The organism is Pseudomonas anatoliensis (assembly GCF_017976235.1).
GTDB lineage: Bacteria > Pseudomonadota > Gammaproteobacteria > Pseudomonadales > Pseudomonadaceae > Aquipseudomonas > Aquipseudomonas anatoliensis.
Genome location: NZ_JACVHC010000003.1, coordinates 342,262 through 454,903 on the forward strand (window position 1 = coordinate 342,262; position 112,642 = coordinate 454,903).

Here is a 112,642-nt window from a genome sequence, read left to right on the forward strand (position 1 = left end):
GCAATTGGCCACTTCCCTCGCCGAACGGCTGAAAAATCCGTGAAAAAGCAGAATATTCCTATCGTCTATAGTGCTTTCTTACCCAACAGGCGACTTGGCCGACCGGGACGGCTGCGATACCATCCGACTCCCCAACGGACTCCCGCCAGGACGACGCGATGAACCGAGTGTTGTACCCAGGTACCTTCGACCCTATTACCAAGGGCCATGGCGATCTGGTCGAACGCGCCTCGCGCCTGTTCGATCACGTGATCATTGCGGTCGCCGCCAGCCCCAAGAAGAACCCGCTGTTCCCGCTGGAACAACGGGTAGAACTGGCTCGCGAGGTCACCAAACACCTGCCGAACGTGGAAGTGGTCGGTTTCGCGACGCTGCTGGCGCATTTCGCCAAAGAGCAGAACGCCAATGTCTTCCTGCGTGGTTTGCGGGCAGTGTCGGACTTCGAATACGAGTTCCAGCTGGCCAACATGAACCGCCAGTTGGCGCCGGATGTCGAGAGCCTGTTTCTCACACCATCCGAGCGTTACTCGTTCATTTCCTCGACGCTGGTGCGGGAAATCGCCGCGCTGGGCGGCGATATCAGCAAGTTCGTCCACCCGGCCGTGGCGGACGCCCTGACCCTACGCTTTAAAAAGTAGGAGCTGCCGAAGGCTGCGATCTTTTGATCTTGATTGCAGCCACATACAGCAGTTGATCGCACCCGCGTGCACTCCGGGCGCCAATGCGGCACAATTGCGCGCATTGGTTTATAGCGCCCGGGCCTGCCGCCCCGGCTGGAGTTAGCATGTCCCTGATCATCACCGACGATTGCATCAACTGCGACGTCTGCGAACCCGAGTGCCCGAACGCCGCCATTTCCCAAGGCGAAGAGATCTACGTGATCGACCCGAATCTGTGCACCCAGTGCGTCGGCCACTACGACGAACCGCAGTGCCAGCAGGTCTGCCCGGTGGATTGCATTCCGCTGGACGAAGCGCATCCGGAGACTGAAGAACAGTTGATGGAGAAGTACAACAAGATTACCGGCAAGGCCTGAGTTCTTCAGCGCCGCTAGCGACGCCATCGCGGGCAAGCCCGCTCCCACAGGGTTCTGTGGTGGAACACAAATTGTGTGAACACCAAAACCTTGTGGGAGCGGGCTTGCCCGCGATGAGGCCATCGGCAACACAGCAAAATCCGGATCAGCTCACTCGCGCTGCTCAAACCCTTCCCCGATACACCCCAGACACCGCACAAACGCCGCTCGCGCCGGATCAACCACCAACGCCTGCCCCGCATCGCCAATTCCGCCACCCAGCGCGGTAAACGGCAACGACACCACAAACGCTCCGGCACCGATCACCGTCGCCACCACCAGCAAAGGTCGGGCGATCAGCAAGTCGCCAAGCATGGCGTAGGCCGGTGGGTTCTGGATGGTGTAACGCGGATCACCGCTGCCGGTTTCCGTGGCCTGTACAGCCAGGCTGGAACACAGCAGCAGTGCGGCACAGAAGACTTGCAGGGATTTCATGGCACGATCCTTCGGGCTTGGCAGTGAGACAACTCACTATAGACCGTAGGATGTTTTCGAACGATTTGCCTCAGCTCTGACAGCGCGGGCAAAAGACGCTGGCGCGCTGGCCAAGCTTCACTTCGCGCAGACCGGTGCCGCAGACCTTGCAGTGTTCACCACCACGGCCATAGACAAACAGCTCCTGCTGGAAATATCCCGGTTGTCCGTCGCCGCCGATAAAATCACGCAACGTGGTGCCGCCACGCTCGATGGCGGCGGCAAGGATGCGTTTGATCTCGATCGCCAGTTTCAGATAACGCCCCCGGGAAATGCCCCCGGCCTCACGACGCGGATCAATGCCCGCGGCGAACAGCGCTTCGGTCGCATAAATATTGCCGACCCCGACCACCACTGCGTTGTCCATGATGAACGGCTTGACCGCCATCGAGCGTCCGCGAGACAGCTTAAACAGCCGTTCGCCGTCGAACAGATCGGTCAACGGCTCCGGCCCGAGACGAATCAACAACTCGTGATTGAGTGGATCGGTACTCCACAGCATCGCGCCGAAACGCCGTGGATCGGTGTAGCGCAGGGCCAGACCGGATTCCAGTTCGATATCGACATGCTCATGCTTGAGCGCCGGCAACCCGACTTCGACCAGGCGCAAATTACCCGACATGCCCAGATGGCTGATCAACGTGCCGACTTCGGCGTTGATCAACAGATACTTGGCCCGCCGTTCCACCAGCACGATGCGCTGGCCCGACAGGCGCACATCGAGGTCTTCAGGGATCGGCCAGCGCAGCCGGCGGTCGCGCACGATCACTCGGCTGACGCGCTGGCCTTCCAGATGCGGAGCAATGCCCCGGCGGGTGGTTTCGACTTCCGGCAGTTCAGGCATGGCGTCCTCGAATCAATGCGCGCCTAAGTCGCGGATCGTTTGTTTGAGGGTTTCGAAGTCGTATTCCGACAGGCCGACGTAATCAAGCACCAGCGGGCCGACCGCGTTCCATTCGAAATCTTCGGTCTGGTTGCCCAGTACCCGATAGGACGCGCAAATGTGCTCGGCCATCTTGAGGATCGCCATCAGGTTCTTCAGTTGACTGTTGCGCGAGGACTCGTCGCTGAATATCGCCAGCGCGTTGTGGTGATTGGCGATTGCCGCACTGACGTGTTCCGGCAGGCGCCAGGACTTGGCCGTGTAGTAGCCGACCACGGCGTGGTTGGTGTTGAACTCGTTGTTTTCGGTGTCCACCACCCGGCATTCGGCGCTGGCATGGGCGTAGGCCTTTTCCAGAACCGACATGTAATTGGGAAAGCGCTGCAGCATCAACGGCACGCCGCAATCGTGGAACAGACCCAATGCGTAGGCTTCGTCGCCGGCCTGAGTGCCAATGCGCTTGGCCAGGGTCAGACACGTCATCGCCACATCCTGGGCGGTGTCCCAGAAACGGTTGAGCGTGACGATGGTGTCATCGTTCATCTCGCCCTTGATCGACTGCGCGTTGATCAGGTTGATGATCGAACGACTGCCCAACAGGTTCACCGCACGCTGGATCGAAGTGATCTTGTTGCTCAAACCGTAATACGGCGAGTTGACGATTTTCAGCAGCGAGCCGGACAAGCCCGGATCCTGGGCGATCAGCTTGGCGATCACCTCCAGGTCCGGGTCAGGCATGTACTGCTCCATTTGCAGATCCACCATGATCTGCGGCTGCGCGGGCACGCTGATGCCTTGCAGGGATTGTTGAATCTGTTCGGCGGTCAGCTCTTGGGACATAAGTACACACTCTGGGACAGGCGGCGATTCTAACCTCTAAAAACCGCAGGACGACACACCAGTGGGCAATTGTCAGGAACTTTCATTCAAGCGCCGGCTTCGGACTCTGTAATGCCCAACGGATCATTTCGATCCCACGGGGCGGCAAATTCCCACAGACTCAGGAGCTTATCGATGGCTACTCAACTCAACGGCAAGCGCGTGGCTTTTTTGGTAACCGATGGTTTCGAACAGGTTGAATTGACAGGTCCCAAGCAAGCGCTCGAACAGGCCGGCGCTCAGGTCGATATCCTCTCGGCCGAAGAAGGCACGGTCAAAGGCTGGAACCATGACAAACCGGCGGATGACTTCAAGGTCGACCAGACCTTCCAGGCCGCCAGCAGCGAGCAATATGACGCCATCGTATTGCCCGGTGGCGTACAGAACTCCGACACCATCCGCATCGACCAGGATGCCCAGCATCTGGTCAAGACTGGCACCTCGGCCGGCAAACCGATTGCGGTGATCTGCCATGGCGGATGGCTGTTGATTTCGGCGGGGTTGGTCAATGGCAAGACCATGACCAGCTACAAGACGCTCAAAGACGATCTGGTGAATGCCGGTGCCAACTGGGTCGATCAGGAAGTGGTCAGAGACGGCCACTTGATCAGCAGTCGTCAGCCGGATGATATTCCGGCGTTTAGTCGTGAGTTGATCGACGCGCTGTCGGCCTGATACTGGAGGGCTACAGGGGTTTCTGTGGTGAGGGGATTTATCCCCGATGGGCGGCGGCGCCGCCCCAGATCGACTTACAAGTTGTATCAGGGAACCGAGTTATCTGGTTTTGCGACTGCTGCGCAGCCGATCGGGGATAAATCCCCTCGCCACAGAAGCTCTCACTACCACAGCAGCCCGGATTGACTCCCAAGCCATATGTCCATTCGCAGGCCAATCAGCGGGCCCAACACGCTATACTCCCGCTCTTTTTTCCGGAGCGACGTCATGTCCCTGCCTAGCCTGCGCCTCAAAGCCAATGCCGACCGTCGCCTGCGCAACGGCCACTTGTGGGTCTACAGCAACGAAATCGATGTGGCGGCCACGCCACTGCACGGCTTCAAAGCCGGCGATCAAGCGATCCTCGAAGCTGCCGGCGGCAAGCCGCTGGGCATCGTCGCGATGAGCCCGAACAACCTGATCTGCGCCCGTCTGGTGTCCCGCGACATCAAGGTGCAACTGGACAAATCCCTGCTGGTGCATCGCCTCAACGTAGCGCTGTCGCTGCGCGATCGCCTGTTCGACAAGCCGTTCTACCGTCTGGTGTACGGTGACTCCGACCTGCTGCCAGGTCTGGTCGTTGACCGTTTTGGCGACATCCTCGTGGTGCAGATCGCCTCGGCGACCATGGAAGCGCATAAAGATGACGTGATCGCCGCGCTGACCCAAGTGCTCAAGCCAAGCGGCATTCTGTTCAAGAACGATTCCGCTGCGCGTGACGCCGAAGGCCTCAACCGCTACGTCGAAACCGTGTTCGGTCTGGTACCGGAATGGGTCGCACTGGAAGAGAACGGCGTGAAGTTCGAAGCGCCGGTCATTCAGGGGCAGAAAACCGGCTGGTTCTATGACCACCGCATGAACCGCGCACGCCTGGCGCCATACGCCAAAGGCAAACGTGTACTCGACCTCTATAGCTACATCGGTGGGTGGGGCGTGCAGGCTGCCGCATTCGGCGCCAGCGAAGTGTTCTGCGTCGATGCTTCGGCCTTCGCCCTTGATGGTGTCGAGCGCAACGCTGCACTGAACGGCTTTGCCGACAAGATGACCTGCATCGAAGGCGATGTCTTTGAAGCCTTGAAAGAACTGAAGGCCAGCGAAGAGCGCTTCGACGTGATCGTGGCCGACCCGCCAGCGTTCATCAAACGCAAGAAAGACATGAAGAACGGCGAAGGTGCGTACCGTCGCCTGAACGAGCAAGCCATGCGCCTGCTCAACAAGGACGGCATCCTGGTCAGTGCTTCGTGCTCGATGCACCTGCCGGAAGACGATCTGCAGAACATCCTGCTGACCAGCGCCCGCCACCTGGATCGCAACATCCAGTTGCTGGAGCGCGGCGGTCAGGGCCCGGATCACCCGGTCCACCCGGCCATCGCCGAAACCCGCTACATCAAGAGCATCACCTGCCGCCTGCTGCCTAACAGCTGATCAATGCGGATGACGGGGAGCCTCATGGCTCCCCGTTTGCTTTACGCCTGAACCTGACGGCTTCTCAACGATTTTTTCCTTTGTTATCACGACTTCCTACACTGCCGTCCGATTGACGTGCAGGACGTTTCCTCACGTCTTTTAATTATTGAAACTTTCCCTACAAAGTTCATCACCTGCTAAAGATCGCTCCGACAAAAATACTGGAATATTCCTACTTAATATCCCCTTGCCAATAATCCATTACAAACTATTATGAAGTTGTCACCACGAGGTGACTTCAACTATCAATGAACAAGGAGTTCACATCATGAAAAACATTTCTCTGGAAACCAACAAAATCGCAAACCTGGCTTTTCTGGTTGCGCCTAAAGCCCGTTAAATAAGTCGGGACGCTGGGGAGTGCCGGTCCCTCGGCGTCCTTTCGACTTTATCCAGAGTGAATGAACCCTATGTATATCAATCCTTATTTATTTATATTGCCGCGCTCGCCCGGACAAATAGTCTGGAACTACAAAGATCACACCCAACATGTACTTGATCTGAATTATACGTCACGCCTTGCCCAACTAATAAACGATCCCGAGTTGTTTGACACACACAACATCATAGACACACAACTATTAAACGCGGGCATTCTAACCGTTTCAAAAATAGACAATCCGCATTGGGGCTGGGATGAACTGTCGAAGATTTATCATATCGGCACGCAAAACATTCCCTGCGAATACACCCCACAGAATATTCAAGAGTGGTCCAGGCAATACCTGGCGCACTGTGACGAAGTGCTGGCCACCCCGTCGCCTGCAAAAAGCCGTCCGCAACACGAGGTTGAGCAACATATCTGTTTGCCCGACCCGGACGAATTGAGCGACGACAGCCTGGCTAACGCGCTGCTCCAGCGAAAAACCTGTCGCTCCTTTACCGGTGCAGCGATGACGCTCAATAACGTCAGCACTTTGCTTTACCTGACTCTCGGTTACCTGCGCGAACGCGACACCGATCGGGATGACAGCATCGCCGAAGACCTTTGCGCACGGCGCAGCAGTCCCTCCGGCGGTGGCCTGAACGCATGCGAAGGTTTTCTGCTGGTGCAGAACGTCGACGACCTGTCGCCCGGGATTTATGCCTATCACCCGGACGAACACTCCATCAGTCGAGTCAATCCATTGCCGTCATCGGCACTGGGCCAGTTGCTCGGTGGCCAGCATTTCATCAACAACCTGCCGCTGGGATTGTTCATCACGGCGCGGTTTGATCGGCTTTGGTGGAAGTATGGGCACTCCCGCGCTTATCGCATGGCGTTCGTTGAGGCCGGTCACTTGTCACAAACCTTTCAACTGGTTGCCACGGCACTGGGCCTGAACACCTGGTTGACCGGCGCGTTTGCCGATGAGCAAGTCGAAACACACCTCAAACTTGAGGGAAGCGCTGAACAGCCAATATTCTTTGTCGGCTGCGGGGAAAGCGATGGACAGGCAATGTGCCAGGAAATGCGCGAACTGTTGCGCGAGGTCCAGGCATGACCGTCCTCAGCGCCGATCCGAGCGAAGCGCCGACGTCCTGGGCGCTCAAATTCACCTTGGGAGACTGGGACAGCCGAGCCTCGGTCCGCACCAGCACTCATGACTATCAGTTGCCGGACGATGTGCAGCAACAATTAGAAAGTCGTTACTGGTTTCCACCGGACTTCCTGCCCTACCTGTCGCATCCTGCCATTCAAGCAGCAGGGCGTGATGTTATGCATAGGCTGACGGCCAATCATCTGGTGCACTTTCTCGACTACACCACCCTGCTCGAACACCGCATCGTGAATCGCGCGGTGGAAGTCATCATCCACCGGGAACTGCCGGTTCATGTGCCTCAAGCAATGAAGCACGCCGCGCTGCAGCTCTATACCGACGAGGGCTATCACGCGCTGTTTTCCGATCGTCTCGCCGATCAGATCGCCGGGTTCTACGGGATCATCGAACGTCCGGCGATGCCAAAGCGGATTACGCGCATGAACGCCCTGGTCGCCCGCACTTCGGAGAAAAACCGCCCACTGGTCTGGTTTCTGCTCGGCTTCGTCTCGGAAACCATCATTGCCCGGGAGCTGCTGGATGTCTGTCGCAACAGTCTGGTGTCCAGCGTCAACGAGATGCTGCGCGATCATCTGGCCGACGAAGCCCGCCACAGCCGCTACTTCGCCGAAGTGTTCCACTACCTGTGGCTGACCTTGAACAATCGCCAGCGAACCTTCGCCTCCAGATCGCTGTTGGAGATCATCGGGATGTTCTTCGAAGCCGACGAGCGCTGGTTGCAACAGAGCCTGCGTGGAGCAGGCATCACCGACAGTGCCGTGACCGACATCATCGCCAGCGTAACGGCGCCGCAAGCCACTCGACTGCGCGCACGCTCAGGTGCCACCGCCACATTGGACGCACTGAAAAAAGCCGGTTTTTTTGCCTGGCCCACCAACCAGCAACGCTTCGCCAAGGCAGGTCTGATCGATGGATAACAGAGAATCAGTGGCAAACGCCAAACGACGCCGTGGCGCGGTCAGCCTTTTATTGGCAATGGTGCTGCTTGGCGTGTTTCCGCTGGATGTCGTGCTGCCTTCATTTCCGGCACTGGCGACGCACTTTCGCACCACACCGAGCGACATTGCGCTGTCGATCAGTCTGTTCGCCGTGGGAATCGCGTTTGCCCAGGTCTTGATCGGGCCACTGTCCGACGTGATCGGGCGCAAGGGCTTGCTGCTCGCGGGCATGATCGTGTCGATACTCGGCGCTCTTGGTTGCGTGATGACCAGCGATTACACGCTGTTTCTGATATTTCGGGTTGTGCAGGCAGTGGGGTGCGGCTGTTTCGTGCTGTCCCAAGCGCTGGTGCAGGATCTGTTCGCGGGAGAAGAGCGCGATCGCCTGCGCATCCTGATGGTCACTGCAGGCGGGATCTTCATTTCAGTTTCACCGCTGGCCGGCACCTTTCTGCAGGCCACCCTTGGCTGGCGCGGCAGTTTCTGGGTATTTATTGCGCTATCGACAGTGGTACTCGTCAAAGCCTGGTTGCTTCTGGACAACATTCGTCCGGCCAGCAACGGCGAACGACTGGGTTTCATACAGTCTTACCAACGGGTGCTGGGGAGTTTCGAGTTCGTCAGCTACTGGCTGATATCAGCGTTTGCCTTCGCCTGCCACTTCTCGTTCATCGTTATTTCGCCGCTGATCTTCATGGATCAATTGCAACTCGCGCCTTATGACTTTTCGCTGATTCTGCTGATTTACGGTGCTGCCTATGTTGCCGGCGGCATCATCGCCTCCTTGCTGAGTCGACGCATCACGCCCGGCCGGCAAATCATTATCGGGCTGAGTCTGATCCTGTCGTCGGGGCTGCTGACGCTGTATCTGGCGACCCACCATGCGCTGACCCCGATGGCTGTGCTGATCCCGATGCTGATGTGTACCGCTGGAACTACCATCTCCCGGCCGGCCGCTACTTCTCGGGCCATGGGCCTGTTTCCCGATAACGCCGGTACCTCCGCCTCGGCCGGCAGCACCATCGTTTTCATTTGCGGCGGATTGATCAGCGCGCTGATAAGCCTCAGTCCTGCCAATCTGCAATTCACGCTGGGCTACAGTTTCGTGCTGCTCAGTTGCGTGGCACTGGCATTGAACAGAGGCATCAGCCGTCGAGCAAAAAACCTTCAGACCAGCGCGATCGTGCAGCCGGACAGCGATTAATCCTGCCGGTCGTCACGCAACAGGCACCGTCGGCACTGCAACAACGCTTTGCGCCATTCCCTCCAGACGCCAGCGGTGTAGAATCGCCAGATTCATCGCCATTCATCCCCCGGCGGGTTTATGAGCTCAGGCTGAGGCAAGCGGCGATCCCGCAAAGTCATCGGCAACTTCAGGACACACGGCTATTTCTGAGTGTTCCAGACGTCAATAGAAGCTCTCTCCCCTTTTGCACCTGATTAGTAAGTGATTAGCCGCCCGGAGTGCTCCATGCCAGATTATCGTTCGAAAACATCCACCCACGGCCGCAACATGGCCGGCGCCCGCGCACTGTGGCGCGCCACCGGGATGAAAGATGACGACTTCAAAAAGCCGATCATCGCCATTGCCAACTCATTCACCCAGTTCGTACCGGGCCATGTGCACCTGAAGGATCTGGGCCAGTTGGTCGCCCGTGAAATCGAACGCGCCGGTGGCGTGGCCAAGGAATTCAACACCATCGCCGTGGATGACGGCATCGCCATGGGCCACGACGGCATGCTCTATTCGCTGCCGAGCCGCGAGATCATCGCCGACTCCGTCGAGTACATGGTCAACGCCCACTGCGCCGACGCCATTGTCTGCATCTCCAACTGCGACAAGATCACCCCGGGTATGTTGATGGCTGCCTTGCGCCTGAACATTCCGGTGATTTTCGTTTCCGGCGGCCCGATGGAAGCAGGCAAGACCAAACTCGCCTCCCACGGCCTCGACCTCGTCGATGCCATGGTCATCGCCGCCGACGCCAGCGCTTCTGACGAGAAAGTCGCTGAATACGAGCGCAGCGCCTGCCCTACCTGCGGCTCGTGCTCCGGCATGTTCACCGCCAACTCGATGAACTGCCTGACCGAAGCCCTCGGTCTTGCACTGCCGGGCAACGGTTCGACCCTCGCTACCCACAGCGACCGCGAACAACTGTTCCTGCAGGCCGGCCGCACCATCGTCGAGCTGTGCAAGCGCTACTACACAGAGGACGACGAGTCGGTATTGCCGCGTAACATCGCCAATTTCAAGGCGTTCGAGAACGCGATGATGCTCGACATCGCCATGGGCGGTTCGACCAACACCATCCTGCATTTGCTGGCTGCCGCGCAAGAAGCCGAAATCGCTTTCGACCTGCGTGACATTGATCGCCTGTCGCGCATCGTGCCGCAGCTGTGCAAAGTCGCGCCGAACATCCAGAAGTACCACATGGAAGATGTGCACCGTGCCGGCGGCATCTTCAGCATCCTCGGTTCGCTGGCCCGGGGCGGCCTGCTGCACACAGACCTGCCGACCGTGCACAGCCGCAGCATGGAAGAAGCCATCGCCAAGTGGGACATCACCCAGACCACCGATGAAGCCGTGCATCACTTCTTCAAGGCGGGCCCGGCGGGCATCCCGACCCAGACTGCATTCAGCCAGTCGACGCGTTGGGAAAGCCTCGATGACGACCGTGAAAACGGCTGCATCCGTAGCTTCGAGCACGCCTATTCGAAAGAAGGTGGCCTGGCCGTGCTCTACGGCAACATCGCGCTCGATGGCTGCGTGGTGAAAACCGCTGGCGTCGACGAGTCGATCCACGTCTTTGAAGGCAACGCGAAAATCTTCGAAAGCCAGGACAGCGCCGTACGCGGCATCCTCGCCGACGAAGTGAAAGAAGGCGACATCGTCATCATTCGCTACGAAGGCCCGAAAGGTGGCCCGGGCATGCAAGAAATGCTCTACCCGACTTCGTACCTGAAATCCAAAGGACTGGGCAAAGCGTGCGCCCTGCTTACCGACGGCCGTTTCTCCGGCGGTACCTCGGGTCTGTCCATCGGCCACGCTTCGCCAGAAGCCGCGGCAGGCGGTGCGATTGGCCTGGTGCAGGATGGCGACAAGGTGCTGATCGACATTCCAAATCGCTCGATCAACCTGTTGGTCAGCGACGAAGAACTGGCCGCACGCCGGATTGAGCAGGACAAGAAAGGCTGGAAACCGGTGGAAATCCGTCCACGCAAAGTCACCACCGCCCTTAAGGCCTACGCCCTGCTGGCAACCAGTGCCGACAAAGGCGCTGTGCGTGACAAGGCGATGCTCGACGGGCTGTAAGCCTCGACAGCAAAAACAAAAATGCCCCGCTAAAGTGCGGGGCATTTTTTTGCCTGAAGACTCGCCCCCCTGTAGGAGCTGCCGAAGGCTGCGATCTTTTGATCTTGCCTTTAAAAGATCGCAACCTTCGGCAGCTCCTACAGGGGGATGGTGGGGGTCTTACTGCATTTCCTCAGGCTTGACGATCACCCAGTTCTTGTCCGCCGTCACCGGCAATCCTTCCTTGGCCTGCGCCGCCGCATGCTTGGCCATCATGCCGTTGATTTGCGTCATGTACTTGTCCTTGCGGTTGATCCACAAGTGAATACCGCCCTTGGCCACGTCGACATCGTGGAACAGCATGTAGCCGTCGCTGGTGGGCGTATCGCCGCCGACCAATACCGGTTTTTTCCACTCATCGATGTAGGTCAGGATCGCTGCGTGCTTGCCGGCCATCCAGGTCGCCGGGGTCCACAGGTACGGGGTCAGCTCCAGACCAAGGTTGGCCTTCTCGTCGTATTTGCCCGCAGTGATTTGCTTGCGTGCGGTGGTCAGCTCATTGGTCTCGCGGTTCTTCAGCAGCAGACTCACGCCGATGACGTTTTGCGGTTTGACGTTGTAGCCGTACTTGGGATCAGCCGCGACCATGCGCACCAGTTCTTCAGAGGCGGCGGTCATCACGTAGACCTCAATGCCGTTCTCCATCAGCTTGTTGTACAGCTCTTGCTGGCCGGTAAAAATCTTCGGCGGATTGACGTCGAGTTTCTTGACCACATCGCCTTCGTAATACGTGGCCGGCACCGGTTTGCCCGAGGCCATCAGCTCATCGACGTAGCCTTTGAGTTCCTTGAGGGTGAAGCCGGAGAACACCTGCGCCACCCACGGGTAGCAGACCATGTCGTCAACTTCGCAGAGACGATAGTAGTAACTGAACAGGCTTTCCTTGTGGTCGGCGGTGTCCTTGAACGGCATCAGTTTCAGGGAGGGGTCGAGTTTGTCGCGGGTGATCAGGCCCTTGTTTTCCATGAACGGCAACAAGGACTCTTCGAGGTCGTAGCGGTAACTGGTGTTGTCCATGTCGAACACCGCGTAGTTACCCTTGTTGGCGTTGGCCGCAATCATCGCGTCCAGCGCCTTGGCCTGATCGGCCGGCCAGTGTTTCAAGTCGGTAGCGAAGGCCTGAGTGGCCAGGCCCATCCCCACAGTCAGTGCGACAGCCAGAAATTTCGGTGCGAACTTCATCGGCGCTTTCTCCCTGATCTAAAAGCATCGACGCTAACAAATACGTGTGACAGTCCTCGTCTGTCAGCGACCGCCCCCGCCCCTTTTTGCGCCAAATGCATTGCTGTGAGCGACACACGCTTATTCCAAAAACGACGGACACCATACGTTTTCGGTATTAAATCATTAGTTTTCAAGCTGTTAGGCTTGCCGGTTCGCAGCAGCCCCGGAAGGCTGTTGGCAAAGACTTTCCTGGAGTTCTCATGAATCTACCGTTGATTCTCAACCTGCTGGTGTTCCTCGCCCTGCTCTTCGGTCTGGCGCAAACTCGCCACACTTCGTGGAGCCTGGCGAAAAAAGTCCTGCTCGCGCTGGCCCTCGGCGTGGCATTCGGCGTTGCGCTGCACAGCATTTACGGTGCCGGCAACCCGGTGCTGAAAGCTTCGATCGGCTGGTTCGATCTGGTCGGCAACGGCTACGTGCAGTTGCTGCAAATGATCGTCATCCCGCTGGTGTTCGCCTCGATCCTCAGCGCGGTGGCCCGCCTGCACAACGCGTCGTCGTTGGGCAAGATCAGCTTCCTGACCATCGGTACGCTGCTGTTCACCACCGCGATTGCGGCGCTGATCGGTATCGGCCTGACCAACCTGTTCGGCCTCACCGCCGAAGGTCTGGTCGCCGGCACTCAGGAAATGGCCCGTCTGCAAACCATTCAGACTGACTACGCCGGCAAGGTTGCCGACCTGAATGTGCCGCAACTGTTGCTGTCGTTCATCCCGCAGAACCCGTTCGCCGACCTGGCCCGGGCCAAGCCGACCTCGATCATCAGTGTGGTGATTTTCGCGGCGTTCCTCGGAGTTGCCGCGCTGCAACTGCTCAAGGATGACGTTGAAAAAGGTCAGAAAGTGATCAACGCCATCGACACCCTGCAAGCCTGGGTGATGCGTCTGGTGCGTCTGGTGATGAAGCTGACCCCGTACGGCGTGCTGGCGCTGATGACCAAAGTCGTCGCCGGTTCCAACTTGCAAGACATCATCAAGCTCGGCAGTTTCGTCGTGGTCTCGTACCTCGGTCTGGGCCTGATGTTTGTGGTGCACGGCTTGCTGGTGTCGGCGGCCGGGATCAACCCGCTGCGCTTCTTCCGCAAGATCTGGCCGGTGCTGACGTTCGCGTTCACCAGTCGTTCCAGTGCAGCGAGCATTCCGCTGAGCATCGAAGCGCAGACCCGTCGTCTGGGTATTCCGCAGTCTGTGGCGAGTTTTGCTGCTTCGTTCGGTGCGACTATCGGTCAAAACGGCTGCGCAGGTCTGTACCCGGCAATGTTGGCGGTGATGGTTGCGCCGACCGTGGGCATCAACCCGCTGGATCCGCTGTGGATCGCCACGCTGGTAGCGATTGTGACTCTGAGTTCGGCCGGTGTGGCGGGCGTAGGTGGCGGTGCGACGTTCGCAGCGTTGATCGTGCTGCCGGCGATGGGTTTGCCGGTGTCTTTGGTGGCGCTGCTGATTTCGGTTGAGCCGCTGATCGACATGGGTCGTACGGCGTTGAACGTGAGTGGTTCGATCACGGCGGGTGCGATTACCAGCCAGGTGATGCAGCAGACGGATAAAGAACTGCTGGATGCGGATGAGCATGCGGAGTTGGCGCAGGCTTGATGTAAAGCAAGATCAAAAGATCGCAGGCTTCGCCAGCTCCTACAGGGGAAATGCGAACACCCTGTAGGAGCTGCCGCAGGCTGCGATCTTTTAGGCCTTCTCCCAAACCTCGAAGTTGTAAGCGGGCTTATCGCCCTCGGCCGGATTAGCCACGTTCGACACCAGTTTCCACTGGTTCAAATCGAACTCCGGAAACCACGCATCGCCTTCCGGGCTCAGCGCCACACGGGTCAGGTACAGACGATCCGCCTGCGCCAGCCCTTGCGCATACAACTGCGCCCCGCCAATCAGCATCAGCTCATCGACGCCCTGCTCTTTGGCCCACTCTTCAGCGCGAACCACCGCCGCTTCCAGCGACGGATAAACCTCGGCACCTTCGAGCACCAGATCGGCCTGACGGCTGACCACGATGTTCAAGCGCCCCGGCAGCGGGCGACCGAGCGAGTCCCAGGTCTTGCGACCCATGATGATCGGCTTGCCGAGGGTCGTGGCCTTGAAGTATTTGAAGTCGCCCGGCAGGTGCCAGGGCATGCTGTTGTCGACGCCGATCACACGGTTTTCACCGAGGGCTGCGATCAGGCTGAGGGGGAGTGATTTAGTCATGCCGGCGAGGATACCAGAGCCTCGCTTACCCCGATAAGCGCCACAGCGGTTATGCTCTCGACTCAATTGAGCGACGGAATGGCGCGTGACAGAACTGACTCCACTGCAAAGCCTCTGGCTGACCGAAACCGTGCGCCTGCGCGAAGAACACGCAGGCCCTCTGGATGATCTGGAAGCCAATCGCCTGGCCCGCGCGGCCGGTGGCGATCTGCCGAGCCGCATTCAACGCCGCGCCTTGTGGCTGGCCGAGCGTGACGGACTGACCGCAGCCCTCAAACACTGGCTGCAAGGCGCGCGTCTGGCGTTGGTGTTGCTGATGATACTGGCGATGTTGAGTGGCGCCGGTCTGGCGTTCGCCGCGCTGGGCCAGACGCCGGTCAATGTGTTCTGGGCCTTGGGCAGCCTGCTCGGGCTGAACCTGATTCTGCTGTTGAGCTGGGCGCTGGGGCTGATTTTTGCCGGCGAACACGGCGCCACCCTCGGACGACTGTGGTTGTGGCTGAGCGAAAAACTCGCCCGCGACGCCAAAGCCGCACAACTGGCGCCGGCCCTGCTGTTGATGCTGCAACGCAAAAAACTCAATCGCTGGGCGCTCGGTGCACTGGTCAACGGCCTGTGGTTGCTGGTAATGCTCAGCGCGTTGGTTCTGCTGCTGACGCTGATGGCGACGCGGCGTTACGGCTTCGTCTGGGAAACAACCATTCTCAGCGCCGATACCTTCATTCACGTCACACAGGCCCTCGGTCATCTGCCATCGTTGCTGGGGTTCAACGTGCCGACCGTAGACATGATCCGCGCCAGCGGCGACGGCGCTCTCGATATCGAAAGCGCTCGTCAGGCGTGGGCGACATGGCTGGTCGGCGTGCTGGTGGTTTATGGCGTGTTCCCGCGCCTGATGTTGGCGCTGTTGTGCTTCTGGCGCTGGAACAGCGGCAAAGCGGCACTGCATCTGGATCTGAACCTGCCCGGCTACGCCCAACTGCGCGAACGCCTGATGCCGAGCAGTGAGCGCCTCGGTGTCAACGACCCCGAGCCGGCGCAGATGCATCGCGTCGAAAGCGGCGTCAGCGAACACGCCAGCGAAGGCGCGTTGCTGGTCGCGATCGAACTCGACGAGCAGCGCCCATGGCCACCCGCGCTGCCGAAAAACGTCAGCAACGCCGGCATTCTCGACAGCCGCGAGTCGCGCCATAAACTACTCGAACAACTCAGCCGTTTTCCACCGGCGCGGCTGGCCATCGCCTGCGATCCACAGCGCTCGCCGGATCGCGGCAGCCTCGCGCTGATTGCCGAACTGGCGCGCAGCGCTGGCGCAACTCGCGTGTGGCTACTGCAACCGCCGCCCGGTGCAGCGCTGGATGCCGAACGTCTCGGCGACTGGCACATCGCGCTGCAACAGCTTGAGCTGGAGTTTGCCGACAGCGCGCCGCTGAACTGGCTGGAGACCGGACATGACTGACGCCCGCAAAGCCCCGCTGAAACTGGCAGTGGTCGGCCACACCAACGTCGGCAAGACGTCGCTGTTACGCACGCTGACCCGCGATGTCGGCTTCGGCGAAGTCTCCCATCGGCCGAGCACGACCCGACATGTCGAAGGCGCGCGATTGTCGGTGGACGGCGAGCCGTTGCTCGACCTCTACGACACACCGGGGCTGGAAGACGCCATCGCCCTGCTGGATTTTCTCGAACGCCTGGAACGCCCCGGCGAACGCCTTGATGGCCCGGCGCGGCTGGCGCGATTTCTCGACGGCAGCGAGGCACGCCAGCGCTTCGAGCAAGAAGCCAAGGTGCTGCGACAACTGCTCGCCTCGGATGCCGGTTTGTATGTGATCGACGCTCGTGAACCGGTGTTGGCCAAATATCGCGATGAGCTGGAAGTGCTGGCCAGTTGCGGCAAGCCGCTGCTGCCGGTACTGAATTTCGTCAGCAGTGCCAACCATCGCGAGCCGGATTGGCGCGAGGCGTTGGCGCGACTGGGCCTGCATGCGCTGGTGCGTTTCGACAGCGTCGCGCCGCCGGAGGATGGCGAGCGGCGGTTGTATGAAAGCCTCGCGCTGCTGCTGGAAAATGCGCGGCCACAACTGGAGCGCTTGATCGCCGATCAACAGGCTCAGCGTCTCGCACGCCAGCAAAGCGCTGCACGGCTGATCGCAGAATTGCTGATCGACTGCGCTGCGTGCCGACGCAGCGTGGTCAGTGAGGCCGAGCAGGAACAGCAAGCCATCAGCGAACTGCGCAAGGCTGTGCGTCAACGCGAACAGAAGTGTGTTGAGGCGTTGCTCAAGCTGTATGCGTTTCGCCCGCAGGATGCGGCGGCCAGTGATTTGCCGCTGCTGGACGGGCGCTGGGGCGATGACCTGTTCAATCCCGAGACGCTGAAGCAACTCGGTGTGCGGGTTGGCGGCGGTATCGCTGCCGGCGCGGCGGCGGGTGCCGGGGTGGATTTGCTGGTCGGCGGGATAACCCTCGGGGCCGCAGCGCTGGCCGGTGCGATTGCGGGTGGCGCGCTGCAAACGGCGCGCAGTTATGGCAGTCGTTTGCTCGGCAAGATCAAAGGGCAACGGGAATTGACCGTGGATGACGGGGTGTTGCGGTTGTTGGCGTTGCGTCAGCGGCAATTGCTACTGGCACTTGATCAGCGCGGGCACGCGGCGATGGACGCGGTTCAGGTGGCCACACCGCAGGACAAGACCTGGCGCGAGGGCAAGTTGCCCGAGGCGCTAAGCAAGGCGCGGGCGCATCCGCAGTGGTCATCGCTCAATCCGCACGCGAAGTTGAATCAGGGGGAAAGGCAGGAGCAGATTGAGTCTCTGGCTGTAGATTTGTAGCGCTTGATCTGGCGCCATCGCGAGCAGGCTCACTCCTACAATGGATCGCGCTCATCTTGTAGGAGTGAGCCTGCTCGCGATAGCCGCAACTCAGTCTAGAGACTCAAATTGTCAGCAGCCGCGCCGCTTTCTCCTTCAATACATCCAAATCAATCACCGCCACCGCCCTCTCCTTGGCCAACTCATCCCACTGGCGCATGCGCAAACTCACCGCGCACAACGGATCCCGTTCAAATACCTCAGCTTCGGCCTCGGTCATCACCCCGCCCTGATACTCCAGCGTGCGCCGACTCGCTTCACTCAACCGATCGAAATACCCGGGCTCGCGCAACGTCAGGTAACGCTTGGCCTGCACGTGATATTCCACCAGCCGCGCCATGCGTTCGCTGAATCCGGCCTCACGCAAATAATCCGCCCCGAGCCGTTCATGGCTGACCACGCCATAACCGCCCATGTTCTCCGCGCCCTCGGCACACAAATGGCCGATGTCATGAAAGAACGCCGCCAGCACCACTTCGTCGTCGAAGCCCTCGGCGATAGCCAGTTCGGCCGCCTGGGACATGTGCTCGATCTGCGACACCGGTTCGCCGATGTAATCACGAGTGCCGAAGCGCTCATACAACCCGAACACCCTCGCCACGACTTGCTCATGACCTGCCATCAAACTTCCTCCAGCAACTGCACCACATTGCGTTCGGCCATTGCCGGACCAACGCTCATACCGACGCCGGTGTGCATCAACGCCACACTCAAACCCGGTGCCGGGCGCAAGAACGAAAACGGCCCCGGCCCCCGAGAACCATAGACGCCCTGCCAGCGCTCGACCACTTGCACCTTGCAACCCAGGGTCTGTTCGGCCAGCTCAAGCATCCAGGTGTCGACTTGTTCGGCGTTGAACGGTGATGGGTCGCTGCCGTAATAGTGCGAGTCGCCGATGATCAACTCGCCATACGGCGTCGGGCTGATCAGCAGGTGGATGCCGTTTTCGTGCAGGTGCGGTTGCTCGCGCAGAATCTGCCCTTGTACCGCCGCCGCTTCCGGCAGATCGGCGAAGGCGCCGTAGTGCACGCAGCTCAGGCCGGTGAGCAAGGCGTGTTGCAGATTCAACTCGACTTGCGGTTTGGCGCGAAGCATTTGCAGGCGGCAGATTTGCGGGTCGAGCGCGGCAATCGGCTCGGCCAACAACGTTTGATAATCGTGGCCGGAGCAGACGATGATCTGCTTGGCAGTGAACGTCCCTGCGGTGCTTTGCAGGCGTCCGGGCTCGACATCGCGCACCAGCGTGGAGAATTGGAATTCGACACCGAGGTCGCGGCGCAGATAGTCGATCAGCGCCGGAATGGCTTCGCGCGAGTACAGCTGTTGATCGTCCATCCCGTGTAACGCGGCGCGGTGGTGGCTGAACTGGCCGTTGTACAGATCGCGCAATGCGGCGCCGCGCAGCAAGTCGACGTTGTAACCGTGTTCAACGGCGCGGCGGCTGCAAAAGGCTTCGAGCAGATGCTCTTCGGCTTCGCTGCGGGCGAACAGGTACGAGCCGTTGCGCTTGATTTGCAGCCCGGCGAGTTGTGCCCAATCGCCCCAGATGTCGCGGCTTGCCTTGGCCAGTTCGAGCATTTGGCCGGGCGGTTGGCCGGTGACCAATGCCTGGCCGAAATTGCGCACCGAAGCGCCGAGTGGCGTGGCGGTGCGTTCGAATACGACGACCTTGAGACCGCGTTTGGCGGCGGCGTAGGCGTGAGAGAGGCCGAGGATGCCGGCGCCGACGATCAGCAGGTCTTTGTGTTGTGTCATCTGGATATTTCCCTGAATTCAGAACCGCTATCGCGAGCAGGCTCACTCCTACAATTGGAATGCGTTCCCATGTAGGAGTGAGCCTGCTCGCGATGAGGCCCTGTCAGATTGCGAAGATTTACTTGGCGGCGACTTTCTCGGACTTGCCGTCATAGCGCTTGCGCCACTCGGTCAGGATTTCGTCGCGATTTTTCGAGGCCCAGGCGAAGTCGTTCTTGATCAGACGCTGCTCGTAGTCGGCCGGCAATTCGGTCTGCGGCTTGGCGATGCCCGGCTGCGCGAGGACGGCGAAGTTCTCTTTGTACAAGTCCATCGCCTCGGCGCTGGCGGAGAAGTCAGCGAGTTTCTTCGCGGCCTCTTCATGCGGCGTGCCTTTGATCACGGCGGTCGCCTCGATCTCCCAGCCCAGACCTTCCTTCGGCAGGATGATGTCCAGTGGCGCGCCCTGACGCTTCAACTGAACCGCCGGGTATTCAAAGGATATGCCGATCGGGAATTCGCCGGCCGCGGCCAGTTTGCATGGCTTGGAACCGGAGTGGACGTACTGGCCGATGTTCTGATGCAGGCCATCCATGTAGGCCCAGCCCTGTTTCTCGCCGAAGGTTTGCAGCCAGGCGCTGACGTCGAGGAAACCCGTGCCGGACGAGGCCGGGTTAGGCATGACGATCTTGCCTTTGTACTCAGGCTTGGTCAGATCCTGCCAGCTCACTGGCTTGGTCAGACCCTGCTTTTCGGCCTCAATCGTGTTGAAGCAGATGGTTGCGGCCCAGACATCCATGCCGACCCAGGCTGGCGGGTTGGCGGCGTCGCGGTAGTTCGCGCCGATCTTGCCCAGATCCTTTGGCGCGTAGCTTTGCAGCATGCCTTGCTGATCGAGAATAGCCAGGCTGGACGCCGCCAGCCCCCATACGGCGTCAGCCTGCGGGCGAGCCTTTTCGGCCAGCAGTTTGGCGGTGATGATCCCGGTGGAATCGCGCACCCACTTGATCTCGACGTCCGGGTTGGCTTTTTCGAAGGCTTCTTTGTAGGTCTTCAGCTGTTCGGCTTCGAGGGCGGTGTACACCGTCAACTCGGTTTTTGCCGCGAAGGCATTCAGGCTGAAAGTAGCGAGCACAGCAGCGGCCAGGGCCATAGGCTTGAACATGATCGATATCCTGTCTTTGAGTTGAGGGTGTGAGTCAGTGACCGGGCGCGGTTTGCCGCCAGGCCTGGGAGCGGCGCAACAAGCCGCGCGAAGCCCACGCCAGCAGCAAGGACACGCCCGCCGAGGTGAACAGAATCAGGGTCGACATCGCCGCCGCGCCGCCAACGTTGCCGGCGTCATCCATGTTCAGCACCGCCACCGCCGCGAGGATGGTGTCGGGGCTGTAGAGGAAGATCGCGGCGGACACGGTGGTCATCGCCGAGACGAACAGGTAGCGCACGATGTCCAGCAACGCCGGCAGGCAGATCGGCACGGTCACGCGCAGGTAGTGCCGATACAGCGGCGCCTTGAGCGACAGCGCGGCGGCTTCGAACTCGGCGTCGAGTTGGCGCAGCGCGGTGGTCGCGGTCATTTGTGCGGTGGTCAGATAGTGAGCAATGGTGCAGACGATCAGCAGCGTCATCGTCCCGTACAGCACGTGCAGTGGATTGCCGGTCAGGTTGAAAAAGAAGACGTAACCCAGACCGAGCACCAGCCCCGGCACCGCCATCGGAATAAAACTGAGCATGCGCAACGCCAGGTTGAGGCCGCGCTGAGTGCGGGTCTTCTCCATCAGGTAAGCGCCGGTGAAGATCAGCACGCTGCCGATCAGCGCCGTACCCAACGCCATCTTCAAGCTGTTGCTGTAGGCCAGCCAGCCACCGCCGGCCGTCTCGTTGAACTGGTAGTGATTGAGCGACAGCGACAGGTTGTACGGCCAGAACTTCACCAACGAGGAGAACACCGCCATGCCGAACACCAGCAGCAACGCCGCGCTGATCAACAGGACAATCGCCAGATAGCAGCTATCGCGCAGTTTCGACGGTGCCGGTTTGAACACCTGAGCGCGACCGCTCATGGAGTCGCCGTGACGTCGACGCAGCCAGGCATCAACCCCGAAGCTGAACAGCGCCGGCACCAACAGCACCATGCCGATCAATGCGCCGCGACCGAATTGTTGCTGGCCGACTACCGCTTTGTAAGCTTCCAGCGCCAGCACTTGATAGTCGCCACCGACCACTACCGGCACACCGAAGTCGGTGATGGTCAGGGTGAACACCAGACAGAACGCGGCGAACACAGCCTGACGCGTCGCCGGCCAGGTGATGCTGCGAAAGGCCTTGGCGGGACTGGCGCCCATGCTCGACGCGGCATCGAACAAGCGCGCATCGGCCAGCGACAATGCCGAGAGCAGAATCATCAGCGCATGGGGAAAGGTGTAGATCACCTCACCCAGCACAATTCCCCAGAACCCGTAAATGTTGTCCGAGAGCAGCCCGCGCAACATGCCTTGGTTGCCGAACAGATAGACCAGCGCAATGCCCGGCAGCATCGACGGCGCCATCAGCGGCAGCAGGGAAATCCCGCGCCAGATGCCCTTCGCCGGTATCAATGTGCGTTGCAGTGCGTAGGCAAACAGGTAGGCCAGCGGTACGACGATGGCCGCGACGCTGAGAGAAACTTTCAGGCTGTTGCCGAGCAGCCAGTGAAAATTCTCGCTGGTCACCAACTCCTTCGCCGCGACCCAACCACCGCCCTGCCCGGCCTCGCTGCTGAAACCACGCCAGAAGATCGCGAGCAACGGCAGCAACACTGCAACGCCGAGCAATACCAGCAACAGAACTTTGCCGCCGACGACAAAAATGCGGTCGCCGATCTCGGCTTTCGAGGACTGTCGCACCTGCTTGTGCGGTAGCGGCAGCGCGAGGTTGCTGTTCATCAGGCAAACACCTGCAGGCTGCGCGGCGGCAAGGCGACCATGATCTGCTGGGCGCCGAGGCGCGGCATGGCTTCCGGCGCCAGCTCGGCGAGCAGTGCGTGGCCCGGCAATTGATCGAGTTCGAAACTCATGCGGCAGCGGTTGCCGAGGAAGGTGATCTCGCGGACTTTCGCCGGGAACAGGTTCTCCTCATGCACCAGCGGATTGACGTTGATCGCTTCCGGGCGGCAGAACAAACGGCCCGATGCACGCTGGACGCTGCCGTCACTCAGGCGCAGGTTCATGCCGCCGACCTGGGCGTGGCTTTCGCTGCTGCGCTGGAACGGCAGCCAGTTGCCCTGACCGACAAACTCGGCCACGAACGGCGTGGCCGGGCGGTTGTAGATTTCCTGCGGGGTGGCGTATTGCTCGACACGGCCGTTGTTCATCACCGCGATGCGATCGGCCATCAACATGGCTTCGTCCTGATTGTGGGTGACCATCAGGGTGGTGATGCCGAGGTTGCGTTGCAGTTGGCGCAGTTCGGTGCACAGATGCTCGCGGACTCGGGCATCGAGGGCCGACATCGGTTCATCGAGCAGCAGCAACGACGGCGCCGGAGCCAAGGCTCGAGCGAGCGCAACGCGCTGTTGCTGACCGCCGGACAATTGGCCGGGGTACTTTTTCTCACTGCCGATAAGGCCGACCAGCTCCAGCATCTGACCGACGCGACGGCGTACTTCCTCGCGACCACTGCCGGCGAGGCCGTAGGCAATGTTCGCTTCGACGGTCAGATTGGGGAACAGCGCGTAGGACTGGAACAGAATCCCGTAGTCGCGAGCTTGCGGGGCGAGGTGCGAGACGTCGCGGTCACCGAGATAGAGTTCGCCGCTGTCCTGCTTCTCCAGACCGGCGATGCAGCGCAGCAACGTGGTCTTGCCGCAGCCCGAGGGGCCGAGCAGGCACACCAGCTCACCGGCGGCGACGTCCAGGGAGACGTTATCCAGCGCGGTGAAAGCGCCGAAGCGCTTCTGCACGCTGCGCACTTTCATCGGTGCACCGGGGTTGGTCAGGGCAGTTGCAATGGCAGGATTCATGGACAGACCTCATCAAGCAGATGAGGCCAATCCTAGGGTTGTAATGCGTCCGTCATGTGGCAGTGAGGCAAAAACGGCCGATAGTGGTATTCGGGGATTTTGGTTGAAAGTCAAAAGATCGCAGCCTTCGGCAGCTCCTACATTGGAATGCGTCCCCCTGTAGGAGCTGCCGAAGGCTGCGATCTTTTGATCTTCAGGCCGGGGACATCTCTTGCGCCAACCCGAGAAACGCCGCCGGCAACCGCGCGCCCTTGCGCTCCTTGAGGCAATAAAGGTACTCAGGAATCTGCGGCGCATTCTCGATGGTCAGCACGCGCAACTGCGGGTCATGCGGTACTTCCTGCCGGGCAATGATGCTGATGCCGATGTTGCGCAGCACCGCCTCGCGAATCGACTCACGGCTGCCTATCTCCAGCAATGGCCCGAAACTCACCCCGGCACCGGCCAGCAACTCTTCGGTCAGCCGCCGTGTGGTCGAGCCCGATTCACGCATCAACAGCGTATGCCCGGCCAGCGCACTCAAGGCCACATGCTCTTGCGCCGCCAACGGATGGTTGCGATGCACCGCCAAGACCAGCGGATCAGTGCCCAGCACCCGGCGAATCAGCCGCGCATCATCGAGCAACTGCGAGGACGCCGCGATATCCACGCGGTAATCCTCCAGCGCTTCGAGCACTTGCTGCGAGTTGCCGATTTCCACCGACACCTCCACCTGCGGCAGGCGCTCACGAAAGGTTTTCACCAGATCGAGGATGTAATACGGCGCGGTCGCCGCGATGCGCAGTGTGCCCTGCACCTGGCCGCTGTTGCGCAGGAAGAACTCGATGTCCGCCTCTTGCTGCAACAGCGTTTTGACCATCGGCAGCAACCGCGCGCCTTCGTCGCTGACGCTCAAACGCCGACCGCCACGGTAGAACAGCTCCACCGAATACTGGCTTTCCAGATTGCGGATCTGCGTGGTCACGGTCGGCTGGCTGAGGCCGAGCTTTTTCGCCGCCAGCGTGATGCTGCCCAAGCGGGCCACCATGTAAAACGCCTTCAGCTCGGCACTCAGCACAACCATCCCTCATCGTTTATTTGCGCAGCAGGCGCAAACCATTGAACACCACCAACAGACTCACGCCCATGTCGGCAAACACTGCCATCCACATGGTGGCGAGCCCGGCGAAGGTTACCCCAAGAAAGATAGCCTTGATCACCAGGGCCAACGCAATGTTCTGTTTCAGGATGCTGGCGGTATCGCGCGACAGGCTGATGAAGGCCGGAATCTTGCGCAGATCATCGTCCATCAGGGCGACATCGGCCGTCTCGATCGCCGTGTCGGTGCCCGCAGCGGCCATGGCAAAACCGATCTCGGCGCGAGCCAGCGCCGGGGCGTCGTTAATGCCGTCGCCAACCATGCCGACGCGATGACCCTGCTTGTACAGGTCTTCGATGGCTTGCAGTTTGTCGGTCGGCAGCAAATCGCCACGCGCTTCATCAATGCCAACCTGCGCCGCAATCGCCTGCGCGGTGTGGACGTTGTCGCCAGTCAGCATCAGGGTTTTCACGCCCAGCGCATGCAACTGACGGATCGCCTCGCGGCTGGTCTCTTTAACGGTATCGGCCACGGCAAACAGCGCCAGCGGGCCAGACGAGTCGAGCAGCAGCACCACGGACTTGCCCTGTTTCTCCAGCGCGAACAGCTTTTCTTCCAATTGCGGCGAGCACAGACCCAGCTCTTCAACCAGACGATGGTTGCCCAAGTGATAGGTCTGGCCGTTGATATCGCCCTTCACGCCCCGCCCGCCGAGCGCTTCGAAGTTATCCACATTCAACGGGGCGAAGTTTTTATCCACAGCGGCTTTGGCAATGGCCAGCGACACCGGGTGATCGGAACGCCCGGCCAATGCGGCGGCAATCGCCGGTGCCGTGGCATCGGCCGTCGGCTCAAGGGACAGGTAATCGGTCTGCACCGGTTTGCCGTGGGTGATCGTCCCGGTTTTATCCAGCGCCAGATAGTCGAGCTTGAAACCGCCCTCCAGGTACACGCCACCCTTGACCAGAATGCCTTTACGCGCCGCTGCCGCGAGTCCGCTGACGATGGTCACAGGGGTTGAAATCACCAGTGCACAAGGGCACGCAACTACCAGCAACACCAGTGCGCGATAGATCCAGTCGAACCACACCGCACCCATGAACAATGGCGGAATGATCGCTACCGCCAAGGCAAATACGAACACCACTGGCGTGTAGATTTTCGAGAATTGATCGACAAAGCGCTGAGTCGGTGCGCGTGCGCCTTGGGCTTGCTCGACGGCGTGAATGATCCGCGCCAGGGTCGAGTTGTTTGCCGCTGCGGTCACTGCGTATTCCAGCGAACCTGCCTGGTTGATGGTGCCGGCGAAGACTTTGTCGCCGACGGTTTTTTCTACCGGCAGACTTTCGCCAGTAATCGGCGCCTGATCGATGGTCGAATTGCCGCTGACGACTTCACCGTCCAGCGCAATACGCTCACCGGGTTTAACCCGCACGCGGGCGCCGAGTTCGACGCTCTTCACTTCCTGTTCGAACCAAGTGCCGTCAGCCTGCTGCACGGTCGCCTGTTCCGGGGTCATCTGCATCAGGCCGCTGATCGCGTTACGCGCGCGATCCAGCGAGCGGGCCTCAATCAACTCGGCCACGGTGAACAGAAACATCACCATCGCCGCTTCCGGCCACTGCCCGATAAGAATCGCACCGGTGACAGCAATGCTCATCAGCGCATTGATGTTGAGGTTGAAGTTCTTCAGGGCGATCCAGCCCTTTTTGTAGGTGGTCAGGCCACCGCTGAGGATCGAAATCAATGCGATGATCGCCACCACCCAGTTGGGTGCGGCGTTGGTGAAGTGGATAACTTCAGCCGCCAATGCGCCAACGCCCGAGAGAGCCAGCGGCCACCAGTGTTTTTTCACCGGAGCCGGCGCCGGCGCTTCGACGCCCGCCTCCAACGGCTCGGCATGCATGCCGATGGATTTGATTGCGTCGATGATCGGCGCGGTGTCCGGCAGATTGTGGGTCACGCCGAGCACGCGGTTGATCAGGTTGAATTCCAGTTGCTCAACGCCAGCGAGTTTGCCGAGTTTGTTCTGGATCAGCGTCTGCTCGGTCGGGCAGTCCATCGCCTCGATACGGAAACTGCTCAGCCGCGCGTCGGCACTGGTCTTTTCGCTGAGTTGCACCAATGCAGGCGCCGCCGCTTTCGACGAGCAGCAGGAGTCTTCGCTCGAATGAACCGGTGCAGGCGCAGCCGTTTTCGACCCGCAGCAGGAATCGCCGCCATGGGCATGTTTATGCACAGGCTGCAGCTTATGACTGTGATCGTGCCCGTCGCCGGGCTTGTGGGTGTGCTGGGAATCGCTCATCGGGTCGCGTCCATGAAGGTGCCTGTTGCCAAGTAAAGACCCTGTAGCCACTATAGGGTCAAGCACCCTTTTGGAGATTGCCGTCATGAAGATCGGAGAACTGGCCAAACTGACCGATTGCGCCGTGGAAACCATCCGCTACTACGAACGTGAAAGCCTGCTGCCGGAGCCGGCCCGCAGCGACGGCAACTACCGCGTCTACACCCAGGCCCACGCCGAACGCCTGACCTTCATCCGCAACTGCCGCACCCTCGACATGACCCTCGAAGAGATCCGCAGCCTGCTGACGTTACGCGACAGCCCGCAGGATCAATGCGAAAGCGTCAATGCACTGATCGACGAACACATCCAGCACGTGAAGGCGCGAATCGATGGATTGCTGGCATTACAGACGCAACTGCTCGACCTGCGCCAACGCTGTGGCGAAGGGCCGATGGCCGATCAATGCGGGATTTTGCAGCGACTGGAAGTGAGTGGCGGGGTTGTTGCGACGGAAGTCGAGCATTCCCATGTGGGCCGTAGTCACGGCCACTAAGGCAACACATAACCTCATGTAGGAGCTGCCGAAGGCTGCGATCTTTTGATCTTGCTGTTTATAAGATCAAAAGATCGCAGCCTTCGGCAGCTCCTACAGAGGGCCGACCATTCCCACCATCAAGGGGGAACGGTCATTGCGTGCTTGCTCAGACCGCCATTGGCGCGGTCATCGGCGCGTGATGCTCGTAACCTTCCAGCGAGAAATCGCTCGGCTCCACCAGCTCCAGCCATTCAGGCTGATACACACCGGTCTTGGCAAACTCCGGCACGCGATCCGAGATTTTCAGTTTCGGCATGGCGAACGGCTCGCGCTTGAGCTGTTCGTTGAGCATGTCGAGGTGGTTCTCGTAGACGTGCGCATCACCGATGAAATAGGTGAACCAGCGCGGCGTGTAACCGGTCAGGCGACCGATCAGGCTCAGCAGCGCGGCACCTTCGGTCAGGTTGAACGGCGTGCCCAGACCCAAGTCATTGGAGCGGATGTAGAGGGTCAGAGAAATCTCTTTGGTCTCGACATTCGGGTGGAACTGGTACAGCAGATGGCACGGCGGCAAGGCCATTTCATCAAGCTGAGCAACGTTCCAGCCGTGGAACAGAATGCGGCGACTGCCCGGATCGTTGATGATCGTGTCGACGCACTGGCGCACCTGATCGATGGCTTTGTACAGGACCACGTAGGCCTGACCGTCTTCTTCGCCCTGAGCGATTTGCTTGTAGCCGTTGCTCAAGGTTTGTTCGATGGCGGCGGTATTGCTCAGCGGAATCTGCTTGTACGCGGGCCATTTGCGCCACTGCACGCCGTAGATTTCGCCAAGGTCGTCGTCGCCCTGACGGAACGGGTTGGCCAGCCACTGCGCGTTTTCGTTGGCATTCTGATCCCAGACCTTGCAGCCCAGCGCACGGAATTCAGCGGCGTTGTTCACGCCACGCAGAAACCCGCACATCTCGCCGATGGCCGATTTGAAGGCCATCTTGCGGGTGGTGATCGCCGGGAAACCTTCCTGCAGATCGAAACGCAGCATCGCACCCGGAAAACTGATGGTGTTGATGCCGGTACGGTTGGCCTGCTTGGTGCCGTTCTGAATGACGTGCGAGACCAGTTCGAGATATTGCTTCATGAATTACCTGTGTCCTTTGAGCCCCGGCGTCGCGCGCCGGGGTTCGTAGTTTAAGCCGTCGGCGCGAGTGGTGCTGCCGGCGCACGACGATAGGCCAGCCAGATCAGGAACAACCCGCCGACGATCATCGGTACGCACAGCACCTGGCCCATGGTCAGCCAGTTCCAGGCCAGATAGCCTAACTGGGCGTCCGGTACGCGGACGAACTCGACGATGAACCGGAAGATGCCGTAGAACAGCGCGAACATGCCCGATACGGCCATGGTCGGACGCGGTTTACGCGAGAACAGCCACAGGATCAGGAACAGCGCTACACCTTCGAGCGCGAACTGATACAGCTGCGACGGGTGACGCGGCAGTTGCGCCGGATCGCTGAACGGCGGGAAGACCATGGCCCACGGCACGTCGGTCGCCTTGCCCCACAACTCGGCGTTGATGAAGTTGCCGATGCGCCCGGCGCCCAGACCGATCGGCACCATCGGCGCGATGAAGTCCATCAACTGGAAGAACGACTTGCCGTTGCGCTTGCCGAACCATACGGCGGCCAGCATCACGCCGATGAACCCGCCATGGAACGACATGCCGCCCTTCCACACTTCGAAAATCAGCGTCGGGTTGGCGATGTAGGCGCTCAGATCGTAGAACAGCACGTAGCCCAGACGTCCGCCGACAATTACGCCCATCGACAGCCAGAACACCAGGTCGGAAAGCTTTTCCTTGGACCAGGTCGGGTCGAAACGGTTAAGCCGGCGCGATGCCAGCAGCCACGCACCGCCGATGCCGACGAGGTACATCAGACCGTACCAGTGGATTTTCAGCGGACCGATGGCCAGGGCCACCGGGTCGATCTGCGGGTAAGGCAGCATTGCGACTCCTCGTTAGAGTTGAAAGCAGAATTCCCGGGCGACGCTGCCACCTCAGGATTAAGCCAGGATTGCCACGCGGTCAAAGCAGAAAGCTTAATCCCACGCAGAACAGCAAAGCGGCGAACAGTCTTTTCAGCAACTTCGCCGACAACCGATGGGCCAGCCGCGCGCCGAAACGCGCGAAGACCATGCTGGTCAGGGCAATGCCCAGCAGCGCCGGCAAATAGATAAAGCCGAGACTATGGGCCGGCAACCGCGCATCGTGCCACCCCAAAATCATGAAACTTAAAGCACTGACCAGCGCAATCGGCAGCCCGCAGGCCGACGACGTGGCGACCGCTTGCTGCATCGGTACGCTGCGCCAGGTCAAAAAAGGCACGGTAAGCGAGCCGCCACCGATCCCGAAAATCGCCGAAGCCCAGCCAATCACGCTACCGGCCGCTGCCAGCACGACTTTGCCTGGCACCGTGCGGCTGGCCTTGGGTTTGACGTCCAGCGCAAGTTGCACCGCGATCACCAAGGCAAACACGCCAATGATTTTCTGCAGGTTCGGACCGGAAATGGCTTCGGCAGTCACGGCGCCCAAACCAGCACCGATCAGGATCCCGACTGCCATCCAGACAAATATCGGCCACTGCACCGCGCCTCGTCGATGATGCTCACGCACGGCATTGACCGAGGTGAAGATGATCGTCGCAAGCGAAGTACCGACCGCCAGATGCGTGAGGATCGACTGATCAAAGCCCTGCAAGGTGAAACTGAACACCAGCACCGGGACAATGATGATCCCGCCGCCAACCCCGAACAGCCCGGCCAACACGCCCGCACAGGCGCCCAGCGCCAGATAAAGCAGAAATTCCATGACCGTCTCCCTGACGCATCCGCAAAACCGGAGCGGCATGGTAACGGATGCACACCCTTCCGCTCCACTTGCGATGGATGCACGGACGCCGGATGCGTAGAGTGAGCAAAAAACACACAAGGACCACCTTATGTGCCTGATCGTTTTTGCCTGGCGCCCGGACCACGCTCAACCGTTGATCGTCGCAGCCAACCGTGACGAGTTCTACGCCCGCCCGAGCCTGCCGCTGGCGCAATGGCCGCAGGCGCCGCACGTGCATGCCGGGCGTGATCTCGAGGCGGGGGGCACCTGGCTGGGGATCGGTGCCAATGGGCGCTTTGCCGCATTGACCAATATTCGTGACCCGCATCAGCCACCGGCGCGTAAATCGCGGGGCGAGCTGGTGGCCGGGTTTCTCACGGGGGATCAGTCGCTGGAGGATTATCTGGCTGACGTGGTCGACCGTTCGCCGGACTACGCAGGTTTCAACCTGCTGCTGGGCAACAACCATGAACTGTGGCACTTCAATGCGCGGATGTCCGAGCCGGTGATGCTGGAGTCCGGGGTCTACGGGTTATCCAATGCCGGGCTGGATACGCCGTGGCCGAAGTTGCTCAAGGCCAAGGCAGCGTTGAACGCGGTGCTGGATGATCCGACGCCTGCGCGGTTGCTGGCGTTGTTGAGCGATGCGCAGACGGCGCCCTTTGTTGAGTTGCCGGATACCGGCGTGGGACTTGCGACTGAATCACTGCTGTCGAGCGTGTTTATTGCCAGCCAGAGTTACGGGACGCGGGCGAGTACGGCGCTGATTGTGCAGGCGGATGGGACGCGGCGGATGGTGGAGCGCAGTTTTGGGCCGTATGGCGGGCATCTGGGCGAGGTGGAGATTTTGATTTAGGCGGCGTCTGGACTGACGCCATCGCTGGCAAGCCAGCTCCCACAGACTTCTTGGGTGTTCACAGATGTCGTGTTCACTGAAGATCCCTGTGGGAGATTTTGATTTAGGCGGCGTCTGGACTGACGCCATCGCTGGCAAGCCAGCTCCCACAGGTTCTTGGGTGCTCACAGATTTCGTGTTCACTGAAGATCCCTGTGGGAGATTTTGATTTAGGCGGCGTCTGGACTGACGCCATCGCTGGCAAGCCAGCTCCCACAGGTTTCTTGGGTGCTCACAGATGTCGTGTTCACTGAAGATCCCTGTGGGAGCTGGCTTGCCAGCGATGAGGCCATTAGCCTTTTAGAGTGCTTTGTTGACCGCCGGCGGATTCATCTTCGACAAACCGAGATTCTTCAGCGCCAGTTGCAGCGAGCTGTGGATAACTTGCGGGTTGTCGATGGTCATCAGCTCGGCCAGCAATTCCTTGGCCTTGCTCATGTTCACCTGACGCAGCATCCACTTCACCTTCGGCAAGTTGGTGGCGTTCATCGACAGGCTGTCGAAACCCATCGCCATCAACAGCACCGCCGCTGCCGGATCACCGGCCATCTCGCCGCAGATACTGACCGGCTTGCCTTCGGCATGGGCGTCACGCACCACGTTCTGCAAGGCTTGCAGCACGGCCGGGTGCAGGTAGTCGTAGAGGTCGGCGACGCGCGGGTTGTTGCGGTCGACTGCCAGCAGGTACTGGGTCAGGTCGTTGGAGCCGACCGACAGGAAGTCCACTTGCCGCGCCAGCTCCTTGGTCTGGTACACCGCTGCCGGAATCTCGATCATCACGCCAATCGGCGGCATCGGCACGTCGGTGCCTTCGTCGCGCACTTCGCCCCAGGCCCGGTGGATCAGGTGCAGGGCTTCTTCGAGTTCGTGGGTGCCGGAGATCATCGGCAGCAGAATGCGCAGGTTGTTCAGGCCTTCGCTGGCCTTGAGCATCGCGCGAGTCTGCACCAGGAAGATTTCCGGGTGGTCGAGGGTGACGCGAATGCCGCGCCAGCCGAGGAACGGGTTGTCTTCCTTGATCGGGAAGTACGACAGCGACTTGTCACCGCCGATGTCGAGGCTGCGCATGGTCACCGGTTGCGGGTGGAACGCGGCGAGCTGCTCACGGTAGATCGCCAGTTGTTCTTTTTCGCTCGGGAAGCGCTGGTTGATCATGAACGGCACTTCGGTGCGGTACAGACCGACACCTTCGGCGCCGCGCTTCTGCGCCCGCGCCACGTCCGCCAGCAGGCCGGTGTTGACCCACAGCGGCATGCGGTGACCATCGAGGGTCACGCAGGGCAGGTCGCGCAGGGTGTCGAGACCCAGCGCCAGTTGTTTCTCTTCTTCCACCACCTCGGCGAACTGCTTGCGCAGCACTTCGCTGGGGTTGGTGTAGACCTCGCCGCGGGTGCCGTCGACGATCAATTCGATACCGTCGACCTTGGCGTACGGCAGGTCGACCAGACCCATCACCGTCGGAATGCCCATGGCCCGGGCCAGGATCGCGACGTGGGAGTTACCCGAACCGAGTACCGAAACCAGACCGACCAGCGTGCCTTCCGGCACTTCGCCGAGCATCGCCGGGGTCAGCTCTTCGCTGACCAGAATGGTTTTTTCCGGGTAGACCAGATTCTGCTGGCGCTCTTCCTGCAAGTAGGCGAGCAGGCGGCGACCGAGGTCCTTGACGTCCGACGCCCGCTCGCGCAGGTAGGCGTCGTCCATCAGTTCAAAACGGTTGACGTGTTCGGTGACCACTTGGCGCAGTGCGCCCTGGGCCCACTGGCCGGTCTTGATCACCGTGGTGATTTCGCTGCCCAGCGAGGCATCGTCGAGCATCATCAGGTAGACGTCGAACAGCGCGCGCTCTTCCGGGCGCAATTGGGTCGCCAGTTTGGCGGACAGGGCGCGCATGTCGGCGCGCACGCCTTCGATGGCAGTCTTGAACAAGCCAAGTTCGGCGTTGATGTCGGTGATGGTCTTGTCCGGCACCACGTCCAGGTCGGCAGGCGGCAGCATGACCACCGCGGTACCGACCGCTGCACCCGGCGAGCCCGGCACGCCGACGAACTTGGCTTCCTGAATACCCTTGCCCTGACGACCCAGCCCCCGGATCGAACCGGTGGCCTCGGCGTGGGCGATAACGCCTGCGAGCTGCGCGCTCATGGTCACGAGGAAGGCTTCTTCACCTTCGTCGAACTGACGACGCTCTTTCTGCTGGATAACCAACACGCCGACGACGCGGCGGTGGTGAATGATCGGTGCACCGAGGAACGAGGCATAACGCTCCTCGCCGGTTTCGGCGAAGTAGCGATAGCGCGGGTGATCCGCGGCGTTTTCGAGGTTCAGGGGTTCTTCACGCGTGCCGACCAGACCGACCAGACCTTCGTTGGGTGCCATGCTGACCTTGCCGATCGAGCGCTTGTTCAAGCCCTCGGTGGCCATCAGGACGAAGCGGTTGGTCTCGGGATCAAGCAGGTAGACCGAGCAGACCTGGCTGCCCATGGCCTCTTTGACGCGCAACACAATAATCCCCAACGCCGCCTTGAGATCCTTGGCGGAGTTAACTTCCTGGACGATCTTGCGCAGCGTATTGAGCATGGCTCGGGGTCGAACTCCGTCGTCAGTCGCGCGCTAAAAGGCGCGGGGCAAGCTCTTTGAGGGCGCGGCGATACACCTCGCGCTTGAATGTCACCACCTGGCCCAACGGATACCAATAGCTGACCCAACGCCAGCCATCGAACTCCGGTTTACCGGTCAAATCCATCCGCACCCGCTGCTCGTTGGAGATCAGGCGCAGGAGAAACCATTTCTGTTTCTGGCCGATGCACAGCGGTTGGCTGTGGGTACGCACCAGACGTTGCGGCAAACGATAGCGCAACCAGCCTCGGGTACAGGCCAGTATTTCAACATCTTCACGTTCCAGGCCAACTTCTTCGTTCAGCTCGCGGTACAAGGCGTCTTCCGGCGTCTCCTCAGGGTTGATTCCCCCTTGCGGAAACTGCCAGGCATCTTGATTGATACGGCGAGCCCATAGCACCTGGCCGGCGTCATTCGTCAGAATGATCCCGACATTGGGGCGGAAACCATCGGGGTCGATCACGGGCACAACCTCGCAAACGCATGTCGCCGCATTGTTCCACAAAGGTTCATAAGGCGGCAACGAAGCTTCCTACCTTATGTGCACTCTTGTGAAAAGACCGTATTCTTGTCGCCTTTTTACAGACTTATCAGCGGGTAACTGCAATGCGCCTGGCTCTATTCGATTTGGACAACACCCTTCTGGGCGGCGACAGCGATCACGCCTGGGGCGACTATCTGTGCGAGCGCGGCTTCCTCGACCCGATTGCGTACAAGACGCGCAACGACGAGTTCTATCAGGATTACCTGGCCGGCACGCTGGATAACGCCGCGTATCTGAACTTCTGCCTGGAGATCCTCGGCCGCACCGACATGGCCGTGCTCGATCAATGGCACCGCGACTACATGCGCGACTGCATCGAGCCGATCGTGCTGCCCAAGGCGCTGGAACTGCTGAAAAAGCACCGCGACGCCGGCGACAAACTGGTGATCATCACGGCGACCAACCGCTTCGTCACCGCGCCGATCGCTGCGCGTTTGGGTGTTGAAATCCTGATCGCCACCGAATGCGAAATGGTGGATGGCCGCTACACCGGGCGCAGCACCGACGTTCCGTGCTTCCGTGAAGGCAAGGTAACGCGCCTGAATCGTTGGCTGGAAGAGACCGGGTATTCGTTGCAAGACAGCTACTTCTACAGCGATTCGATGAATGATCTGCCGCTGCTGGAGCAGGTGGCGAATCCGGTGGCGGTGGATCCGGATCCGAATTTGCGCGCTGAAGCCGAAAAACGCGGCTGGCCGGTAATGACGCTGCGAGACTGATGACGCCATCGCTGGCAAGCCAGCTCCCACAGGTTTCTCGGTCGTCCACATAATCTGTGTTCACCGAAAATCCCTGTGGGAGCTGGCTTGCCAGCGATTGGGGTAACGCGATCTCAAGCCTTAAACCGGCTTGGCCCCCATCAACGCCGCAATGGCGAGAAATCCGATGCCGCTCACAATCGCCAGCGCCAGGTTGAATTTGCGGTTGCCCACTCCGGTTGTCCACAGCCGATTAAGCCGAACGAGCAGCCAGACCGCACTGAACGTCGCCACGGCATAGATCACGCTGGACCCCAGAATCCAGAACTGCCCCAGCGGCCAGCCGATCAGATGCACCAGCCACCAGCCGGTGAAAGGCATGCTCAGCATACCGATCAGCATCAAACACCAGATAAACAGCCAGGGACGCTGCATCGTGCTGGCCGGCCCTTCGCTGCGATTACGCCAGGTCAGAGCGGCAAGCCCCAGCCCGCTCGCGAGTATGACCACGGTCGCCGCGACGTGAAGGACTTTCAGGGTTGTCAGGGTTTCCATGTATTTCTCTTCCTTGGGTCATGCCCATCAGCGTAGCCGTTCAGCCAAGAAACAGCTGATAGGCCGGGTTATCGCTCTCGTCCCAGTAGGGGTAGCCGATTTCCGCCAGCGCCGCCGGCACCAGATGACGTTCATCGTGGGGTACTTGCAGGCCCGCGACCACACGACCGTCCGCCGCGCCGTGGTTGCGGTAGTGGAACATCGAGATATTCCAGCGCCCGCCGAGCTTGTTGAGAAAGTTGAACAGCGCACCCGGGCGTTCCGGGAACTCGAAGCGCAGCACCACTTCATCAACCACGTGCGCCGCGCGCCCGCCGACCATATGGCGGATGTGCAACTTGGCCAGTTCGTTGTCGGTCAGGTCCAGCACCGGGAAACCCTGCTCGGTCAGGCTCGCCAGCAATGCACTGCGCGGGTCGTTCTCCGGGTGCGTCTGCACGCCAACGAAGATGTGCGCTTCGCTGCCGGTGTTGTAGCGGTAGTTGAATTCGGTGATCTGGCGCTTGCCGATGGCCTCGCAAAACGCCTTGAAGCTGCCGGCCTTCTCGGGGATGGTCACGGCGATGATCGCTTCGCGGCCCTCGCCCAGTTCGGCACGCTCGGCGACGTGGCGCAGGCGGTCGAAGTTGACGTTGGCACCCGAGTCGATGGCGACGAAGGTCTTGCCGCTGACGCCGCGCTGTTCGACATACTTCTTGATCCCGGCCACACCCAAGGCGCCGGCAGGTTCGGTGATCGAGCGGGTATCGTCGTAGATATCCTTGATCGCCGCACAGATTTCGTCGGTGCTCACGGTGATCACTTCATCGACATAATCTTTGCAGATATCGAAGGTGTGCTGACCAATCTGTGCCACCGCCACGCCGTCGGCGAAAATGCCCACGGTTGGCAGCACGACGCGCTCACCGGCGGCCATCGCCGCTTGCAGGCAGTTGGAATCGTCCGGCTCGACGCCGATGACCTTGATGTCCGGGCGCAGGTATTTCACGTAAGCAGCGATACCGGCGATCAACCCGCCGCCACCGACCGGGACGAAAATCGCGTCCAGCGGTTGCGGGTGCTGGCGCAGAATCTCCATCGCCACAGTGCCCTGCCCGGCAATGGTGTGCGGATCGTCGTACGGATGGATGTAGACGTAGCCTTTTTCGTCGACCAGTTTCAGCGAGTAGGCCAGGGCTTCCGGGAACGAATCACCGTGCAGCACCACTTTGCCGCCTCGCGAACGCACGCCTTCGACCTTGATTTCCGGGGTGGTCTTGGGCATGACGATGGTGGCTTTCACGCCCAGCACTTTAGCCGCCAGGGCCAGACCTTGCGCATGGTTGCCCGCCGACGCGGTGACCACGCCACGGGCGCGCTCTTCGTCGGTCAATTGGGTCAACTTGTTGTAGGCGCCGCGAATCTTGAAGGAGAACACCGGCTGCAAGTCTTCGCGCTTGAGCCAAATGTCATTGCCCAGCCGCTCGGAGAGCTGGCGAGCATTCTGCAGCGGGGTTTCTACGGCAACGTCATAAACGCGCGAGGTGAGGATCTTTTTGACGTACTGTTCGAGCATCGGAAAGCATCACTGAGCGGGTTGGGCGGGACCACGGAGTCTAACCCGGCTTTCGGGCGGGCGACCACACTAAACAGGTGGTTTTAAGGTCTGGAAATCCATTCTTGAGTGAGCACCATTGTGGCGAGGGGATTTATCCCCGTTGGAGTGCGAAGCGCTCCCCGGCATTCTTTCAGAGATACCGCGCTCTCAGGTTTTACGACGGCTGCGCCGCCGAACGGGGATAAATCCCCTCGCCACAGGAGGTTTTAGCCTGGCATGGGGCTATAATGCCGGCCTTTCCGTTCTCCCCTTGCCCGCTTCCGGAGCCCGCATGACCCAGGATCAACTCAAACAGGCAGTGGCGCAGGCCGCCGTCGACTTCATCCTTGCGAAACTCGACGACAAAAGCATCGTCGGTGTCGGCACCGGCTCCACCGCCAACTGCTTCATCGACGCGCTGGCAAAGCACAAGGGCGCGTTCGATGGCGCAGTCGCCAGCTCCGAAGCCACCGCCGCACGCCTGAAGGGCCACGGGATTCCGGTGTATGAGCTGAACACGGTCAGCGACCTGGAGTTCTACGTCGACGGCGCCGACGAAAGCGACGCACACCTGAACCTGATCAAGGGCGGTGGCGCGGCCCTGACCCGCGAGAAAATTGTAGCGGCCGTGGCCAAGACCTTCATCTGCATCGCCGACGCCAGCAAACTGGTGCCGGTGCTGGGCGAGTTTCCGCTGCCGGTCGAAGTGATCCCGATGGCCCGCAGCCACGTCGCTCGTCAACTGGTGAAACTGGGCGGCGACCCGGTGTACCGCGAAGGCGTGTTGACCGACAACGGCAACATCATCCTCGACGTGTTCAACCTGCAGATCACCAACCCAGTGGAGCTGGAAGCGCAGATCAACGCGATTGTCGGCGTGGTCACCAACGGTCTGTTCGCGGCGCGCCCGGCGGATTTGTTGTTGCTGGGGACGAGTGAAGGCGTGAAGACGCTGAAGGCTGAGTAAGCCCGGCTGCGCACAATTTGTGGGCTGATCAAATACCTTGTAGGAGTGAGCCTGCTCGCGATAGCGGTGGATCAGTTGATATTAATGTCGACTGACACACCGCTATCGCGAGCAGGCTCACTCCTACAATGGTTTTGTGGTGTTGGTCAGGGTTGTGCTGGTTTTTTAAAGACATAAAACAAGTTCGGCTCACTCACCAGATACAACGTCCCGTCATCATCCATCGCAATGCCTTCCGCCTGCGGCACGGTTTTCTGCAAGCCTTGCCGGCCCTTGCTCAGCGACATGGTACTGAGCGGGCGCCCGTTTACATCCAGCTCCAGAATCAGCCGCGACTCATCCGACAGCGCCAGTAGATGCCCGCTGCGCTCGTCGTATTGCAGGCTCGACAGATCGCGCACGAACATCCCGGCATCGCGTTTGGGGTTGTTGATCACGTGCACCGCGTAGGATTTTTCCGGATTGAAGTGCGGAAAGCCGTGTACTTCATAGATCAGCATCGGGTCGCGTTCCTTGGCGACGAACAGGCGCTTGCCCACCGAGTCGTACGCCAGACCTTCAAATCCCTTGTTGCCGGCCATGTGCACACCGAGGGTCATCTGCTCGGCGTCCGCGGCGTCGAGGAAAGTGGTGTCTTGCTCCAGATGAATCTTGATCAGCCGCTGCTCACGCTCATCGGTGATCACATAAGTATCGGCGCTGATGAACTCGACCGCCTCCGCGTCGCCGAAGCCGATCAGCGCGATGCGCCGCAGGATCTTGCCCTCCAGCGACAGCTCAATCAGTTCGGAATTTTTGTTGGTCACCGTGAACAGGCTGTCGCGCACCGGATCGAAGGTCAGCGCCGACACATCGTCGTCCAGCCCATCAATGACCCGCGCCTCAATCTCGACTCGATACTGGTCCAACGCAATGGATTCACTGCTCAGCGGCTGCCATAACGTGTGCAGATTGAACCAGGCGCGCTCGAACAGGCGCATGTATTGGCCGATCGCAATCAACGCGATCAGGGCAATCACCGAAAAGATGACCAACAGCGGTTTGGGGCGGGCAAGTCGACGCATTCGGGCGGGCTCGGATTCAAGGCAGGCGGATGAAATATCACGCCTGACTGAACTGAAGCTTAATGGCCACTTGCCTGCGACGACAAGTGAACCCTGTAGGAGCTGCCGAAGGCTGCGATCTTTTGATCTTATAAACAGCAAGATCAAAAGATCGCAGCCTTCGGCAGCTCCTACACAGAGGCACTACCTCTGCTTTTCGAAGCGATAGAACAGGTTCGGCTCGCTGACCATGTACAGCGTGCCCGCCTCATCCATGGTCACGCCTTCGGCGCGGGGAATGGTGTTTTTCAAGCCGTTGAAACCGCCGAGCAGGGTCATGAAGCTGACTTGCTCGCCCTTCTCGTCCAGTTCCAGCAACAGGTGAGAATCGGCGGACAGCACCAGCAGGTGGCCAGTGCGCGGATCGGTTGCCAACGCGGAGAGATTGCGGATATCCAGTTCATCGCTGGCCAGCTTCTGCTTGTCGCCTTTCAGGGTCTGACTGCCATCGCTTTTCCAGGTAAAAAGCTTCGGTGGTCGTTCTTCACCGAGCAGTAGCTGCTGGGTGCGCGGGTCCCAGGTGATTGCTTCGAAGGCCTTGTTCTGGTCCTTCGACGGGCCGAGGTCGTACTTGGGGAAATTGGCGATGTTCAGTTCACGGGTGTCGCTATCGACCTTGACGATCGACAGCATGTGCTGGCGCTCATCGATGATCGCCATCAGGCCGTTTTCCATGACAGTCAGGCCTTCCGGATTGCTCCAGCCCACCAGCGGCATCTTGCGCAGCACCTCGCCTTGCAGGCTCAGCTCAACGAGGAACGGATTCTTGCCCATCACCGAAAACAGCGTTTTGGTCTGCGGGTTGTAGGCGAGGTCCGATGCTTCGTCCTTCTCCATGCCCGGCAATGACTTGGCATCGATCACCACCCGATAGTCCGGCAGCCAGATGCTTTCCTTTTGCTCGGCCGGGCTTTCAAAGCGTTCCAGCACCCACAGCAAACCCCGGTCATCCCAATGCATGGCAAACGCCAAGCCGTACGCGGCGGCAATCGCCAGCAGCAACCAGGAATACCAGCGCATGGCGAAACGTGATCGGCGTGGGGGTTTGAGCTGAGTTTGAGATGACATCAAGGGACGCTTTCCGAAAATTCAGGCTATGGGTAATAGCATAAAGAGGCCGGCTAAGACGCCAGAATTGCGGAAATTATCCAGACAGGATGTGAAAAAAACGGCAAATGGCGGGATTGGCGTGTGCGTTTGCAAAAGCGATCACATCGATGAATGCTGGGACTTGCTCTTGTGGTGAGGGGATTTATCCCCGACGGGCTGCGAAGCGGCCCCAAAAAGCCTGGGCCTGCTGCGCAGTCCGTCGGGGATAAATCCCCTCGCCACAGATAAATCCCCTCGCCACAAAAGCTCACACCATCAGGAAATGGCGGGTTAGCGCACGCTGCTACTGAAACTGTTGGCGCCGACCAGTTCCAGCACGATGTCGTCGCCGACATTCAGCGGGCCAACGCCCGCCGGTGTACCGGTCAGGATCACATCACCGGCCTGTAGCGAGAAGCAGCCGGCCATGTACTGGATCATCGGCACGATCGGGTTGAGCATCGCGCTGCTGTTGCCGTCCTGACGCACTTCACCGTTGATGGTCAGGCGGATGCCGATGTCGGTCAGGTCCGCGAAGGTGCTGCCAACCACAAACGGCGCAAGCACTGCCGCGCCGTCGAACGACTTGGCGATTTCCCACGGCAGGCCCTTGGCTTTGAGCTCGGCCTGCTTGTCGCGCAGGGTCAGATCCAGCGCCGGGGCGAAACCGGAGATCGCATCCAGCACTTCTTCACGACTGGGTTTGGTCGACAGCGGCTTGCCGATCAACACGGCGATTTCCGCTTCGTAGTGCACCGAGCCACGTTCGGTCGGAATGCTGAAACCACCCTCCAGCGGCACCACGCAACTGCCGGGCTTGATGAACAGCAACGGCTCGGTAGGCACCGGGTTGTCCAGTTCCTTGGCGTGTTCGGCGTAATTACGGCCAATGCACACGACTTTCCCGATCGGAAAGTGAATGCGCGTGCCGTCGACGTACTGGTGCTGATAGCTCATTTACCGACTCCTGCCTTCATTGATTCATCAAGAATTACAGATCAAACCGCGAAGATCTTGCCCGGGTTCATGATGCCGTTCGGGTCGAACACCGCTTTGACCGCTTTCATGTACTCGATCTCAACCGGCGAGCGGCTGTAGGTCAAGTAATCGCGCTTGGTCATGCCCACACCGTGCTCGGCGGAAATCGAACCGTTGTACTTCTCGACGGTTTCGAACACCCACTTGTTGACGGTGGCGCACTTGGCGAAGAATTCGTCCTTGCTCAGGTTTTCCGGCTTGAGGATGTTCAGGTGCAGGTTGCCATCGCCGATGTGGCCGAACCAGACGATTTCGAAATCCGGATAATGTTCGCCGACAATGGCGTCGATTTCCTTGAGAAATGCCGGGACTTTCGAGACGGTGACCGAGATGTCGTTCTTGTACGGCGTCCAGTGCGAGATGGTCTCGGAAATGTACTCGCGCAGCTTCCACAGGTTCTGCAACTGGGTTTCGCTCTGGCTCATCACGCCATCCAGCACCCAACCCTGTTCAACGCAATGCTCGAAGGTTTCCAGCGCGCTGTTGGCCACTTCTTCAGTGGTCGCTTCAAATTCCAGCAGGGCGTAGAACGGGCAATCGGTTTCGAACGGCGCCGGTACGTCGCCACGGCCCATGACTTTGGCCAGAGCCTTGTCGGAGAAGAACTCGAAAGCGGTGAGGTCGAGCTTGCCCTGAAAGGCGTGCAGCACCGGCATGATCGAATCGAAATCAGCGGTACCCAGCACCATCGCGGTGAGGTTTTTCGGCGCGCGATCCAGGCGCATGGTCGCTTCAACCACAAAACCGAGAGTACCTTCAGCGCCGATAAACAGCTGACGCAGGTCGTAACCGGTGGCGTTCTTGATCAGGTCCTTGTTCAGCTCCAGCACGTCGCCCTTGCCGGTGACGACTTTCATGCCCGCGACCCAATTGCGCGTCATGCCGTAACGAATAACCTTGATCCCGCCGGCATTGGTGCCGATGTTGCCGCCAATCTGGCTGGAACCGGCCGAAGCGAAGTCCACCGGGTAGTACAGGCCTTTTTCTTCGGCAACGTTCTGCAAATGCTCGGTGACCACGCCCGGCTGACAAACAGCGGTACGGTCAGTGAGGTTCACGTCGAGAATCTGGTTCATGTAATCGAAAGACACGACCACTTCGCCATTGGCCGCCACCGCAGCGGCGGACAGCCCGGTGCGCCCGCCCGAAGGCACCAGCGCGACCTTGTGCGCGTTGGCCCAACGAACAACGGCCTGCACCTGCTCGATGGTCTTGGGAAACACGATGGCGCTGGGCGCCGGGGCGAAGTGCTTGGTCCAATCCTTGCCATACGTGTTCAGGGAGTCGGCATCGGTCAGGACCTTGCCAGGCTCGACCAGGGTCTTCAGTTCATCAATCAGGGCAGGATTGGTCATCGACAGAACTCTCGAACAATTCATGGTCATCCTGAGAACGCTTCACGTCGCAGGAATGAGTGTTTAGCGGGGTGGCTATGCTAGCATACCGACCCCGCAGGCCAGTGCCCAAACGCCTGTTCTGCGGCGACGGCTTTCTTGCCGTGCGGGTCAGCTCCAGGCTGCTCCCTCCCTGCCATTTTTCTCCGGGATACAGGTTTACGCAGATGAGCAAGACTTCTCTCGATAAGAGCAAGATCAAGTTCCTTCTTCTCGAAGGCGTCCACCAATCGGCTGTCGACGTCCTCAAGGCGGCGGGCTACACCAGCATCGAATACCTGACAGGTTCCTTGCCGGAAGCCCAGCTCAAGGAAAAGATCGCTGACGCTCACTTCATCGGCATTCGTTCTCGCACCCAACTGACCGAAGAGATCTTCGATCACGCGAAGAAGCTGGTGGCTGTCGGCTGTTTCTGCATCGGCACCAACCAGGTTGACCTGAGTGCTGCCCGCGAGCGCGGTATCGCCGTGTTCAACGCGCCGTACTCCAACACGCGTTCCGTTGCCGAGCTGGTGCTGGCCGAAGCGATCCTGCTGCTGCGCGGCATCCCTGAGAAAAACGCGTCCTGCCACCGTGGCGGCTGGATCAAGAGCGCGGCCAACTCCTTCGAGATCCGTGGCAAGAAGCTGGGCATCGTCGGCTACGGCTCGATCGGTACCCAACTGTCGGTTCTGGCTGAAGGCCTGGGCATGCAGGTGTACTTCTATGACACCGTGACCAAGCTGCCGCTGGGCAACGCGACGCAGGTCAACAACCTGCACGAGCTGCTGGGCATGTCCGACATCGTCACCCTGCACGTTCCGGAAACCGCTGCGACCCAGTGGATGATCGGCGAGAAGGAAATCCGCGCCATCAAGAAGGGCGGCATCCTGATCAACGCTGCACGCGGTACCGTGGTCGAGCTGGACGCCCTGGCGGACGCGATCAAGGACAAGCACCTGATCGGCGCGGCCATCGACGTATTCCCGGTGGAGCCACGCTCCAACGACGAAGAGTTCGAAAGCCCGCTGCGTGGCCTCGACAACGTGATCCTGACCCCGCACATCGGTGGCTCGACCGCCGAAGCGCAAGCCAACATCGGTCTGGAAGTGGCGGAAAAACTGGTCAAGTACAGCGACAACGGTACGTCCGTTTCGTCGGTGAACTTCCCGGAAGTGGCCCTGCCGGCTCACCCTGGCAAGCACCGCCTGCTGCACATCCACGAGAACATTCCGGGTGTGATGATGGAGATCAACAAGGTTTTTGCCGAAAACGGCATCAACATCTCCGGTCAGTTCCTGCAGACCAACGAAAAGGTCGGCTATGTAGTGATCGACGTCGACGCCGAGTACTCGGAGCTGGCGCAAGAGAAGCTGCAACACGTCAACGGCACCATCCGTAGCCGTGTGTTGTTCTGATTAAGCGTCAAGCCACAAAAAAGGGAGCCTTCGGGCTCCCTTTTTCATACGCGTCGAAACGTTACTTAACGTTGACGGTGATTTTTTCGGAAACGATTGTCGGGTCAAACGGCATATGGCCGCTGTCGCCAAGAATCAGTTGCAAGGTGTGCTTGCCAGGAGCCAGCTTGATGGTGGCTTCGGTCTGCGCCTTGCCGAAATGCATGTGGTGGGCATCGGTCGGGATAGGCGCGCCAGCTGCCGGCAGCTTGTCGACGTCGATCAGCAGGTGATGGTGACCGGTGTTCTTGGTGACATCCCCGGCTGGCGCCAGCGCGACATCCTTGGTGCCGAACTTGACCTTGAATTCCTGGGAAACAGTCGCCCCGTCTTCGGGAGAAACGATGAACACCTCGGCACCTTTCGGGGCCGGCGTCGCCGCACTGGCAAGCACCGAAACACCCATCAGCACACCCGCCAACGCAGCACGTGACATAAAGCTTTTCATTTTCTTCTCCAGTTTTTCCGTAAAATCCGCACGGTCATGACAACTTCATGACCATTCGTTGTCGAAGGCACTCGACAACCATAGCAAAGCGAGCCTGAATCAGAGCATCGCAATAATGATTTCAAAGGAGTGACCATGCGCCTTTTGCCTGGCCTGATCTGCCTGATACCCCTTCTGAGCCCGCTGGCTCATGCCGAATTGATTGATGACGTCAACGACCGTGGCGAGTTACGCATAGCCCTTGAGGCTAATACACCGCCGTTCAATTTCAAGGAAGGCGACACACTCGCGGGGTTTGAAGTCGAGCTTGGGCAATTGCTGGCCAGGGAGCTGGATGTGCGCGCCGACTTCATCGTCACCGACGCCGGCGATCTGCTCCAGGGCGTTGAAAGCGGCAAGTACGACGTCGCGCTCAATCACATAGCACTGACACCTGAACTCAAGGATCGTTTCGACTTCAGCGAGCCGTACAGCCAGATCGATTCACAGTTACTGGCGAAGAAGGATGAGCAGCCGCGGCCGATGGTGCTGGTGCAGGCGTTGACCGAAGCGAAGCCTGCAGTGAGTGCGCCAGTGGAATTGGCGATACCGTTCCAGAAGGGTAATCCGGCATTTCGCGCCAGCCTTGAGAGTGCATTGCAACGGATCAAGGCAGATGGGCGATTGGCGGCGTTGTCCGAGAAGTGGTTCACCGAAGCCAGGTGAACACAAAACCTGTAGGAGCTGCCGAAGGCTGCGATCTTTTGATCTTGATCCCTTGAAAGCAAGATCAAAAGATCGCAGCCTTCGGCAGCTCCTACATGGGATTTGCGCTGGACTTTTAATCGAGCAGGGTCAGAGCCAGCGCTGCTCGCGGCAATTCAAGCTCACTGAACACCTGAACGCCATGGCGTTTCAGTAGAGCAGCAGTAACACCCTCACCACTGACCTTCACCCCACTGAACGTCCCGTCATACGTCAGCAGATTCCCACATGAAGGGCTGTTGGCCTTCAGCACCGCCAGCCGTATTCCGTGCTTTTGCACCAGCTCCAACGCCTGCCGCGCGCCATCCAGAAACTGCGCACTCACGTCCTCACCTTCAGTGGTCATCACCGAAGCAACACCATCGAGCACCTCACCACCCTGCCCGCCCGGAATCTCCGCCGCCGCTCGCGGCGTCGGCAAACCACCGGCCACTTCAGGGCACAACGGCACCACCCGTCCTTCGGCGCTCCACTGCTCCAGCAGATCAAACGGCCCGCTGGCCCCGCCGTCGTAACGTACGCGGTGGCCCAACAGGCAGCGGCTGACCAGAATCTTTTGCATGTCAGAAAGGCTCGTTGCCACGACGACGGAACCAGCCGGTCAGCGACAGGCGCTCGCGATGGGCCGGCAGAACTTCATGCGGCACTTCGCCGGAGAGGAAGACCACCAGACAACCACCGGTAGGCTGCACATCGTGAACGCGATCATCGCCCAGATACATGCGTAGCTGACCGCCATCCTCCGGCAGCCAGGCATCATTGAGGTAAACCACCACCGAGACCATGCGCCGGTCATCGTCGCGAAAGCGGTCGACGTGCCTGCGATAAAACGCGCCCGGCGGATACAGGGCGAAATGGCACTCGAAGTCTTCTAGCCCCATGAACAAGCCACGGTTGAGCGCCTCGCGCAGGCTGTCCATCAGGTTCAGATAACGGTCACTGGCCTCAGCCTGCCCCGGATCGATCCATTGGATATGGTCGCCGCGAATACCCTCGCGAATCTCTGAAAACGGCCCACGACCGACCGCCGCCGGCGCCAGCTCGCCCTCGGCTTCACGTCTGCGGCACTCGGCCGCCAGCTCGCCGGTCAAGCCGGCGGGCAGGAAAATGTTCTGCTGCGACCAGCCGTGTTCGGCCAGGTCGTCGACAATGCGCAACAGCAGCGGGTGTTCAGAGGATATTTGCATGGCGCGCATAGTATGTCGGCGGCAAGAAATCCGACAGAGCCACGCGGCGGCTTGTTACGAATTCTCGACAAGTCACGGCACCGCACGGAGAATAGTCCGCTGCTGACAGGAGTCCCTATGCGCCGTTTGCTTTTTTCACTGTTGATGTTCTGTGTTTTGCCCGCTTGGGCGGACGGCCACGATCAGCTGTACAAGGTCGCCGGCTGGCCAGAACAACGTGCGCATTTCAATGACGCCCTGAGTGCCGCGCAGCAGCGCTATCAAAACAGCCTGCCGCCCGCCGTGTTTCAAGCGCTGGTGAACAACAGCAACCAGCGCTTCGCGCCGCAGGCCATGGATCAACGCGCTGAGGCGCAGCTACGGCAGAACCTCGCCGACCCGAAACCTGCGCTGTCTTTTTTCCAGTCGCCACTGGGCAAGAAAATCGTTGCCGCTGAATTGCTCGCGACCCGCCGCGATCAACTGGCCAAGAACGCCAAGGGCCTGCCGAAAATGCCGGCCAGCGACAGCCGCCTGCTGATCATCGGCCACCTCGCCCAGGCACTGCCTGCGCGGGAGGCTGGCGCCGAGGTCAGCCTGGCGATTGCCGGCGTCGCGGCGGACAGTTTGAGTTCGATGATTCCGGGACTGCTCGGTGGCGGTCAGGCGCAAGGCATGTTGAACGGTCAGCGTCAGCGCTTGATGGATCAGATCGGCGCGGACATGAACAACACGCTGCTCTACGTATATCGCGACCTGTCGGATAACGAGCTGGAAGAGTTTGCGACGTTTGCCGAATCGACCGAGGGCAAGGCGTATTACCAGGCCGCGCTGGCGGCGATTCGGGCTGGGTTGGCGGTGGGCCAACCTTAAAAGATCGCTGCCTTCGGCAGCTCCTACATTGAAACGCGTCCCCCTGTAGGAGCTGCCGAAGGCTGCGATCTTTTGATCTTGCCTTAACGCTTCAGAGATTCCGCCCTCTGATCCGCTTGCTCAAAAACTCGAAATACTCCTCACGCATATCAGCCGTCTCATTCGCCAGATGATGCCGTGCCTCGGGCAGCAGCAGGATCTGCGGTCGATCGAACTTCAACTTCAACACCTGCAGATTGTGCTGCCAGTCCACGGTCATGTCCGCCTGCCCCTGAATGATCAGCGGCCGTCGCGGACTTTTTTTGGCGAACTCCACCCGGTTGATCCAGCGTGACAAGGCCCCGACCCATGCCGTCGGCAAGCGCTTGGGTTGTAACGGATCGGCCAGCAGAAACGGCAGGAAATCCGGATCGTTGGAGTTCTCGCTGAAGCGCCGCGCGATGCCCCGCACGAAAGGCCGCAGCAGGTAATAACTCAGCTGCGACCAACCCCACGCCCGCGGTCGTACCAGCGGCGACAGCAAAATCACCTGACCCTGCGCCGGACTGCTCTCGCCATGGTTGAGCACATGGTCGACCACAATCGCGCCGCCGGTGCTTTGCCCACACAGGTGCCACGGCTGCGGCAGGGCAATCGAATTGGCTTCGACGAACAAGGCTTGCAGCGCGTCCTGATATTCGGAGAAGTCGCGGATGCTCGCCCGCGCGCCGCTCGACAGGCCATGCCCGGGCAAGTCGCAGGCGATCACTGCGAAATCCTGATCCAGCGCCCACTCGATCAAATGCCGATAGAGCCCGGTGTGGTCATAGAAACCGTGCAGCAGAAACAGCGTGCCCTTGACCTTCTCCGGCCACCAGCAATGGCTGACCAGTTCGTAGCCATCCACGTCAAAACGGCCCATGCCGCGCCAGACATCACGCTCGGGAAAATCAGTTTTATAGAAGCGCTGATAGGCCTTCGCCTCCTCCGACAACGGCTGCCACTCGGCCAAAGGCTTGAGGCTGGCGCGTAATTGATCGGGGTCGAAAGTAGCGGACATGAGGCAAATTCCAGAGCGGTGAACAGACTTTATCGGCTTGCGATATTCATCTGTCGCGGCAAGCATGGCAAGCTAGCCGCCCCTCAAGGATCGAAATACATGCGTTCGTCCTACCGCACCGCACTGTTTGCCAGCCTTCTCGCGCTTGTGTGTGCCGGGGTTTTGTGGACGGCGTACGACTGGTTTCAGGGCCGATATTTGCGCGCGTTCAGCGAGCACACCGCAGTGTTTTCCGGCGACCCGCTGCGCCTGCCGGACGATCTCGCCGGACCTGGCAAGATTCGCCTGGTGCATTTCTGGGACCCGGCCTGCCCATGCAACGTCGGCAATCAACAACACCTGACCGAGATGGTCGAGCATTTCAGTGCCAGAGGCGTCGAGTTTTTCGCGGTGCAGCGACCCGGCAGCCACGGCCAGTTACCCACCACCTTAAGCAACTTGAAAACCATCGCAGTATTGCCCGGCGCCGAGCAGATTCCCGCCAGCCCCGCCGTGGCGATCTGGGACCGCAGCGGCAAACTCGCCTACTTCGGCCCCTACAGCGAAGGCCTGACTTGCAACTCCAGCAACAGTTTTATCGAACCAATCCTGAACGCGTTGACGGATGATCGTCCGGTGAATGCCACGCACACTCTGGCGGTCGGCTGCTATTGCCCGTGGCCAGTGCAGGCGCAATAAGGCATTCCGGACTTTTCAAGGACAGCGATGCACGGCACAGAAGGTCTGTGCTAATTGTTTGCAGCCCGACGGGCGGCAATCCCGCATGCACAAGGAGTCACCATGAAGCGCGTGTTCACCGTTCTTGCCTTGCTCATCGTTGTCCTGCTCGCTGGCGCTGGCGGGTACATCTACAGCAAACAGCCGACACGCCAGGGCCAGATTGAACTGCGCAACCTGCAAGGTTCGGTGACCGTGCGCTATGACGAGCGCGGCGTGCCGCACATCCGCGCCGAGAACGAAACCGACCTCTACCGTGCCCTCGGTTATGTGCACGCCCAGGATCGCCTGTTCCAGATGGAAGCCATGCGCCGTCTCGCCCGGGGCGAACTGGCCGAAGTGCTCGGGCCGAAACTGCTCGACACCGACAAACTGTTTCGCAGCCTGCGCATCCGCGAGCGTGCCGCCAGTTACGTCGCCAGCCTCGACAAGCAGTCACCGGCGTGGAAGGGCCTGCAAGCCTATCTGGACGGCATCAATCAATATCAGGACACGCACGCCGCGCCGATCGAGTTCGACGTGCTGGGTATCCCCAAACGGCCATTCACCGCTGAAGACAGCATCAGCGTCGCCGGTTACATGGCCTACAGCTTTGCCGCCGCGTTTCGCACAGAACCGTTGCTGACGTATGTGCGCGATCAACTCGGCGCTGATTACCTCAACGTCTTCGACCTCGACTGGCAGCCGAAAGGTGTGCTGGCCAAAGATCACGCCAACCCGAAACCGGCCCTCGCCGCCAATGACTGGAAAGACCTCAACGCCCTCGCCCGCCTCAGTGAACAGGCGCTGATCGACAACGGTCTGCCGCAATTCGAAGGCAGCAACGCCTGGGTCATTTCGGGCAGTCGCAGCCAGAGCGGCAAACCGCTGCTGGCCGGTGATCCGCATATTCGCTTTTCGGTGCCGTCGGTGTGGTACGAAGCGCAGCTGTCAGCGCCGGGCTTTGAGCTCTACGGCCATCATCAGGCGTTGGTGCCTTTCGCGTTTCTGGGGCACAACCTGGATTTCGGCTGGAGCCTGACCATGTTCCAGAACGACGATCTGGACCTGATCGCCGAGAAGGTCAATCCGGACAACCCGAATCAGGTCTGGTATCGCGGTCAGTGGACCGACATGGTCAGCACTGAACAACAGATCGCCGTGAAGGGTCAGGCGCCGGTGACGATTACCTTGCGTCAGTCGCCCCACGGTCCGATCGTCAACGATGCGCTGGGCGCCGCCGCCGGCAAGACACCGATCGCGATGTGGTGGGCGTTCCTCGAAACACCGAACCCGATTCTCGAAGGTTTCTATCAGCTCAACCGCGCCGACACCCTGGCCAAGGCCCGCGCCGCTGCGGCCAAAGTACAGGCGCCGGGGCTCAACCTTGTGTACGCCAACGCCAAGGGCGATATCGCCTGGTGGGCTTCGGCGTTGTTGCCCAAGCGCCCCGCCGGGGTCAAGCCAGGCTTCATTCTCGATGGCAGCACTGATCAAGCGAACAAGGACGGTTTCTTCCCCTTCAGCGCCAACCCGCAGGAAGAAAACCCGGCACGCGGCTACATCGTCTCGGCCAACTTCCAGCCCGTGTCGCCGACCGGCATGGAGATTCCCGGTTACTACAACCTCGCCGACCGTGGCCAGCAGCTCAATCGGCAGCTCAGCGACAAGAATGTGAAGTGGACCAATGAGGCTAACCAAAAACTGCAACTGGGCACCGTCACCGGTTATGGCCCGCGTTTGCTGGCGCCTCTGCTGCCCGTGCTGCGCGAGGTGGTGAGCGATCCGGCGCAGTTGAAACTGGTCGAGCAACTGGCGCAGTGGCCAGGCGACTATCCGCTGGACTCGGTGAGTGCGACGGTGTTCAACCAGTTCCTCTACGACCTCGCCGATGCGGCAATGCGCGATGAGTTGGGCAATGACTTTTTCGAGACGCTGTTGTCGACGCGGGTGATTGATTCGGCATTGCCACGCTTGGCGGCGAATGCTGATTCAGTCTGGTGGGATAACCGCAACACGCCCACCAAAGAGACTCGCGCCGATAGCGTGCGCGCGGCATGGCAAGCGAGCATGAAGCACTTGAAGCTGACCCTCGGTGACGATGCGTCCGGGTGGAAATGGGGCTCGGCGCACACGCTGACCCACGGACATCCGCTGGGGCAGCAGAAGCCGCTGGATCGAATCTTCAACGTCGGGCCGTTCGCCGCACCGGGCAGCCATGAAGTGCCGAACAACCTCTCGGCGAAGATCGGCCCGGCGCCGTGGCCGGTGACCTACGGACCTTCAACGCGGCGACTGGTCGACTTCGCTGATCCTGCGCACAGCTTGACGATCAATCCGGTCGGGCAGAGCGGTGTGCCGTTTGATCGTCACTATGACGATCAGGCTGAAGCGTATGTCGACGGAATTTACGTGCAGGCGCATTTCAGCGAGGAAGAGGTGACGGCGAATACCCGGAGTACGTTGAAGCTGCTGCCGGCGCGAGCTGCGCAGTAGTTCTAGGTTAGATGGAATGACCCCATCGCTGGCAAGCCAGCTCCCACAGGTTTTTCGGGCGTTCACAAATCCGTGATCGACTCAAAATCCTGTGGGAGCTGGCTTGCCAGCGATGGGGCCTTGAAGAGCACTACTGACCTCAGATGATGACCGCAAAATTCAACCGAAACTGCTGCGGCGTCACGCCCAGCCTGCGATTGAACACACTGCGCATATGCTGTGCATCGCGAAATCCGCACTGATATGCCACGGTCTTCAACGGCGCCTTGGTGCTTTCGAGCATCACTCGCGCCGCATCCACCCGCGCCCGCTCGACGAACTCGGCCGGGGTGATCCTCGCTTCACGGGCAAACACCCGGGAAAAATTGCGTGCACTCATGTTCGCCGCATTGGCCAGATCGGCAATGGTCAGATCTCCGGTCAGGTTGGCCAGCACATAAAGCTGCACCATCGCCACGGCCGACGTCGGCTCCGCGTGTGGCGTCAGGAACGGGCTGAACTGTGACTGCCCACCGGAACGCTGAGTGAACACCACCAGCCGCTTGGCCACGCTCAGCGCCACCTCCGCGCCGTGATCACGCGCCAGCAGGTACAACGACAGATCAATCCCCGCCGTCACCCCCGCCGAGGTGTAGAGCGCGCCGTCCTCGACATACAAGCGATCCGCTTCAACCTGCGTCGACGGGCACAACTGCGCCAATGCCTGCGCGTCGTTCCAGTGCGTGGTGACCGTGCGTCCTTCCAGCAAACCTGCGCGGGCGAGCATGAAAGCGCCGTTGCAGATCGAACCGAAACGCCGTGATCGCGCGCAGGTATCACGTAGCCAGGCGTCGAAGGTCTTGCCGAAATCCATGAACGGCAGTTGCGGCCCGCCAGCGACCAGCAGCAGATCACAGGCGTCGAGTGCTTCGCTGAAGTGGCGATGAGCATTCAGGATCAGGCCGTTGGAACACGCCATTGGCCCGTGCTCGACACCGATCACTTCCAACCGATATTGATCCTCGGCCGCCAGGAACCGGTTGGCCTCGGCGAATACATCCAACGGGCCGGTGACATCCAGCGATTGCACGCCGGGGAACACGACGATGGCGACGGTTCTGTTCATCTCTCTTGAGGCCTCCTGAGAATCTGCCAACCATCCAATCAGCTCAGTTGGCACGATTTGCAGGTCGATTGGCAAGGATCGCAGCCATGCGTCGATTGTTCGCTTGCAGCCCCGGGAACAGACTTTCCCCATCAACGCCACGACGGCGTTTACGACGAGGAAAGCGCTCATGAGCACGACCATTGCCGGCATCAAAATCCCTGACAGCGCCCTCGCCCGCGCCACCACCGAGTACATCCGCGACATCGAATCCGACCTGCTCTATCACCACTCGCGCCGGGTGTTTCTGTTTGGTGCGCTCAGCGGTGAGCGCCAACAGTTGGTCTACGATCCGGAGCTGTTGTACGTCGGCGCGATGTTTCATGACCTTGGTCTGGTCGAAGGTCACCGCAGCGCTGGTGAACGCTTCGAAGTGGATGGCGCCAATGCGGCGGCAGCTTTTCTCAAGCCCTATGGATTGAGCGATGACGACATCGAGCAGGTGTGGTTATCAATTGCCCTGCACACCACGCCGGGCGTACCCAAGCATCTGCGACCAACCGTGGCGCTGGTGACGGCGGGTGTGGAAATGGATGTGCTTGGTATGGATTACGCGGCGTTCAGCACCGTGCAACGTGAGGCGGTGGTGCATGCGCACCCGCGTGGGGAAGGTTTCAAGGAGTGCATCATCTGCGCGTTTGCCGACGGCTTGCGGCATCGTCCGCAGACCACGTTCGGCAACGTGAAGACCGACGTGCTGAAGGATCAGGAGCCGGGGTTCAAACCGATGAACTTTGTCGAGGTCATCCGTAAGTCTCCTTGGAGCGACTGAAACCAAATGTAGGAGTGAGCCTGCTCGCGATGGCGTCCTGTCAGTTGGAAATTTCCTGGCTGACACACCGCTATCGCGAGCAGGCTCACTCCTACAGTTTGGATTTGGTTTGGCCTCGATGTTGAGGCCATCCCGATATTGCTTTAAGCCACGCCCGGCGCAGGCGCGCGGCGCACGTCTGGCTGTTTCCAAGAATCGGCAGCGCTTTCTTCGATGGCTTGCTGGATGGCTTTCTTGCGGGCTTCTTCGGCGCGACGGCTGAAGAACCAGACCATGAAAGTCACGATCGACACCGCCAGCAGAATCAGGCTGGCCACGGCGTTGATCTCAGGCTTCACGCCCAGGCGCACCGCCGAAAACACTTCCATCGGCAACGTCGTCGAACCCGGGCCCGACACGAAGCTTGCCAGCACCAGGTCGTCCAGCGACAGCGCGAACGACATCATGCCGCCCGCCGCCAACGATGGCGCGATCATCGGGATGGTGATCAGGAAGAACACCTTCCACGGCCGCGCACCCAGGTCCATCGCCGCTTCTTCAATCGACAGGTCCAGCTCACGCAGGCGCGCCGACACCACCACCGCCACATAAGCCGCACAGAACGTCGTGTGCGCGATCCAGATGGTGACGATGCCACGCTCCTGCGGCCAGCCGATCATCTGCGCCATGGCCACGAACAACAGCAACAGCGACAGACCGGTGATCACCTCGGGCATGACCAACGGCGCCGTCACCAGGCCGCCGAACAACGTACGGCCCTTGAAGTGGGTGATACGCGTCAGCACGAATGCGGCCAAAGTACCCAGCGCTACCGCAGCCACCGCCGTGTAGCAGGCGATTTCCAGCGAGCGCAGCACCGAGCCCATCAGTTGCGAGTTGTCGAGCAGACCGACGTACCACTTGATCGACCAGCCGCCCCACACCGTTACCAGTTTCGAGGCGTTGAACGAGTAGATCACCAGGATCAGCATCGGCAGGTAGATGAACAACAAGCCCACGACCAGCATCAGGCTGGAGAAACGGATGCGCTTCATTCTTTACCCTCCATTTCCTTGGCCTGACTGCGGTTGAACAGGATGATCGGCACAATCAGGATCGCCAGCATCACCACCGCCAGCGCGGACGCCACCGGCCAGTCACGGTTGTTGAAGAACTCTTGCCAGAGCACTTTACCGATCATCAGGGTTTCCGGGCCGCCAAGCAGTTCCGGGATGACGAACTCGCCCACGACCGGAATGAACACCAGCATGCAGCCGGCAATGATCCCGTTCTTGGACAGCGGAATAGTGATTTTCCAGAAGCTGTTGAAGGTGCTCGAACCCAGGTCCGAAGCCGCTTCCAGCAAGCTGTTGTCGTGCTTCACCAGGTTGGCGTACAGCGGCAGGATCATGAACGGCAGGTACGAGTAGACGATGCCGATATACACCGCGAGGTTGGTGTTGAGGATCTGCAGCGGCTCGTCGATAAAGCCCATGCTCATCAGGAATCCGTTGAGCAGGCCGTTGTTGCTGAGGATGCCCATCCACGCATAAACGCGGATCAGGATCGCCGTCCACGTCGGCATCATGATCAGCAGCACCAGCACCGTTTGCATTTCTTTACGGGCCGTGGCGATGGCGTAGGCCATCGGGTAACCGATCGCCAGGCACAGAACGGTGCTGATCAGCGCCATCTTCAGCGAGCCGAGATACGCGGCGATGTACAACTCGTCGCCCGCCAGCATCGCGTAGTTGCCCAGGTTCAGCAGCAGTTGCAGCTTCTGCTCGGCAAACGTGTAGATCTCGGTGTACGGCGGGATGGCCACGTCGGCTTCGGCGAAGCTGATCTTCAGAACAATGAAGAACGGCAACATGAAGAACAGGAACAGCCAGATGAACGGAACCCCGATGACCAGTTGGCGGCCATTGGGAATTATTCGGTTAATGCGCCGTTTGAATTTGCGCATGTTCATGAGCGAAGTACCACACCGCTGTCATCTTCCCAGTACACGAAAACCTGATCGCCCCAGGTCGGACGGGCGCCACGGCGTTCGGCGTTGGCAACGAAGGACTGCACCAGTTTGCCGCTCGGCAGTTCGACGTAGAACACCGAGTGCCCGCCGAGGTAGGCGATGTCATGCACCTTGCCGCTCGACCAGTTGTATTCGCAGGTCGGTTGTTCGGCGGTGACCAGCAGTTTCTCCGGACGAATCGCGTAGGTGACCGACTTGTCCTGCACCGAGGTGCTGATGCCGTGGCCGACATAGATCTGCCGGTCGAGGTCCTTGCAAGTGATGGTCGCGTGACCTTCGGCGTCGTCGATCACTTCGCCTTCGAAGATGTTGACGTTGCCGATGAATTCGCAGACCAGGCGGCTGGTCGGGGTTTCGTAAATGTCGATCGGGCTGCCGATCTGGGCGATCCAGCCCAGGTGCATGATTGCGATGCGCTCGGCCATGGTCATGGCCTCTTCCTGGTCGTGGGTCACCATCACGCAGGTCACGCCGACGCGCTCGATGATTTCCACCAGTTCGAGCTGCATCTGCGAACGCAGTTTTTTATCCAGTGCGCCCATCGGTTCGTCGAGCAGCAACAGCTTCGGCCGCTTGGCCAGCGAACGCGCCAAAGCCACACGCTGACGCTGACCGCCAGACAGTTGATGCGGCTTGCGCTTGGCGTATTGGCTCATTTGCACCAGTTTGAGCATCTCGGCCACGCGGGCTTCGACTTCGGCCTTGGGAATCTTGTCCTGCTGCAAACCGAACGCGATGTTCTGCGCCACGGTCATGTGCGGAAACAAGGCGTAGGACTGGAACATCATGTTGATCGGACGTTCGTACGGCGGCATGTCGGTGATGTCGACGCCGTCGAGAAAAATGCGCCCCTCCGTGGGCCGTTCAAACCCTGCCAGCATCCGCAGCAGAGTGGATTTGCCCGATCCCGAACCGCCGAGCAGGGCAAAGATCTCGCCCTTTTTGATTTCCAGGGACACGTCGTCCACGGCAATCGTCTCGTCGAACTTCTTCGTGACCCGGTCGATTTTGACCAACACCTGCTTCGGTGTCTGGTCGCCCTCGAGGGCTTTCTTATAGGCGCCGGAGGCAACTGCCATTTACGAAACTCCCAGAAAAAAACAGTGCAGTTCGCCCCGCAAGGCGAACCCAGGATAGTGTGTGCCTTACATCCCCGACTTGACCTTGGTCCAGCTGCGGGTCATCAGGCGCTGAATGTTCGGTGGCAACTCGGTCGACACGTAGGCCTTGTCGATCACGGCCTGCGGCGGATAAACCGACTCATCGGTACGGATGGATTGATCCATCAGCTTGTCCGAGCCCGGGTTGGGGTTGGCGTAACCGACGGAATCACTGACCTGGGCGATCACCTCAGGTTTCAACAGATAGTTGATGAACGCGTGGGCTTGCTTCACGTTCGACGAATCCTTGGGAATCGCCAACATGTCGAACCACAACGCGCCACCCTCTTTCGGCACCGTGTAGGCGATGTTCACGCCCTTCTTGGCTTCTGCTGCGCGGTTCTTCGCCTGGAAGATATCGCCGGAGAAACCGATGGCCACGCAGATGTCGCCGTTGGCCAGGTCGCCGATGTATTTCGAAGAATGGAAGTAGGTTACGTAGGGGCGCACGGCGAGCAATTTGTCGGTGGCTTTCTCGTAGTCCTTGGGATTGGTGCTGTTGGCATTCAGGCCCATATAGTTGAGCACGGTCGGCATCATTTCATCGGCCGAATCAAGGAAGGCAACGCCGCAGCTTTGCAGCTTCTTGATGTTTTCCGGCTCGAACAGCACGCCCCAGGAATCGATCTTGTCGACGCCCAGCACAGCCTTCACCTTATCGACGTTGTAGCCGATGCCGTTGGTGCCCCACAGGTACGGCACGGCGTACAGGTTGCCCGGATCGTTCTGCTCCAGACGCTTGAGCAGCGCCGGGTCGAGATTCGAGTAATTCGACAGCTGCGCCCGGTCAAGTTTCTGGAACGCGCCCGCTTTGATCTGCTTGCCGAGGAAGTGGTTCGACGGCACGACCACGTCGTAGCCGGTACGCCCGGCGAGCAACTTGCCTTCCAGGGTTTCGTTGGAGTCGAACACGTCGTAGACCGGTTTGATCCCGGTCTCTTTCTGGAAGTCGGCCAGGGTCGATTCGCCGATGTAATCCGACCAGTTATAAATATGCACCGTGCCGGCGGCTTGGGCACCGACGGCGATCGTCAGGCCGGCAGCGGCCAGCAGGGCATTGCGCAAACAAGAAAAAATAGGCACGTGAAGGTCCTCTAAAATTAGTTGGGCCCAAGTTGCCCAGCGCTGCATGGCAGCCATGGCTGCCCGGCAACAAAACCGGCGCGCAACTTACCCTCGAAAAACCGTTCCAGCAAAACTTTCTGTCATTTAATTATTCCGCTGGCCGCCGTCGCGCAGACGACGGCCAGCGGTTGTGGCTTCAAACCGGTTTATTTACCGGATTTGATTTTGGTCCAGCTGCGGGTGATCAGACGCAGTGTGGCGGCATCCAGATCACTGATCGCGTAGAGCTGCTTCTTCACTTCAGCCGAAGGATAGATGCTCGCATCGCTGGTGATGTCTTTGTCCACCAGCGGCGTGGCCGCCTTGTTGCCGTTCGGGAAACGCACGGCGTTGGTGATCTCGGCCATCACTTCCGGCTGCAGCAGATAGTTCATGAACTTGTAGGCAGCTTCGACGTTGGTGGCATCCTTTGGCATGGCAACCATGTCGTAGAAAGTACCGGCGCCTTCTTTCGGAATGGTGTAGGCCAGCTTGACCTTGTCACCGGCTTCCTTGGCGCGCGACTTCGACTGCTCCAGGTCACCCGAGTAACCCACGGCCACGCAAATGTTGCCGTTGGCCAGGTCGGAGATGTACTTGGAGGAATGGAAGTAGGCGACCGAAGGCCGGATCTTGAGGAATAGATCTTCGGCGGCTTTCAGGTCAGCCTTGTCTTTGCTGTTGGTCGGCTTGCCCAGATAGTGCAGCGCCGCCGGAATCATTTCGGTCGGTGCGTCGAGGAAGCTTACGCCGCAGCTTTTCAGCTTCTCCATGTTCTCAGGCTTGAACACGACGTCCCAGGAGTCGATCTTGTCGATGCCCAGTGCAGCCTTGACCTTCTCCGGGTTGTAGCCGATGCCGATCGAGCCCCACATGTACGGGAATGCGTGTTTGTTGCCCTGGTCGCTGGCATCGCCAACGGCTTTGAGCAGGTCTTCGTCGAGGTTCTTCCAGTTCGGCAGCTTGGACTTGTCCAGCTCCTGATACACGCCGGCCTTGATCTGCTTGGCGAGGAAGTTATTGGAAGGCACCACGATGTCGTAACCGGATTTACCGGCCAGCAGTTTGGCTTCCAGGGTTTCGTTGCTGTCGAACACGTCGTAGACGACTTTGATGCCAGACTCTTTTTCAAACTTGGCCACGGTGTCCGGTGCGATGTAGTCGGACCAGTTGTAGACGTGCAACACCTTGTCGTCCGCCTGAACCGCACCCGCCATCATGCCCGCGATGGACAGAGCGAGAAGTGTCTTGCCAGCAAGCTTTTTGCCTAATGCCTTCATGCGTAATGCTCCAAATTTTTCTTTTTTGAACCACTTTGTTCAGCGGCCGAACCCGGACAACTGGAACCGCGGCTAGTCTGGCAAGATCCGAGGCGGTCTTTCAAGGAAAGACCAGCCTTTCTGACAGCTTTGCGCGAGAGCGCCGGGGCTTTCCCGCACAAAGCCTAGCACTTAGCCCTGCAACGCACTGAGGGTCAGGTCCAGACACTTGCGTGCCTGTGTAACCAGCTCGTCGATCTCCGCTTTGCTGATTACCAGCGGCGGCGCGATGATCATGGTGTCGCCCACGGCGCGCATGATCAGCCCGTTGTCGAAGCAGAACTGGCGACAGATCATGCCTGCGCCCTTGCCCTCGTAACGTTTGCGAGTGCCCTTGTCCTGCACCAGCTCGATCGCCCCCAGCAGACCGACCCCGCGAACTTCACCCACCAACGGGTGATCGTTCAGTTCCCGCAGACGTTTCTGCAAATACGGTGCCGTTTCGTTGTGCACGTTCTCGATAATCTTTTCGTCGCGCAGGATGCGGATGTTTTCCAGGCCCACGGCCGCCGCCACCGGGTGACCGGAGTAGGTGAAACCGTGGTTGAAATCGCCGCCTTCGTTGAGCACCGCGACGACTTCGTCGCGCACGATCAGGCCACCCATCGGGATGTAGCCGGAGGTGAGGCCCTTGGCGATGGTCATCATGTCGGGCTTGAGGTCGTAGAAATCGCTACCGAACCACTCACCGGTACGGCCGAAACCACAGATCACCTCATCCGCGACGAACAGGATGTCGTACTTGGCGAGGATTTCCTTGATGCGCGGCCAGTAGCTGTCGGGCGGAATGATCACGCCGCCGGCGCCCTGGATCGGCTCGGCAATAAAGGCACCGACGTTGTCGACGCCGACTTCGAGAATTTTCTCTTCCAGCTGATTGGCCGCCCAGAGACCGAATTCTTCCGGGGACATGTCGCCGCCTTCAGCGAACCAGTACGGCTGGCCGATGTGGACGATGCCCGGGATCGGCAAGTCGCCCTGCTCATGCATATAGGTCATGCCGCCTAGGCTCGCGCCGGCCACAGTGGAGCCGTGATAACCGTTCTTGCGGCTGATGATGACTTTCTTGTTCGGCTGGCCCTTGATCGCCCAGTAGTGGCGAACCATGCGCAACATGGTGTCGTTGCCTTCAGAGCCGGAACCGGTGAAGAACACGTGGTTCATGCCTGCTGGCGCGATGTCGGAGATGGCCTTGGCCAGTTCCAGTGCCGGCGGGTGAGCAGTCTGGAAAAACAGGTTGTAGTACGGCAGTTCGCGCATCTGTTTGCTGGCGGCATCGGCCAGTTCATCGCGACCGTAACCGATGGCCACGCACCACAGACCGGCCATGCCGTCGAGGATCTTGTTGCCTTCGCTGTCCCACAGGTATACGCCCTTGGCGTTGGTGATGATCCGCGGGCCCTTCTCTTTCAGCTGCTTGAAATCGCTGAACGGGGCCAGGTGGTGGTCGCTGCTCAGCGCTTGCCACTCACGGGTTTGCGGGTTGTTGCTGGTCATGCCAATTCTCCTTGTTATCGGTGAAGGCGCGGCGGCTGACCACCGCGCCCGGCGTATCAGACGGCGAAGAGCAGGTATTCACGCTCCCACGAACTGATCACGCGCTTGAAGTTTTCATGCTCGGCCCGCTTGACCGCGACGTAGCCTGTGATGAAAGTTTTGCCCAGATATTTCTCGACGGTCGAGCTGTTTTCCATGCGCTCCAGCGCATCCTCGATGGTCAGCGGCAGGCGCAGGTTGCGGCGTTCATAGCCACGACCCACCACCGGCGCGCTCGGGTTGAGGCCCTCGACCATGCCGATGTAACCGCAGAGCAGGCTCGCGGCAATCGCCAGGTACGGGTTGGCGTCGGCGCCCGGCAGACGGTTTTCCACGCGGCGGTTCTGCGGGCCGGCATCCGGGACGCGCAGGCCCACGGTGCGGTTTTCTTCGCCCCACTCCACATTCACCGGCGCCGAGGTGTCCGGCAGGAAGCGGCGGAACGAGTTGACGTTCGGGGCGAACAGCGGCAGCAATTCCGGGATCAGCTTCTGCAGGCCACCGATGTGGTGCAGGAACAGCTGGCTCATGGTCCCGTCTTCATTAGAGAAGACGTTTTTGCCGGTCTCGATGTCGATGATGCTCTGGTGCAAGTGCATGGCGCTGCCCGGCTCACCGGTCATCGGCTTGGCCATGAACGTGGCGGCCACGTCGTGCTTGAGCGCGGCTTCGCGCATGGTGCGTTTGAACACCAGGATCTGGTCGGCCAGCGACAGCGCGTCACCGTGACGGAAGTTGATTTCCATCTGCGCGGTGCCGTCTTCGTGGATCAGCGTGTCGAGATCCAGTTCCTGCAACTCGCACCAGTCGTAGACGTCTTCGAACAGCGGGTCGAATTCGTTCGCCGCTTCAATAGAGAACGACTGACGACCGATTTCCGGACGCCCGGAGCGGCCGATCGGCGGCTGCAACGGGTAGTCAGGGTCGTCGCTGCGCTTGGTCAGGTAAAACTCCATCTCTGGCGCCACGATCGGCTGCCAGCCCTTGTCGGCGTAGAGTTTGAGTACCTTCTTGAGAACGTTGCGCGGCGACAGCTCGATCGGGTTGCCTTGCTTGTCGTAAGTGTCGTGGATCACCTGAGCGGTTGGCTCGATGGCCCACGGCACCAGGTACACGGCGTTCTGGTCGGGGCGGCAGATCATGTCGATGTCAGCCGGGTCGAGCAGTTCGTAATAGATGTCGTCTTCGACGTAATCGCCAGTCACGGTCTGTAACAGAACGCTTTCGGGCAGGCGCATGCCTTTTTCGGCGATGAACTTGTTGGTCGGCGAAATCTTGCCCCGGGTGATACCGGTCAAGTCGGCGATCATGCATTCGACTTCTGTGATCTTGTGGTCTTTCAACCAATCGGTGAGCTGGTCGAGGTTGTTACTCATAAATGCCTCTGGGCTGAGTCTCCTGACATGACGTCAGGCAAAGTTTGACGCTTGCGCGTCGCGTTAAAGGGGGTTTGCTTGCGCGCAGTGCCGGCTTACGCCCGGCACCGCGCATAGACAATGAAAGAAGAGCTTACCTGCCCTTTACGCTGGCGTTGCATTTCCTGTGCACAACCGGCACGTGCAGAATCATGAGCACGGCTTGAAAAGCGGCACAGGCTTTGTGAAAGAAAGAGATCTATATTGGAAGGAGACGCCATAAAGAGGATGGCTTCCCGTGCGTCCAGAATATCGGACGTTGCCGTTTCGGCGACTGCTGTGGACGAGAACATCGTCGGCAGCCTGCGAGCCTTGTTGGCTGCGCTATGCACGGACGATTCGCCACTGATGTGATAAGCATGCAGACCGGACTGTTGCGAGCAGTCGGTGACGCCGATTATCGACAGGCGAGACATGAAGCACCCCGGTATTATTGCTGTTATGGGTTTGATCGGAGCTTAGCCTTGTTCATTTTTTTACACAACACCCCCGTAAAAAATACAACACGGCCTGCTCAAGCCTGCGGGTGCCAAGCGTCGCAAGGGCTAAAAACCGCCCGAAAATGCCCCATAAACGCCCTTGCAGCGCTTTTTTAGGGCAAAAAAGGCCTCGCTTGACTTCGGCAGGCCGTTCGGGTTGACTGAAACCAGAAAAGATCAATGATTGATATTTTTAACAACAAAGGTGTTGCATCATGTCGGTACCCCCGCGTGCCGTTCAGCTCAACGAAGCGAACGCGTTCCTTAAGGAACATCCTGAGGTTCTGTACGTTGACCTTCTGATTGCGGATATGAATGGTGTGGTGCGCGGCAAGCGCATTGAACGCACCAGCCTCCACAAGGTTTACGAGAAAGGCATCAACCTGCCGGCCTCTCTATTTGCTCTGGATATCAATGGTTCGACGGTGGAAAGCACCGGTCTGGGCCTGGACATCGGCGACGCCGATCGTATCTGCTATCCAATCCCCGATACCCTGTGCAACGAGCCATGGCAGAAGCGCCCTACCGCGCAACTGTTGATGACCATGCACGAACTCGAAGGCCAGCCGTTCTTCGCTGACCCGCGTGAAGTACTGGCTAATGTCGTGCGCAAGTTCGATGAAATGGGCCTGACCATCTGCGCCGCGTTCGAGCTCGAGTTCTACCTGATCGACCAGGAGAACGTGAACGGTCGTCCGCAACCACCACGCTCACCGGTTTCCGGAAAACGTCCGCACTCGACTCAGGTTTACCTGATCGACGACCTGGACGAATACGTCGATTGCCTCCAGGACATTCTGGAAGGCGCCAAAGAGCAAGGCATTCCAGCCGACGCCATCGTCAAGGAAAGTGCCCCGGCGCAGTTCGAAGTGAACCTGCACCACGTCGCCGACCCGATCAAGGCATGCGACTACGCGGTACTGCTCAAGCGGCTGATCAAGAACATCGCCTACGACCATGAAATGGACACCACCTTCATGGCCAAGCCTTACCCTGGCCAGGCGGGCAATGGTCTGCACGTGCACATTTCGATTCTGGATAAAGAAGGCAAAAACATTTTTGCCAGCGAGGATCCCGAGCAGAACGCCGCGCTGCGTCACGCGATCGGCGGTGTGCTCGAGACCCTGCCCGCGCAGATGGCTTTCCTCTGCCCTAACGTTAACTCGTACCGTCGATTCGGCGCACAGTTCTACGTGCCGAACTCGCCGTGCTGGGGCCTGGACAACCGCACCGTAGCCATTCGCGTACCGACCGGCTCGGCCGATGCCGTGCGGATCGAACACCGCGTTGCCGGTGCCGATGCCAACCCGTATCTGCTGATGGCTTCGGTGCTGGCCGGCGTGCATCACGGTCTGACCAACAAGATCGAGCCGGGCGCGCCCGTCGAAGGCAACAGCTACGAGCAGAACGAACAAAGCCTGCCGAACAACTTGCGCGATGCCCTGCGTGAGCTGGACGACAGCGAGGTAATGGCCAAGTACATCGATCCGAAATACATCGATATCTTTGTCGCCTGTAAAGAGAGCGAGCTGGAAGAGTTCGAACACTCCATCTCCGACCTCGAGTACAACTGGTATCTGCATACTGTTTAAGCGGATTGCAGCTACATAAAAACGCCGTTGGCTAATTCAGCCAGCGGCGTTTTTTTATGGCCTCTGTGGCGAGGGGATTTATCCCCGATCGGCTGCACAGCAGCCGTAAACCCTGAGAACCAGTTATTCCTGATACACCAAGCTGAATGGCTTTGGGGCCGCTTCGCAGCCCATCGGGGATAAATCCCCTCGCCACAGGTCGGCAGACAACACACAAACCGGCTCGTACAATGCCCGCTGCCCCGCAGGAGACTTTCATGACGCGTCCCGCCCCCGTCCGCAAACCCCGTGCCCGTAGTCAGGCGCGGATCGACTCGATACTCGACGCCGCGCGCACGTTGCTGGCCGCCGAGGGTGTGGCCAGCCTGTCGATCTACAGCGTGGCCGAGCGCGCGCAGATTCCGCCCTCTTCGGTTTACCACTTCTTCGCCAGCGTCCCGGCGCTGCTTGAAGCCCTGACGGCGGATGTGCACGCGGCATTCCGCGCCTGCCTGCAAGCACCGATCGATCATCAAGCCCTGCGCGACTGGCGCGACCTGTCGCGGCTGGTCGAACAGCGGATGCTGGAGATCTACGACGAGGACGCCGCCGCCCGCCAGTTGATCCTCGCCCAGCATGGCCTGACCGAAGTCACCCAGGCTGACCGTCAACACGACATCGAACTGGGCGACCTGATGCACAAGCTGTTCGACCATCACTTCGAACTGCCGAGGCTGCCGACCGACGTTGATGTCTTTGCCCTGGCGATGGAATTGGGCGACCGGGTTTATGCGCGCTCGGTGCAGCTACATGGGCAAATCACGCCACGCATGGCCGAGGAAGGGATGCGCGTGTTTGATGCTTATATCGGGTTGTATTTACCGCCCTATCTGCCTAAACGCTAAAAGATCGCAGCCTTCGGCAGCTCCTACATCTGGAATGCGTTCACCTGTAGGAGCTGCCGAAGGCTGCGATCTTTTGATCTTCAAACAAATGAAAACCCCGAAGGGCTCACACCCTCCGGGGTTGTTTTTTATCACCGGCTTACAACTTGGCGATCGATACCTCGGTGGATTTCACAAAGGCGATCACTTCGCTGCCGACCACCAGTTCCAGCTCTTTTACCGAGCGCGTGGTGATGACCGAAGTGACGATGCCGGAAGCGGTCTGCACGTCGATTTCCGACAGCACGTCGCCCAGGACGATTTCCTTGATCGAGCCTTTGAACTGGTTGCGTACGTTGATGGCTTTGATAGTCATGGCAATGATTCCTGTCGTTTGCTTGAGTTATTGCGCCCAACGCAACTGCGTAGGCAAGGGTGAAACGGGTTCCGGCGCCGGCGGCTCGCCGGGCAGGGACAACACTCGGTTGAGCACTTCGGTTTCCAGCGCCGCCAGCCGATGCGAACCGCGTACCCGTGGGCGCGGCAGTTCGATGTGCAGGTCGAGGCCAACCTCGCCGTCCTCGATCAGAATCACCCGGTCGGCAATCGCCACCGCTTCGCTGACGTCGTGGGTGACCAGCAACACCGTGAAACCGTGCTGCTGCCAAAGGCGTTCGATCAGTTGCTGCATCTCGATGCGCGTCAGCGCATCCAGCGCGCCGAGCGGTTCGTCGAGCAACAGCAGACGCGGCTTGTGGATCAAGGCCCGAGCCAGAGCGACCCGCTGCTTCTGCCCACCGGACAAGGCTGCTGGCCATTCATTGGCGCGATCCGCCAGGCCGACCGCTTCCAGTGCAGCCAACGCTTGTGGGCGCCAGTTGCCTGTGAGCCCGAGGCCGACGTTGTCGATGATCTTTTTCCACGGCAACAGCCGTGCTTCCTGGAACATTAATCGGGTGTCTTCCCGCGCATCGCTGAGCGGCGCAGCACCTGCGAGCAAGTCACCGCCAGTTGGCTGATCGAGGCCGGCAAGCAAGCGCAGCAAGGTACTTTTGCCGCAACCGCTACGCCCGACCACAGCAACAAACTGCCCTGCCGGGATGTGCAGATCGATATCGCGCAGCACCTGCCGGGTACCGAAGGTTTTTTGCAGATTGCGCACTGCCAGCGGAATTCCGCGCAGCAGGCGTGGAGGTTGTTGTGCGGTCATGCGGCACCTCCTTTGGCAACCTGATAGGCCGGATGCCAGCGCAGCCACACACGTTCAAGTCCACGCGCCGCGAGGTCGGCGAGTTTGCCGAGTACCGCGTAAAGCAGAATTGCCAGCACCACCACATCAGTCTGCAAAAACTCCCGGGCATTCATCGCCAGATAGCCGATGCCGGAGCTGGCAGAAATGGTTTCGGCGACGATCAGCGTCAGCCACATAAAGCCTAGGGCGAAGCGCACACCGACTAGAATCGAAGGCAACGCACCCGGCAGAATCACCTGCCAGAACAGGCTGAAGCCGCTCAACCCGTAACTGCGCGCCATCTCGACCAGCGCCGGGTCGACGTTGCGGATGCCGTGATAGGTGTTGAGGTAGATCGGGAACAACGTGCCTAACGCCACCAGAAAAATCTTCGCCGACTCATCGATACCGAACCACAGGATTACCAGCGGAATCAGCGCCAGATGCGGCACGTTGCGGATCATCTGCACCGAACTGTCGAGCAAGCGTTCGCCCCACTTCGACAGACCGGTGATGAAGCCCAACACCAGACCGATGCTGCCGCCGATGGTGAAGCCCAGCGCGGCGCGCCAGCCGCTGATTGCCAGGTGCGTCCAGATTTCGCCGCTGCGCACGAGACTCACACCGGCCTCGATCACGGCCACCGGTGCCGGCAGAATCCGTGTCGACAACCAGCCCGCCGACACCGACAACTGCCACACCGCCAGCAGCAACACCGGCAACGCCCAGGGCGCGAGGCTGTGGATGACTTTCTTCATGGCGCGCCTCAGCTCTGCGACGCGGCTTTGGGAAGAATGTCGTTGGCGACCATCTCGCCGAACGGACTGACATAACCGGCGCTTTTCGGCAGTTCCGGGCGCTCGATGTCGAGGTGCGGGAACAGCAATTCGGCGACGCGGTACGACTCTTCGAGGTGTGGATAACCGGAGAAGATGAAAGTGTCGATGCCCAGATCCGCGTATTCCTTCACGCGAGCAGCCACGGTCGGACCGTCACCAACCAACGCCGTCCCCGCACCACCGCGTACCAGCCCGACGCCGGCCCACAGGTTAGGGCTGACTTCGAGGTTGTCACGACTGCCGCCGTGCAATGCGGCCATGCGTTGCTGGCCGACCGAATCAAAGCGCGCCAGGGAAGCCTGGGCACGAGCAATGGTGTCGTCGTCCAGATGCGAGATCAGCCGATCCGCCGCTTGCCAGGCTTCAGCATTGGTTTCGCGAACGATCACATGCAGACGAATGCCGAAGCGCACGGTGCGTCCGAGCTTGGCGGCTTTGGCACGTACCTGTTCGATTTTCTCCGCCACTGCTGCGGGCGGCTCGCCCCAGGTCAGAACCATTTCGACCTGTTCGGCCGCCAGATCCTGCGCCGCTTCCGAGGAACCACCAAAGTACAGCGGCGGACGCGGCTGCTGGATCGGCGGATAGAGCAACTTGGCGCCCTTCACGCTGATGTGCTGACCGTCGTAATCAACGGTTTCGCCTTCCAGCACACGGCGCCAGATGCGGGTGAATTCCACCGAGGCTTGATAGCGCTCCTCGTGACTGAGGAACAGACCGTCACCGGCCAATTCTTCCGGATCACCACCGGTTACCAGATTGAACAGCGCCCGCCCGCCAGAGAGGCGATCCAGCGTCGCAGCCTGACGCGCAGCCACCGTCGGGGAAATGATCCCGGGGCGCAGGGCGACCAGAAACTTCAGACGCTGGGTCACCGGGATCAGCGACGCCGCCACCAGCCAGGAGTCTTCGCAAGAGCGACCGGTAGGGATCAGCACACCGCCAAAACCCAGACGATCCGCCGCTTGCGCGACCTGTTGCAGATAGCCGTGGTCGACCGCGCGGGCGCCTTCGGAGGTGCCAAGGTAATGGCCGTCGCCGTGGGTAGGCAGGAACCAGAAAATATTGAGGCTCATGGAGTGGTCTCCTTGGGGATTCGAATTACTGCGCGTTGGCCACAGCGGCCGGTGGGGTCCAGATCACATCCTTGATGCTCAACGGCTTGGGAATCAGCTTGAGCTGGAAGAACGTGTCAGCGATTTTCTGTTGCGCGGCGATCACTTCCGGGGTCAGGAACAGCGCACCGTAGCCCTGGCGTTTGACCGAGGTCAGGGTGATGTCCGCCGGCAGACCGAGCAGTGGCGCGACCTGTTGGGTCACGTCTTCAGGATTGGCCTGCGACCACTCCCCAACCGCGCGCACTTCTTCGACGAGGGCTTTGATCACCTCGGGATTTTTCTGTGCGTAAGGTTTGGTTGCGAGATAGAACTGGTGGTTGTCGACGATGCCTTTGCCGTCACGCAGGGTGTGCGCTTGCAGCTGTTTCTCGGCGGCCGCCTGGTACGGATCCCAGATGACCCAGGCATCAACGCTGCCACGCTCGAAAGCGGCGCGGGCATCGGCCGGCGGCAGGAATACGGTTTGGATATCGGTGTATTTGAGTCCGGCGTCTTCCAGTGCGCGCACCAGCAGGTAGTGGACGTTGGAGCCTTTGTTCAGCGCGACTTTCTTGCCCTTGAGATCGGCCACCGATTTGATCGGCGAGTCTTTCGGCACGAGGATCGCTTCGCTGTTCGGCGCTGGCGGCTCGTAGGCGACATAGAGCAGATCGGCACCCGCCGCCTGGGCGAATACCGGTGGCGTTTCACCCGTCACGCCGAAGTCGATCGAACCGACGTTCAAGCCTTCGAGCAGTTGCGGGCCACCGGGGAATTCCGTCCACTGCACGTCGACGCCTTGGGCGGCCAGGCGTTTTTCCAAAGTGCCTTTGGCTTTGAGCAGCACCAGCGTGCCGTACTTTTGATAACCGATTCGCAACGTCTCGGCTTGAGCGTGAGTGATGGCGCCGAAGGACACAGCCGCAGCAAACAGAGCGACCAGACCACGGCGCAAAAATACAGTGCGCATAGCGCTCTCCTTTTTGCTGTTGGGTTTTGGCTGCACCTGCTTGCCCGTTAGCGGGCGAGTAAGGCCAGTTACATCAAGTTTCGGTGTGGCTCAAATGCTCCAGCGAGCACTCAACAAGCGTTCGTTCAACAGGCCCGGCTCCAGCGGTTTCGGCCGGCGGGCCATGGCACTGACAAATTGATCCAGCGCTTCATGCAGTCGCTGTTCCAGCGCCGGAGCCAACTGCGCCTGGGCACTGCCTTCGCCATAAGCGATCTGGCTGTCCTCGGCAAAAATCCCCTGGAGCATTTCCTGGGCTTTCAATGCCGACAGCACTGGCTTGAGGGCGTAGTCGACCACCAACATGTGGGCGATGCTGCCGCCGGTGGCCATCGGCAAAACAATCTTGTGATTCAAGGCACGTTCGGGCAGCAGATCGAGCACAGTCTTCAGGGCGCCAGAAAACGAGGCCTTGTACACCGGGGTAGCGATCAGCAGGCCGTCGGCGTTTTCAATCTGTTGCAAAAGGTCGAGCACCTTCGGGCTATCAAAACGAGCGTGGAGCAAATCTTCGGCCGGGAAATCCCGTACCTGATAACTCACCACTTCCACCCCTTGCTGCTGCAACCAGCGCTGCGAGCGATCCAGTAGAACTCCAGACCGGGAGCGCAGGCTGGGACTGCCACCGAGTGAGACGACCAGCATTGAGACGATTCCTTAAGCGTTACAGGCGATTCGCAGGTTGCGATCTCGCTTCAATGTGAGTGACCTTACCAGCTGATTTATATATCCATAAATCATATTTATTCATTTGGTTATGCATTTTTGAGATATACGTTTCAGCCTTCTCCAGACGAAAAAAAAGGCCGTCGAAACGGCCCGAAATCCCCTGCTATGTGGATGCCTCAAAAAGATCGCAGCCTTCGGCAGCTCCTGCATTGGAATGCGTTTCTTCCTGTAGGAGCTGCCGCAGGCTGCGATCTTTTGATCTTAACGATTGGGCTGCGGCGTCAGGCGCAGATAAGGTTTCACCGCGCGATAACCTTTCGGGAAGCGCTGTTTGATCTCTTCTTCATCCTTGAGCGACGGCACGATCACCACTTCATCACCGTCCTGCCAGTTGGCCGGGGTGGCCACTTTGTAGTTGTCGGTGAGTTGCAGCGAATCGATCACCCGCAGAATCTCGTGGAAATTGCGCCCAGTGCTCGCCGGATAGGTGATGGTCAGGCGAATCTTCTTGTTCGGATCGATCACGAACAGCGAACGCACGGTCAGGGTGTCATTGGCATTCGGGTGGATCAGGTCATACAGATCCGAGACTTTGCGATCGGCATCGGCCAGGATCGGAAAATTGACGACAGTGTTCTGGGTTTCGTTGATGTCTTCGATCCACTTGTGGTGCGAGTCCACCGGGTCTACCGACAGCGCGATGGCTTTGACGCCGCGCTGGCTGAATTCATCCTTGAGCTTGGCGGTGAAGCCCAGCTCGGTGGTGCACACCGGGGTGAAGTCCGCCGGATGGGAAAACAGCACGCCCCAGCTATCGCCTAGCCATTCGTGAAAACGAATCTTGCCGGCGCTGGAGTCTTGCTCGAAATCGGGGGCGATGTCGCCGAGTCTGAGGCTCATGGTGCTGCTCCTGATGAGTGGGTGGAGACCTCAACTGTAGCTCGGGTTTTATGCTTCTGAAAAAGAATATATAACTAGATATGTATGCCTTTCAGGAATATTAAACTTCTGTTCACTGGACGCCCGGCCGCATCGCGACGAACATCGTTAGCAAGGTTCGAGAAGGCCTTGAGTTGCTGTAAAGAGGGAAATGTCGGGACAGGCTTACGGGGGTGGGCCTGACCCGGAAACGCAAAAGCCCCGTCCGGCGCGATGCCGGACGGGGCTTTTTTACATCAGCGGTTCGACGCGCGCTTTTACAGCAGCGGTAACGAGTAGCTGAGGATCAGGCGATTTTCATCCTGGTCGCGCTGACCGGCAATGTCGGTGCGCCACGAAGCGTTTTTCCACATGAAGCCTACGTTCTTCAACGGGCCTTCCGGGATGACGTACGCAACGGTCAAATCGCGTTCCCATTCGGAAGCGCCGTTAGACGTTTGGACGCGGCCGGCGTTGTAGGTATCGACGTTATCGCCACGCAGATAAACCATGCCAGCGGTCAGGCCAGGCACACCCACCTTAGCGAAGTCATAGGAATATCGTGCTTGCCAAGTGCGCTCGCCGGCACGGCCGAACTTCTGGATTTGCATGTCGGTGATGGTGTAGTTCGACGATCCGTCGCCCTGGTTCAGCCAAGGGAAGTCGCTGCTACCGTTACTTACCTGATAACCGCCACCAAATGTGTGACCGGCAACGGTGTAAAGGAACAAGCCGCTGTACAGGTTGTTGTCGACTTTACCGCGACCATTGGCGAAACCGGCGTAGCTACCGCTGCTGAAGTAAGCAGGAGTGTTGCCGTTTGCACCGTCGTCGGAACTGTTGAAGTAACGCAAGTCAGACTTCAGCACGCCCGGGCCGATTGCCCAGTTGTGAACCAGACCCAGGAAGTGTTGCTTGTAGAAATCTTCCAGGTTGCCGTAGTAGTACTGGGCAGTCAGGTCTTTGGTGATTTTGTAGTCACCACCGCCGTAGATGAACTTGTTGCTGTTCACTGTACGCGCTGCTGCGCCACCGATAGACAGCTGTTCATTGTTGCTGGAGTTACGACCTTTGGCGTGCTCAATCTGACCACCGATCAGGGTCAGGTCTTTGATTTCGCCAGAAGTGATCTGGCCGCCCTGCCAGGTTTGTGGCAACAGACGACCGTCGTTGGTCACGATAACCGGCAGTTTTGGCTGCAGAGTACCCAGCTTCAATTCAGTCTGGGAGATCTTGGCTTTGGCAGTCAGGCCCAGGCTGGAAAAGTTATCAACGGCTTGGCCATTGGATTCGCTTGGGAAAACAGTGCCGCCGTAAGCGGTACCTGGGTTGCCGTTAGCGGCAACGTTGCCGTTGGTACCGCCGCCCGAATCCAGACGCACGCCCAGCAGGCCGATGGCATCGATACCGAAACCGACGGTGCCTTGGGTGTAGCCGGAAATGAAACGCAGATCGAAGCCTTGGCCCCACTCTTCGTTGCGACTAGGTTCGGCAGTACCGTTACGGTTATCCGTGTTGATGTAGAAGTTACGCAGCCCCAAAGTTGCCTTGCTGTCTTCGATGAAACCGGCGGCGCCTGCCTGCTGCGCCATAACCCCTACGGCCACAGCCAGGGCCAAGGTGGACTTGTTCATGTAAAGCTCCTCTCGTTCTAATTCTTGTGTTCCTGGCCCGGGGTCTGATGCCCTGGATCCTAAGATGCGCGATTAGCGCCAGACCGTGACCAACAAGTCAATCGTAACTATGTGTGTCTACGACCATGGTCTAATCGCCGTGATTTGGTCCGTGCAGAGTAAAGATTTCCTGATAAAGCCAAAAAGAATTTATTCATCCTTTTTCATATCATTTCGGAATATGGCCATTAGCTGGCCATCTACGCCGGGATACAGCGTATCGGCGACTAAGCTCATTCCTAAATGGTATTTGTTGACCTTTTTTTAGATCGATTAGCTTTGGCGCAACCCCAATACGTCAAACCCTTTCGAAAAGGCGGCGCCATGATGGCGAAATGCGCACTATCCAGTCAATTTGTTACAGTTTGTGTATCGGCAATGATTTGTTTTTCCGCCCACGCGGCCAACCTTACGGTCGGATACCAGACCGGTATTGATCCGAGCAAAGTCCCCCAGGCGGACGGCGTCTACGAGAAAACCATCGGCGAGAAAATCGACTGGCGCCGCTTCAACAGTGGCCCGGAAGTTGTGACAGCCATTGCTTCCGGCGACGTGCAGATCGGCAACCTCGGCTCCAGCCCTTTGGCGGCTGCCGCTTCACGTAATTTGCCGATCGTCGCGTTCATCGTTTCCGCACAAATCAATGCTGCCGAAGCCCTGGTGGTGCGTAATGGTAGCGGCATCGATACCCCGCAGGATCTGGTCGGCAAGACCATCGCAACGCCGTTTGTTTCCACTTCCCACTACAGTCTGCTCGGTGCGCTCAAGCACTGGGGGCTGGACGCCTCGAAAGTCAAAGTGGTGAACCTGCAACCCGCGGAAATCGCCGCCGCGTGGAAGCGTGGGGACATTGATGGCGCGTTTGTCTGGTCACCGGCACTGGGTGAAATCCGCAAAACCGGCAAGCCCCTTACGGACGCCGCGCAGGTCGGCCAGTGGGGCGCACCAACCTTTGAGGTCTGGGTGGCGCGCAAGGATTTCGCCGAGAAGCATCCTGATGTCGTGGCCAAATTCGCCAAGGTTACGCTGGATTCGTTTGCTGACTATGCGGCGCATAAGGACACCTGGACGGCTGACTCGGTCCCGGTACAGAAAATCGCCAAATTGACCGGCGCCAATGCCGCCGATGTGCCGGAACTACTTGCAGGCTCGGCCTTCCCGGATGCCCAGGCACAGCAAACCACGGCGCTGCTGGACGGCGGCACGGCGAAAGCGATTGGGGAAACGGCGAAGTTTTTGAAGCAGCAGGGCAAGGTCGAAACGGTACTGCCGGATTATTCACCCTACGTCAGCGCGAAGTTTGTGCAGTAACGCGTAACCCAATGTAGGAGCTGCCGAAGGCTGCGATCTTTTGATCTTGTTTTTTGAGACCAAAATCAAAAGATCGTCCGATCGCGGCCCGAGCCTTCGGCAGCTCCTACACAGGTCCCATTCAGGCCCCGCATTGGGGCTTTTTATTAAAGGGACTTTTCGAAGATCTTCGAATTACGTTGATAGTTGTACAGCGACGCCCGAGCCGCTGGCAGACGCTCGACACTGCTCGGTTCGAATCCACGCTCGCGGAACCAGTGCGCGGTCCGCGTGGTGAGGACGAACAGCGTCTTCAAGCCCTGCGCCCGAGCGCGGGTCTCGATGCGCTCCAGCAATTCGTCGCCGCGCCGGCCATGGCGATACTCAGGGTTCACCGCCAGACACGCCAGCTCACCCGCATCCGAATCAGCAATCTGATACAGCGCCGCACAGGCGATGATCATGCCTTCACGCTCAACCACGCTGAACTGCTCGATCTCACGCTCCAGCACTTCACGCGAACGACGCACCAGAATCCCTTGTTCTTCCAGCGGGCTGATCAAGTCGAGCAAACCGCCGACGTCTTCAATCGCCGCCTCGCGCACCAGTTCGAATTGCTCCTGGGCTACCAGCGTACCGCCACCGTCACGGGTGAACAGCTCTGTCAGCAATGCGCCATCCTCGACGTAACTGACGATATGGCTGCGCGCTACACCGCCACGGCAGGCTTCGGCGGCGGCATCCAGCAGTTCCGCCTGATAGTTGCTGCCCAGACGCTGCAAGTGCGCCGGCACTTGTTGCGGACGCAGTTCGCGGACCAGTTTGCCGTTCTCGTCGATCAGGCCGAGGTCGGCGCCGAACAGCAGCAATTTGTCTGCACCCAGATCGATGGCGGCGCGGGTGGCGACGTCTTCGCAGGCAAGATTGAAAATCTCACCGGTCGGCGAATAGCCCAGCGGCGACAGCAGCACGATCGAACGCTCATCGAGCAAACGATTGATGCCCTTGCGGTCGACCCGGCGCACTTCACCGGTGTGGTGATAGTCGACACCTTCCAGCACGCCGATTGGCCGTGCGGTCACCAGGTTGCCGCTGGCCACGCGCAGGCGCGAGCCCTGCATCGGCGACGAAGCCATGTCCATCGACAACCGCGCTTCGATGGCGATGCGCAACTGGCCGACCGCATCGATCACACACTCAAGGGTCGCGGCATCGGTGATGCGCATGCCGTGGTGGTAATGCGGAGTCAGGCCGCGGGCGGCGAGACGGGCTTCAATCTGTGGGCGCGAACCATGCACCAGCACCAACCGCACGCCGAGGCTGTGCAGCAGCACCAGGTCGTGGACGATGTTGCCGAAATTCGGATGATCGACGCCGTCGCCGGGCAGCATGACGACGAAGGTGCAATCGCGGTGGGCATTGATGTAGGGAGAAGCGTGACGAAGCCAATTAACGTATTCGGGCATGAACCTGGGCCTGTAATAAATAGCAGCCGGAAAAAAGGGCGAAACGGAAAACGCACAGCGGGCTGATGGTTATCGTCGGAACAGGCTTGGCGACACGCGCGCTCTCCTCATGAATACGGGTTGGGTTGCCGGCAATTTAACGGTCTGCCCCTGTAGGAACTGCCGAAGGCTGCGATCTTTTGATCCTCAACAAAACATCAAAAGATCGCAGCCTTCGGCAGCTCCTACAAGGAATGCGTTCAATTCTTCAGGCAGTAATGTTCAATCAACTGTCGCAATAGATGCACGGTAGGCTGCAAACGTGACATTTCAAGGTATTCGCCCGGTTGATGCGCACAGGCAATATCACCGGGGCCGAGCACAATCGTTTCGCAGCCAAGGCGCTGAAGATAAGGCGCTTCGGTGCCGAACGCTACTGCTTCGGCAGTGTGGCCGGTGAGCTTTTCGGCGATCCGCACCAATTCGGCGTCCGCGTCCTGCTCGAATGGCGGCACTTCCGGGAACAATGGCTTGTAGTCGATCTTCACCTGATGCCGCTCGGCAACCGGGTTGAGCTTGCGCAGAATCTCCGCCCGCAGGACTTTCGGGTCCATACCCGGCAACGGCCGCAGGTCGAACTCCAGCGAACACTGGCCGCAGATGCGGTTGGGGTTGTCGCCGCCATGGATGCAGCCGAAATTCATGGTCGGTTGCGGCACGCTGAATTGCGGATTGTTGTATTCGCGCTGCCACAGCAGGCGCAGACCGCGCAGTTCGCCGATGGCATCGTGCATGGCCTCAAGGGCGCTGTGCCCCAGGCGCGGGTCCGACGAGTGCCCGCTCTGCCCAAGGATGTCGATGCGTTCCATCATGATGCCTTTGTGCATGCGAATCGGCTTGAGCCCGGTCGGCTCGCCGATCACTGCCGCGCGGCCCAGCGGTCGCCCGGCCTCGGCCAGCGCGCGAGCGCCGGACATCGAGCTTTCTTCATCACAGGTGGCGAGGATCAGCAGCGGTTGCTTGAACGGCTGATCGAGCAGCGGCAGCACGGCGTCGATGATCAGGGCGAAGAAGCCCTTCATGTCGCAACTGCCCAAACCAACCCAGCGGCCGTCGACTTCAGTGAGTTTCAGCGGGTCGGTCTGCCATAAGGCGTCGTCGTACGGCACCGTGTCGCTGTGCCCGGCCAGCACCAGACCGCCAGGGCCGCTGCCGAAACTGGCGAGCAGATTGAATTTGCCGGGGCTGACCTGTTGGATATCGCAGCTGAACCCCAGATCACCCAGCCATCCCGCGAGCAAATCGATCACTGCCCGGTTGGATTGATCGAGGTTCGGTTGGGTACAGCTGACCGACGGCGCGGCGATCAGCGCAGCGAACTGGTCTTGCATGGACGGCAAAGGCATCGCTGACTCCAACTCCCGATTTGAAGTCCATCATAGAACCATCCGGCGTCAGGAATAAACCGCCGCAGGGCGTAGGACGAATCAGTCCTGTACACTGCACGGCCTTGGCAGCCACATATTCCCCGGCTGCGCTCCCGATCCTGGATTTTCCGGCCATGCAGAAAGAAACCGAAATCAAACTCCGCGTCAGCCGCGAAACCCTCGCCGCCCTGCGCGAGCACCCTCTTCTCAAGAAACGCAACAAAAGTGGCTGGGAACGCCGTGAGTTGATGAACCAGTACTTCGACACCCCGGAGCGCGACCTGGCCCAGGCCAAAGTTGCCCTGCGCCTGCGCAAGGACGGCGACGAGGTGATTCAGACCCTCAAGACCCGTGGCCAGAGTGTCGCCGGTCTGTCCGAGCGTAACGAGTACGACTGGAAACTGCCGAAAGCCAAGCTCGACGTGAAGAAACTCGACGGCGAATGCTGGCCAGAGTCGCTGGCCGAGCTGGACAAGAAAACCCTGAAGCCAATCTTCACCACCGATTTCGTCCGCGAGCGCGCCGAAATCGCCTGGGGCCGCGGCAAGAGCAAAGTGGTTATCGAAGCGGCGCTGGATCTCGGTCACGTCGTGGTTGGCAAACAGAAAGAAGAAATCTGCGAGCTGGAACTCGAACTGCGCGAAGGCGAGCCTGAAGCGTTGCTGGAACTGGCCGCTGAACTGGCACAAACCCTGGCCCTGATGCCGTGCGACATCAGCAAGGCTGAGCGCGGCTACCGCTTGTACGACGCCAACAGCTACTCGCTGAGCCTGCCGGCGCCGCAACTGACGGTCGAAACCCAACTGGACGACGCCTTCGCCGCACTGTGCTGGCATTTGCTCGGCAGCAGCCAGCGTCTGGCCGAACAATATCGTTTCAACGGTCACTGGCGTTTGTTGCAGGACTGGGTCGAGAACCTCGCGGAAATGCGCGCTCTGCTCAGCAGCCTCGGCCAGGCCGCACCGCGTCCTTCGACCCACGACCTGCGCGTGGCCCTCGATGCACTGCTGGAAGACTGGCGCCCGCTGGTTCAAGTCGGTATCGAGGACGAAGACGTGCGCAAAGCCGCGCCGGAGCAGTTCCTTGAAGAGCTGGAAGACCCACGCTGGGGCCAGTTCTCGCTGACCGCTTCGCGCTGGCTGCTGGCTCGCAGCTGGACCGCTGACCGTAATGTGCGTGGCAACCGTCAGGGTGGCGCGCAGTTGCACAGCTGGTTGCCGCGCCTGCTCGGCGAAGAAGCCACGGCCCTGCAATTGCAGCGCTATCAGCAACAGCCGGAAGATCTGGCTGAACAGCTGCCGCGTATCGAGCGCATTCAGGTCTGGCTGCACCACGCCCGCAATGTACTGGAGATCCCGGAAATGGATCGTCTGTACGGCGAGCTGAACAAGTTGGCGCAACTAGCCAACGAGCCGACGATCACTGACGAACTGCTCGATGCACGCAAGCAGCAGGCGATTGCGGTTTATCAGAATCGTGCGTGGAAAATGCTGCTGCGTATGTAATACCGCTAAAAGATCGCAGCCTTCGGCAGCTCCTACAGGGTGTACGCCATTCCCTTGTAGGAGCTGCCGCAGGCTGCGATCTTTTGCTTCTTCGCTACACCGGCAGGCTGGTTGTGGACTTGATCTCCGACAGCGCCACAATCGAGTTCACTTCCTGTATCCCCGGCACCAGCGACAGCTTCTCGAAGAAGAACCGCTCATACGCCTCGATGTCCGCCGCGACAATTCGCAGCAGAAAATCCACCGCGCCCATCAGCACATAACACTCCAGCACCTCCGGAAAACCGCGAATCGCTTCCGTAAATTCGGTGAAGTTCGAACGCCCGTGGGCGTTGAGTTTGATTTCGGCAAAGATCTGCGTGTTAAGGCCGATCTTCTTGCGATCAAGCAAGGTCACCTGGCCGCGAATGATCCCCTCCTCCTTCATCCGCTGAATCCGCCGCCAGCACGGCGATTGCGACAAGCCCACCTGCTCGGCGATCTGCGCACTCGAGAGCGAAGCGTCCTCTTGCAGCAAGGCGAGAATCTTGCGGTCGTAGCTGTCCAGCTCGCTGTGCATAAAAAAACCTCAAACAGAACATTCTGCGAATTGATCCAGCTGATCAAACGCCAATTACGCCCATCTTAGATAAGAAATACCCGGCATCGAATGTAAAAATTCCTCCAGTGATTTTGGAGCCCCGCCATGCCGCACCTTGAAGCCGTCAACACGCCCCCGGCCCGCGCCGATGTCTGGAACGTCAGTAACGCCCACTGCCTGGCGCAGTATCAGATTCTGGCCGAGGCCGAACCGGATTTGCTGGTGCGCGTGCTCAACCTGTTCGCGCTGCAGTTTCTTACGCCTGAGCAAGTGAACGTGCAGCGAATGGATGATCTGTTGTCGATCGACCTCGTCATGGGCGGCTTGAGCTGGCATCGCGCGCAGGTGATTGCGGAAAAACTTCGTAACCTGATCAGCGTCTGTTCGGTGAATCTGCAGAACACCGACACGGCGTGGGCCGCACCGGCGCAGGCGGCCGGCTGACAAATCCGGCAACGGCTTCGTCGGGTAGTGGCCCAACGGTCTGCGGGGCCGCGACTATCCTTTTGCGCACTGTCGCTTAAAAGGAAGCCCGCATGTCCGTTCAACTTGCCACTCAGGACCGCTGGCTGGACCTCAATGATGTATTGCGTGAACTGGTCGCCCAAGGCTTCATCAGCCAGGATTCGGCGGAGCAGGCACTCAATGCACGCCGTCGCCACGCCGCGCATGGCCAGAAGCATCCGCTGGAGTTTATCGCCAGCCAGCAACTGGACGACCTCAGCCGTCCGGGCAAGCATCTGGACCTCGAAAGCCTGACCCTGTGGCTGGCGCAACAGGCCGGCCAGCCCTATCTGCGCATCGATCCGCTGAAGATCAACGTTGCCGCCATCACCCCGTTGATGTCCTACGCCTTTGCCCAGCGCCACAAGATTCTCGCGGTGGCGGTCGATCGCGACTCGGTGACGGTGGCCAGCGCCCAGCCTTATGTGACCGGCTGGGAAGCCGATCTGACTCACGTCCTGAAGCTGCCGATCAAACGGGTGGTGGCCAACTCGGTGGACATCCAGCGTTTCAGCGTCGAGTTCTTTCGCCTGGCCAAATCGGTCAGCGGCGCCAGTAACGCCGATCAACAGAACGGCAACCTCGGTAACTTCGAACAACTGCTTAACCTCGGCGCCAGCGATCAGGAGCCGGACGCCAACGACGCGCACATCGTCAACATCGTCGACTGGCTGTTTCAGTACGCCTTCCAGCAGCGCGCCAGTGATATCCACATCGAACCGCGTCGCGAGCAAGGCACGGTGCGTTTTCGCATCGACGGCGTGCTGCATAACGTCTATCAATTTCCGCCGCAGGTGACGATGGCCATCGTCAGTCGCCTGAAAAGCCTCGGGCGGATGAACGTCGCCGAAAAGCGCAAACCCCAGGACGGCCGGGTCAAGACCAAGACCCCGGACGGCGGCGAAGTGGAGTTGCGTCTGTCGACCCTGCCCACCGCGTTCGGCGAAAAAATGGTCATGCGGATTTTCGATCCGGATGTACTGCTCAAGGACTTCGATCAGCTTGGGTTTTCCGCCGACGATCTGCGCCGCTGGCAGGACATGACCCGCCAGCCCAACGGCATCATTCTGGTCACCGGGCCCACCGGATCGGGCAAGACCACCACCCTCTACACCACCCTGAAAAAACTGGCGACGCCGGAGGTCAACCTCTGCACCATCGAAGACCCGATCGAAATGGTCGAGCCGGCGTTCAACCAGATGCAGGTCCAGCACAACATCGACCTGAGCTTCGCCGCCGGAGTGCGCGCGCTGATGCGACAGGACCCGGACATCATCATGATCGGCGAGATTCGCGACCTCGAAACCGCCGAGATGGCGATTCAAGCGGCACTCACCGGGCATCTGGTGCTGTCGACGCTGCACACCAACGACGCGCCGAGTGCGATCAGCCGATTGCTTGAACTGGGCGTGCCGCATTACTTGATCAAGGCCACGGTGCTCGGGGTCATGGCCCAACGGTTGGTGCGGACCTTGTGCCCGCATTGCAAAGCACCGCTGACCCTGGACGAGGAGGATTGGCAAACCTTGACCCGGCCCTGGCAGGCGCCACTGCCGGGCAACGCACAAAGGGCCATCGGCTGCGTGGAGTGCCGCGACACCGGTTATCACGGACGCGCCGGGGTTTACGAAATCATGCAACTGAGCGACAGCCTCAAAGCCTTCATCACCCCTGACACCGACCTCACGGCGATCCGCCGCCAGGCATTCAAGGAAGGCATGCGCAGTTTGCGTCTGTCCGGTGCGCAGAAAGTTGCGGCGGGGCTGACAACGGTTGAGGAAGTGCTGCGGGTGACGCCGCAAAGCGAGTTGAAATAGGCGCTCAGGGAACCGGACAGGGGAAATGACGATCCAACCGCTCATTCAACACCAGTGGAGTCACCCCCTCATGCGTCTCAAACTTGCTGTCGCTACCCTTGCCCTGCTGTCTCTGCCTGTTGGTTCGGCAATGGCCGACAGCTTCTGGCGTAACGTCATTTCCTCCGGCGCCACCACCGGCTCGACTTACCTGACCTTCAAGGATCACAAGCTGATCGTCGCCGCACAGGACGACGCCGGCAGTTTCGTTGCCAGCGATGGCGGCATCCGTGGCCCGTATCTGGAAGCTGCAATGCAGAAAGTCCGTAACGACAATCCGGGCCTGCAGGCGACGGACATGGAACTGGCGAACGCGATTCTGGCGAAGAACGCCGTGGCTTCCGAGTAAGCCATTCACGCGCAAAAATGCCGCTCATTCGAGCGGCATTTTTTTTGACGACAAATCAAAAGATCGTAGCCTTCGGCAGCTCCTACAGGGCACGGGTGTACACGAATCAATGTAGGAGCTGCCGAAGGCTGCGATCTTTTGATCTTCAGCGGTAATCGTCGACCGGCACGCAAGCGCAATACAGATTGCGATCCCCATAAACGTTATCCACCCGATTCACCGCCGGCCAGTACTTGTGTGCCTTGGTGTGTGCATCCGGTGTGATGCCTTGCTCGATGCTGTACGGCCGCTCCCACACGCCGGTGACATCCGCCAAGGTATGCGGCGCACGCTTGAGCGGGTTGTCTTCCGCCGGCCAGTTCCCGTTCTGCACCTCGGTGATTTCCGCGCGAATACTCAACATCGCGCCGATGAACCGGTCCAGCTCAGCCTTGGATTCGCTCTCGGTCGGCTCGACCATCAAGGTGCCCGGCACCGGGAACGACATGGTTGGCGCATGGAAGCCGTAATCCATCAGGCGCTTGGCGACATCCTCCTCGCTGATCCCGGTCTGCGCTTTAAGCGGCCGCAAATCGAGAATGCATTCGTGCGCGACCCGCCCGTTGCGCCCGGTGTACAGCACCGGGAACGCACCGGATAAATGCTGCGCCAGGTAGTTCGCCGCGAGGATTGCCACTTCGCTGGCATCCGCCAGTTGCGGCCCCATCATGGCGATGTACATCCAGCTGATCGGCAGAATACTCGCACTGCCCCACGGCGCCGCGCTGACCGCTCCGTTCTGCGCCAGCGGCCCGTCGATCGGCACCACCGGATGATTGGCGACGAACGGCGCCAAATGTGCGCGAATGCCGATCGGCCCCATGCCCGGCCCGCCACCGCCATGGGGAATGCAGAAGGTCTTGTGCAAATTCATGTGCGACACGTCGGCACCGATGTCCGCCGGCCGCGCCAGCCCGACCTGCGCATTGAGGTTCGCGCCGTCCATGTACACCTGACCGCCGTGCTTGTGGATAACCTCGCAGATCTCGCTGATGCCTTCTTCGTACACGCCGTGGGTCGATGGGTAGGTCGCCATCAGGCATGACAACTTATCCCCAGCCTCGGCGGCTTTTGCTTTCAAATCCTCTAGATCGACGTTGCCCGCCTCGTCGCACTCGACGATCACCACGCGCATCCCGGCCATTTGTGCCGAGGCCGGATTGGTGCCGTGGGCCGAGGACGGAATCAGGCAGATATCGCGCGCGCCCTGCTGGCGGCTCTCGTGATATTTGCGGATCGCCAGCAGCCCGGCGTACTCGCCCTGAGCGCCAGAGTTGGGCTGCATGCAAATCGCGTCGAACCCGGTAATCGCGCACAACCAGCGTTCCAGCTCTTCGATCATCAAGGTGTAGCCGACCGCCTGCTCCCTGGGCACGAAGGGATGCAGATTGGCGAACTGCGGCCAGGTGATCGGGATCATTTCGCTGGTGGCGTTGAGTTTCATGGTGCAGGAGCCCAACGGGATCATCGACTGGTTGAGCGCCAGATCCTTGTTCTCCAGTTGCTTGAGGTAACGCAGCATCTCGGTTTCGCTGCGATGGGCGTTGAACACCGGATGACGCAGGTACGGTGTGCTGCGCTGAAGACTGTCTGGAATACCGGAAGCCAGCGCTTGGGCGTCAAGATCCTCGACGATCAGCCCATGATCGGCGCCCAGCAGCACATCGAACAGCTTTGCCACGGTGTGCTCGTCACACGTTTCGTCGAGGCTCAGCCCGACCCGGCCACGGCCGAGAATCCTCAGGTTGATTTGCGCAGCCTTGGCACTTTCGATAATCGCGGTTTGCGCGCCGCCGACGTCCAGCGTCAGCGTGTCGAAAAACTGCGCGTTGATCCGGTTGATGCCGTGGCGCTCAAGCCCTGCCGCCAGAATGCAGGTCAGCCGATGTACGCGCTGCGCGATGCGCTTCAAGCCTTCCGGCCCATGATAGACCGCGTAAAAACTGGCGATATTGGCCAACAGCACCTGCGCCGTGCAGATGTTCGAATTGGCTTTCTCGCGACGGATATGTTGCTCGCGGGTTTGCAGGGCCATGCGCAACGCGACGTTGCCGCGAGCGTCTTTCGACACACCGATGATCCGCCCGGGAATCGCCCGTTTGTATTCTTCGCGACTGGCGAAAAACGCCGCATGCGGCCCGCCGTAGCCCATCGGCACGCCAAAGCGTTGCGACGAACCGAACACCACGTCGGCGCCCAACTCACCCGGCGGCGTCAGCAGCAGCAAACTGAGCAAATCGGTCGCCACACAGGCAAGGGCTTGCTGGGCATGCAAGTGATCGATGAGTGGACGCAGATCGCGGATCTCGCCGTGGGTATCGGGGTATTGCAGCAGTGCTCCGAATACCTGGTGCTGCTGCAAGTTATCCACAGCGTCGATGATCAACTCGAAACCGAAACCTTCGGCCCGGGTCTGCACCACGGAGATGGTTTGTGGATGACAGTTCTCGTCGACGAAAAACAGATTGCTCTTCGACTTGGCGACACGTTTGGCCAGTGCCATGGCCTCCGCCGCCGCAGTAGCCTCATCGAGCAATGAGGCGTTGGCCAGTTCCAGGCCCGTGAGGTCGATGGTCAGTTGCTGAAAATTCAGCAGCGCTTCGAGCCGACCCTGGGCAATCTCCGGTTGATACGGCGTGTAAGCAGTGTACCAACCGGGATTTTCCAGCACGTTGCGCAAGATGACGGTCGGCGTGAGCGTGCCGTGGTAGCCCATGCCGATCAGGCTGGTCCAGACCTGATTCTGCTCGGCGTAGCCACGCAACCTGGCCAGCGCCGCTTGCTCATCCAGCGCTGGCGGCAAGTCCAGTGCGCGATTAAAGCGAATGCCCGGGGGCACAGTCTGCTCGATCAGTTCACCTCGGCTGCCGAGGCCGAGACTGTCGAGCATGGCCTGCTGTTCGGCGGCGTCGGGGCCGAGGTGGCGGCGCAGGAAGGCCTCGGGATCGCGTAACTGGCTCAGGGACGGCAACTGGGACATGACGGGCTCTCTCTTGGCTGGCGCTCGGCGTCAAGGCAAATACGGTCAAACCAGCATAGCAGTGCCCTTGAAGATCAAAAGATCGCAGCCTTCGGCAGCTCCTACAAAGGCTATGTATATCCATAATTGGACTCCTGTAGGAGCTGCCGCAGGCTGCGATCTTCTGATCCTGAAAAAAAAGCCCCGACAAGTCGGGGCTTTGGGGTGCAGCGCTCAGCTTACTCGCCGATGGCAGCCTTGTAGGCAGCCGCGTCGTGCAGCTTGTCCAGCTCAGCCTTGTCGCTAGGCTTGAGCTTGAAGATCCACGCACCGTACGGGTCGGAGTTCAGCAGCTCAGGCGAACCGCTCAGCTCTTCGTTGATCGCGATGACTTCACCGCTGACCGGGGCGTAGATGTCGGAAGCGGCCTTCACCGATTCGACCACACCAGATTGATCGCCAGCCGCGAACACTTTGCCGACTTCCGTCAGCTCGACGAACACCACATCACCCAGCGCTTCCTGCGCGTGATCGCTGATGCCCACAGTGACGGTGCCGTCGGCTTCCAGACGTGCCCATTCGTGACTTTCGGCAAAACGCAGGTCGGCAGGAATATCGCTCATCTTCAGTGTCCTCAAGAAATTGTCAGCGGTGGTGCCCGCCGGAAAAGGTTAGATCAAAGTTTTGCCATGGCGTACGAAGGTCGGTTTGACCACTCGTACCGGGTACCACTTGCCACGGATTTCCACTTCGGCGCGGTCGGCAGTCGCCATCGGAACACGCGCCAGGGCAATCGATTTGCTTAGCGTAGGAGAGAAACTACCACTGGTGATCTCTCCTTCGCCAACATCGGCGATACGAACGACTTGGTGGGCACGTAAAACACCGCGCTCCTCAAGCACCAGACCGACCAGTTTGTGTGCAACGCCAGCGGCTTTTTCCGCCTCCAGCGCAGCACGGCCGATGAACTGACGCGAGGCCGGTTCCCAGGCGATGCTCCAGGCCATGTTGGACGCCAGCGGCGAAACGTCTTGATGAATGTCCTGACCGTAGAGGTTCATCCCGGCTTCCACGCGCAACGTGTCGCGGGCACCGAGGCCGATCGGGGAAATGCCGGCACCCACCAGATCGTTGAAGAATGCCGGGGCCTGATTGGCCGGCAATACGATTTCCAGACCGTCTTCACCGGTGTACCCGGTGCGGGCAATGAACCAGTCGCCGTCGGTCTCGCCTTCAAAGGGTTTGAGGTGCTGGATCAGAGTGGCACGCGACTGGGTGACCAGTTCGGCAATCTTGTGCCGGGCATGCGGCCCTTGAATGGCCAGCATCGCCAGCTCTGAGCGCTCGTGCAGTTGCACGGCGAAACTGCCGAGTTGCGCCTGCATCCAGGCCAGGTCCTGATCACGGGTCGAGGCGTTGAACACCAGACGATAACCGTCTTCGAGGCGGTAGACGATCATGTCATCGACGATGCCGCCACGCTCGTTGAGCATGGTGCTGTACAACGCACGGCCGGGGCGATGCAGGCGTTCGACGTCATTGGCCAGCAAATGCTGGAGCCAGGCCTTGGCCTGGGCGCCGTCAACATCGATTACGGTCATGTGGGACACATCGAACACCCCGCAATCGCGGCGCACTTCGTGGTGCTCCTCGACCTGCGAGCCGTAATGCAGTGGCATATCCCAACCGCCAAAATCGACCATCTTCGCGCCGAGGGCGAGATGCAGGTCATACAGAGGCGTACGCTGTCCCATGGGTTTCTCCTTCCGGGCGTGGCGAGGGTGCGGACTGCCGCTGCACGGGTGAAAGCCTTGAAATATAAGGCTTTCAGCCGTTTCCAGCGAACGGGTCTGTCAGACGAACCGCACCGAATGCCGCGCATTGTAGCCGCATGATTCAGGACTGACGACTAAGTGTTTCGGTGCGCCGAGCGCCGGATCAGACCAATGACCGGCAATAGTCCGACCAGAACCAGGGTCAGCGCCGGTAAAGACGCCCTCGCCCATTCGCCTTCGCTGGTCATTTCAAAGATGCGTACGGCCAGCGTGTCCCAGCCAAACGGGCGCATCAGCAGGGTTGCGGGCATTTCCTTGAGCACATCGACGAACACCAGCAACGCCGCGCTCAACGTACCGGGCAGCAACAGCGGCAGATACACTTTGAAAAACAGTCGCGGCCCACTGACACCCAGGCTACGTGCCGCTTCCGGCAAAGATGGCCGTATACGCGCCAGACTGCTTTCCAACGGGCCATACGCGACGGCGATAAACCGCACCAGATAGGCCATCAGCAACGCTGCCAGACTACCGAGCAACAACGGTTTGCCTGCACCACCCAGCCAGCCCGAAAGCGGAATCACCAGTTCTCGATCCAGATAACTGAAGGCAAGCATGATCGACACGGCCAACACCGAGCCCGGCAGGGCGTAACCGAGATTGGCCAGACTGACCCCGGAGCGGATCGCCCGGGTCGGCGCCAACCGTCGGGCGAACGCCAGCAGCAACGCAACGCTGACAGTGATCAACGCCGCCATGCCACCCAGATAGAGGGTATGCAGGATCAACCCGGCGTAGCGCTCATCGAGATCGAAACGCCCGCGCTGCCAGAACCACACGACCAATTGCAAAACCGGAATCACAAACGCGCAGGCGAAGACCAATACGCACCAACTCATCGCCGCGAAAGCCTTAAGCCCACGCAGGTGATACAGCGCCTTGATCCGAGGCCGCTCGTTGCTCGCCCGGTTCGCGCCGCGTGCGCGACGTTCGCCGTAGAGCACCAGCATCACCACCAGCAGCAACAGGCTGGCTAATTGGGCCGCACTGGACAGGCTGAAAAAGCCGTACCAGGTCTTGTAGATCGCCGTGGTGAAGGTGTCGAAGTTGAACACCGAGACCGCGCCGAAATCCGCCAGAGTCTCCATCAGCGCCAGTGCCACGCCCGCACCAATCGCCGGGCGCGCCATCGGCAACGCTACGCGCCAAAAGGCTTGCCAGGGTGATTGCCCGAGCACGCGCGCGGCTTCCATCAGGCCTTTGCCCTGAGCGAGAAACGCCGTGCGTGCCAACAGGTAAACGTAGGGGTAGAAGACCAGCACCAACACCAGAATCACCCCACCAGTGGAGCGAACGCGCGGTAGCCGCAGGTCGGAACCGAACCATTCACGCAGCAGGGTTTGTACTGGCCCGGCGAAGTCGAGCAAGCCGACAAACACGAAAGCGAGCACATAGGCCGGGATGGCGAAGGGCAGCATCAATGCCCAATCGAGCCAGCGGCGACCGGGGAATTCGCAGAGGCTGGTGAGCCAGGCGAGGCTTACGCCCAGCAGCGTCACACCGAAACCAACGCCGAGCACCAGCGTCAGGGTGTTGCCCAGCAGGCGCGGCATCTGGGTTTCCCACAGGTGTGACCAGATCTGTTGATCGATGGTCTGCCATGACAGCAGCAGAACGCTCAGGGGCAACAGCACCAGCGCGGCAATGGCGAAGACGATGGGATACCAGCGGCGTTGGGCGGGGTGAGCCACTTGCGAACTCTCGTGGAGGAAAAACGTAGAGTGTAAGGAGAAAAGCAAAAAGATCGCAGCCTTCGGCAACGCCTACAGTGGGATTGTGCTCACCCTGTAGGAGCTGCCGAAGGCTGCGATCTTTTGCTCTCTAAATCAGCAGACTCAGTTCCAGCCCGCCCGATCCATCATGCGAATCGCTTCGGCCTGGCGCTTGCCCGCCACTTCCACCGGCAAGGTGTCGGCAATGAACTTGCCCCATGCGGCCACTTCTTCCGACGGTGCAACGGCAGGGTTGGCCGGGAATTCCTGGTTGACGTCGGCGAAGATTTTCTGCGCCTCAGGCGTGGTCATCCACTCGACCAGTGCCTTGGCGGCTTCCGGGTGTGGTGCATGTTTGGTCAAGCCGATGCCCGACAGGTTGACGTGCACACCGCGATCCGCCTGATTCGGCCAGAACAGTTTGACCGGCAGTTCCGGCTTCTGCTTGTGCAGGCGACCGTAGTAGTAGGTGTTGACGATGCCGACATCGCACTGCCCGGCATTGATCGCTTCGAGCACTGCAACGTCATCGGAGAACACATCGGTGGACAGGTTGTTGACCCAGCCCTTGAGGATTTTCTCGGTCTTCTCGGCGCCATGTACTTCGATCATGGTCGCAGTCAGTGACTGGTTGTAGACCTTCTTCGCCGTGCGCAGGCACAGGCGACCTTCCCAGTTCTTGTCGGCCAGTGCTTCGTAGGTGGTCAATTCGCCCGGCTTCACTCGCTGAGTGGAATAGGCGATGGTCCGTGCGCGCAGGCTCAAACCCGTCCAGGCGTGGCTGGAGGCGCGGTATTGCTGCGGGATATTGGCGTCGATGGTTTTCGAGGTGAACGGCTGCAGGATGCCCATCTGCTCGGCCTGCCAGAGGTTACCGGCATCGACGGTCAGCAGCAGGTCGGCGGTGGCGTTCTCACCCTCGGCCTTGATGCGCTGCATCAGCGGCGCTTCCTTGTCGGTGATGAACTTGATCTTCACCCCGGTTTTGGCGGTGTAGGCATCAAACACCGGTTTGATCAGTTCATCGATGCGCGAAGAGTAAACCACCACCTCGTCGGCGGCCTGGGCAGTGGTGCTGCCGATCAGGGTCAAGGCCAGTGCGGTCAGAAGACGCTTGGGTGCCAACATGGGAGTGGTCTCTCGGTCGGGAAATGTGGCCAAATGATAAGGACTCACATTTACCTTCTCAATCGATCACTTGGGCAAGGAGTTACCAGATGTTGCATGGCGCTAAACGCCCCCCTGTAGGAGCTGCCGAAGGCTGCGATCTTTTGACCTTGATCTTAAAAAACAAAGTCAAAAGATCGCAGCCTTCGGCAGCTCCTACAGAGGGACGCATTGCCAAAATGTAGGAGTGAGCCTGCTCGCGATGAGGCCATCAGCCTCAATACAGACCTCAGGGTTTTGCGAGTGCCGGAAGGTCCCCGGTCAAGCCGAGGGCTTCACGCACGAACAACGCCTTGGCCTCAGGCATCTGCTCAACCAGCTTCAACCCGGCATTACGCAACCAGCGCACAGGCAGCGGGTTGGCCTGGAACAAGCGCTCAAACCCTTCCATCGCCGCCATCAACGCCAGGTTATGTGGCATGCGCCGGCGCTCGTAGCGGCTCAGCACTTTCACATCCGCCAGCCGTTCACCACGCTCGGTCGCCTGCAACAGCACTTCGGCCAGCACCGCCGCATCGAGGAAACCCAGGTTCACGCCCTGCCCCGCCAGTGGATGAATGGTGTGCGCGGCATCGCCGATCAGCGCCAGGCCTTCGGCTACATAACGCTTGGCATGTCGCTGACGCAGTGGCACGCACAGCCGTGGATCGGCACTGACGACTTCGCCCAGGCGACCTTCAAACGCGCGCTCCAGCTCACGGCAGAATGCCGCTTCATCCAGTGCCATCAAACGTTCGGCTTCGCTCGGGGTGGTCGACCAGACGATCGAGCACCAGTCCTGCTGACCATCGCGTTCCAGCGGCAGAAACGCCAACGGCCCGTGATCGGTGAAGCGCTGCCACGCCGTCATCTGATGCGGTTTGCTGCTGCGCACACTGGTGACGATGGCGTGATGCAGATAATCCCATTCGCGGGTCGCAACACCGGTCAGACGGCGCACCGCGGAATTGGCGCCATCCGCCGCGATCACCAGCGGAGCGCGCAACTGCCGACCATCGGCCAGGGTCAGCAACCAGTCATCACCGGAACGGCGCATCTGTTCCAGCCGTGCGTTGGCCAGCATGCCCAGATCGCAATCGTGCAAACGATCGAGCAAAGCATCCTGCACCACACGATTTTCGACGATATGGCCGAGTACATCGGCGTGGACGCTGCTCGCCGAGAAGTGAATCTGTCCGGTGCCGCTGCCGTCCCACACGTGCATGTCGGTGTAAGGACTGCTGCGCCGACTGGCGATACCGTCCCACACGCCAAGGCGTTCGAGAATCCGCTGGCTGGCCGCCGACAACGCGCTCACGCGAGGCTCGAATGGCGCCTGGGCATCGAACGGTTTGACGCTCAGCGGGCTGCCGTCGAGCAGCAAAACCTCCAGGCCACTGTCCTGCAACGCCAGCGCCAGGGCGCTGCCGACCATTCCGGCTCCGACAATCAGCAGATCTGCGCGCATTTCCATGCTTTAAGCCTGTCTCGCTTGCGGCTTGAGCCGCACGTAAAGGGTTTTACCGACCCGCGCGACAAGGTTGCCGGCGCCGTCATGAATATCGACCTGCAACTGCGGCAGGTACTTTTCGCCATTGGCGGTCTGCCGACGCACCTCATCCAGCAAGGTGTCGTCGATGGTAAACCGGGCGAACACCGGGCCTTTGCCCGGCGCAATGAAATCGATGTCGGCGGCCTTGTCCCAGACGATGTACCGCGACCCGAGGTTTTCCATCAGCATCAACATGAAAAAAGGATCGACCATCGAATACAGACTGCCGCCGAACTGCGTGCCGACGTAGTTGCGGTTGTACCAGCCCAACCCCATCGACACTTGAACATCGCGAAAGTCGTCGCTGATGTGCCGCACCCGAACACCGGCGCCGAGATACGGCGGGTAAAACGTCATCGCCCAACGCATCAACCGCGCCTTGCCGAACGTGTTGCTCAACCACTTAAGCATCCGGACGTGTTCCCAAACCCATGGCCTGGCGGGCGAACCAGCGCTTGGCGGGTGGTAACAGGTCGAGACCGAGCAAACCGATGTTGCGCCCCAGCGATACCAACGGCTGGGTGCTGCCGAACAGCCGCGTAACCTGATCGGAGAACCCCACCGTGAGGTCCTGATCGAGACGCTGACGCTCGCGATACGCCTGCAACGTGGCGAAATCGCCCAGCGGTTTGTCGCTGGCGAGCAAAGCCGCGGCAAGAGCATCGGCATCACGCAGGGACAGGTTGAAACCCTGCCCCGCAATCGGATGCAAACTGTGCGCAGCGTTGCCAAGTACAGCCAGATGCGAGCGCACCTGCTCCTCGGCTTCGACCAGCGACAACGGATACAAATGTCGCGCGCCCACCTGTTTCAACGTGCCGAGGCGGTAACCGAACACGCCCTGCAATTCGCTGAGGAAATCGCGCTCGCTCAAATCGGCCAGGCGCTGCGCGTCCATGCCCAGACGGGTCCAGACCAATGCGCAACGGTTATCCGGGAGCGGCAGCAAGGCCATCGGACCCTCGTCGGTGAAACGCTCGAACGCCATGCCGTTGTGCGCTTCGCTCGGGGTGATGTTGGCGATCAGCGCACTCTGGTTATACGGACGCTTGCGCACGTTGATGCCCAACTGTTCGCGCAATCCGGAACGGCCGCCATCGGCAAGCACCGCGAGGTCGCATTCAAGGGTGGTTTCATCATTGAGGGTCAGACGATAACCGTCGGGCAGCGGCTCCATGCGCGTGACTTCCGCCGGGCAACGCCAACTGATCACGTCTTTGTCGACGTGCTGCCACAGGCATTGGCCGAGCCAGGCGTTTTCCACTACGTAACCGAGCGCCGGCACGCCCTCTTCCATCGCCGACAACCGCGCGGTGGAGAAGCGGCCACGATCGGACACATGAATCTGTTTGATCGGCTCGGCGCGACGGGAGATTTCCTGCCACACGCCCAGCCGTTGATAGATTTGTCGCGCGCCGAAGGACAGCGCCGAAGAGCGCGCATCGTAGCTCGGCTGCCAACTGTCGCCAGGCGCGAACGGTTCGATCAGCACGATCTTCCAGCCGCGCGCCTTGGCCCCCGCCTGCAGCGCCAATGCCAGACTGGCGCCGACCAGGCCGCCACCGATGATTGCCAGATTGACTCGACTCATGCCGCGTGTGTCCGTGCTTGCGCCATCAGCGCTTCGATGTCGGCGACGGTTTTCGGTACGCCGTTGGTGAGGATTTCACAGCCGGTCTTGGTCACTACCACGTCATCCTCGATGCGCACGCCAATGCCGCGCCATTTTTTCGCTACGTTCTGGTTGTCCGGGGCGATGTAGATGCCCGGCTCCACGGTCAGCGCCATGCCGACTTCCAGCACGCGCCATTCGCCGCCGACCTTGTACTCGCCGACGTCGTGTACATCCATCCCCAGCCAGTGGCCGGCGCGGTGCATGTAAAACGCTTTATAAGCCTCAGTCGCGATCAATTCGTCGACGTCGCCCTGCAACAGGCCCAGCTTCACCAAACCTGTGGTGATGACTCGAACCGTGGCTTCGTGCGCCTGATTCCAGTGCTTGTTCGGGGCGATTTCAGCGAATGCAGCTTCCTGCGAGGCGAGTACCAATTCGTAGATCGCTTTCTGCTCGGGCGAAAACTTGCCGTTGACCGGCCAGGTGCGGGTGATATCGCTGGCGTAGCAGTCGATTTCGCAACCGGCGTCGATCAGCACCAGATCACCGTCCCTGAGCAGCGCGTCATTTTGCTGGTAATGCAGAATGCAGCTATTGCGCCCGGCGGCGACGATCGAACCGTAGGCCGGCATCTTCGCCCCGCCCTTGCGGAATTCGTAATCGAGCTCGGCTTCGAGGCTGTACTCGTAGAGCCCGGCGCGGCTGGCCTGCATCGCGCGGATGTGGGCCTGGGCCGAGATCCGTGCGGCTTCGCGCATCACCTTCACTTCTGCCGCCGATTTATACAGACGCATGTCGTGCAGCAGATGATCCAGGGCAACGAATTCGTTCGGTGGCTGCGCGCCGAGGTGCGCCTTGGAGCGGATCACGTTGATCCAGTCCATCAGGTGTCGGTCAAATTCGGGGTTGCTGCCCATCGCCGAATACACCCGGTCGCGACCTTCGATCAGGCCCGGCAGGATGTCGTCGATGTCGGTGATGGGGAAGGCGTCGTCGGCGCCAAAGTCGCGTATCGCGCCTTCCTGGCCGGCGCGCAAGCCGTCCCACATTTCGCGTTCGGCGTTGCGTTCACGGCAAAACAAAACATATTCGCCATGCTCGCGGCCGGGCATCAAAACGATGACGGCTTGCGGCTCGGGAAAACCGCTGAGGTACTGAAAGTCGCTGTCCTGGCGGTAGACGTGCTCGACGTCGCGGTTGCGGATGGCCACCGCGGCGGCGGGCAGAATCGCGATGCTGTTGGGTTCCATCTGCGCCATCAAGGCCTTGCGGCGACGGCTGTATTCCGCTTTCGGGATATGGATCATGGGCAGATGGCTTTCCCTGGCTCGCGATTAATGCAGCGACGGCTTGGCGGCTGGCGGCACGTCGGCTTTTTTGGTTTCCGTGAACAGCAGCAGCGGCGCAACGCGCAGGTACTCCATGACTTCCATGTAGTCGGTCTCGCCGTCTTCGGATTCTTCCAGGGCATCTTGCACCTGGGAAATGGCGGCCAGATCCTGCAGCACTTCGGTGGCTTCAGTGCTGAGCATGCTGCTGTCGCGGCAGTTCAGGCCGAAACCGCTGAGGAAGCCCTGGCACCATTCGCCCAGTGCGGCGGCACGCTCAGCCAGTGGCGCGTCATCGGTCGGCAGCAGCAGGACGACAGTGACGTCGTCGCCGGTCAGCTCACCCTTGACCATCTCTTGCAGGCCGATCAGGGCGTTGCGGATGTTGTCCTGTGGCTCGCTTTCGAGCAGCTCGGCGGCATCGATCAGCCACTCGTCGGCATTAAAGCCGGCACCGGCGCAACTACGCCCGAGCAGCAAGCCGTGCAGTTCGGCAGGCGAGACGTTGTGGCCGCTGGAAGTCAGCAGGGTGGCAAAAGCTTGGTACGGGGAATTCGCAATGGTCATGGGCAGCTAGGCGCCAGACGGCGCTATGTCTAGAATGGAGGCCTTGTATCCTACATCGACAGACTCGCCAAGACTATTAAAGGCTGTCCGCCAGCTAACCCATCAGACAGTGAATCCAATGGAAGACAACGACCTGCAAGCGCTGATGGCCAGACTCGAACTGCTGATTGGCCGAGTCGAGCAACTAAAGAGTCAAAACGCACTCTTACTAGCTCAGGAAAAGACCTGGCGCGAGGAACGCGCGCACCTCATTGAAAAAAACGAAATCGCCCGGCGTAAGGTCGAATCGATGATTTCGCGCCTCAAGGCCCTGGAGCAAGACTCATGAGTTCAAGCAATAGCGTTACCGTGCAGATCCTCGATAAAGAATATTCGATCATTTGCCCGCAGGAAGAGCGCAGCAATCTGGTGAGCGCCGCACGCTACCTGGACGGCAAGATGCGCGAGATCCGCAGCAGCGGCAAAGTCATCGGTGCCGACCGCATTGCTGTGATGGCTGCACTGAACATCACTCACGATCTCTTGCACAAAGAAGAGCGCCCGGACATTCAAGCCAGCGGCTCGACCCGTGAGCAGGTGCGTGACTTGCTCGATCGTGTCGATCTGGTCCTGGCCGACGATCCGGACATCAGCAAGGGCTGATTCGCCAGACCGCTTGAGGTATACTCGCGGCACTCCCTGGGGTGCTTGCCAGTTGACGATGTCCCTGAGCCGATTCGCACTACCCTGGAAGTTGCACGTTGGGCTGGTGTGCATGTCCGCCAGACGGAAAGCCTTAAAGTCTACTGCATCTTCCACCTTGAACTTTCGGGTTCAAGGGCTAAGTTGACAGCGGTTCATCCGGGGAGCCTGATTCGAATCCGATGTCGGTGAATGCCGACATCGGATTTTTTATGCGTACGTTTTCGTCCAACCTGCCGAAGCCGAACCATGACCGAACCCGCGCTGCTGCCCCGCCCGCAACTCCGCCGCCTGCTGCGCAAGGCGCGCCGCGCGCTGACTGCCGCTGAACAACGCCAGGCCGCCAAAGGTTTGTTCCGGCAATTGGCGCAAGACCCGCACTTTCGCCGGGCAAAACACATTTCCCTGTACCTGCCCGCCGACGGTGAAATCGATCCGCGCCTGCTGCTGCGTGAAGCACAGCGTCGGGGCAAGGCCACGTACCTGCCGGTGCTCAGTGCCTGGCCGCGAACCAAAATGGTGTTCCAGCGCATCCGTCCCGGCGAAAAACTCAAACCCAACCGTTTCCGCATCCTAGAGCCGCGCGCCAATCTGGCTCGCCAGCGCAAGATCTGGACACTGGATCTGGTGTTGTTGCCACTGGTGGGATTTGACGACGTCGGCGGACGTCTGGGGATGGGCGGTGGCTTCTATGATCGCAGCCTGGCGTATCTGGCGCGGCGCAAGAACTGGCGCAAGCCGACATTATTGGGCCTGGCCCATGAATGTCAGAAGGTCGAACGGCTGGCGCAGGCGAGTTGGGATGTACCGTTGCAAGGCACGGTCACTGACAAGGCGTGGTATTTCGTAGACTAGACGCCGCGTAGATCAGCGGCGTCGGGAAGGCAGTTTCAGCGCTTGAAAGCTGTCGACTGTTGAACCTGTTGCGCGATTTCAATCGGTGCGTCGGCCTTGTTGGCCCACAGGCTTTGCGCGTAACCGGTGGTCACAACGCCCAAACCAAACAAAATAACCAAAACCCAAAGCAAATCCGGTTTGCGTTTCATCGATTGCCCCCCTCAAGGCACATCATCACGATGACAGCAGCGGTTTCCATTCGTAGGCCGTGCAGCAGCGTCAAGCGTTAAAGGCCGGCATTTTGCGACAACGAGAACCTGCGCGCAAACGCTGACGTCAACCGACTGTCGGTTTGTCATAAAATTGCCCGACAACTTGCCCAAAGAACGCTTCAGGAGCAAAAACCATGGCCTATTGGCTGATGAAATCCGAACCTGACGAACTCTCGATCAAAGGCCTGGAGAAACTTGGCAAAGCGCGCTGGGACGGAGTTCGCAACTATCAGGCGCGCAACTTCCTGCGCGCGATGGCGGTGGGGGATGAGTTCTTTTTCTACCATTCCAGTTGCCCGGAGCCGGGAATTGCCGGGATCGGAAAAATAATCGAGGCGGCGTATCCGGATCCGACGGCGCTGGACCCTGAAAGTCATTACTTCGATCCGAAGGCCACAGCAGAAAAAAACCCCTGGAGCGCAATCGATGTCGAGCACGTCGAAACGTTCGCGCGGGTGTTGAAGCTCGATTATCTGAAGCAGCAGACCGCGCTGGCCGAAATGCCGCTGGTGCAGAAAGGGTCGCGGCTGTCGGTGATGGCGGTGACGCCGGAGCAGTGGGCGGCGGTATTGGCGCTGCGGTAACGGCCACAAAAAAGATCGCAGCCTTCGCCAGCTCCTACAGGAAAGTGCATTCCAATGTAGGAGCTGCCGAAGGCTGCGATCTTTTGAGTTTCTAAATCTGTCTTACTGAATGATCAGGTTGTTGAACAACAGATCCTCAACCACCGGCTTGCCGGTCTCGTCATTCATTACTTGCTGCGTCTGTTTCAACGCTTCCTGACGCAACTTTTCCTTGCCCTCGATGCTGCCCATCGCCTCAGTCGTCTGCTGGGTGAACAGCGCCACCAGCTGATTGCGAATCAACGGTTCGTTGGCCTTGACCAGTTTGGTCGACTCTTCGCCGGTCACGCGCAGCGCCACATCGGCTTTAAACACCTTCAGTTTCGGCGTGCCATCGAGCCCGTAGTTGCCCACGAATGGCGGACTCAGGGTGATGTAATTGACCTTCGGCGCCTCGCCTTCTTTGGCTTCTTCGGCCAGCGCTGCCACAGGCAGAGACAGGGCCAGCAACAACATGATCCACGCTTTCACAATTCGCTCCTTATCCGGTTTGCGGCCTAGCATAACGACCCGCCGCGCAAGCACAAGCTTATGGCTGACTATCAGGGCCGGGCATGCTCGTTGACCCGTTGACTGACACACCTACACTTATCGGCCATCACTCCCAAAGGAATAGCCCTGATGAAAGCCGTGCTGTGCAAAGCCTTCGGCCCTGCCGAATCGCTGGTGCTGGAAGACGTCGCCAGTCCTGTCGCCAAGAAGAACGAAATCCTGCTGGACGTGCACGCCGCCGGGGTCAACTTCCCGGACACGCTGATCATCGAGGGCAAATACCAATTCAAGCCGCCCTTCCCGTTTTCGCCGGGCGGTGAAGCGGCGGGCGTAGTCAGCGCTGTCGGCGAAAAGGTCAGTCATCTGAAAGTCGGCGACCGGGTCATGGCCCTAACAGGCTGGGGCAGCTTCGCCGAGCAGGTCGCGGTGCCGGGTTACAACGTGCTGCCGATTCCGCCGTCGATGGACTTCAACATCGCCGCTGCATTCAGCATGACCTACGGCACCTCAATGCACGCCCTCAAGCAACGCGCCAACCTTCAGCCCGGCGAAACCCTGCTGGTGCTGGGTGCTTCCGGCGGTGTTGGCCTGGCAGCCGTGGAAATCGGTAAAGCCATGGGCGCGCGGGTCATCGCCGCGGCCAGCAGCGCGGAAAAACTCGCCGTGGCCAAGGCTGCCGGCGCCGATGAACTGATCAACTACAGCGAAACCAGCCTCAAGGAAGAAATCAAACGCCTCACCGACGGCCAGGGTGCCGACGTGATCTACGACCCGGTCGGCGGCGACCTCTTCGACCAAGCCATCCGCGCCATCGCCTGGAACGGCCGTTTGCTGGTCGTCGGTTTCGCCAGCGGACGCATTCCCGAACTGCCGGTCAACCTCGCCCTGCTCAAGGGTGCGGCGGTACTCGGCGTGTTCTGGGGCTCCTTCGCCCAGCGCCAACCGCAGGACAACGCGGCGAACTTCCAGCAACTGTTTGGCTGGTTTGCCGAGGGCAAGCTGAAACCGCTGGTGTCGCAGGTCTATCCGCTGAGCAATGCGGCGCAAGCGATCAATGATCTGGGGCAGCGCAAGGCTGTCGGAAAAGTCGTCGTGCAAGTTCGCTGAACAGCATCAAAGCCGGATTGCCCCCCGCGCAATCCGGCATCTCCTATACGACCGCCATTTATACCTGAGCGACATGTTCATAAAGGAACACTCGATCTCCAACATTTCCGCTGTTTGGTGGATGCGAACCGGTGCTATTTTCGGTAACGAAACTGTAACATTCGCATCCGCAGTCAAAACAAGAAATCTGGAGCTCTTGAATGTTTGCTTTCTTTCGTCCTGCCGCACATCAGGCTCCATTGCCTGAAGAAACAATAGACAGCACCTACCGACGCCTGCGTTGGCAGATCTTCGCTGGCATTTTCATTGGCTACGCGGGTTATTACCTGCTGCGCAAAAACTTCTCCCTGGCCATGCCGTATCTGATCGACGAGGGCTACAGCCGTGGCGATCTGGGTCTGGCGATGTCGGCCATCGCCATTGCCTATGGCCTGTCCAAGTTTCTCATGGGCCTGGTGTCCGACCGCTCCAACCCACGTTTCTTCTTGCCTTTCGGCCTGCTGGTATCGGCTGGGGTGATGTTCGTGTTCGGTTTCGCACCGTGGGCGACGTCCAGCGTGACCATGATGTTCATTCTGTTGTTCATCAACGGCTGGGCGCAGGGCATGGGCTGGCCGCCGAGCGGACGAACCATGGTGCACTGGTGGTCGCAGAAGGAACGCGGCGGCGTGGTCTCGGTGTGGAACGTGGCGCACAACGTCGGCGGCGGCCTGATCGGCCCGCTATTCCTGCTCGGCATGGGCCTGTTCAACGACTGGCACGCGGCGTTCTATGTGCCGGCGGCGGTGGCTCTGGCCGTGGCGGTTTTCGCCTTCATGACCATGCGCGACACCCCGCAATCGGTTGGCCTGCCGCCAATCGAGCAGTACAAGAACGACTACCCGGAAGGCTACGACGCCAGCCACGAAGACGAATTCAGCGCCAAGGAAATCTTCGTCAAATACGTGCTGCGCAACAAAATGCTCTGGTACATCGCCATGGCCAACGTCTTCGTCTACCTGCTGCGCTACGGCGTACTGGACTGGGCGCCGACCTACCTCAAGGAAGCCAAGGGTTTCACCGTGGATAAAACCTCGTGGGCCTACTTCTTCTACGAATGGGCGGGGATTCCAGGCACGCTGCTGTGCGGCTGGATGTCGGACAAGATCTTCCGTGGCAACCGTGGCCTGACCGGCATGGTGTTCATGGCATTGGTAACCGTCGCGACCCTGGTTTACTGGCTGAACCCGGCCGGCAACCCGACCGTGGACATGATCGCGCTGTTCTCCATCGGCTTCCTGATCTACGGCCCGGTGATGCTGATCGGCCTGCAGGCGCTGGAACTGGCGCCGAAGAAAGCCGCGGGTACCGCTGCGGGTTTCACCGGTCTGTTCGGTTATCTGGGTGGTTCGGTCGCGGCCAGTGCGGCGATGGGCTACACCGTCGACCACTTTGGCTGGGACGGCGGTTTTGTCCTGCTGGTGAGCGCGTGCCTGCTGGCGATGGCCTTCCTGGCCCCGACGCTATGGCACAAGCAAGTCGCCAGTCAGAGCCGCGAAGCGGTCGCTTGATCAACCTGTGATTTACAACGCTTGAGCCGCGCCTCCAGATTTCGGTCTGGCATGGCGTGGCTACGCAGGGCGTGGGCGGTCTGCTCGACATAATCGCGAGTGGTGCCGTAACGCCCGCAAGCGCTTGCGAACACCTGGCTCAGCACGTGATCCGGCAAGTTGCCGGCATAGCTGGGCAGGTGTCGCTCCAAAACAAATCCTAACGCCTGAACCTGACTGCCATCTTCGAGCCGGCAGTTGAGCCAGTGTGGCCGATAGGACGGGAACGGCATTTCGCGCTTCCACAGCGCATACAGCGCACTGTCCAGATCATCTTCGGGCAAGCGATAAGCAAATCCACTGCACGAACCGCCACGATCCAGACCGAACACCAGCCCCGGCATTTCCGGCGTGCCGCGATGTTCGTGGGACCACAGGTACAAGCCACGATGGTAGCCATGCACGCGACCGCGCATGCGCTGCGCCGAATTGCATTCCGGCCGCCAGATCAGCGAACCGTAAGCGAACAGCCACACCGGCCCGCCCTTGTGGCGCGCCATGGTCGATTGCATGGAAGCGAGAAGTTGTTCGTGCGTCAGCTGCGGCCCAAGATCGAGCCGCGGAGGGTAAGCCAGGTTCAGAAAAGCGTTTTCAATGGCACTCATGGCGAATAGCGTTCAGCTCCCCGCGGGTGAAGAATTACTTAATAGAACGCACCGCTGTAACAATAAGGCACATATGTTTTAAGGCAATTTAGGTGCCATGGCACACTTCTTAAAAGATTGCCTGATTGATATATAACCTAGCGGTATTTACCTATTTAGATAAATACCGCTAGGTTATATAGAGAGTTATAACGATCTAGCCACGCGGGGCATACGCGAACACATCTGCGCGCATTTGATGGGCGTCCATTCCGGCTTCGACCAGCGCGTCCAGCGTGCCGTAGACCATGGCCGGCGAGCCGCTGGCGTAGACGTGCAGTGGCTTCAGATCAGGAAAGTCTTCACAGACCGCCTCGTGCAGCATCCCGCAGCGGCCTTCCCAGCCACATTGGTCGCTGACGACTTTGTGCAGGAACAGATTGGGCAGCTTCAGCCATTCGTCCCAATGTTCGATCTCATAGAAATCTTCCGGACGGCGCACGCCCCAGTACAGATGCACCGGGTGTTTGAAGCCGTTGGCGCGGCAATGTTCGATCAGGCTGTGGATCTGGCCCATACCAGTGCCAGCGGCAACCAGCACCAGCGGCCCGTCCGGCAGCTCGGCGAGGTGAGTGTCACCGAATGGCAGTTCGACGCGCACCATCGCGTTGCGTTGCAGCTGTTCGATCAGGCTCAACGCACTGGCTTCGCGCGCCAGCACGTGGATTTCCAGGTCGCGCCCACCGTGCGGTGCCGAGGCCATGGAGAACGCTGACTTCTCGCCGCTCTCGCGCTCGATCATCAAATATTGCCCGGCGTGATAGCGCGGTGGCTTGCCGGCCGGCGCGCGCAGACGCACACGCCAGGTGTCGCCGCCGACGTCCCGGCATTCGATGACCTGACACGAAAGGCTGCGCACAGGCAGTTCTCCCAGCGCGAGCACGCCATCCCACAGCACGATGCAGTCTTCCAGCGGCTCGGCTATGCAAGTGTAGAACTCGCCGTGGTCGCGCACCGTGCCGGCCTGCTCAACCCGGCCTTCCACCAGCAACGCCGCACACACGTGGCAGTTGCCATTGCGGCAGCTTTGCGGGCAGTCGAAGCCCAGGCGCCGCGCACCATCGAGAATCCGCTCACCGGGCCGTATCTCAAGTACCGCTCCGGAGGGCTGCAGGGTTACACGCATCAATCTATTCCTAACTGATTCCAGATGGCATCGATCCGCTGGGTGACGGCGTCGTCCTTGACGATCACGCGGCCCCACTCGCGAGTGGTTTCGCCCGGCCACTTGTGTGTGGCATCGAGGCCCATTTTCGACCCCAGGCCGGAGACCGGCGAGGCGAAGTCGAGGTAGTCGATCGGCGTGTTATCGATCATCACCGTGTCGCGCTTGGGGTCCATGCGCGTGGTGATGGCCCAGATCACGTCGTTCCAATCGCGGGCGTTGATGTCGTCGTCACAGACAATAACGAACTTGGTGTACATGAACTGTCGCAAAAACGACCAGACACCCAGCATCACGCGCTTGGCGTGGCCCGGATACGACTTCTTCATGGTCACGATGGCCATACGGTACGAGCAGCCTTCCGGCGGCAGGTAGAAGTCGGTGATTTCCGGAAACTGCTTCTGCAGGATCGGCACGAACACTTCGTTCAGGGCCACGCCGAGAATCGCCGGCTCATCCGGCGGACGGCCGGTGTAAGTGCTGTGGTAGATCGGTTTGATCCGGTGGGTGATGCGCTCGACGGTGAACACCGGGAAGCTGTCCACTTCGTTGTAATAACCGGTGTGGTCGCCGTACGGGCCTTCATCGGCCATTTCGCCCGGATGAATCACGCCTTCGAGGATGATTTCGGCAGTGGCCGGCACTTGCAGGTCGTTGCCACGGCACTTGACCAGTTCGGTGCGGTTGCCGCGCAAGAGACCGGCGAAAGCGTACTCGGAGAGGCTGTCCGGCACTGGCGTCACGGCGCCGAGGATAGTCGCCGGATCGGCGCCAAGGGCCACGGATACCGGGAACGGCTGGCCTGGATGCTTCTCGCACCACTCGCGAAAATCCAGAGCGCCGCCACGGTGGCTGAGCCAGCGCATGATGACTTTGTTGCGGCCGATCACTTGCTGACGGTAGATACCGAGGTTCTGACGATCCTTGTTCGGGCCTTTGGTGACGGTCAGACCCCAGGTGATCAGCGGGCCGACGTCGCCGGGCCAGCAGGTCTGCACCGGCAGCATGGCGAGGTCAACGTCATCGCCTTCGATGACCACTTCCTGGCACACCGCGTCTTTGACGACTTTCGGTGCCATGGCAATGATCTTGCGGAAGATCGGCAGTTTCGACCACGCGTCTTTCAAGCCCTTCGGCGGTTCCGGCTCCTTGAGGAAAGCCAGCAGCTTGCCGATCTCGCGCAGTTCGCTGACCGACTCGGCGCCCATGCCCATGGCCACCCGCTCGGGGGTGCCGAACAGGTTGCCGAGCACCGGGATGTCGTAGCCCGTCGGCTTCTCGAACAGCAGCGCCGGGCCTTTGGCCCGCAGCGTGCGGTCGCACACCTCAGTCATCTCCAGCACCGGCGAGACGGGAATCTGGATGCGTTTCAACTCTCCGCGCTGCTCAAGCTGCTGCACGAAATCCCGAAGATCCTTGAATTTCATTGACGATGGCACCCTCAAAATAGGCGTACATCCTACCTGCTCTGACGGGCAAACAGCAGCCCGTCAGCGCCCGGCATCGCTCAATTGTGGCTCGTACCCAGCAGTAGCGGTGCAAACAACGGGCTCAGTCTGGCGCTGCCCACGTCCGAAAGATGATCCGCATCCTTGTACTGGGAGTGACCATCGACATCGATGGCACACAGCCCGTCCTTGCACATCAGCGGCGTCGGGTCGATGACATGCACGCCCGAATCGGCGGCGCTCATCGAGCTGAACAGTGACGTGAAAAACTGCTGACGAGCCAAGTGTTCCTGCAGCGGGCGACCGAGGCCCTCTGCCGAGCGGCCGATTCGCGCCAGACTGGTCAAGCGGTCGATGAAGCTCTTGTGTTGCAACGGCACTTCCTTGAACAACCAGACTTGCGCGCCTGCCTGGCGCAGCTCGGCCACTTGTGCCTTGATGCCGGCGGCCATGCGCTGCTCTGCCTGGCGCGGGTTGTCTTTGCGATCAAGCAGGAACTGCCTGTCGCCGTCGCCATCCTCGCGACCATAAACGTACAGGCTCCAGTTTGCTGCCAGCACCACGTCCTTGATCCCCAGACTGATGACGCGCTCCATGTTGCGCTTATTGAAGTCTTTGCACTGCTGGCGCAGCCTGTCTTCGATAATCGGCGGGCAACCCGTCAAGCTGTACAGCCACGCCGGCTGGACATTACGACCGGTGTTGCCTTCGATGGCCGGCAACAATGCGGCGGCGTGGCTGTCGCCCCAGAACAGTTTTGTGGCGCCACTCTCCGGATCTCCGCCCACCAGACAGGACTTGGTCAGCGCCTTGTCTGTGCTCAAGTGCATGCATTTCGACTGCCCGGCGTTCCACTCCCGGGATTGCGCGTACTCCAGCGCCTTGCCGCTCAGACGCTGGGGAACACCGTCTGCCGAGCGAATGGCCGAGCCGGTGATCGCCAGAACGGTGATCGATACCAGACCGCCGACCAACACCGAGTTACGGCTGGCGAAAATCCGCTTTTCCCGAAACGGCAGTTCGACATAGCGCAGGCTCAGCCATGCCAGGCCCAGCGCCAGGGCCATCCAGCCCAGCGCCTCCAGAGGCTGGATGCCGTCGATCGAGATCGCATTGGCATACACATAGACCGGCCAATGCCAGAGATAAAGCGAATAGGACAGCAGGCCGATCCACACCAGGGCTTGCAGACTCAACAGCCGGCTGGTCCACGTCGCGCCCTGCGCACCCGACCAGATCAGCGCCGTCGTGCCCAATACCGGGAGCAATGCTGCCCAGCCCGGGAACACCGTGGACCGGTCAAAGGTGAAAATCGCCACCAGTACCGCAGCCAATCCGGCCAGGCCGACAGACTGCCGAAGCCATGCGCTTGGGGCTTGCTTCGGCGCAGGCACCACCGCCAGCATGGCGCCGCAGAGCAATTCCCAAGCGCGGGTCGGCAGCGAGAAGAACGCGAATTCGGGCCTGCGCTCGATATAGACGATGTTCAGACCGAACGACACCAGCAGCACGGCGAACAGCATCCAGCGCCAGTGCCGGACATAGCGCATCAGCAACACCATCATCAGCGGGAAGAAGATGTAGTACTGCTCTTCCACCGCCAGCGACCAGGTATGCAGCAGCGGTTTGAGCTCCGACGCCGGCGCAAAGTAGCCGTCTTCACGCATGAACAGGATGTTGGAGATGAACAACGACTGGTAACGAATCGTGCGTCCCAGTTCGGAAAGGTCTTTTGCCGTCAGCAACAGCCAACCCAGCGCCAGCGTTACCACGACCACCACCGTCAAGGCGGGCAGGATGCGACGGGCTCGGCGGCCCCAAAAATCGAGGAAGCTGAAACGCTGCGCACTGATTTCACGGAACAGAATGGTGGTGATCAGGAAACCGGAAATGACGAAAAAGACGTCAACGCCGACAAAGCCGCCACTGAATGTATTGAAACCGAAATGAAACAACAGGACGGGAATGACCGCCAGTGCTCGTAATCCGTCGATATCACGGCGATTGCCAAACGTATGCATGAAAAACCTTTCTTCTTTTGGATACAAAGTCCCTGAAGGCGCGAAAGTTATCAGCAGCGTTCATTTCAATCCATACACAAATAATTTCGCGCAAAAAAAAACGCCCCTTTCGGGGCGTCCTTTTGAACAGCGCTGGTATTACTTGCGCTTCATCGACAAGAAGAACTCGTCGTTGGTCTTGGTCGTTTTCAGCTTGTCGATCAAGAACTCGATGGCTGCGACTTCGTCCATCGGATGCAGCAGCTTGCGCAGAATCCACATACGCTGCAGTTCGTCGTCGGCGGTCAGCAACTCTTCGCGGCGGGTGCCGGAACGGTTGATGTTGATCGCAGGGAACACACGCTTCTCGGCGATCTTGCGATCCAGAGGCAGTTCCATGTTGCCGGTACCCTTGAACTCTTCGTAGATCACTTCGTCCATCTTCGAGCCGGTTTCAACCAGCGCGGTGGCGATAATGGTCAGCGAGCCGCCCTCTTCGATGTTGCGCGCAGCACCGAAGAAACGCTTTGGCTTCTCGAGGGCGTGAGCATCGACACCACCGGTCAATACCTTGCCGGAGCTCGGGATCACGGTGTTGTAGGCACGGGCCAGACGGGTGATGGAGTCAAGCAGGATCACCACGTCTTTCTTGTGTTCGACCAGGCGCTTGGCCTTCTCGATCACCATTTCGGCAACCTGGACGTGACGGGTCGGCGGCTCGTCGAAGGTCGAGGCAACCACTTCGCCGCGCACGGTGCGCTGCATTTCGGTTACTTCTTCCGGACGTTCGTCGATCAGCAATACGATCAGGTGAACTTCAGGGTTGTTACGGGCGATGTTCGCTGCGATGTTTTGCAGCATGATCGTTTTACCGGCTTTGGGCGGTGCAACGATCAGACCGCGCTGGCCTTTGCCGATCGGAGCGCACAGGTCGATCACACGACCGGTCAAGTCTTCGGTGGAACCGTTGCCGGCTTCCATCTTCATGCGCACGGTCGGGAACAGCGGGGTCAGGTTCTCGAAGAGAATCTTGTTTTTCGCGTTCTCCGGGCGATCGAAGTTGATCGTGTCGACCTTGAGCAGAGCGAAATACCGCTCGCCTTCCTTCGGAGGGCGAATCTTGCCAACGATGGTGTCACCGGTGCGCAAGTTGAAGCGGCGGATCTGGCTCGGCGAGACATAGATATCGTCTGGGCCGGCGAGGTAGGAAGCGTCAGCGGAGCGCAGGAAGCCGAAGCCGTCCTGGAGAATCTCCAGCACGCCATCACCGGAGATTTCCTCGCCGCTTTTAGCGTGCTTTTTCAGCAGGGAGAAAATCACGTCCTGCTTGCGCGAACGGGCCATATTTTCTATGCCCATTTCTTCGGCCAGTTGGAGCAGGTCGGTAATCGGCTTTTGCTTGAGTTCAGTCAGATTCATATAGGAATGACGTAATCATTTATGGAGGGGGGGAAATTAAGCTTTTGGCTTAATGAGGCCGCGCCGCAGAGAAGGCGACAGGATCGCGTACTTATTCGAAAAGGAGTGCGTCGGCGACGGCTAGCAGGGGGCAATGGAGAAACCAGTGCGGGGCCGAATGTACCACCTGAGTTTCGGAGCGTCTAGCCCTGAATACGCAAAAAGCCCCGCTAATTGCGGGGCTTTTTTTCAGGCACTTTACTGCGACGCTTAGATGTTGGCGTCGAGGAAAGCAGCCAGTTGCGACTTCGACAGGGCGCCGACTTTAGTCGCTTCAACGTTGCCGTTCTTGAACAGCATCAGTGTCGGGATACCACGCACGCCGTGCTTGGCGGGGGTTTCCTGGTTCTCGTCGATGTTCAGTTTGGCAACGGTCAGCTTGCCTTTGTAAGTCTCGGCAATTTCGTCCAGAACCGGAGCGATCATTTTGCAAGGGCCGCACCATTCAGCCCAGTAGTCGACCAGTACAGCGCCTTCGGCCTTGAGTACGTCGGCTTCGAAGCTAGCGTCGCTAACGTGTTTGATAAGATCGCTGCTCATGGAATTCTCCAGGTTGTAAGCAAAAAAACGTGGCCCATCATATCCGCCCCGCTCCGGTTCAGGAAGCCGCAGATGATTGAGTCTTGCTATGGTGCCTCATGAGTTTGGGTATAGCTCAAGTCAGGCGCTGGCGGGAGCAATGAAGGCGATTCCGGTGCGCAGGGCGGCGTTGCGCACGTGCTCCTGCATGGCTTTTTGCGCTGCACCCGAGGCACGGCGGGCCAGCGCGCGAAGGATCTTGCGGTGTTCCTGCCAGGTTTCCATGGCGCGTTCGGCACGGATGAACGGTAGTTTCTGGCTCTCCAGAAAGATCTCGGCGCTGGCGGTAAGGATGCTCAGCATTGCCTGATTACCGCTGGCCAGCAGGATTCGTCGGTGAAATTCGAAATCCAGCTTCGCCGCGGCTTCGAAGTCGCCGCATCGCAATTGCTCGCGCATGGCGGCGACATTGTCTTCCAGTGCATCCAGATCAAATGTGCTCAACGTCACCGCCGCCAGCCCCGCCGCAAAGCCTTCAAGCGCATAGCGTAATTGAAAGATATCCAGCGGCGAGGCCTGCGCCGCGAATGGCCAGCTCCCGGCACTCTCCCCACGCGACAACTCCACCGGCGACTGCACGAACACACCCTTGCCGGGCTGAATGCTGACCAGACCCAGCGCACTCAACGATGACAGCGCCTCACGCAACGACGCCCGGCTGACGCCCAGTTGCAGCGCCAGATCACGTTGCGACGGCAAGGCATCGCCAGGTCCGAAGCCCTGTTCGGTGATCAGTTTGCGGATCGCTTGCAGCGCCACTTCGGGTACGGCGCGGGAGATCGAGTTCATGGTTTTCAGACGTGCCAGGCCAATGTGCGGCTAGTTGTAAAGCTATTCGCCGAGTCCGGCAAGTCGTGCTCCAGCGGGGTTCGGCAAACGTGGCCGATGCGCTATCGCAGTGCGAAAAACAACCTGACTGTTCAGACCAGTAAGACCGAGCAAACCCGCTGAAACTGCGGCGTGCCGGGACGAAAGCTGCGTATTGGCACGGCCCATGCTCTGTCCGATCGCAGAAAATACTTCCCGCCGATCCGGAGATTGTCCATGACCCTGCGTTACAGCGCCCTCCTCGCTTCCCTGTTTGCCGGCCTGATGTTGTGCCAGGCGCCCGCTCACGCCGACGGTCTCGACGACGTGGTCAAACGCGGCACGCTCAAAGTCGCCGTGCCGCAGGACTTCCCGCCGTTCGGCTCGGTCGGCCCGGACATGAAACCCCGCGGCCTGGACATCGACACGGCGAAACTGCTGGCCGATCAGCTCAAGGTCAAACTCGAACTCACCCCGGTCAACAGCACCAACCGCATCCCCTTTCTGACCACCGGCAAGGTTGATCTGGTGATATCCAGCCTGGGCAAGAACCCGGAACGCGAGAAAGTCATCGACTTCTCTCGTGCCTACGCACCGTTCTACCTCGCCGTGTTCGGCCCACCCGACGCAGCGATCACCAACCTCGACGACCTCAAGGGCAAAACCATCAGCGTCACCCGTGGCGCCATCGAAGACATCGAACTGAGCAAAGTCGCCCCTGAAGGCGTGACCATCAAGCGCTTCGAAGACAACAACTCGACCATCGCCGCCTACCTCGCAGGCCAGGTCGACCTGATCGCCAGCGGTAACGTGGTAATGGTCGCGATCAGCGAAAAGAACCCGAAACGCGTGCCGGCGCTGAAAGTGAAACTCAAGGACTCGCCGGTCTACGTTGGCGTGAACAAGAACGAAGCGGCGCTGTTGGCCAAGGTCAACGACATCCTCAACACCGCCAAGACTGACGGCGCGCTGGAAAAGAACTCGCAGACCTGGCTGAAAGAGCCGCTGCCGGCCGATCTCTGATCGACTGCGCGGGAGAACCTCATGGCTTATCAGTTCGATTTCATGCCGGTGGTGGAAAACACCGACCTGCTGCTGCGCGGCGCGCTGTTCACCCTTGAGCTGACGGCCATCGGCGCACTACTTGGGGTGAGCGTGGGCATTGTCGGGGCGCTGGTGCGGGCGTGGAACATCCGCCCGTTCTCGGCGATTTTCGGCGTCTATGTCGAGTTGATCCGCAACACGCCGTTTCTGGTGCAGTTGTTTTTCATCTTCTTCGGCCTGCCGTCCCTCGGTGTGCAAATTTCCGAATGGCAAGCAGCCGTGCTGGCGATGGTGATCAACCTCGGGGCGTATTCGACCGAGATCATCCGCGCCGGCATTCAGGCGATCCCGCGTGGGCAACTGGAAGCCGCAGCGGCACTGGCGATGACGCGCTTCGAAGCGTTCCGCCACGTGGTGCTGCTGCCGGCGCTGGGCAAGGTCTGGCCGGCCCTGAGCAGCCAGATCATCATCGTCATGCTCGGCTCGGCGGTGTGTTCGCAAATCGCCACCGAGGAGCTGAGCTTTGCCGCCAACTTCATTCAGTCGCGCAACTTCCGCGCATTTGAAACCTACGCGCTGACCACGCTGATCTATCTGTGCATGGCGCTGCTGATCCGCCAATTGCTCAATTGGCTCGGCCGTCGCTACATTTCCAGGAGCAGCCAATGAGCGACTTCACGTTCTGGGACATCCTGCGCAACCTGCTCACCGGTCTGCAATGGACGCTGGCATTGTCGCTGGTGGCATTTATTGGCGGCGGCATCGTCGGGCTGCTGATCCTGATCATGCGCATCTCGAAAAATACCTTTTCGAGCAGTTTTGCCCGCACCTGGATCGAGCTGTTCCAGGGCACACCGCTGTTGATGCAACTGTTTCTGGTGTTCTTCGGCGTGGCGCTGGCCGGGATCGAGATTTCGCCGTGGATGGCGGCAGCAGTGGCCCTGACCTTGTTCACCAGCGCCTATCTGGCGGAGATCTGGCGCGGTTGCGTCGAGGCGATCCCTAATGGCCAATGGGAAGCCTCATCGAGCCTGGCGCTCAATCCGCTGGAGCAATTGCGCTACGTGATCCTGCCGCAAGCGCTGCGCATTGCCGTGGCGCCGACCGTGGGTTTCTCGGTGCAAGTGGTCAAAGGCACCGCAGTGACCTCGATCATCGGCTTCACCGAACTGACCAAGACCGGCGGCATGCTCGCCAACGCCACGTTCGAACCGTTCATGGTCTACGGCCTCGTTGCCCTCGGCTATTTCCTGCTCTGCTACCCCTTGTCCCTCAGTGCGCGCTACCTGGAAAGGAGACTGCATGCCTCTGCTTAGAATTTCCGCCCTGCATAAATACTACGGCGATCACCACGTCCTCAAAGGCATCGACCTCAGCGTCGAGGAAGGCCAGGTGGTGGCGATCATCGGCCGCAGCGGCTCGGGCAAATCGACCTTGCTGCGTACACTTAACGGCCTGGAGTCGATCAATGACGGCGTGATTGAAGTCGATGGCGAATACCTCGACGCCGCCCGCGCCGACCTGCGCAGCTTGCGGCAGAAAGTCGGCATGGTGTTCCAGCAGTTCAACCTGTTCCCGCACCTGACCGTTGGCGAAAACGTGATGCTCGCGCCGCAAGTGGTGCAGAAAGTGCCGAAGGCCAAGGCTGTCGAGCTGGCACGCGAGATGCTGGAGCGCGTCGGTCTGGGCGAAAAATTTGATGCCTTCCCGGATCGGCTGTCCGGCGGGCAACAGCAACGCGTGGCGATTGCCAGGGCGTTGGCGATGTCGCCGAAAGTGCTGTTGTGTGACGAGATCACTTCGGCGCTGGACCCGGAGCTGGTCAACGAAGTGCTCGCCGTGGTTCGGCAACTGGCCAAAGAAGGCATGACGCTGATCATGGTCACCCACGAGATGCGCTTTGCCCGTGAGGTCGGCGACAAACTGGTGTTCATGCACCATGGCAAGGTGCATGAGGTCGGGGATCCGAAAGTGCTGTTCGCCAATCCGCAGACGGCGGAGCTGGCGAATTTCATTGGGACGGTTGAAGCGGTGGCCTGAAAAAGAGATGCAGGGGCTTTTAAGGCCTCATCGCGGGCAAGCCCGCTCCCACAGGGTTCTATGTAGGAACAGGATTGTGCATTCGACGCAAAAACCTGTGGGAGCGGGCTTGCCCGCGATTGACCGCGCAGCGGTCACCCGCACTCCCGTGTCAGATCAAGGGTTTGAACCGTGCGCGTTGGCGTCAGCCGTTGATCGTGGCACGATGTCGGGGTTATCGACCGAGACCCCCTGATCATGCCGCAATCCAAAGCCAAGAATCTGTCCCTGATCGCCGCAATCGACCTGGGCTCGAACAGCTTTCACATGGTCGTGGCCAAGGCCCAGAATGGCGAAATACGCATTCTCGAGCGCCTCGGCGAGAAAGTGCAGCTGGCCGCCGGCATCGACGATCAGCGCCAGCTCAACGAAGAATCGATGCAACGTGGCCTCGATTGCCTCAAGCGCTTTGCCCAACTGATCAACGGTATGCCGCTGGGCGCCGTGCGCATCGTCGGCACCAACGCCCTGCGTGAAGCGCGCAACCGTGGCGAATTCATCCGCCGCGCCGAAGAAATCCTCGGTCACCCGGTGGAAGTCATCTCCGGCCGTGAAGAGGCGCGCCTGATTTACCTGGGCGTGTCGCACACCCTCGCCGACACCCCGGGCAAGCGTCTGGTCGCCGACATTGGCGGCGGCAGTACCGAATTCATCATTGGCCAGCGCTTCGAGCCGTTGCTGCGCGAAAGCCTGCAAATGGGCTGCGTCAGCTTCACCCAGCGCTACTTCAAGGACGGCAAGATCACCCCGGCCCGTTACGCCCAGGCGTACACCGCGGCACGGCTGGAGATCATGAGCATCGAACACGCCCTGCACCGCCTGACCTGGGATGAAGCCATCGGCTCCTCGGGCACCATTCGCGCCATTGGCCTGGCGCTGAAGGCCGGCGGGCACGGCACCGGCGAAGTGAATGCCGAAGGTTTGGCCTGGCTCAAACGCCGACTGTTCAAGCTGGGCGATGTCGACAAAATCGATTTCGACGGCATCAAACCCGACCGTCGGGCGATTTTCCCGGCAGGTCTGGCAATTCTCGAAGCGATCTTCGACGCCCTCGAATTGCAACGCATGGATCACTGCGAAGGCGCGCTGCGTGAAGGCGTGCTTTACGACCTGCTCGGCCGTCATCATCACGAAGACGTGCGCGAACGCACCCTGACTTCGTTGATGGAGCGTTATCACGTCGATGTCGAACAAGCGGCGCGGGTCGAACGCAAAGCCCTGCACGCCTTCGATCAGGTTGCCGTGGACTGGCAGCTGGATGACGGCATCTGGCGCGAACTGCTGGGCTGGGCAGCGAAAGTGCACGAAGTCGGCCTCGACATCGCTCACTACCACTATCACAAGCACGGCGCCTATCTGATCGAACACTCTGATCTGGCCGGGTTCTCCCGCGAAGACCAGCAGATGCTAGCCCTTTTGGTGCGCGGCCATCGCCGCAATATCCCCAAGGACAAGTTTGCCGATTTTGGTCAGGACGGCGACAAGCTGATCCGCCTCTGCGTGCTGCTGCGCTTTGCGATCCTGTTTCACCACATCCGTGGCACGCAGACGATGCCGCAGGTGGTGCTGCATGCCAACGGCAATAACCTTGATGTGGAATTTCCGCAGGACTGGCTGGATGAGAATCAGCTGACTCAGGCGGATTTCGGCCTCGAAGCCGATTGGCTGACGCGGGTTGGCATCGTCCTCACCGTCCACTGACATACCGCAAATCCCCCCTGTAGGAGCTGCCGCAGGCTGCGATCTTTTGATCTTGTTTTTAAGATCAAAA

At 59.9% G+C, this 112,642-nt stretch carries 106 protein-coding genes and 1 other RNA gene (1 of these 107 cut by a window edge); 41 read left to right on the forward strand and 66 right to left on the reverse strand.

Annotation, left to right across the window (positions count from 1 at the left end):
* The 3 genes from ICA16_RS11070 to ICA16_RS11080 all read left to right on the forward strand — a co-directional run.
* Positions 1-43, forward strand: the end of a protein-coding gene (locus ICA16_RS11070; protein ID WP_210700620.1) for a GMC family oxidoreductase. The gene continues 1,553 nt to the left of window position 1, outside the view; the window shows 43 of its 1,596 coding nt (coding positions 1,554-1,596); its start codon lies off the left edge, out of view; its stop codon occupies positions 41-43.
* Between the two features lie 115 nt (positions 44-158).
* Positions 159-638, forward strand: coding sequence for a pantetheine-phosphate adenylyltransferase (gene coaD / locus ICA16_RS11075; RefSeq protein ID WP_150593581.1), 480 nt, complete (start codon positions 159-161; stop codon positions 636-638).
* Positions 639-784: 146 nt separating this feature from the next.
* Positions 785-1,036 carry a YfhL family 4Fe-4S dicluster ferredoxin gene (locus ICA16_RS11080; protein WP_150617854.1) on the forward strand — a complete coding sequence of 84 codons (252 nt, stop codon included), beginning with the start codon at positions 785-787 and terminating at the stop codon, positions 1,034-1,036.
* Between the two features lie 150 nt (positions 1,037-1,186).
* Here the strand turns inward: ICA16_RS11080 and ICA16_RS11085 are convergent, their stop codons facing one another.
* From ICA16_RS11085 to ICA16_RS11095, 3 genes are all read right to left on the reverse strand, one after another.
* Complete coding sequence (locus ICA16_RS11085) at positions 1,187-1,510, reverse strand: multidrug transporter (protein ID WP_150617855.1); 324 nt, start codon at positions 1,508-1,510, stop codon at positions 1,187-1,189.
* Between the two features lie 70 nt (positions 1,511-1,580).
* Complete coding sequence (gene mutM / locus ICA16_RS11090; protein ID WP_150602001.1) at positions 1,581-2,393, reverse strand: bifunctional DNA-formamidopyrimidine glycosylase/DNA-(apurinic or apyrimidinic site) lyase; 813 nt, start codon at positions 2,391-2,393, stop codon at positions 1,581-1,583.
* Between the two features lie 12 nt (positions 2,394-2,405).
* Positions 2,406-3,218, reverse strand: coding sequence for an HDOD domain-containing protein (locus ICA16_RS11095; RefSeq protein WP_210700798.1), 813 nt, complete (start codon positions 3,216-3,218; stop codon positions 2,406-2,408).
* A gap of 228 nt (positions 3,219-3,446) precedes the next feature.
* Here ICA16_RS11095 and ICA16_RS11100 point away from each other — a divergent pair, with 228 nt between their 5' ends.
* The 6 genes from ICA16_RS11100 to ilvD all read left to right on the forward strand — a co-directional run bounded on the left by ICA16_RS11100 (position 3,447) and on the right by ilvD (position 11,284).
* Entirely contained in the window at positions 3,447-3,986 is a 540-nt protein-coding gene (locus ICA16_RS11100) for a type 1 glutamine amidotransferase domain-containing protein (protein ID WP_150602003.1), read from the forward strand.
* A 267-nt stretch (positions 3,987-4,253) separates the two neighbouring features.
* Positions 4,254-5,450: a class I SAM-dependent rRNA methyltransferase gene (locus ICA16_RS11105; RefSeq protein WP_150593576.1), complete on the forward strand. Its 1,197-nt coding sequence runs from the start codon at positions 4,254-4,256 to the stop codon at positions 5,448-5,450.
* A gap of 452 nt (positions 5,451-5,902) precedes the next feature.
* On the forward strand, positions 5,903-6,976 hold the full coding sequence (locus ICA16_RS11110) for a SagB family peptide dehydrogenase (protein WP_210700621.1): 1,074 nt from the start codon (positions 5,903-5,905) through the stop codon (positions 6,974-6,976).
* A complete protein-coding gene (locus ICA16_RS11115; protein WP_150617858.1) occupies positions 6,973-7,950 on the forward strand; it encodes a diiron oxygenase in 978 nt (325 codons plus the stop codon). The genes ICA16_RS11110 and ICA16_RS11115 overlap by 4 nt, the downstream gene beginning before the upstream one ends.
* Entirely contained in the window at positions 7,943-9,175 is a 1,233-nt protein-coding gene (locus ICA16_RS11120) for an MFS transporter (RefSeq protein WP_210700622.1), read from the forward strand. The genes ICA16_RS11115 and ICA16_RS11120 overlap by 8 nt, the downstream gene beginning before the upstream one ends.
* 267 nt (positions 9,176-9,442) lie before the next feature.
* A complete protein-coding gene (ilvD, locus tag ICA16_RS11125; RefSeq protein WP_150617860.1) occupies positions 9,443-11,284 on the forward strand; it encodes a dihydroxy-acid dehydratase in 1,842 nt (613 codons plus the stop codon).
* 159 nt (positions 11,285-11,443) lie between these two features.
* On the opposite strand, the gene ICA16_RS11130 is transcribed toward ilvD, so the two are convergent.
* Entirely contained in the window at positions 11,444-12,505 is a 1,062-nt protein-coding gene (locus tag ICA16_RS11130; protein ID WP_210700623.1) for an HAD family hydrolase, read from the reverse strand.
* A 242-nt stretch (positions 12,506-12,747) separates the two neighbouring features.
* Here ICA16_RS11130 and ICA16_RS11135 point away from each other — a divergent pair, with 242 nt between their 5' ends.
* The gene (locus ICA16_RS11135; RefSeq protein WP_210553448.1) at positions 12,748-14,139 is read left to right on the forward strand and encodes an L-cystine transporter; all 1,392 of its coding nucleotides are present in this window, start codon (positions 12,748-12,750) and stop codon (positions 14,137-14,139) included.
* A 90-nt stretch (positions 14,140-14,229) separates the two neighbouring features.
* On the opposite strand, the gene ICA16_RS11140 is transcribed toward ICA16_RS11135, so the two are convergent.
* A complete protein-coding gene (locus ICA16_RS11140; RefSeq protein ID WP_210700624.1) occupies positions 14,230-14,742 on the reverse strand; it encodes a dihydrofolate reductase in 513 nt (170 codons plus the stop codon).
* A gap of 85 nt (positions 14,743-14,827) precedes the next feature.
* Here ICA16_RS11140 and ICA16_RS11145 point away from each other — a divergent pair, with 85 nt between their 5' ends.
* Entirely contained in the window at positions 14,828-16,201 is a 1,374-nt protein-coding gene (locus ICA16_RS11145) for a DUF2868 domain-containing protein (protein WP_210700625.1), read from the forward strand.
* Complete coding sequence (locus ICA16_RS11150; protein WP_150616773.1) at positions 16,194-17,570, forward strand: GTPase/DUF3482 domain-containing protein; 1,377 nt, start codon at positions 16,194-16,196, stop codon at positions 17,568-17,570. The genes ICA16_RS11145 and ICA16_RS11150 overlap by 8 nt, the downstream gene beginning before the upstream one ends.
* A gap of 103 nt (positions 17,571-17,673) precedes the next feature.
* Here the strand turns inward: ICA16_RS11150 and ICA16_RS11155 are convergent, their stop codons facing one another.
* From ICA16_RS11155 to ICA16_RS11185, 7 genes are all read right to left on the reverse strand, one after another.
* Positions 17,674-18,231 (reverse strand): phosphonate degradation HD-domain oxygenase, encoded by a 558-nt coding sequence (locus ICA16_RS11155; protein ID WP_210700626.1) that lies wholly within the window; start codon positions 18,229-18,231, stop codon positions 17,674-17,676.
* Complete coding sequence (locus ICA16_RS11160; protein WP_210700627.1) at positions 18,231-19,364, reverse strand: TIGR03364 family FAD-dependent oxidoreductase; 1,134 nt, start codon at positions 19,362-19,364, stop codon at positions 18,231-18,233. Before ICA16_RS11160 ends, ICA16_RS11155 begins: the two co-directional genes overlap by 1 nt.
* Positions 19,365-19,482: 118 nt before the next feature.
* Positions 19,483-20,508: a putative 2-aminoethylphosphonate ABC transporter substrate-binding protein gene (locus ICA16_RS11165; protein ID WP_150593564.1), complete on the reverse strand. Its 1,026-nt coding sequence runs from the start codon at positions 20,506-20,508 to the stop codon at positions 19,483-19,485.
* Between the two features lie 34 nt (positions 20,509-20,542).
* Positions 20,543-22,267 (reverse strand): putative 2-aminoethylphosphonate ABC transporter permease subunit, encoded by a 1,725-nt coding sequence (locus tag ICA16_RS11170; protein WP_210700628.1) that lies wholly within the window; start codon positions 22,265-22,267, stop codon positions 20,543-20,545.
* The gene (locus ICA16_RS11175; protein WP_150616777.1) at positions 22,267-23,343 is read right to left on the reverse strand and encodes a putative 2-aminoethylphosphonate ABC transporter ATP-binding protein; all 1,077 of its coding nucleotides are present in this window, start codon (positions 23,341-23,343) and stop codon (positions 22,267-22,269) included. The genes ICA16_RS11170 and ICA16_RS11175 overlap by 1 nt, the downstream gene beginning before the upstream one ends.
* Positions 23,344-23,536: 193 nt before the next feature.
* Entirely contained in the window at positions 23,537-24,400 is an 864-nt protein-coding gene (locus ICA16_RS11180) for a LysR family transcriptional regulator (protein WP_042562237.1), read from the reverse strand.
* 16 nt (positions 24,401-24,416) lie between these two features.
* Positions 24,417-26,726 carry a heavy metal translocating P-type ATPase gene (locus ICA16_RS11185; RefSeq protein ID WP_210700629.1) on the reverse strand — a complete coding sequence of 770 codons (2,310 nt, stop codon included), beginning with the start codon at positions 26,724-26,726 and terminating at the stop codon, positions 24,417-24,419.
* 85 nt (positions 26,727-26,811) lie between these two features.
* On the opposite strand from ICA16_RS11185, the gene cadR reads away from it, so the two are divergent.
* Complete coding sequence (gene cadR / locus ICA16_RS11190; RefSeq protein ID WP_210553439.1) at positions 26,812-27,261, forward strand: Cd(II)/Pb(II)-responsive transcriptional regulator; 450 nt, start codon at positions 26,812-26,814, stop codon at positions 27,259-27,261.
* A 148-nt stretch (positions 27,262-27,409) separates the two neighbouring features.
* Here cadR and ICA16_RS11195 read toward each other — a convergent pair whose 3' ends face one another.
* The 3 genes from ICA16_RS11195 to ICA16_RS11205 all read right to left on the reverse strand — a co-directional run bounded on the left by ICA16_RS11195 (position 27,410) and on the right by ICA16_RS11205 (position 30,109).
* On the reverse strand, positions 27,410-28,381 hold the full coding sequence (locus ICA16_RS11195; protein ID WP_034153704.1) for a thymidylate synthase: 972 nt from the start codon (positions 28,379-28,381) through the stop codon (positions 27,410-27,412).
* Between the two features lie 50 nt (positions 28,382-28,431).
* On the reverse strand, positions 28,432-29,247 hold the full coding sequence (gene lgt, locus ICA16_RS11200; RefSeq protein WP_150602019.1) for a prolipoprotein diacylglyceryl transferase: 816 nt from the start codon (positions 29,245-29,247) through the stop codon (positions 28,432-28,434).
* Between the two features lie 79 nt (positions 29,248-29,326).
* A complete protein-coding gene (locus tag ICA16_RS11205) occupies positions 29,327-30,109 on the reverse strand; it encodes a sulfite exporter TauE/SafE family protein (RefSeq protein WP_210700630.1) in 783 nt (260 codons plus the stop codon).
* A 130-nt stretch (positions 30,110-30,239) separates the two neighbouring features.
* On the opposite strand from ICA16_RS11205, the gene ICA16_RS11210 reads away from it, so the two are divergent.
* Complete coding sequence (locus ICA16_RS11210) at positions 30,240-30,986, forward strand: NRDE family protein (RefSeq protein ID WP_210553437.1); 747 nt, start codon at positions 30,240-30,242, stop codon at positions 30,984-30,986.
* Positions 30,987-31,325: 339 nt separating this feature from the next.
* Here ICA16_RS11210 and ptsP read toward each other — a convergent pair whose 3' ends face one another.
* Positions 31,326-33,605 (reverse strand): phosphoenolpyruvate--protein phosphotransferase, encoded by a 2,280-nt coding sequence (gene ptsP / locus ICA16_RS11215; protein ID WP_150602022.1) that lies wholly within the window; start codon positions 33,603-33,605, stop codon positions 31,326-31,328.
* Positions 33,606-33,627: 22 nt separating this feature from the next.
* Positions 33,628-34,107: an RNA pyrophosphohydrolase gene (locus ICA16_RS11220; RefSeq protein ID WP_003229203.1), complete on the reverse strand. Its 480-nt coding sequence runs from the start codon at positions 34,105-34,107 to the stop codon at positions 33,628-33,630.
* 143 nt (positions 34,108-34,250) lie between these two features.
* Between ICA16_RS11220 and ICA16_RS11225 the strand changes: the two genes are divergently transcribed.
* Positions 34,251-34,907 (forward strand): histidinol-phosphatase, encoded by a 657-nt coding sequence (locus tag ICA16_RS11225; RefSeq protein ID WP_210700631.1) that lies wholly within the window; start codon positions 34,251-34,253, stop codon positions 34,905-34,907.
* A 120-nt stretch (positions 34,908-35,027) separates the two neighbouring features.
* On the opposite strand, the gene ICA16_RS11230 is transcribed toward ICA16_RS11225, so the two are convergent.
* The gene (locus ICA16_RS11230; RefSeq protein WP_150616782.1) at positions 35,028-35,441 is read right to left on the reverse strand and encodes a DUF2269 family protein; all 414 of its coding nucleotides are present in this window, start codon (positions 35,439-35,441) and stop codon (positions 35,028-35,030) included.
* Between the two features lie 40 nt (positions 35,442-35,481).
* Positions 35,482-36,996, reverse strand: a complete 1,515-nt coding sequence (ilvA, locus tag ICA16_RS11235; protein WP_150616783.1) for a threonine ammonia-lyase, biosynthetic — start codon at positions 36,994-36,996, stop codon at positions 35,482-35,484.
* A 313-nt stretch (positions 36,997-37,309) separates the two neighbouring features.
* On the opposite strand from ilvA, the gene rpiA reads away from it, so the two are divergent.
* A complete protein-coding gene (rpiA, locus tag ICA16_RS11240) occupies positions 37,310-37,984 on the forward strand; it encodes a ribose-5-phosphate isomerase RpiA (RefSeq protein ID WP_150602025.1) in 675 nt (224 codons plus the stop codon).
* A 146-nt stretch (positions 37,985-38,130) separates the two neighbouring features.
* On the opposite strand, the gene ICA16_RS11245 is transcribed toward rpiA, so the two are convergent.
* From ICA16_RS11245 to ICA16_RS11260, 4 genes are all read right to left on the reverse strand, one after another.
* Positions 38,131-39,048: an SdiA-regulated domain-containing protein gene (locus ICA16_RS11245; RefSeq protein ID WP_210700632.1), complete on the reverse strand. Its 918-nt coding sequence runs from the start codon at positions 39,046-39,048 to the stop codon at positions 38,131-38,133.
* Positions 39,049-39,231: 183 nt separating this feature from the next.
* Complete coding sequence (locus tag ICA16_RS11250) at positions 39,232-40,155, reverse strand: SdiA-regulated domain-containing protein (RefSeq protein WP_210700633.1); 924 nt, start codon at positions 40,153-40,155, stop codon at positions 39,232-39,234.
* A gap of 312 nt (positions 40,156-40,467) precedes the next feature.
* A complete protein-coding gene (locus ICA16_RS11255; protein WP_150602028.1) occupies positions 40,468-41,133 on the reverse strand; it encodes a fumarylacetoacetate hydrolase family protein in 666 nt (221 codons plus the stop codon).
* Positions 41,134-41,174: 41 nt separating this feature from the next.
* Positions 41,175-42,569 carry an FAD-binding oxidoreductase gene (locus ICA16_RS11260; protein ID WP_150616787.1) on the reverse strand — a complete coding sequence of 465 codons (1,395 nt, stop codon included), beginning with the start codon at positions 42,567-42,569 and terminating at the stop codon, positions 41,175-41,177.
* Positions 42,570-42,775: 206 nt separating this feature from the next.
* Between ICA16_RS11260 and serA the strand changes: the two genes are divergently transcribed.
* Positions 42,776-44,005: a phosphoglycerate dehydrogenase gene (serA, locus tag ICA16_RS11265; RefSeq protein WP_150602030.1), complete on the forward strand. Its 1,230-nt coding sequence runs from the start codon at positions 42,776-42,778 to the stop codon at positions 44,003-44,005.
* Positions 44,006-44,066: 61 nt separating this feature from the next.
* Here the strand turns inward: serA and ICA16_RS11270 are convergent, their stop codons facing one another.
* Positions 44,067-44,492, reverse strand: a complete 426-nt coding sequence (locus ICA16_RS11270) for a DUF4399 domain-containing protein (RefSeq protein WP_210553432.1) — start codon at positions 44,490-44,492, stop codon at positions 44,067-44,069.
* 135 nt (positions 44,493-44,627) lie between these two features.
* Between ICA16_RS11270 and ICA16_RS11275 the strand changes: the two genes are divergently transcribed.
* Positions 44,628-45,197 carry a transporter substrate-binding domain-containing protein gene (locus ICA16_RS11275; RefSeq protein ID WP_210553431.1) on the forward strand — a complete coding sequence of 190 codons (570 nt, stop codon included), beginning with the start codon at positions 44,628-44,630 and terminating at the stop codon, positions 45,195-45,197.
* A 115-nt stretch (positions 45,198-45,312) separates the two neighbouring features.
* Here ICA16_RS11275 and ICA16_RS11280 read toward each other — a convergent pair whose 3' ends face one another.
* Positions 45,313-45,798 (reverse strand): 2-thiouracil desulfurase family protein, encoded by a 486-nt coding sequence (locus ICA16_RS11280; protein WP_210700634.1) that lies wholly within the window; start codon positions 45,796-45,798, stop codon positions 45,313-45,315.
* Position 45,799: 1 nt separating this feature from the next.
* On the reverse strand, positions 45,800-46,432 hold the full coding sequence (locus tag ICA16_RS11285) for a 2OG-Fe(II) oxygenase (protein WP_210700635.1): 633 nt from the start codon (positions 46,430-46,432) through the stop codon (positions 45,800-45,802).
* 108 nt (positions 46,433-46,540) lie between these two features.
* On the opposite strand from ICA16_RS11285, the gene ICA16_RS11290 reads away from it, so the two are divergent.
* Positions 46,541-47,275: a DUF2059 domain-containing protein gene (locus tag ICA16_RS11290; RefSeq protein ID WP_150616791.1), complete on the forward strand. Its 735-nt coding sequence runs from the start codon at positions 46,541-46,543 to the stop codon at positions 47,273-47,275.
* Between the two features lie 91 nt (positions 47,276-47,366).
* Here the strand turns inward: ICA16_RS11290 and bipL are convergent, their stop codons facing one another.
* On the reverse strand, positions 47,367-48,314 hold the full coding sequence (bipL, locus tag ICA16_RS11295; RefSeq protein ID WP_150616792.1) for a phospholipase BipL: 948 nt from the start codon (positions 48,312-48,314) through the stop codon (positions 47,367-47,369).
* A 99-nt stretch (positions 48,315-48,413) separates the two neighbouring features.
* Between bipL and ICA16_RS11300 the strand changes: the two genes are divergently transcribed.
* Positions 48,414-48,992 (forward strand): DUF6436 domain-containing protein, encoded by a 579-nt coding sequence (locus tag ICA16_RS11300; protein ID WP_210700636.1) that lies wholly within the window; start codon positions 48,414-48,416, stop codon positions 48,990-48,992.
* Between the two features lie 102 nt (positions 48,993-49,094).
* Positions 49,095-51,506: a penicillin acylase family protein gene (locus ICA16_RS11305; RefSeq protein WP_210700637.1), complete on the forward strand. Its 2,412-nt coding sequence runs from the start codon at positions 49,095-49,097 to the stop codon at positions 51,504-51,506.
* Between the two features lie 139 nt (positions 51,507-51,645).
* Here ICA16_RS11305 and ICA16_RS11310 read toward each other — a convergent pair whose 3' ends face one another.
* The gene (locus ICA16_RS11310; protein WP_210700638.1) at positions 51,646-52,611 is read right to left on the reverse strand and encodes a GlxA family transcriptional regulator; all 966 of its coding nucleotides are present in this window, start codon (positions 52,609-52,611) and stop codon (positions 51,646-51,648) included.
* Positions 52,612-52,780: 169 nt separating this feature from the next.
* On the opposite strand from ICA16_RS11310, the gene ICA16_RS11315 reads away from it, so the two are divergent.
* Complete coding sequence (locus ICA16_RS11315; protein WP_210700639.1) at positions 52,781-53,422, forward strand: HD domain-containing protein; 642 nt, start codon at positions 52,781-52,783, stop codon at positions 53,420-53,422.
* Positions 53,423-53,565: 143 nt separating this feature from the next.
* On the opposite strand, the gene ICA16_RS11320 is transcribed toward ICA16_RS11315, so the two are convergent.
* From ICA16_RS11320 to ICA16_RS11355, 8 genes are all read right to left on the reverse strand, one after another.
* On the reverse strand, positions 53,566-54,456 hold the full coding sequence (locus ICA16_RS11320; RefSeq protein ID WP_210700640.1) for an ABC transporter permease subunit: 891 nt from the start codon (positions 54,454-54,456) through the stop codon (positions 53,566-53,568).
* On the reverse strand, positions 54,453-55,334 hold the full coding sequence (locus ICA16_RS11325) for an ABC transporter permease subunit (protein WP_338049930.1): 882 nt from the start codon (positions 55,332-55,334) through the stop codon (positions 54,453-54,455). Before ICA16_RS11325 ends, ICA16_RS11320 begins: the two co-directional genes overlap by 4 nt.
* A gap of 35 nt (positions 55,335-55,369) precedes the next feature.
* Entirely contained in the window at positions 55,370-56,512 is a 1,143-nt protein-coding gene (locus ICA16_RS11330; protein ID WP_150602042.1) for an ABC transporter ATP-binding protein, read from the reverse strand.
* A 66-nt stretch (positions 56,513-56,578) separates the two neighbouring features.
* Positions 56,579-57,676, reverse strand: coding sequence for a polyamine ABC transporter substrate-binding protein (locus ICA16_RS11335; protein WP_150602043.1), 1,098 nt, complete (start codon positions 57,674-57,676; stop codon positions 56,579-56,581).
* Between the two features lie 188 nt (positions 57,677-57,864).
* Entirely contained in the window at positions 57,865-58,977 is a 1,113-nt protein-coding gene (locus ICA16_RS11340) for a polyamine ABC transporter substrate-binding protein (RefSeq protein WP_210553424.1), read from the reverse strand.
* A gap of 171 nt (positions 58,978-59,148) precedes the next feature.
* Entirely contained in the window at positions 59,149-60,513 is a 1,365-nt protein-coding gene (locus tag ICA16_RS11345) for an aspartate aminotransferase family protein (RefSeq protein ID WP_210700641.1), read from the reverse strand.
* A gap of 56 nt (positions 60,514-60,569) precedes the next feature.
* Positions 60,570-61,928, reverse strand: a complete 1,359-nt coding sequence (locus ICA16_RS11350; RefSeq protein ID WP_129395970.1) for a glutamine synthetase family protein — start codon at positions 61,926-61,928, stop codon at positions 60,570-60,572.
* A 95-nt stretch (positions 61,929-62,023) separates the two neighbouring features.
* A complete protein-coding gene (locus ICA16_RS11355; protein WP_210553422.1) occupies positions 62,024-62,383 on the reverse strand; it encodes a glutamine amidotransferase in 360 nt (119 codons plus the stop codon).
* A 278-nt stretch (positions 62,384-62,661) separates the two neighbouring features.
* On the opposite strand from ICA16_RS11355, the gene ICA16_RS11360 reads away from it, so the two are divergent.
* Together ICA16_RS11360 and ICA16_RS11365 are read left to right on the forward strand one after the other, a co-directional pair.
* A complete protein-coding gene (locus ICA16_RS11360; protein ID WP_150604743.1) occupies positions 62,662-64,038 on the forward strand; it encodes a glutamine synthetase family protein in 1,377 nt (458 codons plus the stop codon).
* A 257-nt stretch (positions 64,039-64,295) separates the two neighbouring features.
* On the forward strand, positions 64,296-64,922 hold the full coding sequence (locus ICA16_RS11365; protein ID WP_150604744.1) for a TetR/AcrR family transcriptional regulator: 627 nt from the start codon (positions 64,296-64,298) through the stop codon (positions 64,920-64,922).
* 139 nt (positions 64,923-65,061) lie between these two features.
* Here the strand turns inward: ICA16_RS11365 and ICA16_RS11370 are convergent, their stop codons facing one another.
* The 8 genes from ICA16_RS11370 to ICA16_RS11405 all read right to left on the reverse strand — a co-directional run bounded on the left by ICA16_RS11370 (position 65,062) and on the right by ICA16_RS11405 (position 72,298).
* Positions 65,062-65,277 carry a TOBE domain-containing protein gene (locus ICA16_RS11370; protein WP_003229256.1) on the reverse strand — a complete coding sequence of 72 codons (216 nt, stop codon included), beginning with the start codon at positions 65,275-65,277 and terminating at the stop codon, positions 65,062-65,064.
* A 27-nt stretch (positions 65,278-65,304) separates the two neighbouring features.
* On the reverse strand, positions 65,305-66,111 hold the full coding sequence (gene ssuB, locus ICA16_RS11375; RefSeq protein ID WP_150604745.1) for an aliphatic sulfonates ABC transporter ATP-binding protein: 807 nt from the start codon (positions 66,109-66,111) through the stop codon (positions 65,305-65,307).
* Positions 66,108-66,890 carry an aliphatic sulfonate ABC transporter permease SsuC gene (ssuC, locus tag ICA16_RS11380; protein ID WP_150616800.1) on the reverse strand — a complete coding sequence of 261 codons (783 nt, stop codon included), beginning with the start codon at positions 66,888-66,890 and terminating at the stop codon, positions 66,108-66,110. Before ssuC ends, ssuB begins: the two co-directional genes overlap by 4 nt.
* Positions 66,891-66,898: 8 nt before the next feature.
* Positions 66,899-68,047, reverse strand: a complete 1,149-nt coding sequence (gene ssuD / locus ICA16_RS11385) for an FMNH2-dependent alkanesulfonate monooxygenase (RefSeq protein WP_042561643.1) — start codon at positions 68,045-68,047, stop codon at positions 66,899-66,901.
* Positions 68,048-68,072: 25 nt separating this feature from the next.
* Positions 68,073-69,038, reverse strand: coding sequence for a sulfonate ABC transporter substrate-binding protein (locus tag ICA16_RS11390; protein WP_210700642.1), 966 nt, complete (start codon positions 69,036-69,038; stop codon positions 68,073-68,075).
* A gap of 90 nt (positions 69,039-69,128) precedes the next feature.
* Positions 69,129-69,722, reverse strand: a complete 594-nt coding sequence (ssuE, locus tag ICA16_RS11395) for an NADPH-dependent FMN reductase (RefSeq protein WP_042561645.1) — start codon at positions 69,720-69,722, stop codon at positions 69,129-69,131.
* Between the two features lie 285 nt (positions 69,723-70,007).
* On the reverse strand, positions 70,008-70,646 hold the full coding sequence (locus ICA16_RS11400) for a peroxiredoxin (protein WP_150604748.1): 639 nt from the start codon (positions 70,644-70,646) through the stop codon (positions 70,008-70,010).
* A 296-nt stretch (positions 70,647-70,942) separates the two neighbouring features.
* Positions 70,943-72,298 (reverse strand): OprD family porin, encoded by a 1,356-nt coding sequence (locus ICA16_RS11405; protein WP_210553418.1) that lies wholly within the window; start codon positions 72,296-72,298, stop codon positions 70,943-70,945.
* 417 nt (positions 72,299-72,715) lie between these two features.
* On the opposite strand from ICA16_RS11405, the gene tauA reads away from it, so the two are divergent.
* Positions 72,716-73,648 (forward strand): taurine ABC transporter substrate-binding protein, encoded by a 933-nt coding sequence (gene tauA / locus ICA16_RS11410; protein ID WP_228734181.1) that lies wholly within the window; start codon positions 72,716-72,718, stop codon positions 73,646-73,648.
* A 146-nt stretch (positions 73,649-73,794) separates the two neighbouring features.
* On the opposite strand, the gene argA is transcribed toward tauA, so the two are convergent.
* The gene (argA, locus tag ICA16_RS11415; protein WP_210700643.1) at positions 73,795-75,093 is read right to left on the reverse strand and encodes an amino-acid N-acetyltransferase; all 1,299 of its coding nucleotides are present in this window, start codon (positions 75,091-75,093) and stop codon (positions 73,795-73,797) included.
* A gap of 239 nt (positions 75,094-75,332) precedes the next feature.
* The gene (gene argE / locus ICA16_RS11420; protein WP_210553417.1) at positions 75,333-76,478 is read right to left on the reverse strand and encodes an acetylornithine deacetylase; all 1,146 of its coding nucleotides are present in this window, start codon (positions 76,476-76,478) and stop codon (positions 75,333-75,335) included.
* Between the two features lie 155 nt (positions 76,479-76,633).
* Between argE and ICA16_RS11425 the strand changes: the two genes are divergently transcribed.
* Complete coding sequence (locus ICA16_RS11425; RefSeq protein ID WP_210700644.1) at positions 76,634-78,004, forward strand: CYTH domain-containing protein; 1,371 nt, start codon at positions 76,634-76,636, stop codon at positions 78,002-78,004.
* 94 nt (positions 78,005-78,098) lie between these two features.
* Here the strand turns inward: ICA16_RS11425 and ICA16_RS11430 are convergent, their stop codons facing one another.
* Positions 78,099-78,563: an Lrp/AsnC family transcriptional regulator gene (locus tag ICA16_RS11430; protein WP_016983809.1), complete on the reverse strand. Its 465-nt coding sequence runs from the start codon at positions 78,561-78,563 to the stop codon at positions 78,099-78,101.
* Between the two features lie 126 nt (positions 78,564-78,689).
* Between ICA16_RS11430 and ICA16_RS11435 the strand changes: the two genes are divergently transcribed.
* From ICA16_RS11435 to ICA16_RS11445, 3 genes are all read left to right on the forward strand, one after another.
* Complete coding sequence (locus tag ICA16_RS11435) at positions 78,690-79,028, forward strand: hypothetical protein (RefSeq protein WP_210700645.1); 339 nt, start codon at positions 78,690-78,692, stop codon at positions 79,026-79,028.
* A gap of 92 nt (positions 79,029-79,120) precedes the next feature.
* Complete coding sequence (tfpB, locus tag ICA16_RS11440; protein WP_150616805.1) at positions 79,121-80,905, forward strand: type IV pilus assembly ATPase TfpB; 1,785 nt, start codon at positions 79,121-79,123, stop codon at positions 80,903-80,905.
* A 70-nt stretch (positions 80,906-80,975) separates the two neighbouring features.
* On the forward strand, positions 80,976-81,293 hold the full coding sequence (locus tag ICA16_RS11445; RefSeq protein WP_042561654.1) for a DUF2388 domain-containing protein: 318 nt from the start codon (positions 80,976-80,978) through the stop codon (positions 81,291-81,293).
* A 145-nt stretch (positions 81,294-81,438) separates the two neighbouring features.
* Here ICA16_RS11445 and gcvP read toward each other — a convergent pair whose 3' ends face one another.
* The 10 genes from gcvP to ICA16_RS11495 all read right to left on the reverse strand — a co-directional run bounded on the left by gcvP (position 81,439) and on the right by ICA16_RS11495 (position 94,046).
* Entirely contained in the window at positions 81,439-84,312 is a 2,874-nt protein-coding gene (gene gcvP / locus ICA16_RS11450) for an aminomethyl-transferring glycine dehydrogenase (RefSeq protein WP_210700646.1), read from the reverse strand.
* Positions 84,313-84,530: 218 nt separating this feature from the next.
* Entirely contained in the window at positions 84,531-84,914 is a 384-nt protein-coding gene (gene gcvH / locus ICA16_RS11455) for a glycine cleavage system protein GcvH (protein ID WP_047304068.1), read from the reverse strand.
* A gap of 48 nt (positions 84,915-84,962) precedes the next feature.
* Positions 84,963-86,045 carry a glycine cleavage system aminomethyltransferase GcvT gene (gene gcvT / locus ICA16_RS11460; protein ID WP_150616807.1) on the reverse strand — a complete coding sequence of 361 codons (1,083 nt, stop codon included), beginning with the start codon at positions 86,043-86,045 and terminating at the stop codon, positions 84,963-84,965.
* 155 nt (positions 86,046-86,200) lie between these two features.
* The gene (locus ICA16_RS11465; RefSeq protein WP_210700647.1) at positions 86,201-87,817 is read right to left on the reverse strand and encodes an ABC transporter permease; all 1,617 of its coding nucleotides are present in this window, start codon (positions 87,815-87,817) and stop codon (positions 86,201-86,203) included.
* A 144-nt stretch (positions 87,818-87,961) separates the two neighbouring features.
* Complete coding sequence (locus ICA16_RS11470; RefSeq protein ID WP_042561659.1) at positions 87,962-88,966, reverse strand: extracellular solute-binding protein; 1,005 nt, start codon at positions 88,964-88,966, stop codon at positions 87,962-87,964.
* 268 nt (positions 88,967-89,234) lie between these two features.
* Positions 89,235-90,452 carry a 2-octaprenyl-3-methyl-6-methoxy-1,4-benzoquinol hydroxylase gene (locus ICA16_RS11475; protein WP_191626494.1) on the reverse strand — a complete coding sequence of 406 codons (1,218 nt, stop codon included), beginning with the start codon at positions 90,450-90,452 and terminating at the stop codon, positions 89,235-89,237.
* 9 nt (positions 90,453-90,461) lie between these two features.
* Entirely contained in the window at positions 90,462-90,947 is a 486-nt protein-coding gene (locus ICA16_RS11480) for a DUF4442 domain-containing protein (RefSeq protein WP_150604759.1), read from the reverse strand.
* Entirely contained in the window at positions 90,940-92,127 is a 1,188-nt protein-coding gene (gene ubiH, locus ICA16_RS11485) for a 2-octaprenyl-6-methoxyphenyl hydroxylase (protein ID WP_150604760.1), read from the reverse strand. The genes ICA16_RS11480 and ubiH overlap by 8 nt, the downstream gene beginning before the upstream one ends.
* Positions 92,124-93,458 (reverse strand): Xaa-Pro aminopeptidase, encoded by a 1,335-nt coding sequence (pepP, locus tag ICA16_RS11490; protein ID WP_150616811.1) that lies wholly within the window; start codon positions 93,456-93,458, stop codon positions 92,124-92,126. The genes ubiH and pepP overlap by 4 nt, the downstream gene beginning before the upstream one ends.
* A 27-nt stretch (positions 93,459-93,485) precedes the next feature.
* Positions 93,486-94,046 carry a YecA/YgfB family protein gene (locus ICA16_RS11495; protein WP_042561664.1) on the reverse strand — a complete coding sequence of 187 codons (561 nt, stop codon included), beginning with the start codon at positions 94,044-94,046 and terminating at the stop codon, positions 93,486-93,488.
* 118 nt (positions 94,047-94,164) lie between these two features.
* Between ICA16_RS11495 and ICA16_RS11500 the strand changes: the two genes are divergently transcribed.
* The 4 genes from ICA16_RS11500 (at position 94,165) to ICA16_RS11515 (ending at position 95,582) form a co-directional block, all read left to right on the forward strand.
* On the forward strand, positions 94,165-94,374 hold the full coding sequence (locus tag ICA16_RS11500) for a TIGR02449 family protein (protein ID WP_016985919.1): 210 nt from the start codon (positions 94,165-94,167) through the stop codon (positions 94,372-94,374).
* Complete coding sequence (locus ICA16_RS11505) at positions 94,371-94,688, forward strand: cell division protein ZapA (RefSeq protein WP_007967943.1); 318 nt, start codon at positions 94,371-94,373, stop codon at positions 94,686-94,688. Before ICA16_RS11500 ends, ICA16_RS11505 begins: the two co-directional genes overlap by 4 nt.
* A 30-nt stretch (positions 94,689-94,718) precedes the next feature.
* Positions 94,719-94,897: non-coding RNA, 6S RNA (gene ssrS, locus ICA16_RS11510), on the forward strand.
* A 79-nt stretch (positions 94,898-94,976) separates the two neighbouring features.
* Positions 94,977-95,582, forward strand: a complete 606-nt coding sequence (locus ICA16_RS11515; protein ID WP_150616812.1) for a 5-formyltetrahydrofolate cyclo-ligase — start codon at positions 94,977-94,979, stop codon at positions 95,580-95,582.
* Positions 95,583-95,617: 35 nt separating this feature from the next.
* Here ICA16_RS11515 and ICA16_RS11520 read toward each other — a convergent pair whose 3' ends face one another.
* Positions 95,618-95,773, reverse strand: coding sequence for a hypothetical protein (locus ICA16_RS11520; protein WP_164488117.1), 156 nt, complete (start codon positions 95,771-95,773; stop codon positions 95,618-95,620).
* A gap of 197 nt (positions 95,774-95,970) precedes the next feature.
* Between ICA16_RS11520 and ICA16_RS11525 the strand changes: the two genes are divergently transcribed.
* On the forward strand, positions 95,971-96,420 hold the full coding sequence (locus tag ICA16_RS11525; RefSeq protein ID WP_150616813.1) for an EVE domain-containing protein: 450 nt from the start codon (positions 95,971-95,973) through the stop codon (positions 96,418-96,420).
* A gap of 102 nt (positions 96,421-96,522) precedes the next feature.
* Here the strand turns inward: ICA16_RS11525 and ICA16_RS11530 are convergent, their stop codons facing one another.
* The gene (locus tag ICA16_RS11530) at positions 96,523-96,930 is read right to left on the reverse strand and encodes a flagellar basal body-associated protein FliL (protein WP_191626493.1); all 408 of its coding nucleotides are present in this window, start codon (positions 96,928-96,930) and stop codon (positions 96,523-96,525) included.
* Between the two features lie 150 nt (positions 96,931-97,080).
* On the opposite strand from ICA16_RS11530, the gene ICA16_RS11535 reads away from it, so the two are divergent.
* Together ICA16_RS11535 and glpT are read left to right on the forward strand one after the other, a co-directional pair.
* Entirely contained in the window at positions 97,081-98,058 is a 978-nt protein-coding gene (locus ICA16_RS11535; RefSeq protein WP_210700648.1) for an NADPH:quinone oxidoreductase family protein, read from the forward strand.
* Positions 98,059-98,258: 200 nt separating this feature from the next.
* Positions 98,259-99,608: a glycerol-3-phosphate transporter gene (gene glpT / locus ICA16_RS11540; protein ID WP_150616815.1), complete on the forward strand. Its 1,350-nt coding sequence runs from the start codon at positions 98,259-98,261 to the stop codon at positions 99,606-99,608.
* Here glpT and ICA16_RS11545 read toward each other — a convergent pair.
* From ICA16_RS11545 to ICA16_RS11575, 7 genes are all read right to left on the reverse strand, one after another.
* Complete coding sequence (locus tag ICA16_RS11545; RefSeq protein ID WP_042561674.1) at positions 99,584-100,252, reverse strand: gamma-glutamylcyclotransferase; 669 nt, start codon at positions 100,250-100,252, stop codon at positions 99,584-99,586. The genes glpT and ICA16_RS11545 overlap by 25 nt on opposite strands.
* Positions 100,253-100,448: 196 nt before the next feature.
* The gene (locus ICA16_RS11550) at positions 100,449-101,417 is read right to left on the reverse strand and encodes a CDP-6-deoxy-delta-3,4-glucoseen reductase (RefSeq protein WP_150604767.1); all 969 of its coding nucleotides are present in this window, start codon (positions 101,415-101,417) and stop codon (positions 100,449-100,451) included.
* On the reverse strand, positions 101,417-102,883 hold the full coding sequence (gene ubiD / locus ICA16_RS11555) for a 4-hydroxy-3-polyprenylbenzoate decarboxylase (RefSeq protein WP_150604768.1): 1,467 nt from the start codon (positions 102,881-102,883) through the stop codon (positions 101,417-101,419). Before ubiD ends, ICA16_RS11550 begins: the two co-directional genes overlap by 1 nt.
* Before the next feature lie 80 nt (positions 102,884-102,963).
* Positions 102,964-104,925 (reverse strand): acyltransferase family protein, encoded by a 1,962-nt coding sequence (locus tag ICA16_RS11560; RefSeq protein WP_210700649.1) that lies wholly within the window; start codon positions 104,923-104,925, stop codon positions 102,964-102,966.
* A 138-nt stretch (positions 104,926-105,063) separates the two neighbouring features.
* On the reverse strand, positions 105,064-106,323 hold the full coding sequence (gene rho / locus ICA16_RS11565) for a transcription termination factor Rho (protein ID WP_150604770.1): 1,260 nt from the start codon (positions 106,321-106,323) through the stop codon (positions 105,064-105,066).
* Positions 106,324-106,572: 249 nt separating this feature from the next.
* Positions 106,573-106,902, reverse strand: coding sequence for a thioredoxin TrxA (gene trxA / locus ICA16_RS11570; protein ID WP_003206727.1), 330 nt, complete (start codon positions 106,900-106,902; stop codon positions 106,573-106,575).
* A 120-nt stretch (positions 106,903-107,022) separates the two neighbouring features.
* Positions 107,023-107,730, reverse strand: coding sequence for a FadR/GntR family transcriptional regulator (locus ICA16_RS11575; RefSeq protein ID WP_150604771.1), 708 nt, complete (start codon positions 107,728-107,730; stop codon positions 107,023-107,025).
* A 255-nt stretch (positions 107,731-107,985) separates the two neighbouring features.
* On the opposite strand from ICA16_RS11575, the gene ICA16_RS11580 reads away from it, so the two are divergent.
* The 5 genes from ICA16_RS11580 (at position 107,986) to ppx (ending at position 112,572) form a co-directional block, all read left to right on the forward strand.
* Positions 107,986-108,771 carry a transporter substrate-binding domain-containing protein gene (locus ICA16_RS11580; RefSeq protein WP_210700650.1) on the forward strand — a complete coding sequence of 262 codons (786 nt, stop codon included), beginning with the start codon at positions 107,986-107,988 and terminating at the stop codon, positions 108,769-108,771.
* A gap of 21 nt (positions 108,772-108,792) precedes the next feature.
* On the forward strand, positions 108,793-109,461 hold the full coding sequence (locus ICA16_RS11585) for an amino acid ABC transporter permease (RefSeq protein ID WP_047304094.1): 669 nt from the start codon (positions 108,793-108,795) through the stop codon (positions 109,459-109,461).
* The gene (locus tag ICA16_RS11590; RefSeq protein ID WP_210553405.1) at positions 109,458-110,108 is read left to right on the forward strand and encodes an amino acid ABC transporter permease; all 651 of its coding nucleotides are present in this window, start codon (positions 109,458-109,460) and stop codon (positions 110,106-110,108) included. Before ICA16_RS11585 ends, ICA16_RS11590 begins: the two co-directional genes overlap by 4 nt.
* The gene (locus ICA16_RS11595) at positions 110,095-110,832 is read left to right on the forward strand and encodes an amino acid ABC transporter ATP-binding protein (RefSeq protein WP_150604774.1); all 738 of its coding nucleotides are present in this window, start codon (positions 110,095-110,097) and stop codon (positions 110,830-110,832) included. Before ICA16_RS11590 ends, ICA16_RS11595 begins: the two co-directional genes overlap by 14 nt.
* A 237-nt stretch (positions 110,833-111,069) precedes the next feature.
* Positions 111,070-112,572 carry an exopolyphosphatase gene (ppx, locus tag ICA16_RS11600; RefSeq protein WP_150616820.1) on the forward strand — a complete coding sequence of 501 codons (1,503 nt, stop codon included), beginning with the start codon at positions 111,070-111,072 and terminating at the stop codon, positions 112,570-112,572.
* Positions 112,573-112,642 lie beyond the last annotated feature (70 nt).

What these genes read in the sequence shown, in the direction of transcription:
- ICA16_RS11105 (WP_150593576.1), top strand. Translation starts at nt 4,254, where the DNA reads ATGTCCCTGCCTAGCCTGCGCCTCAAAGCCAATGCCGACCGTCGCCTG.
- ICA16_RS11080 (WP_150617854.1), top strand. Translation starts at nt 785, where the DNA reads ATGTCCCTGATCATCACCGACGATTGCATCAACTGCGACGTCTGCGAA.
- ICA16_RS11130 (WP_210700623.1), bottom strand. Translation starts at nt 12,505, where the DNA reads ATGAAGTTCGCACCGAAATTTCTGGCTGTCGCACTGACTGTGGGGATG.
- ptsP (WP_150602022.1), bottom strand. Translation starts at nt 33,605, where the DNA reads ATGCTCAATACGCTGCGCAAGATCGTCCAGGAAGTTAACTCCGCCAAG.
- argE (WP_210553417.1), bottom strand. Translation starts at nt 76,478, where the DNA reads ATGCCTTTGCCGTCCATGCAAGACCAGTTCGCTGCGCTGATCGCCGCG.
- ilvA (WP_150616783.1), bottom strand. Translation starts at nt 36,996, where the DNA reads ATGCTCGAACAGTACGTCAAAAAGATCCTCACCTCGCGCGTTTATGAC.
- ICA16_RS11515 (WP_150616812.1), top strand. Translation starts at nt 94,977, where the DNA reads ATGACCGAACCCGCGCTGCTGCCCCGCCCGCAACTCCGCCGCCTGCTG.
- ICA16_RS11285 (WP_210700635.1), bottom strand. Translation starts at nt 46,432, where the DNA reads ATGCGCGCCATGCAAATATCCTCTGAACACCCGCTGCTGTTGCGCATT.
- ubiD (WP_150604768.1), bottom strand. Translation starts at nt 102,883, where the DNA reads ATGAAATTCAAGGATCTTCGGGATTTCGTGCAGCAGCTTGAGCAGCGC.
- ICA16_RS11350 (WP_129395970.1), bottom strand. Translation starts at nt 61,928, where the DNA reads ATGAGTAACAACCTCGACCAGCTCACCGATTGGTTGAAAGACCACAAG.
- ICA16_RS11315 (WP_210700639.1), top strand. Translation starts at nt 52,781, where the DNA reads ATGAGCACGACCATTGCCGGCATCAAAATCCCTGACAGCGCCCTCGCC.
- ICA16_RS11160 (WP_210700627.1), bottom strand. Translation starts at nt 19,364, where the DNA reads ATGACACAACACAAAGACCTGCTGATCGTCGGCGCCGGCATCCTCGGC.
- serA (WP_150602030.1), top strand. Translation starts at nt 42,776, where the DNA reads ATGAGCAAGACTTCTCTCGATAAGAGCAAGATCAAGTTCCTTCTTCTC.
- bipL (WP_150616792.1), bottom strand. Translation starts at nt 48,314, where the DNA reads ATGTCCGCTACTTTCGACCCCGATCAATTACGCGCCAGCCTCAAGCCT.
- rpiA (WP_150602025.1), top strand. Translation starts at nt 37,310, where the DNA reads ATGACCCAGGATCAACTCAAACAGGCAGTGGCGCAGGCCGCCGTCGAC.
- cadR (WP_210553439.1), top strand. Translation starts at nt 26,812, where the DNA reads ATGAAGATCGGAGAACTGGCCAAACTGACCGATTGCGCCGTGGAAACC.
- ICA16_RS11520 (WP_164488117.1), bottom strand. Translation starts at nt 95,773, where the DNA reads ATGAAACGCAAACCGGATTTGCTTTGGGTTTTGGTTATTTTGTTTGGT.
- pepP (WP_150616811.1), bottom strand. Translation starts at nt 93,458, where the DNA reads ATGATCCATATCCCGAAAGCGGAATACAGCCGTCGCCGCAAGGCCTTG.
- ICA16_RS11300 (WP_210700636.1), top strand. Translation starts at nt 48,414, where the DNA reads ATGCGTTCGTCCTACCGCACCGCACTGTTTGCCAGCCTTCTCGCGCTT.
- ICA16_RS11110 (WP_210700621.1), top strand. Translation starts at nt 5,903, where the DNA reads ATGTATATCAATCCTTATTTATTTATATTGCCGCGCTCGCCCGGACAA.
- ICA16_RS11195 (WP_034153704.1), bottom strand. Translation starts at nt 28,381, where the DNA reads ATGAAGCAATATCTCGAACTGGTCTCGCACGTCATTCAGAACGGCACC.
- glpT (WP_150616815.1), top strand. Translation starts at nt 98,259, where the DNA reads ATGTTTGCTTTCTTTCGTCCTGCCGCACATCAGGCTCCATTGCCTGAA.
- ICA16_RS11590 (WP_210553405.1), top strand. Translation starts at nt 109,458, where the DNA reads ATGAGCGACTTCACGTTCTGGGACATCCTGCGCAACCTGCTCACCGGT.
- ICA16_RS11355 (WP_210553422.1), bottom strand. Translation starts at nt 62,383, where the DNA reads ATGTCTCGCCTGTCGATAATCGGCGTCACCGACTGCTCGCAACAGTCC.
- ICA16_RS11245 (WP_210700632.1), bottom strand. Translation starts at nt 39,048, where the DNA reads ATGCGTCGACTTGCCCGCCCCAAACCGCTGTTGGTCATCTTTTCGGTG.
- ssuC (WP_150616800.1), bottom strand. Translation starts at nt 66,890, where the DNA reads ATGAAGAAAGTCATCCACAGCCTCGCGCCCTGGGCGTTGCCGGTGTTG.
- ICA16_RS11405 (WP_210553418.1), bottom strand. Translation starts at nt 72,298, where the DNA reads ATGAACAAGTCCACCTTGGCCCTGGCTGTGGCCGTAGGGGTTATGGCG.
- coaD (WP_150593581.1), top strand. Translation starts at nt 159, where the DNA reads ATGAACCGAGTGTTGTACCCAGGTACCTTCGACCCTATTACCAAGGGC.
- ICA16_RS11280 (WP_210700634.1), bottom strand. Translation starts at nt 45,798, where the DNA reads ATGCAAAAGATTCTGGTCAGCCGCTGCCTGTTGGGCCACCGCGTACGT.
- ICA16_RS11360 (WP_150604743.1), top strand. Translation starts at nt 62,662, where the DNA reads ATGTCGGTACCCCCGCGTGCCGTTCAGCTCAACGAAGCGAACGCGTTC.
- ICA16_RS11390 (WP_210700642.1), bottom strand. Translation starts at nt 69,038, where the DNA reads ATGCGCACTGTATTTTTGCGCCGTGGTCTGGTCGCTCTGTTTGCTGCG.
- ICA16_RS11595 (WP_150604774.1), top strand. Translation starts at nt 110,095, where the DNA reads ATGCCTCTGCTTAGAATTTCCGCCCTGCATAAATACTACGGCGATCAC.
- ICA16_RS11575 (WP_150604771.1), bottom strand. Translation starts at nt 107,730, where the DNA reads ATGAACTCGATCTCCCGCGCCGTACCCGAAGTGGCGCTGCAAGCGATC.
- ICA16_RS11525 (WP_150616813.1), top strand. Translation starts at nt 95,971, where the DNA reads ATGGCCTATTGGCTGATGAAATCCGAACCTGACGAACTCTCGATCAAA.
- ICA16_RS11580 (WP_210700650.1), top strand. Translation starts at nt 107,986, where the DNA reads ATGACCCTGCGTTACAGCGCCCTCCTCGCTTCCCTGTTTGCCGGCCTG.
- ICA16_RS11100 (WP_150602003.1), top strand. Translation starts at nt 3,447, where the DNA reads ATGGCTACTCAACTCAACGGCAAGCGCGTGGCTTTTTTGGTAACCGAT.
- ilvD (WP_150617860.1), top strand. Translation starts at nt 9,443, where the DNA reads ATGCCAGATTATCGTTCGAAAACATCCACCCACGGCCGCAACATGGCC.
- ICA16_RS11560 (WP_210700649.1), bottom strand. Translation starts at nt 104,925, where the DNA reads ATGCATACGTTTGGCAATCGCCGTGATATCGACGGATTACGAGCACTG.
- gcvP (WP_210700646.1), bottom strand. Translation starts at nt 84,312, where the DNA reads ATGTCCCAGTTGCCGTCCCTGAGCCAGTTACGCGATCCCGAGGCCTTC.
- ppx (WP_150616820.1), top strand. Translation starts at nt 111,070, where the DNA reads ATGCCGCAATCCAAAGCCAAGAATCTGTCCCTGATCGCCGCAATCGAC.
- mutM (WP_150602001.1), bottom strand. Translation starts at nt 2,393, where the DNA reads ATGCCTGAACTGCCGGAAGTCGAAACCACCCGCCGGGGCATTGCTCCG.
- ubiH (WP_150604760.1), bottom strand. Translation starts at nt 92,127, where the DNA reads ATGAGTCGAGTCAATCTGGCAATCATCGGTGGCGGCCTGGTCGGCGCC.
- ICA16_RS11545 (WP_042561674.1), bottom strand. Translation starts at nt 100,252, where the DNA reads ATGAGTGCCATTGAAAACGCTTTTCTGAACCTGGCTTACCCTCCGCGG.
- ICA16_RS11255 (WP_150602028.1), bottom strand. Translation starts at nt 41,133, where the DNA reads ATGAGCTATCAGCACCAGTACGTCGACGGCACGCGCATTCACTTTCCG.
- ICA16_RS11270 (WP_210553432.1), bottom strand. Translation starts at nt 44,492, where the DNA reads ATGAAAAGCTTTATGTCACGTGCTGCGTTGGCGGGTGTGCTGATGGGT.
- ICA16_RS11275 (WP_210553431.1), top strand. Translation starts at nt 44,628, where the DNA reads ATGCGCCTTTTGCCTGGCCTGATCTGCCTGATACCCCTTCTGAGCCCG.
- argA (WP_210700643.1), bottom strand. Translation starts at nt 75,093, where the DNA reads ATGCCCGAATACGTTAATTGGCTTCGTCACGCTTCTCCCTACATCAAT.
- ICA16_RS11310 (WP_210700638.1), bottom strand. Translation starts at nt 52,611, where the DNA reads ATGAACAGAACCGTCGCCATCGTCGTGTTCCCCGGCGTGCAATCGCTG.
- ICA16_RS11175 (WP_150616777.1), bottom strand. Translation starts at nt 23,343, where the DNA reads ATGAATCCTGCCATTGCAACTGCCCTGACCAACCCCGGTGCACCGATG.
- ICA16_RS11120 (WP_210700622.1), top strand. Translation starts at nt 7,943, where the DNA reads ATGGATAACAGAGAATCAGTGGCAAACGCCAAACGACGCCGTGGCGCG.
- trxA (WP_003206727.1), bottom strand. Translation starts at nt 106,902, where the DNA reads ATGAGCAGCGATCTTATCAAACACGTTAGCGACGCTAGCTTCGAAGCC.
- ICA16_RS11430 (WP_016983809.1), bottom strand. Translation starts at nt 78,563, where the DNA reads ATGCACAGCGAGCTGGACAGCTACGACCGCAAGATTCTCGCCTTGCTG.
- ICA16_RS11370 (WP_003229256.1), bottom strand. Translation starts at nt 65,277, where the DNA reads ATGACTATCAAAGCCATCAACGTACGCAACCAGTTCAAAGGCTCGATC.
- ICA16_RS11475 (WP_191626494.1), bottom strand. Translation starts at nt 90,452, where the DNA reads ATGCGCGCAGATCTGCTGATTGTCGGAGCCGGAATGGTCGGCAGCGCC.
- ICA16_RS11320 (WP_210700640.1), bottom strand. Translation starts at nt 54,456, where the DNA reads ATGAAGCGCATCCGTTTCTCCAGCCTGATGCTGGTCGTGGGCTTGTTG.
- ICA16_RS11400 (WP_150604748.1), bottom strand. Translation starts at nt 70,646, where the DNA reads ATGAGCCTCAGACTCGGCGACATCGCCCCCGATTTCGAGCAAGACTCC.
- ICA16_RS11230 (WP_150616782.1), bottom strand. Translation starts at nt 35,441, where the DNA reads ATGGAAACCCTGACAACCCTGAAAGTCCTTCACGTCGCGGCGACCGTG.
- ICA16_RS11425 (WP_210700644.1), top strand. Translation starts at nt 76,634, where the DNA reads ATGCAGAAAGAAACCGAAATCAAACTCCGCGTCAGCCGCGAAACCCTC.
- ssuE (WP_042561645.1), bottom strand. Translation starts at nt 69,722, where the DNA reads ATGCTGGTCGTCTCACTCGGTGGCAGTCCCAGCCTGCGCTCCCGGTCT.
- ICA16_RS11330 (WP_150602042.1), bottom strand. Translation starts at nt 56,512, where the DNA reads ATGGCAGTTGCCTCCGGCGCCTATAAGAAAGCCCTCGAGGGCGACCAG.
- ICA16_RS11365 (WP_150604744.1), top strand. Translation starts at nt 64,296, where the DNA reads ATGACGCGTCCCGCCCCCGTCCGCAAACCCCGTGCCCGTAGTCAGGCG.
- ICA16_RS11340 (WP_210553424.1), bottom strand. Translation starts at nt 58,977, where the DNA reads ATGAAGGCATTAGGCAAAAAGCTTGCTGGCAAGACACTTCTCGCTCTG.
- ICA16_RS11205 (WP_210700630.1), bottom strand. Translation starts at nt 30,109, where the DNA reads ATGGAATTTCTGCTTTATCTGGCGCTGGGCGCCTGTGCGGGCGTGTTG.
- ICA16_RS11445 (WP_042561654.1), top strand. Translation starts at nt 80,976, where the DNA reads ATGCGTCTCAAACTTGCTGTCGCTACCCTTGCCCTGCTGTCTCTGCCT.
- ICA16_RS11550 (WP_150604767.1), bottom strand. Translation starts at nt 101,417, where the DNA reads ATGCGTGTAACCCTGCAGCCCTCCGGAGCGGTACTTGAGATACGGCCC.
- ICA16_RS11170 (WP_210700628.1), bottom strand. Translation starts at nt 22,267, where the DNA reads ATGAACAGCAACCTCGCGCTGCCGCTACCGCACAAGCAGGTGCGACAG.
- ICA16_RS11345 (WP_210700641.1), bottom strand. Translation starts at nt 60,513, where the DNA reads ATGACCAGCAACAACCCGCAAACCCGTGAGTGGCAAGCGCTGAGCAGC.
- ICA16_RS11085 (WP_150617855.1), bottom strand. Translation starts at nt 1,510, where the DNA reads ATGAAATCCCTGCAAGTCTTCTGTGCCGCACTGCTGCTGTGTTCCAGC.
- ICA16_RS11115 (WP_150617858.1), top strand. Translation starts at nt 6,973, where the DNA reads ATGACCGTCCTCAGCGCCGATCCGAGCGAAGCGCCGACGTCCTGGGCG.
- ICA16_RS11260 (WP_150616787.1), bottom strand. Translation starts at nt 42,569, where the DNA reads ATGACCAATCCTGCCCTGATTGATGAACTGAAGACCCTGGTCGAGCCT.
- ICA16_RS11155 (WP_210700626.1), bottom strand. Translation starts at nt 18,231, where the DNA reads ATGGCAGGTCATGAGCAAGTCGTGGCGAGGGTGTTCGGGTTGTATGAG.
- ICA16_RS11225 (WP_210700631.1), top strand. Translation starts at nt 34,251, where the DNA reads ATGCGCCTGGCTCTATTCGATTTGGACAACACCCTTCTGGGCGGCGAC.
- ICA16_RS11140 (WP_210700624.1), bottom strand. Translation starts at nt 14,742, where the DNA reads ATGACTAAATCACTCCCCCTCAGCCTGATCGCAGCCCTCGGTGAAAAC.
- gcvT (WP_150616807.1), bottom strand. Translation starts at nt 86,045, where the DNA reads ATGGGACAGCGTACGCCTCTGTATGACCTGCATCTCGCCCTCGGCGCG.
- ICA16_RS11150 (WP_150616773.1), top strand. Translation starts at nt 16,194, where the DNA reads ATGACTGACGCCCGCAAAGCCCCGCTGAAACTGGCAGTGGTCGGCCAC.
- rho (WP_150604770.1), bottom strand. Translation starts at nt 106,323, where the DNA reads ATGAATCTGACTGAACTCAAGCAAAAGCCGATTACCGACCTGCTCCAA.
- tfpB (WP_150616805.1), top strand. Translation starts at nt 79,121, where the DNA reads ATGTCCGTTCAACTTGCCACTCAGGACCGCTGGCTGGACCTCAATGAT.
- ICA16_RS11495 (WP_042561664.1), bottom strand. Translation starts at nt 94,046, where the DNA reads ATGACCATTGCGAATTCCCCGTACCAAGCTTTTGCCACCCTGCTGACT.
- tauA (WP_228734181.1), top strand. Translation starts at nt 72,716, where the DNA reads ATGATTTGTTTTTCCGCCCACGCGGCCAACCTTACGGTCGGATACCAG.
- gcvH (WP_047304068.1), bottom strand. Translation starts at nt 84,914, where the DNA reads ATGAGCGATATTCCTGCCGACCTGCGTTTTGCCGAAAGTCACGAATGG.
- ssuD (WP_042561643.1), bottom strand. Translation starts at nt 68,047, where the DNA reads ATGAGCCTCAATATTTTCTGGTTCCTGCCTACCCACGGCGACGGCCAT.
- ssuB (WP_150604745.1), bottom strand. Translation starts at nt 66,111, where the DNA reads ATGACCGCACAACAACCTCCACGCCTGCTGCGCGGAATTCCGCTGGCA.
- ICA16_RS11470 (WP_042561659.1), bottom strand. Translation starts at nt 88,966, where the DNA reads ATGTTGGCACCCAAGCGTCTTCTGACCGCACTGGCCTTGACCCTGATC.
- ICA16_RS11535 (WP_210700648.1), top strand. Translation starts at nt 97,081, where the DNA reads ATGAAAGCCGTGCTGTGCAAAGCCTTCGGCCCTGCCGAATCGCTGGTG.
- ICA16_RS11185 (WP_210700629.1), bottom strand. Translation starts at nt 26,726, where the DNA reads ATGAGCGATTCCCAGCACACCCACAAGCCCGGCGACGGGCACGATCAC.
- ICA16_RS11210 (WP_210553437.1), top strand. Translation starts at nt 30,240, where the DNA reads ATGTGCCTGATCGTTTTTGCCTGGCGCCCGGACCACGCTCAACCGTTG.
- ICA16_RS11435 (WP_210700645.1), top strand. Translation starts at nt 78,690, where the DNA reads ATGCCGCACCTTGAAGCCGTCAACACGCCCCCGGCCCGCGCCGATGTC.
- ICA16_RS11165 (WP_150593564.1), bottom strand. Translation starts at nt 20,508, where the DNA reads ATGTTCAAGCCTATGGCCCTGGCCGCTGCTGTGCTCGCTACTTTCAGC.
- ICA16_RS11505 (WP_007967943.1), top strand. Translation starts at nt 94,371, where the DNA reads ATGAGTTCAAGCAATAGCGTTACCGTGCAGATCCTCGATAAAGAATAT.
- ICA16_RS11500 (WP_016985919.1), top strand. Translation starts at nt 94,165, where the DNA reads ATGGAAGACAACGACCTGCAAGCGCTGATGGCCAGACTCGAACTGCTG.
- ICA16_RS11480 (WP_150604759.1), bottom strand. Translation starts at nt 90,947, where the DNA reads ATGCTTAAGTGGTTGAGCAACACGTTCGGCAAGGCGCGGTTGATGCGT.
- ICA16_RS11135 (WP_210553448.1), top strand. Translation starts at nt 12,748, where the DNA reads ATGAATCTACCGTTGATTCTCAACCTGCTGGTGTTCCTCGCCCTGCTC.
- ICA16_RS11250 (WP_210700633.1), bottom strand. Translation starts at nt 40,155, where the DNA reads ATGTCATCTCAAACTCAGCTCAAACCCCCACGCCGATCACGTTTCGCC.
- ICA16_RS11585 (WP_047304094.1), top strand. Translation starts at nt 108,793, where the DNA reads ATGGCTTATCAGTTCGATTTCATGCCGGTGGTGGAAAACACCGACCTG.
- ICA16_RS11305 (WP_210700637.1), top strand. Translation starts at nt 49,095, where the DNA reads ATGAAGCGCGTGTTCACCGTTCTTGCCTTGCTCATCGTTGTCCTGCTC.
- ICA16_RS11290 (WP_150616791.1), top strand. Translation starts at nt 46,541, where the DNA reads ATGCGCCGTTTGCTTTTTTCACTGTTGATGTTCTGTGTTTTGCCCGCT.
- lgt (WP_150602019.1), bottom strand. Translation starts at nt 29,247, where the DNA reads ATGCTGCCTTACCCGCAGATCGACCCGGTGGCCCTGGCCATCGGTCCG.